This is a genomic window from Scardovia inopinata JCM 12537, from assembly GCF_001042695.1.
GTDB lineage: Bacteria > Actinomycetota > Actinomycetes > Actinomycetales > Bifidobacteriaceae > Scardovia > Scardovia inopinata.
The window spans coordinates 1,672,475-1,787,817 of sequence record NZ_AP012334.1 but is presented as its reverse complement, the minus strand read 5'-3'; the positions used below and the strand labels follow the sequence as shown (position 1 = coordinate 1,787,817).

The 115,343-nt window shown below is 49.0% G+C and carries 87 protein-coding genes, 3 tRNA genes and 3 rRNA genes; 53 read left to right on the top strand and 40 right to left on the bottom strand.

Features of this window, described 5'->3' with window-relative positions:
* Positions 1-79 precede the first annotated feature (79 nt).
* From SCIP_RS07400 to SCIP_RS08440, 3 genes are read right to left on the bottom strand one after another with little or no spacing between them, the layout of a single operon-like run.
* Complete coding sequence (locus SCIP_RS07400) at positions 80-4,447, bottom strand: murein biosynthesis integral membrane protein MurJ (protein ID WP_006292415.1); 4,368 nt, start codon at positions 4,445-4,447, stop codon at positions 80-82.
* Between the two features lie 58 nt (positions 4,448-4,505).
* Positions 4,506-6,863 carry a DUF6049 family protein gene (locus tag SCIP_RS07395; RefSeq protein ID WP_006292414.1) on the bottom strand — a complete coding sequence of 786 codons (2,358 nt, stop codon included), beginning with the start codon at positions 6,861-6,863 and terminating at the stop codon, positions 4,506-4,508.
* Positions 6,844-7,797: an NUDIX hydrolase gene (locus SCIP_RS08440; RefSeq protein WP_006292413.1), complete on the bottom strand. Its 954-nt coding sequence runs from the start codon at positions 7,795-7,797 to the stop codon at positions 6,844-6,846. Before SCIP_RS08440 ends, SCIP_RS07395 begins: the two co-directional genes overlap by 20 nt.
* A 196-nt stretch (positions 7,798-7,993) precedes the next feature.
* Between SCIP_RS08440 and SCIP_RS07385 the strand changes: the two genes are divergently transcribed.
* Entirely contained in the window at positions 7,994-9,421 is a 1,428-nt protein-coding gene (locus SCIP_RS07385) for a CCA tRNA nucleotidyltransferase (protein WP_040590734.1), read from the top strand.
* A 67-nt stretch (positions 9,422-9,488) separates the two neighbouring features.
* On the opposite strand, the gene SCIP_RS07380 is transcribed toward SCIP_RS07385, so the two are convergent.
* From SCIP_RS07380 to SCIP_RS07370, 3 genes are all read right to left on the bottom strand, one after another.
* A complete protein-coding gene (locus SCIP_RS07380; protein WP_006292411.1) occupies positions 9,489-10,121 on the bottom strand; it encodes a LytR C-terminal domain-containing protein in 633 nt (210 codons plus the stop codon).
* On the bottom strand, positions 10,121-11,251 hold the full coding sequence (gene rsmA, locus SCIP_RS07375; RefSeq protein WP_006292410.1) for a 16S rRNA (adenine(1518)-N(6)/adenine(1519)-N(6))-dimethyltransferase RsmA: 1,131 nt from the start codon (positions 11,249-11,251) through the stop codon (positions 10,121-10,123). The genes SCIP_RS07380 and rsmA overlap by 1 nt, the downstream gene beginning before the upstream one ends.
* 74 nt (positions 11,252-11,325) lie before the next feature.
* Positions 11,326-12,942 (bottom strand): aggregation-promoting factor C-terminal-like domain-containing protein, encoded by a 1,617-nt coding sequence (locus tag SCIP_RS07370; protein ID WP_006292409.1) that lies wholly within the window; start codon positions 12,940-12,942, stop codon positions 11,326-11,328.
* A gap of 513 nt (positions 12,943-13,455) precedes the next feature.
* Between SCIP_RS07370 and mvk the strand changes: the two genes are divergently transcribed.
* A complete protein-coding gene (mvk, locus tag SCIP_RS07365) occupies positions 13,456-14,472 on the top strand; it encodes a mevalonate kinase (RefSeq protein ID WP_006292408.1) in 1,017 nt (338 codons plus the stop codon).
* Positions 14,473-14,525: 53 nt separating this feature from the next.
* Positions 14,526-15,569, top strand: coding sequence for a diphosphomevalonate decarboxylase (gene mvaD, locus SCIP_RS07360; protein ID WP_006292407.1), 1,044 nt, complete (start codon positions 14,526-14,528; stop codon positions 15,567-15,569).
* A gap of 67 nt (positions 15,570-15,636) precedes the next feature.
* On the opposite strand, the gene SCIP_RS07355 is transcribed toward mvaD, so the two are convergent.
* The 3 genes from SCIP_RS07355 to SCIP_RS07345 are packed head-to-tail and all read right to left on the bottom strand — an operon-like array spanning position 15,637 to position 18,800.
* Positions 15,637-16,389: a hypothetical protein gene (locus tag SCIP_RS07355; RefSeq protein ID WP_006292406.1), complete on the bottom strand. Its 753-nt coding sequence runs from the start codon at positions 16,387-16,389 to the stop codon at positions 15,637-15,639.
* Positions 16,386-17,996: a hypothetical protein gene (locus SCIP_RS07350; protein WP_144427357.1), complete on the bottom strand. Its 1,611-nt coding sequence runs from the start codon at positions 17,994-17,996 to the stop codon at positions 16,386-16,388. Before SCIP_RS07350 ends, SCIP_RS07355 begins: the two co-directional genes overlap by 4 nt.
* A 12-nt stretch (positions 17,997-18,008) precedes the next feature.
* A complete protein-coding gene (locus SCIP_RS07345; RefSeq protein ID WP_006292404.1) occupies positions 18,009-18,800 on the bottom strand; it encodes an ABC transporter ATP-binding protein in 792 nt (263 codons plus the stop codon).
* Between the two features lie 124 nt (positions 18,801-18,924).
* Between SCIP_RS07345 and fni the strand changes: the two genes are divergently transcribed.
* Positions 18,925-21,420 carry a type 2 isopentenyl-diphosphate Delta-isomerase gene (fni, locus tag SCIP_RS07880; protein ID WP_081442777.1) on the top strand — a complete coding sequence of 832 codons (2,496 nt, stop codon included), beginning with the start codon at positions 18,925-18,927 and terminating at the stop codon, positions 21,418-21,420.
* Positions 21,421-21,446: 26 nt separating this feature from the next.
* Here fni and SCIP_RS07335 read toward each other — a convergent pair whose 3' ends face one another.
* Entirely contained in the window at positions 21,447-22,466 is a 1,020-nt protein-coding gene (locus SCIP_RS07335) for a LacI family DNA-binding transcriptional regulator (RefSeq protein ID WP_006292401.1), read from the bottom strand.
* 198 nt (positions 22,467-22,664) lie between these two features.
* Between SCIP_RS07335 and SCIP_RS07330 the strand changes: the two genes are divergently transcribed.
* The 5 genes from SCIP_RS07330 (at position 22,665) to SCIP_RS07310 (ending at position 28,965) form a co-directional block, all read left to right on the top strand.
* The gene (locus SCIP_RS07330) at positions 22,665-24,302 is read left to right on the top strand and encodes a type 2 periplasmic-binding domain-containing protein (RefSeq protein WP_006292400.1); all 1,638 of its coding nucleotides are present in this window, start codon (positions 22,665-22,667) and stop codon (positions 24,300-24,302) included.
* Between the two features lie 140 nt (positions 24,303-24,442).
* Positions 24,443-26,317: a glycoside hydrolase family 13 protein gene (locus SCIP_RS07325; RefSeq protein ID WP_006292399.1), complete on the top strand. Its 1,875-nt coding sequence runs from the start codon at positions 24,443-24,445 to the stop codon at positions 26,315-26,317.
* 11 nt (positions 26,318-26,328) lie between these two features.
* On the top strand, positions 26,329-27,339 hold the full coding sequence (locus tag SCIP_RS07320) for an ABC transporter permease (protein ID WP_081442776.1): 1,011 nt from the start codon (positions 26,329-26,331) through the stop codon (positions 27,337-27,339).
* The gene (locus SCIP_RS07315; protein WP_006292397.1) at positions 27,323-28,309 is read left to right on the top strand and encodes a carbohydrate ABC transporter permease; all 987 of its coding nucleotides are present in this window, start codon (positions 27,323-27,325) and stop codon (positions 28,307-28,309) included. The genes SCIP_RS07320 and SCIP_RS07315 overlap by 17 nt, the downstream gene beginning before the upstream one ends.
* A complete protein-coding gene (locus tag SCIP_RS07310) occupies positions 28,306-28,965 on the top strand; it encodes a YesL family protein (protein ID WP_006292396.1) in 660 nt (219 codons plus the stop codon). Before SCIP_RS07315 ends, SCIP_RS07310 begins: the two co-directional genes overlap by 4 nt.
* Before the next feature lie 83 nt (positions 28,966-29,048).
* On the opposite strand, the gene SCIP_RS07305 is transcribed toward SCIP_RS07310, so the two are convergent.
* The 5 genes from SCIP_RS07305 to SCIP_RS07610 form a co-directional block, all read right to left on the bottom strand.
* Positions 29,049-29,121, bottom strand: a tRNA-Ala gene (locus tag SCIP_RS07305).
* 113 nt (positions 29,122-29,234) lie between these two features.
* Complete coding sequence (locus tag SCIP_RS07300; protein WP_006292395.1) at positions 29,235-29,915, bottom strand: VTT domain-containing protein; 681 nt, start codon at positions 29,913-29,915, stop codon at positions 29,235-29,237.
* A gap of 42 nt (positions 29,916-29,957) precedes the next feature.
* Positions 29,958-31,610 (bottom strand): dolichyl-phosphate-mannose--protein mannosyltransferase, encoded by a 1,653-nt coding sequence (locus tag SCIP_RS07295; protein WP_231851926.1) that lies wholly within the window; start codon positions 31,608-31,610, stop codon positions 29,958-29,960.
* Positions 31,611-32,380: 770 nt separating this feature from the next.
* Positions 32,381-33,610 carry a PH domain-containing protein gene (locus SCIP_RS07290; RefSeq protein WP_006292393.1) on the bottom strand — a complete coding sequence of 410 codons (1,230 nt, stop codon included), beginning with the start codon at positions 33,608-33,610 and terminating at the stop codon, positions 32,381-32,383.
* Entirely contained in the window at positions 33,607-34,140 is a 534-nt protein-coding gene (locus SCIP_RS07610; protein ID WP_050752350.1) for a PH domain-containing protein, read from the bottom strand. Before SCIP_RS07610 ends, SCIP_RS07290 begins: the two co-directional genes overlap by 4 nt.
* 153 nt (positions 34,141-34,293) lie before the next feature.
* Here SCIP_RS07610 and rsmI point away from each other — a divergent pair, with 153 nt between their 5' ends.
* A complete protein-coding gene (gene rsmI, locus SCIP_RS07280) occupies positions 34,294-35,289 on the top strand; it encodes a 16S rRNA (cytidine(1402)-2'-O)-methyltransferase (RefSeq protein ID WP_231287998.1) in 996 nt (331 codons plus the stop codon).
* Between the two features lie 3 nt (positions 35,290-35,292).
* Here the strand turns inward: rsmI and SCIP_RS08530 are convergent, their stop codons facing one another.
* Positions 35,293-35,679 carry a variant leucine-rich repeat-containing protein gene (locus SCIP_RS08530; protein ID WP_407695019.1) on the bottom strand — a complete coding sequence of 129 codons (387 nt, stop codon included), beginning with the start codon at positions 35,677-35,679 and terminating at the stop codon, positions 35,293-35,295.
* Positions 35,663-36,421: a hypothetical protein gene (locus tag SCIP_RS07270; protein WP_144427356.1), complete on the bottom strand. Its 759-nt coding sequence runs from the start codon at positions 36,419-36,421 to the stop codon at positions 35,663-35,665. Before SCIP_RS07270 ends, SCIP_RS08530 begins: the two co-directional genes overlap by 17 nt.
* A 300-nt stretch (positions 36,422-36,721) precedes the next feature.
* Here SCIP_RS07270 and metG point away from each other — a divergent pair, with 300 nt between their 5' ends.
* Positions 36,722-38,620 (top strand): methionine--tRNA ligase, encoded by a 1,899-nt coding sequence (gene metG / locus SCIP_RS07265; RefSeq protein WP_006292388.1) that lies wholly within the window; start codon positions 36,722-36,724, stop codon positions 38,618-38,620.
* 443 nt (positions 38,621-39,063) lie between these two features.
* On the opposite strand, the gene SCIP_RS07255 is transcribed toward metG, so the two are convergent.
* The 3 genes from SCIP_RS07255 to SCIP_RS07245 are packed head-to-tail and all read right to left on the bottom strand — an operon-like array spanning position 39,064 to position 41,690.
* On the bottom strand, positions 39,064-39,897 hold the full coding sequence (locus tag SCIP_RS07255; protein WP_040590348.1) for a glycosyltransferase family 8 protein: 834 nt from the start codon (positions 39,895-39,897) through the stop codon (positions 39,064-39,066).
* Positions 39,897-40,718: a lysophospholipid acyltransferase family protein gene (locus tag SCIP_RS07250; protein ID WP_006292385.1), complete on the bottom strand. Its 822-nt coding sequence runs from the start codon at positions 40,716-40,718 to the stop codon at positions 39,897-39,899. Before SCIP_RS07250 ends, SCIP_RS07255 begins: the two co-directional genes overlap by 1 nt.
* Positions 40,719-40,721: 3 nt before the next feature.
* Positions 40,722-41,690: a lysophospholipid acyltransferase family protein gene (locus SCIP_RS07245; RefSeq protein WP_006292384.1), complete on the bottom strand. Its 969-nt coding sequence runs from the start codon at positions 41,688-41,690 to the stop codon at positions 40,722-40,724.
* A gap of 262 nt (positions 41,691-41,952) precedes the next feature.
* On the opposite strand from SCIP_RS07245, the gene cysK reads away from it, so the two are divergent.
* A complete protein-coding gene (gene cysK / locus SCIP_RS07240) occupies positions 41,953-42,915 on the top strand; it encodes a cysteine synthase A (RefSeq protein WP_006292383.1) in 963 nt (320 codons plus the stop codon).
* Between the two features lie 98 nt (positions 42,916-43,013).
* Positions 43,014-43,862 carry a serine acetyltransferase gene (locus SCIP_RS07235; protein WP_006292382.1) on the top strand — a complete coding sequence of 283 codons (849 nt, stop codon included), beginning with the start codon at positions 43,014-43,016 and terminating at the stop codon, positions 43,860-43,862.
* A gap of 559 nt (positions 43,863-44,421) precedes the next feature.
* Here SCIP_RS07235 and SCIP_RS07230 read toward each other — a convergent pair.
* On the bottom strand, positions 44,422-44,874 hold the full coding sequence (locus SCIP_RS07230; protein WP_006292381.1) for a sterol carrier family protein: 453 nt from the start codon (positions 44,872-44,874) through the stop codon (positions 44,422-44,424).
* A 299-nt stretch (positions 44,875-45,173) separates the two neighbouring features.
* On the opposite strand from SCIP_RS07230, the gene SCIP_RS07225 reads away from it, so the two are divergent.
* Positions 45,174-47,669 (top strand): glycogen/starch/alpha-glucan phosphorylase, encoded by a 2,496-nt coding sequence (locus SCIP_RS07225; protein ID WP_006292380.1) that lies wholly within the window; start codon positions 45,174-45,176, stop codon positions 47,667-47,669.
* Positions 47,670-47,955: 286 nt separating this feature from the next.
* Here SCIP_RS07225 and SCIP_RS07220 read toward each other — a convergent pair whose 3' ends face one another.
* Positions 47,956-48,192, bottom strand: a complete 237-nt coding sequence (locus tag SCIP_RS07220; RefSeq protein WP_040590345.1) for a hypothetical protein — start codon at positions 48,190-48,192, stop codon at positions 47,956-47,958.
* A 217-nt stretch (positions 48,193-48,409) separates the two neighbouring features.
* Between SCIP_RS07220 and SCIP_RS07215 the strand changes: the two genes are divergently transcribed.
* Entirely contained in the window at positions 48,410-49,222 is an 813-nt protein-coding gene (locus tag SCIP_RS07215) for a rhomboid family intramembrane serine protease (protein ID WP_040590712.1), read from the top strand.
* A gap of 76 nt (positions 49,223-49,298) precedes the next feature.
* On the opposite strand, the gene SCIP_RS07210 is transcribed toward SCIP_RS07215, so the two are convergent.
* A complete protein-coding gene (locus tag SCIP_RS07210) occupies positions 49,299-49,865 on the bottom strand; it encodes a cell division protein CrgA (RefSeq protein ID WP_006292377.1) in 567 nt (188 codons plus the stop codon).
* 113 nt (positions 49,866-49,978) lie between these two features.
* Here SCIP_RS07210 and SCIP_RS07205 point away from each other — a divergent pair, with 113 nt between their 5' ends.
* A complete protein-coding gene (locus SCIP_RS07205; RefSeq protein WP_040590342.1) occupies positions 49,979-50,812 on the top strand; it encodes a DUF881 domain-containing protein in 834 nt (277 codons plus the stop codon).
* Between the two features lie 74 nt (positions 50,813-50,886).
* The gene (locus SCIP_RS07200) at positions 50,887-52,050 is read left to right on the top strand and encodes a class E sortase (RefSeq protein ID WP_006292375.1); all 1,164 of its coding nucleotides are present in this window, start codon (positions 50,887-50,889) and stop codon (positions 52,048-52,050) included.
* A gap of 19 nt (positions 52,051-52,069) precedes the next feature.
* Here the strand turns inward: SCIP_RS07200 and pknB are convergent, their stop codons facing one another.
* The 9 genes from pknB to SCIP_RS07155 form a co-directional block, all read right to left on the bottom strand.
* On the bottom strand, positions 52,070-54,196 hold the full coding sequence (gene pknB / locus SCIP_RS07195; protein WP_040590340.1) for a Stk1 family PASTA domain-containing Ser/Thr kinase: 2,127 nt from the start codon (positions 54,194-54,196) through the stop codon (positions 52,070-52,072).
* A complete protein-coding gene (locus tag SCIP_RS07190) occupies positions 54,193-55,287 on the bottom strand; it encodes a serine/threonine-protein kinase (protein WP_006292373.1) in 1,095 nt (364 codons plus the stop codon). The genes pknB and SCIP_RS07190 overlap by 4 nt, the downstream gene beginning before the upstream one ends.
* A complete protein-coding gene (locus tag SCIP_RS07185; protein WP_006292372.1) occupies positions 55,284-56,750 on the bottom strand; it encodes a peptidoglycan D,D-transpeptidase FtsI family protein in 1,467 nt (488 codons plus the stop codon). The genes SCIP_RS07190 and SCIP_RS07185 overlap by 4 nt, the downstream gene beginning before the upstream one ends.
* The gene (locus SCIP_RS07180) at positions 56,747-58,360 is read right to left on the bottom strand and encodes an FtsW/RodA/SpoVE family cell cycle protein (protein WP_006292371.1); all 1,614 of its coding nucleotides are present in this window, start codon (positions 58,358-58,360) and stop codon (positions 56,747-56,749) included. Before SCIP_RS07180 ends, SCIP_RS07185 begins: the two co-directional genes overlap by 4 nt.
* Entirely contained in the window at positions 58,357-59,913 is a 1,557-nt protein-coding gene (locus SCIP_RS07175) for a BofC C-terminal domain-containing protein (protein ID WP_006292370.1), read from the bottom strand. Before SCIP_RS07175 ends, SCIP_RS07180 begins: the two co-directional genes overlap by 4 nt.
* Before the next feature lie 7 nt (positions 59,914-59,920).
* Positions 59,921-60,439 (bottom strand): FHA domain-containing protein FhaB/FipA, encoded by a 519-nt coding sequence (locus SCIP_RS07170; RefSeq protein WP_171821060.1) that lies wholly within the window; start codon positions 60,437-60,439, stop codon positions 59,921-59,923.
* Positions 60,440-60,572: 133 nt separating this feature from the next.
* Positions 60,573-61,274, bottom strand: a complete 702-nt coding sequence (locus SCIP_RS07165) for an FhaA domain-containing protein (protein WP_006292367.1) — start codon at positions 61,272-61,274, stop codon at positions 60,573-60,575.
* Positions 61,275-61,465: 191 nt separating this feature from the next.
* A complete protein-coding gene (locus SCIP_RS07160; protein WP_006292366.1) occupies positions 61,466-62,074 on the bottom strand; it encodes an NUDIX hydrolase in 609 nt (202 codons plus the stop codon).
* 39 nt (positions 62,075-62,113) lie between these two features.
* The gene (locus SCIP_RS07155) at positions 62,114-63,226 is read right to left on the bottom strand and encodes an alpha/beta fold hydrolase (RefSeq protein WP_040590338.1); all 1,113 of its coding nucleotides are present in this window, start codon (positions 63,224-63,226) and stop codon (positions 62,114-62,116) included.
* A 105-nt stretch (positions 63,227-63,331) separates the two neighbouring features.
* Here SCIP_RS07155 and SCIP_RS07150 point away from each other — a divergent pair, with 105 nt between their 5' ends.
* The gene (locus tag SCIP_RS07150) at positions 63,332-65,941 is read left to right on the top strand and encodes a YhgE/Pip domain-containing protein (RefSeq protein WP_048349286.1); all 2,610 of its coding nucleotides are present in this window, start codon (positions 63,332-63,334) and stop codon (positions 65,939-65,941) included.
* Positions 65,938-68,259, top strand: coding sequence for a YhgE/Pip domain-containing protein (locus SCIP_RS07145; protein WP_006292363.1), 2,322 nt, complete (start codon positions 65,938-65,940; stop codon positions 68,257-68,259). The genes SCIP_RS07150 and SCIP_RS07145 overlap by 4 nt, the downstream gene beginning before the upstream one ends.
* A 113-nt stretch (positions 68,260-68,372) precedes the next feature.
* Here the strand turns inward: SCIP_RS07145 and SCIP_RS07140 are convergent, their stop codons facing one another.
* From SCIP_RS07140 to tgt, 3 genes are all read right to left on the bottom strand, one after another.
* Positions 68,373-68,729 carry a DUF1304 domain-containing protein gene (locus SCIP_RS07140; RefSeq protein WP_006292362.1) on the bottom strand — a complete coding sequence of 119 codons (357 nt, stop codon included), beginning with the start codon at positions 68,727-68,729 and terminating at the stop codon, positions 68,373-68,375.
* 140 nt (positions 68,730-68,869) lie between these two features.
* Positions 68,870-68,953, bottom strand: a tRNA-Leu gene (locus SCIP_RS07135).
* Positions 68,954-69,016: 63 nt separating this feature from the next.
* Positions 69,017-70,339: a tRNA guanosine(34) transglycosylase Tgt gene (gene tgt, locus SCIP_RS07130; RefSeq protein ID WP_081442773.1), complete on the bottom strand. Its 1,323-nt coding sequence runs from the start codon at positions 70,337-70,339 to the stop codon at positions 69,017-69,019.
* Positions 70,340-70,381: 42 nt separating this feature from the next.
* On the opposite strand from tgt, the gene SCIP_RS07125 reads away from it, so the two are divergent.
* The 27 genes from SCIP_RS07125 (at position 70,382) to SCIP_RS06995 (ending at position 101,156) form a co-directional block, all read left to right on the top strand.
* On the top strand, positions 70,382-70,855 hold the full coding sequence (locus SCIP_RS07125; RefSeq protein WP_006292359.1) for a hypothetical protein: 474 nt from the start codon (positions 70,382-70,384) through the stop codon (positions 70,853-70,855).
* Positions 70,855-71,163 (top strand): hypothetical protein, encoded by a 309-nt coding sequence (locus tag SCIP_RS07120; protein WP_040590335.1) that lies wholly within the window; start codon positions 70,855-70,857, stop codon positions 71,161-71,163. Before SCIP_RS07125 ends, SCIP_RS07120 begins: the two co-directional genes overlap by 1 nt.
* Positions 71,164-71,212: 49 nt before the next feature.
* Complete coding sequence (locus SCIP_RS07115; protein ID WP_006292356.1) at positions 71,213-71,491, top strand: DUF5344 family protein; 279 nt, start codon at positions 71,213-71,215, stop codon at positions 71,489-71,491.
* 12 nt (positions 71,492-71,503) lie between these two features.
* Positions 71,504-72,712, top strand: coding sequence for a hypothetical protein (locus SCIP_RS07110; RefSeq protein ID WP_006292355.1), 1,209 nt, complete (start codon positions 71,504-71,506; stop codon positions 72,710-72,712).
* Positions 72,713-72,741: 29 nt separating this feature from the next.
* Positions 72,742-73,374, top strand: a complete 633-nt coding sequence (locus tag SCIP_RS07105; RefSeq protein WP_006292353.1) for a hypothetical protein — start codon at positions 72,742-72,744, stop codon at positions 73,372-73,374.
* A 10-nt stretch (positions 73,375-73,384) separates the two neighbouring features.
* Positions 73,385-74,641 (top strand): hypothetical protein, encoded by a 1,257-nt coding sequence (locus SCIP_RS08390; protein ID WP_006292352.1) that lies wholly within the window; start codon positions 73,385-73,387, stop codon positions 74,639-74,641.
* A 12-nt stretch (positions 74,642-74,653) separates the two neighbouring features.
* Positions 74,654-75,301, top strand: coding sequence for a hypothetical protein (locus tag SCIP_RS07095; protein WP_050752348.1), 648 nt, complete (start codon positions 74,654-74,656; stop codon positions 75,299-75,301).
* A 22-nt stretch (positions 75,302-75,323) separates the two neighbouring features.
* The gene (locus SCIP_RS07090; protein ID WP_006292349.1) at positions 75,324-75,920 is read left to right on the top strand and encodes a hypothetical protein; all 597 of its coding nucleotides are present in this window, start codon (positions 75,324-75,326) and stop codon (positions 75,918-75,920) included.
* A 167-nt stretch (positions 75,921-76,087) separates the two neighbouring features.
* Complete coding sequence (locus SCIP_RS07085; RefSeq protein ID WP_006292347.1) at positions 76,088-76,381, top strand: WXG100 family type VII secretion target; 294 nt, start codon at positions 76,088-76,090, stop codon at positions 76,379-76,381.
* 174 nt (positions 76,382-76,555) lie between these two features.
* Positions 76,556-81,553: a type VII secretion protein EssC gene (essC, locus tag SCIP_RS07080; RefSeq protein ID WP_040590333.1), complete on the top strand. Its 4,998-nt coding sequence runs from the start codon at positions 76,556-76,558 to the stop codon at positions 81,551-81,553.
* On the top strand, positions 81,550-81,831 hold the full coding sequence (locus tag SCIP_RS07075; RefSeq protein ID WP_006292344.1) for a hypothetical protein: 282 nt from the start codon (positions 81,550-81,552) through the stop codon (positions 81,829-81,831). The genes essC and SCIP_RS07075 overlap by 4 nt, the downstream gene beginning before the upstream one ends.
* 279 nt (positions 81,832-82,110) lie before the next feature.
* Positions 82,111-82,587, top strand: coding sequence for a YwqH-like family protein (locus tag SCIP_RS07070; RefSeq protein ID WP_006292342.1), 477 nt, complete (start codon positions 82,111-82,113; stop codon positions 82,585-82,587).
* Between the two features lie 47 nt (positions 82,588-82,634).
* The gene (locus SCIP_RS07065; protein ID WP_006292341.1) at positions 82,635-83,189 is read left to right on the top strand and encodes a WXG100 family type VII secretion target; all 555 of its coding nucleotides are present in this window, start codon (positions 82,635-82,637) and stop codon (positions 83,187-83,189) included.
* Between the two features lie 50 nt (positions 83,190-83,239).
* Complete coding sequence (locus SCIP_RS07060; protein WP_006292340.1) at positions 83,240-84,616, top strand: hypothetical protein; 1,377 nt, start codon at positions 83,240-83,242, stop codon at positions 84,614-84,616.
* A gap of 41 nt (positions 84,617-84,657) precedes the next feature.
* On the top strand, positions 84,658-85,134 hold the full coding sequence (locus tag SCIP_RS07055) for a hypothetical protein (protein WP_006292339.1): 477 nt from the start codon (positions 84,658-84,660) through the stop codon (positions 85,132-85,134).
* A complete protein-coding gene (locus SCIP_RS07050) occupies positions 85,134-85,835 on the top strand; it encodes a hypothetical protein (RefSeq protein WP_006292338.1) in 702 nt (233 codons plus the stop codon). The genes SCIP_RS07055 and SCIP_RS07050 overlap by 1 nt, the downstream gene beginning before the upstream one ends.
* 109 nt (positions 85,836-85,944) lie before the next feature.
* Positions 85,945-87,276: an FHA domain-containing protein gene (locus tag SCIP_RS07045; RefSeq protein WP_006292337.1), complete on the top strand. Its 1,332-nt coding sequence runs from the start codon at positions 85,945-85,947 to the stop codon at positions 87,274-87,276.
* The gene (locus SCIP_RS07040; protein WP_006292336.1) at positions 87,260-88,978 is read left to right on the top strand and encodes a serine/threonine protein kinase; all 1,719 of its coding nucleotides are present in this window, start codon (positions 87,260-87,262) and stop codon (positions 88,976-88,978) included. The genes SCIP_RS07045 and SCIP_RS07040 overlap by 17 nt, the downstream gene beginning before the upstream one ends.
* On the top strand, positions 88,978-89,361 hold the full coding sequence (locus SCIP_RS08385; RefSeq protein ID WP_006292335.1) for a hypothetical protein: 384 nt from the start codon (positions 88,978-88,980) through the stop codon (positions 89,359-89,361). Before SCIP_RS07040 ends, SCIP_RS08385 begins: the two co-directional genes overlap by 1 nt.
* Position 89,362: 1 nt before the next feature.
* On the top strand, positions 89,363-93,415 hold the full coding sequence (locus SCIP_RS07030) for an Ig-like domain-containing protein (protein WP_050752347.1): 4,053 nt from the start codon (positions 89,363-89,365) through the stop codon (positions 93,413-93,415).
* Between the two features lie 88 nt (positions 93,416-93,503).
* A complete protein-coding gene (locus tag SCIP_RS07025) occupies positions 93,504-95,030 on the top strand; it encodes an FAD-dependent oxidoreductase (protein ID WP_006292333.1) in 1,527 nt (508 codons plus the stop codon).
* Positions 95,031-95,608: 578 nt separating this feature from the next.
* Positions 95,609-96,547, top strand: coding sequence for a zinc metalloprotease HtpX (gene htpX / locus SCIP_RS07020; protein ID WP_040590691.1), 939 nt, complete (start codon positions 95,609-95,611; stop codon positions 96,545-96,547).
* A gap of 190 nt (positions 96,548-96,737) precedes the next feature.
* Positions 96,738-96,808, top strand: a tRNA-Gly gene (locus SCIP_RS07015).
* 106 nt (positions 96,809-96,914) lie between these two features.
* Complete coding sequence (locus SCIP_RS07595) at positions 96,915-97,619, top strand: TM2 domain-containing protein (protein WP_050752346.1); 705 nt, start codon at positions 96,915-96,917, stop codon at positions 97,617-97,619.
* A gap of 136 nt (positions 97,620-97,755) precedes the next feature.
* Positions 97,756-98,817, top strand: a complete 1,062-nt coding sequence (fbaA, locus tag SCIP_RS07005; protein ID WP_040590330.1) for a class II fructose-bisphosphate aldolase — start codon at positions 97,756-97,758, stop codon at positions 98,815-98,817.
* A 95-nt stretch (positions 98,818-98,912) separates the two neighbouring features.
* Positions 98,913-100,217, top strand: coding sequence for an adenylosuccinate synthase (locus tag SCIP_RS07000; RefSeq protein WP_006292329.1), 1,305 nt, complete (start codon positions 98,913-98,915; stop codon positions 100,215-100,217).
* A 78-nt stretch (positions 100,218-100,295) separates the two neighbouring features.
* Positions 100,296-101,156 carry an aldo/keto reductase gene (locus SCIP_RS06995; RefSeq protein ID WP_006292328.1) on the top strand — a complete coding sequence of 287 codons (861 nt, stop codon included), beginning with the start codon at positions 100,296-100,298 and terminating at the stop codon, positions 101,154-101,156.
* Here SCIP_RS06995 and SCIP_RS06990 read toward each other — a convergent pair.
* Both SCIP_RS06990 and SCIP_RS06985 read right to left on the bottom strand, forming a co-directional pair.
* Positions 101,153-102,709: a ClC family H(+)/Cl(-) exchange transporter gene (locus tag SCIP_RS06990; RefSeq protein WP_048349391.1), complete on the bottom strand. Its 1,557-nt coding sequence runs from the start codon at positions 102,707-102,709 to the stop codon at positions 101,153-101,155. The genes SCIP_RS06995 and SCIP_RS06990 overlap by 4 nt on opposite strands.
* A gap of 163 nt (positions 102,710-102,872) precedes the next feature.
* A complete protein-coding gene (locus SCIP_RS06985; protein WP_006292326.1) occupies positions 102,873-103,643 on the bottom strand; it encodes an SIR2 family NAD-dependent protein deacylase in 771 nt (256 codons plus the stop codon).
* 550 nt (positions 103,644-104,193) lie between these two features.
* Here SCIP_RS06985 and SCIP_RS06980 point away from each other — a divergent pair.
* The 3 genes from SCIP_RS06980 (at position 104,194) to rrf (ending at position 109,535) form a co-directional block, all read left to right on the top strand.
* Positions 104,194-105,735, top strand: a 16S ribosomal RNA gene (locus tag SCIP_RS06980).
* A 380-nt stretch (positions 105,736-106,115) separates the two neighbouring features.
* Positions 106,116-109,195, top strand: a 23S ribosomal RNA gene (locus tag SCIP_RS06975).
* A gap of 223 nt (positions 109,196-109,418) precedes the next feature.
* Positions 109,419-109,535 (top strand): 5S ribosomal RNA (rrf, locus tag SCIP_RS06970).
* The 16S, 23S and 5S rRNA genes sit together here, the layout of an rRNA operon.
* A 123-nt stretch (positions 109,536-109,658) precedes the next feature.
* Here the strand turns inward: rrf and SCIP_RS06965 are convergent.
* The gene (locus SCIP_RS06965; protein ID WP_006293399.1) at positions 109,659-109,964 is read right to left on the bottom strand and encodes a hypothetical protein; all 306 of its coding nucleotides are present in this window, start codon (positions 109,962-109,964) and stop codon (positions 109,659-109,661) included.
* 35 nt (positions 109,965-109,999) lie between these two features.
* Complete coding sequence (locus tag SCIP_RS06960; RefSeq protein ID WP_006293400.1) at positions 110,000-110,371, bottom strand: phage holin family protein; 372 nt, start codon at positions 110,369-110,371, stop codon at positions 110,000-110,002.
* A 229-nt stretch (positions 110,372-110,600) separates the two neighbouring features.
* On the opposite strand from SCIP_RS06960, the gene SCIP_RS06955 reads away from it, so the two are divergent.
* The 3 genes from SCIP_RS06955 to SCIP_RS06945 all read left to right on the top strand — a co-directional run bounded on the left by SCIP_RS06955 (position 110,601) and on the right by SCIP_RS06945 (position 113,657).
* Positions 110,601-111,125, top strand: a complete 525-nt coding sequence (locus SCIP_RS06955) for a fluoride efflux transporter FluC (protein WP_050752384.1) — start codon at positions 110,601-110,603, stop codon at positions 111,123-111,125.
* Positions 111,122-111,505 carry a fluoride efflux transporter FluC gene (locus SCIP_RS06950; RefSeq protein WP_050752385.1) on the top strand — a complete coding sequence of 128 codons (384 nt, stop codon included), beginning with the start codon at positions 111,122-111,124 and terminating at the stop codon, positions 111,503-111,505. The genes SCIP_RS06955 and SCIP_RS06950 overlap by 4 nt, the downstream gene beginning before the upstream one ends.
* Positions 111,506-111,599: 94 nt before the next feature.
* Positions 111,600-113,657 (top strand): acyltransferase family protein, encoded by a 2,058-nt coding sequence (locus SCIP_RS06945; protein WP_006293403.1) that lies wholly within the window; start codon positions 111,600-111,602, stop codon positions 113,655-113,657.
* A 99-nt stretch (positions 113,658-113,756) separates the two neighbouring features.
* Here SCIP_RS06945 and SCIP_RS06940 read toward each other — a convergent pair whose 3' ends face one another.
* The gene (locus tag SCIP_RS06940; RefSeq protein WP_115672855.1) at positions 113,757-114,338 is read right to left on the bottom strand and encodes a DUF4235 domain-containing protein; all 582 of its coding nucleotides are present in this window, start codon (positions 114,336-114,338) and stop codon (positions 113,757-113,759) included.
* 146 nt (positions 114,339-114,484) lie between these two features.
* Here SCIP_RS06940 and SCIP_RS06935 point away from each other — a divergent pair, with 146 nt between their 5' ends.
* Positions 114,485-115,168, top strand: a complete 684-nt coding sequence (locus SCIP_RS06935; RefSeq protein WP_006293405.1) for a histidine phosphatase family protein — start codon at positions 114,485-114,487, stop codon at positions 115,166-115,168.
* The last annotated feature ends 175 nt before the right edge of the window (positions 115,169-115,343 follow it).

Below are 115,343 nucleotides of genomic sequence, written 5' to 3'. Positions count from 1 at the left end.
GGAATTCGCACCTGTCTGATCGAGTAATCTGGTTTAGCAATCTGATTGAACTATCTGATCGGACTGTCTGGTCGAAGATTTAGTACACGGTGATAATTCCAAAATGCAGACTCCCGCTGTCAGGCATAGATCCGGAAGGCACCCAGATAACGATTCGATCAGTGGAAATTGGCCGGCTCAGAGTCACGTTAGTTGTATGAGAGCTATCGAAGGAGAACTGTGCCAGGGGATAACTGTTTACAGGATTTGTGGCGTCGGAATCGGCGTAAATAAAGGCGTTCCCTCCCTGAGAATACATTTGAATCTGCAGACGGGAAATGGTCACAGGAGATGCAAAGGTCAATGCAAGTCCATAACCGTTCTGACCGTTGGGCTTATTAAGGAAGGTTCGCCCAGTAATACGAATCGGACTGGTATTTTTAGGAACATGAGGCGCTGGCACTGACCCTGCAGTTTTAGTTGCCGGGTAAGTGGTTGCCTTTTGCATGGGGGCAGAGCTCTGGCTGCTGGGCGTAGAAGACTTGGGTTTCTGGCTATTTGTGGGACTAGGCTTGTGCGATTCCTTCTTGGGGGAACTTGAAGAGGTAGAGGCACTTTCTCCGTTGACACCCTGGTTAGGCTGCAGGCTGGGCCAGGGGTTGCTGCTGCCTGAAGATCCTATAGGAGATCTGAGATTAAACAATCCCAGGGAAGAAGCTGAAATGACCAAAGCAACAATAAGCAGAACACCAACAAGGACAACAGCAAGGGTCCGCCTGCGGACAAGAGAATTATGCTTTTCTTTGTTGATCCGTTTCTGCTGTGCCTTATAGGATCGCTCACGTTCTGTGTCGGTCTGAGCATCGGTATTGCCAGAGCCTTGGTAACTAAAGGCTTGGGAAAGGGAAGAATCAGACGCAGACGCCTGCTGCCTGCTGGATATAGAACGAGACGATCGTGCTGAACTTGCTTGGGATGGTGAAGGACGGCTGGACTCTGCAGACCTTATGCCAGGGCGGTTCGAAGCGATCCGGGCAGAAGGTGAACCATCAGAGAATACAGGAGAAGAGGGTGTGTGATTGAAATTAGGGGATTGAACCGGCGGAATGATACTGGGAATCGCATCCTGGGCAACCCGGGAAAGCCTGTCTGAAGTTGTAAGAGGAGACTGAGAAGAAGCTATATTTTCGGCCTTATCTGCAGGATTGACCTGGATTGCTCGCGTGCTGCTGTTGACTTCTTCCGGGTAAGCTGCAGGAGCAGCATGAGGAGTGTGGCCAGTCAGGGGAGAGGCAGCCGAGGAGTCAGAATCATCAAAAGCTCCGAAAAGATCATCACCCTGGGGCCGTAACCTAACTTCCTGATCCTTCTGGAAAAGCTGCTCCCGATCCCAGGGGGTTGACTGAATGACTCGAGCCTGGCGGTGTAATTGAGAAGAAGCGGCAGAAGGACGAGTAAAGAGGCGGGCAGGAAGGTCGAACATTCCAGCGGTGGCTTCTTCCGGGGAGGTAATTTTTTGAAGCTGGACCTGTGATATGGACGGAGAAGAATCGGGGAAAGGCCCTTCCACTTCGGAGAAAGACAGGTTGTTCCACGGAGTGTAGTCTCCCAGAAGGGCGGACATTTCCAGCAAGGTTAAAAGAGGCATAGGAGCAGACCCGGTATTATCAACTAGTCCCAAGCCTCGCTGGCAGATTAAAACGAATTCAGGAGGTATGCTGATATTTTGCTGAAGGAGGCCGGCGAATTCAACCCTGCCAGCATCAGCAGAAGTCAGATCTGACAGAGAATTTTTTTTATCCGCCTGGAAGACCCTGCCGGTAATGAGTTGGAAGAGAATCGCTGAAATTTGTCTGACGGCCATAGCCTCATAATCACCAGCCAGTGGATTGGCGTTTGCAGAATTTTCCTGGCCGAAGGGACGAAGTGCAGCGGAAACAACGGTATCAGCTAAAAGCAGTTTGCTGGTCGTCAGTCGTACAGTCTGAGGGCTGAGAGCATGATGCATAATTCCCTGAGTTTTTAGATGCCGGCTCATGGAAATGAGCTCTCCAATCAGGCTGCGTGTAGCCTTAATACTCAAGGTATGGCTGGAAGAATGAGTGACTTCTCCGTGGTAGGAGGTGGCGGAGATCTGAGAAACAGAATCAGCTGAACTTTGGCTATCAACTGGGTTTCCAGTCTGAGAATCACCTGCATCAACACGGGTATATTCTGCCAGACTGACGCCTGAATCAGGTTCAGTAGCAATAATATAGGCTCCGTCATCACGGAAAGACTGGTAAATGCGCTCGCAGTAGGGGAGTTTCTCTCTTGTCAGGACAGAAGAGATTGCATTAACATCATCGAAAAGACTGCGATCAGTTACTACAAACAACTGACATTGACGGGAAGTTGTTATGTCATTAGCCATGAATGTGGCAATCCCGTCGCCTTCATTAAGTGCATTCTGCAGCTCATAACGATTGAGGATAATATCTCCGGTTCGAATATTCATGGTTGTTCTGTTTTTACTGCTCCCGTTGGTAAATGGTCTCTTGTCCATTGTAGGAACAGGGGTCACCGGATGCAACGAAGGAGATCCGTTTGATGATGGAGAAGAAGGGTAGGGAGGAGAATCAGGAACAAGTTTAGAAAGAGATCCGGTACCTGACTGAACGAACCGGGGGATTTGATCGATGGCAGATTCAGCGGAGGATGCAGGCACGGAGGCTAAGGCACTTGAGCCAGGCGAGGCACTTGAGCCAGCTTTGCCAGAAGCTGCTTCTTTTTGCAGACTGATCTTTAGTTTTCTTCCCCAAGAAGTGGCGCTTAATCCCAAACGGTCGAGGAGAAGAATGCCAATCGGCACTATATCAGATGTTTTGAGCAGGATTAAAACAGAAGTATAAATAACCAGGGCAACAATACCAACTAGAAGGCAAATTAGCAGGGATGCCAGCCAGGATATATGCCCATGTGGTCCGGTCAGCTGAATGTGCAGACCCCGGATCAGTAGTTCGTAGAGGAAATGGCTGACAAGGGCAGCGGCCGCAGCTGCCAGAATCGACTTCAACAGAGAAAGGATAATTTTTTTAGTATCTATAGATCCATGGAAAAGCTTCTTCTGACACAAAATAAAGAGAAGGGGAATACTGACTGTGTAGCTGATCGTTACAGAAAGGGACACTCCCCAGGTCCAGTACTGAGGAGGTGCCATAAAGCGAACCAGGGCAACGATCACAACTTGAATAATATTTTGTACCACTACAAAGATGAAAGGATATTTTCCATTTTCAAATGCATAAAAAGTCCTTTGCAGGAAAAGAAAGGTAGACACTGCCCAAAGATTGCAGCCCAGGGTTATGAGGAGTGGACAGATGAGATTGATTTCAGACAGGGGAACAGAGGGGAGGAGCGCCTTGATGATGGGAACAGGAATAGCCACAAAAACAGCAGTGAAAAAAAGCATAATAATTCCGCTGCGGCGCAGAGATTGGCTTAAAGTATCTTTTGCGTCGGCAACACGTTTTTCTGCCACAAAAAGAGACAGGCGGGGAAAGATAGCTGTGGCAATGGAGACAGCGATCAGAGAATAGGGGAGCATGTAGAGGGTAAATGCATTCTGGTAAGAGGCGTTTCCAGCAATCCCATAAAGGTCATGCCCCTGAATGGGGGCTCCGTTGGTCACACGAGTGGTTAAAATTCCTATCAACTGATTGATAAGGACAATACTTAGGCTCCAGATAGCAACACTTCCCATAGATCGCAGGCCAATGCCGTGAATCCCTTTACGGAAATGATAACGATAACCTGTCTGGATCAGGGGGACAAAAAGGATCAGGGCCTGAAAAGCGATCCCTAGAGTCCACATACCAGCTGTCAGGAAGATTTTATCCTGAGTCCACCAGCTCATTGGCCGCCGGGAGGCATTCCCAAAAAGCAAAATAAAACCAAGAAAACCGACGCAGGAAATGATATTGGCCCCAACCGAGCTCCACGCATAGGCGGCAAATCGCTCCTGAGCTGCCAGGATTTGCCCCAGGATAGTGTAGAGGCCGTAGAAGAAGATTTGCGGCATACACCAGAGAGTGAAAGCATCGACCAGGGCATGCTGACTGGGATTCCAATTGGAATTCAGGTAAAGGGTAGTAATCAGATGGGTGGCGGCCGACATAAGAAGGGTAACGCCAAGGAGGAGAACGATTGACAGGGTTATAAGCTTATCCAGGCGTTCGTGAGCATCAGTCTGTTTGAGGGCACGGACGATTTGAGGGACAAGGACAGCGTTGAAAACCCCACCGGACAGGATGGTAAAGAGAACCTGGGGAATCATGGTGCCGGTTTGGTAAGCATTGGCGGCAATACCCGTGGTCCCCACGGCTGCCGCCAGGAGGATGGTCCTGAATTGGCCGGTCAGGCGAGAAAAAAAGGTGCCTGATGCCATAATCAGGGAATTACGCCCAACGGATGATTCTTGTGAACTCATGGTCTGTCCTTAGCCTTGCTCGCTGCTCTTTCATAGTTTAGCGTATTTCGTCTATTTTTCAGTGGTTTTCTGACTGCTGAGGGTCTTTTCCTGACCTGTTGGCCGATCTGATCATTCTTCTTACTTGTCTGTACAGCCCCAGAACCGCCAGAACTAAAGCCAGTCCAATCAGGGCGTAACCGGTTACATCGTTGACTGATATGGTCCCGGTGATGGTAGTAGTTACTTTATTTCCGAGGGGAGCGCCCTCAGCATTGGTCAGGTAAATGGTGGCTTTGGCGGTGCGGCCGCCTTCGGCACTGATAACTAAGGTAGCCTGTTGATCATCATGAGCGTGGATTATGAGGCTTTTCAAGGGTTCAATGGAAATCCCTGTATTCACGGCAAGTGCTTGCTGCACCTGCCCACAAATTCCAATTTTTACCGCAAAAGGAAGGGAATTATTGATAGTCAGGGGGAGGCTTGCTTTGTTGGACACGGTGTTGACACTTCCGGGAGGAGCAAGCTGGATGGTTTGGTAAAGACTGCTGACTAAGTATTGGGCAGCAGAGGAATATCCTTTATCTATGCCACCTAATGAAAGGGTTCTCTGGGCGTAAGAATCGAAAACAGTTTCTAAAGCTGAGGACCAGACGGAGGAGTTTTCTAGGGTGTAGCCATGGCTAGTTGCCAGGGAATTACTTTGAGCCTTCCCCTGGGACAGGCCTTGGGCGTTGGAAGCTGTGCTGTTGCCGCCTTTGGTTGACGGTACAAGGACAGTTGAGGTGAAAAAGGTTAGCCTTTTGCGAGCGGAAGCAAGTTCTGCTGCAGCTTCTTGATATGATCGGAGTGCTGCCTGGTCGGCCTTGCCCATCCTGTTGGCCTGGGCCATTGCTGCTGCTTCCTGCAGACTATAGTGGCTGTTTGCCTTGAGCAGGGTCTGAAGATTGATTTGTTCAATCCAGGGACAGCGAAGTACTCTTGTCAGGAGGGCTGCAGTGGCTGCATGGGAAGCCTGAGTCTGCTTATCTTTCAAAGCAACCAGCAAAATTCTTTCTTCGTAAGGGGCCTCAGTTTCGTAAAAGGCGCTCTGGGCAATAAAACGATTGATGCGGCCAGCAGATGAGGTTTCAGCAAGGGCAGTTGAGGAGGTAGCAGACCCGCTAGCCAGCTTGCTCAGCTGCTCTTGGGCGGTTAAAACGGTGATATTCCCATTTGTTGTAGGAACAGTCAGTTTTCCAGTATGAACAGCAGAGTCCCTGCTATCAGTAAAGCCGCGGTCAGCAACAACTGCTTCGTATCCTTGTCCTTTAACCCGGGCCAATCCGGCGGAAGTCCAGGTTGAGTGAGACCCCTGCCAGGCAATCAGGGGGAGAGAGGCTGCGGGAGACAGAAGAGGATTTCTGCTGCTGTCAGCTAGTTGTCTTGCTTGGTGTGCATTCCAAGACTGTTCCTTTAGTCCTGATTTTTTCCATTGAGAAAGACCAGTTTCAGAAAGAAGGCTGACATTGAGTCCATAGGGTTGCAGGAGCCCGGCGGTCTGAAGATTAACCCGGGGGGATTTCTTGCTGGAAGAAGCTTCAGACAGAGAAGGATCTATCAGAGCTTGCACAAAAGAGAATTTTTTCGTCACAGAAGCCGCATATAAAAGGCGGTTGAGCTTATCGGTCGAAACAGATTTGTTTACAGAAGACCGGGATAAATTTTTGACTGCCAGGGGGCTGTTTCCCTGGAGAAGATTGTGTATAAAGTCTTTGTTTGCCTTTTTGCTTTCTCTATTTGCTCCCGTGTCTGCTCCCGCCAGTTCAGGCAGGGCAAAAACCATTTTAATTTTGGGCAAATTTTTAGCAGGTGTATCTGTATTTGTTCTTGTCAAGAAAGTATACAGATCTTGACGGATGAAGTCAGTATGGTCTGTTTTTTGAGCTGTATAGCGGATATCTACCGGTTTGGCCCCCCAAGCCCGCATATATTGCAAAATCGGGGAAGAAGGATCAGCGCTCACCGATACTGTGGTTGATTCTCCCGCTTTCAGGGCAGGAACTATAACAGATCCCAGGAGTTGAGGGGTTGGGATTCGGGAAGCCCCCTGGGCCCATTGCTGGAGAGAATCGCTGTTGGGAAAGGAGTAGCGACTGTTGGTATAAACTGACAGTCGTCCTTCGCCTATATCAACAGAGCTGGTGTTGGTAACTGTAGCAGTGAGCTGGTAGCCGCCTCCTGCTTTCAGCAGGGAAGTAGACGAAATCAGCTTCAAAGAAACCGGAGAATTTTCCTGATTGTTGGTCTGGCTACTGCTTGCTGAGGGGGCAGCCCAGATGGTAGATACACCCGGCAGGCCTGCAAAAAAGAAAAAACAGATGACAAGCAGACAGATAAGGCTACTGGGGAAGAAACGGTTGGCAGCGATGCGATGATTATGTGTGGTCAGCCTCATGAGCCTTCTTATTCTTTCGTGCATACAGCCAGGCAATCCTGCGTTCGTTCGGATAGCTCAAAACCTCCTGCAAATCATTGAAATCCACCCATATAGCATCTTCAGCCTCATGATCCGGATCTCCTTCAACAGTCAAATGACCGCCAATCTGTTTCAAAACATAATGATGTACAAGCTTATGGACTCGCTGGGTTGTCCCGGTAAACCAATAATCAATGGTGGCAATTGAGTCAACAACTTTCCCCATAATTCCGGTCTCTTCATGGACTTCCCTGACAGCGGTCTGATCAGGCGTTTCGCCTTTTTCAATGTGCCCCTTGGGGATACACCATTCAATGTGCCCAGACCGGGAATGGCGAACAATAATAGCAACTCGGTTACGGTCATCAAAAACCAGTCCCCCAGCAGAATATTCCCGAACAATAGGCAGGCTGCGGGAGTCAAGCGAAGGAAAAGTTCCTGACCCCTGACGTTTTCGTGCCATAACCGCCGGAGTTGCTGCCGGTGATGTACTGTCAGAATCAGCGAGGGAATCTTGCTCGCTGTAAGCTGAATCTGATTGATCACTGTCAGAATCAGTCAAACTGGTGTCGGCTTCCTCCTTCAGAAGTTCTTCATACATAGTGGTCAGAATCGCTTGGGGATTCCCATCGTGGACACCATAATCGCCATGAGGGTGTATTTCTACCGATGAATGCGGGGTTTGAGAACTGTAGACAGGTTCTCCATCTTCCGAGGAATTCATACTATCGGCGGTTTCAATACGAGAATTAAAGGCTTCTTCATAGGAGAGCTCAATCTCTTCCTGATAAGACAGATGATAAGAGGTCTGGTTCTTTTTGTTCTCCTGCTTATGGTGCTGATTTTGGGCAGACTTCGAGCCCTGACCCGCGCGCTTAAGCATGCGGGCAATATCTCCCGGAGTAACTGTCATACTTTCTAGTGTACGTGTAATTTGTGCGAATGGGGTAACGGGACGGTAGAATTCTTACATAGCGCATATTTTTTGCTTAATATTCAGAGAATCTGCCGGACCATCAGGAGATAACCAGCAGATAAGCAGACAAGACGGAAACGCAGACAAGACGGAAACTCGGAGGTACGGAGTGCACCAGGGCAACGGGACAACTATGGTTCAATGGGATAAGTCTTTGGTTCCTCCAGTAGCTGTTGAGCTGGGCCACATTTTTGCTGAGCACGGATACGAACTTGCCTTGGTTGGAGGGCCGGTCAGGGATATGATTCTCGGCCGTTCTGCTCATGATTTGGATTTTTGCACTTCTGCCACTCCTGACCAGTTTGAGCCTCTGCTGAAGGCCTGGGGAGACGGCTTTTGGGACATGGGCCGCAAATTTGGCACTCTGGGTACTATGAAGCGTCTTCCTCAGGGAGAAGAGGTTTCCATAGAAATCACTACATACAGGACTGATGCTTACCAACCAAATTCCCGTAAACCTCAGGTTGATTATGGGAGCAGCCTTCAGGGAGATCTTTCCCGACGGGATTTTACCATTAATTCCATGGCTGTTCGTCTTCCCAGCCTGGACTTTGTTGATCCCTTTGGAGGGATGGATGACTTAAGTAAACGACTGCTGCGGACTCCGGTAGCTGCTGAGCAGTCTTTCAGTGACGATCCCCTGCGGATGATGAGAGCAGTTAGGTTTGTTGCCCAACTGGACTTTAGGATAGCTCTGGATACGGCTGAAGCCTTGTCTTCTATGGTCGACAGGATTCAGATTGTCTCAGCAGAGCGGGTCAGGGATGAGCTGACCAAGCTCCTTCTCAGCCAGCATCCCAGGAAAGGGCTGGAAAGTCTGGTCGAATCTGGGCTAGCTGATTATGTCGTCCCTGAGCTTCCGGCGCTTCACATGGATCGTGACCCCAACCATCACCACAAAGATGTTTTTGATCACACTATGAAGGTGCTGGAGAGGGCCATTGCACTGGAAACTTCCCCTGACGGCCCAGTTCCTGCCCCTGATTTAGTTCTAAGACTGGCTGCCCTCATGCATGACATTGGCAAACCCCGAACCCGGCGATTTGAACCCGGTGGAAAAGTCAGTTTTTACCACCATGATCTTGTGGGGGCTAAAATGACCAGGAAAAGGTTGACAAGCCTGCGTTTTGATAAGCATGTGGTGGAAGATGTATCTTCTCTGGTGGAGCTCCACTTGCGCTTCCACGGGTATGTGGATGAACCCTGGTCTGATGCCGCGGTCCGGCGCTATGTCAAGGATTCAGGGCATCTGTACCATCGCCTGAACCGTTTGACCCGGGCTGACGCCACTACACAAAACCGGCAGAAATCTTTGATGTTTGAGCAGGCAATGGATGAGCTGGAAAGCCGGGTTAACGAGTTGAAGAAAAAGGAAGATTTTGAGGCCATCCGTCCCGATTTAAATGGAGACCAGATCATGAAAATTTTGGGTCTTGCCCCTGGCCCCCAGGTAGGCCATGCTTATAAGCATATGCTTGATTTCCGTTTGGATAATGGTCCTGTTGATCAGGATGAGGCAGTAGCTGAGCTGCAAAAATGGTGGCGAAGCCAAGGCAAGTAAGCGTCAAAGCAAGCAAGTATCAAGGCAAGCAAGCCTGCCAGAGTGCCGGTATTTTTAGCCGGTATTTTTACTTGACCTCAGTATGTTCCTGGGCCTTGGGCAGCTTGGTCATTTTGGCTGCGTCAATACAGCCCTCGGCAGAGGTGAGTTTTTTCCCCAGCTTAAGAGACACCTTGTCGGTGTTTTCCAGATTTTGGAAGTCAGATCCTATGACTACGTCAATAAGCTTGTCAGTTCTGTCGTCCATTTTCAGGAGCACATTCTTAGGGAACTGAGCACGCAGGGTGTATGCAGCAGCAATGGTTTTTCTACCAAAATAAATAATGGATAGCTTGGTGGCGGAGGATGAATTCCAGTCCCCGGCTCCCTGAACGGAGAATCCTCGGTTGGTAAATTCGCTCGATACGGCTGTTGCCAGACCGGCATGGGTAGTTCCATTCAGGACCCGCAGGTTAATGTCGCTGGGGCTGACTGGTGAATCCTGATCTTTGACCAGGCAGGCAGTCTGGACCCCATAATTATTTGCCTGAGAGCCGGAACTGTCTTTTTTGGGAGCAGCAATCCAGCCTAAGGCTAAGGGAATTGAGATTACCGTTGCCAGAATGATAACAATAATGGCGGTTGAAATCACAATCTTATGGCGATCGCGCAAATACTGAACGCGAGCTTCACGTTCTTCGCGGGTTGTGGAATTTGGCACTAGGCAGCCCTCCTGGAACTTGTATTCTCATCATAATAGACGCTAGGCACAGCAGCATGATTGGTGGCTTCAATCTGCTGTGGGTCTTCTGAGCAGATCGCACTGATTGACTGTGCAAGACGAACAAAATCATCAACAGACAGGGTCTCCCCCCTGCGGCTGGGATCGATCCCACTATTGTTAAAGAGATCAGAATATAGGGTAGGGCTGGAATTCGAAAGGGGCTTAGCCTTGCTTGCTGTTTCAGGGCTTACGGGGCACAACGATCGCAGAGGCTTTTTTAGGGCTGCCTTCAGAGTTTTGCGGCGCTGGCTAAAGGCACTGTCGATGAGACTAAAGGTGAGCTTTTTCAGGGATTGGTCACGCTGACCGGTTCTGCGAAACTGGACTAGGGCCGAATCCACATGAGGGGCAGGCCAGAAAACGGTCCGGCTGATGGTTCCTGCCAGTTTTGCTTGGCCGTACCAGGCCAGCTTGACTGAAGGGACCCCGTAGATTTTTGATCCCGGGCCTGCGGTAAGCCGTTCGGCAACTTCTTTCTGGACCATAACCACAAAAGAGTCCAGTGTAGGGAAGCGATCTAATAAGGAAAGAATAATGGGAACCGCCAGATTATAAGGAAGATTGGCTGCCAGAGTTAGGTGAGAAACCTTGCCGCCCCCCAGTGCCTGTTCCAGATCGGAGGGCGTAAATTCCAGGGCGTCTTTGGCTACCAGGTGAAAGTGGCTGTCTGCCCGCGGCATGAATTCGTGAACCGTGGAGGGTATTTTCTGTGCCAATAGTGAATCTATTTCTATGCTGACCACGGTAGAACCAGTTTCAAGGAGGGCCAGTGTCAGCGAGCCCAGACCCGGGCCTACTTCAATAATTGTTCGTGGTTTGCCACCTGTTGCCAGGGATGCTATTTTACGAACAGTTCCGGGATCGATCACAAAATTTTGTCCAAATTTTTTAGTTGGTTTTGTGTTAATTTCTGAGGCCAAGCGGCGAATATCAGCCGCGCCGAGCAGACAGGAAGCAGACTCCGATGATAATGCCGGCTGGGACGATTCTGGAGAGGAATCACTAAGTACAGCGGAAAAATGCGAGTCAGAGGCTGCAGAAGAAACTGAATCAGCTGTATTACGCATAAATAACCAAAACCTCTATGTAATCTCTGTGGAATACATCTTTAATAAATCCTCAATAGATCTTCAAAAAATTTTTAATACCAATTATGAGAAAGATGGTAAGCCTTGGCTTTTAAGGGTGTTCCATATCTGCCAGAAATATAGCCCAGTCCCCAGTTTATTTGAGTGGCTGCATTATCGTGCCAGTCAGATCCGGATGAAGCCATCTTGCTTCCGGGCAGGGCTTGAGGAATTCCGTAAGCTCCTGAAGGATTTGCTGCATCCCATCTCCAGTTAGATTCCTTGTTAAAAAGCCAGACTACAGCCTGCCATTGGCTTCCGGTCCAGCCATATTGGGCCGCTGCCGCTTGTCCGTAAACCTGCGCCTGGGCGGGTGTGGCATGCCAGGTGGAACTGGCCTCTTGTTGGGCTCGAGCCTGCTGAGCCTTAGCTGCTGCTGCAGCTGCTGCTGCCTTTCGACGGGCCGCTGCCTCCGCCTGTGCTTGTGCTTTAGCCAGGGCAGCAGCCTGGGCTTTCCTGCGAGCTTCTTCCCTGCGTGCCTCTTCTTTGCGGGCAGCCTCTCTTCGCGCAGCTTCTTTTTGATTTTGAGCCTCTTGCTTTTTGCGGGCTTCTTCCTGAGCAGAAGCAGAGGATGATGGAGAGGAGGACGCTGAAGATGAGGAGGAGGGCGTGGAAGACGGAGAGGAGGAGGCAGAGGATGAGGACGAAGAAGACGTCGAAGGTGATGGCCGCGTATTTACTGGTGAAGAAGGGGAAGAAGAGGGTGTTGCCTTGCTCTTATTACTGGTTTTCTTGCTCTTGGTATTGGGAGCGGTAGGCTTGGAGACCGGTTCTGCCTTTTTCTTAGTGCCCACCATGACTACTTCATTGACAGCGTATCGAATAACAGTTTGCCTGACCAGGGCGGTGCTTTCTGTTCTCCCGTCTACTACCAGATTTCTGTAAGTCTGTTCTTCCAGGCCCTTGCTTCCTTTCTGTGAGACATATTCAGTGCCCGCCATTCTGGTAGGGTCTTTAACCCTAACGGTTGCATAAGGCAGGGTAACCTGCTTGGTTGAGCTGGTGTAAGAAACCCTCTGAACACGCAGGATAGTTTCGGACTTACTCCGAATAACATTGACCCGGTCATTTTTCCCCAGCTGAATGCTATTGGCATCAAGGATTGCTGCTGCTGTGGTGTTTGCCTTGGGAACCTTGATCTTTTTACCATCTGCCAGCAGATAAACAGGGCCTGAAGAATTAATAATAATTCCGCCAGTAAGTTTGTTGTAGATATTATTTATGTCTACCGAAACTTTAACAGCATTTTTCTCATTCTGTCTGAAGAAATTAAGAATCTGATCAGCGCTGGTAGCATAAGTCCAGAAGTTGACCACCTTGCCATCAATAGTGAGGGTAGTTTGATAAGCAGTTCTAATGGTAACGACTGATCCGTTATGCAGAAGGTTACCGTCTTTTGTGGTAATAAAATCGTGAGTTTTAGTTTTAATTCCCTTTTCCTTCAGCATTCCCTGAACGGAAACAGCAGCTGTATGAATGGTAGAAATTTTTCCATTGTAAGACAGGGTCACAGTTTTAATAGAGACAGCGCAGAAGGTGATAATACTGGCAATAGCTATAAAAGCAGAGCAAAGGATAAGACGGAGTCGGCGATGCTTAATGAATCGCTGCGGTGTCCACCGACGTGTCATAAGTCCTCCAAATCTGTCTGGAGTGATGTATCCAGGCTGCCGTATCTTTTCTATTTTACTTATTTCCTAGGAATTAAGCTATTTTTAGTTATAATACAAACGATTTCGCCATAATTACCGAATACTTACCGAAGGTAAAGCAAAAAATAAGACAAAACAAAATACAGCAACCGACAACCAGCCTTAAACGAAATATAAAAATGGGGGCGGGAATGAAGGGGAATGGAACCCGCCCCCACCGCAGGAGCCAGGTTGATTCTCCTGCTTTGCCCAGAATTCGCGAGAATTCGGTGGGACTTCTCTAGAAACGTTTATATACCCTTATAATGCTTATTGTACAACCTTTTTCAGGGGACGTGTACAAAAATAGGAGAAAAATAGGAAAAACTCATGGAATAGATCTTGCTGGAGTGAATCTTGGAATCGTGCAGGAGCGAAGTCAGTAGAAGTAGATTCTGCAGAGGAAATCCAAGAACAGCTATAAGGAGATTATTCCGGTGTAGGCTGAAGATTATGAGTAAGGACAAGATAAACCCAGGGAAGCAGGCGAGCAGGAGGGGCAAATACACAGGGCAGGCACATGGCAAAATCATTCTTATTGGGGAACATTCTGTTGTTCATTTCAAGCCTGCAATTGCCTTACCTTTAATGTCCACCTGCATGGAGGCAGCCGTGGAAGCGAATGGGTCCCTGTCATCAGCCCCGAATTTTTCCATCGACTGCAAATACTTTTCAGGTAATCTGGCAGATGCACCTGGCAATTTGTCTAATGTGAAATCTCTGGTGGCTATTTTGTCTCAGCAGCTTTGTCGTCCTCAAGGCTTGGGAGGCTTCAATATTGACATTAGCTCCTCTATTCCCCAAGAACGTGGTATGGGGTCGTCAGCTGCTGTTGCTGTGGCTCTTATACGGGCTATAGCTGACTATGCCGGAGTAGTTCTGGCCGATCAGGAAATATTTGATTATACGCAAATAAGTGAAAATATTGCACACGGCAATGCGTCAGGTCTTGACAGTATTGCTACTGCTCATGATAAGGCAGTCTGGTTTGAGCGTGGGCAGGAATTAAAAGTTTTCGACTGCCAATGCCCTGGAACCCTCCTTGTTGCAGATACTGGTGTTAAGGGAGGAACTCGTCAGGCGGTTGATGATGTGCGAGCATTGCTGTACAGTCAGGAACGGGGTTTGGCTAGGAAAGCTGCTGAAGATATTGACCGCCTGGGTCAGCTGACTGAGGAGGCTGCTCAGGCATTGTCCGGGGGATATATGAGGAAGTTGGGGTATATTTTGGATGAAGCACAGGATACTCTGTCTGCCCTTACTGTTTCCAGTCCGGAACTTGACAGATTGATTGATGCGGCTAGACAAGCGGGGGCGCTGGGGGCCAAACTGACGGGCGGCGGCCGTGGGGGGTGCATGATTGCTTTGGTTCCCGACGATGATCCGGGTTCAACCCTTTTAAGTGTGGTAGAGAATGCGTTGAGGGCAGCAGGAGCTCGGAGAACTTGGCGGCTTCCTCTGCATGGATAGACGGATAGTCTGATGAGCGCGACGAATAAGAACTTATAGAAAGGTAAGAATCCATGGTCCAGGCTGCTGCCGCTCGGGCACATACCAATATTGCCCTTATCAAGTATTGGGGTAAAAGGGATGACAAGCTGATTTTACCTACCAGCACCAGTTTGTCGTTGACTTTGGATTCTTTTTATACCGATACTCATGTGTCGCCGGCCAGGGGAGAGGACGATCAGCTGATCCTCAATGGTCAGGTGGGGGGACTGCAAGAAACCAGCCGGGTTCATGATTTCATCAACCTTTTTCGGGATGAGGCCAGAAAGAAAGATTATTCTGGCCAGGAAACTGCTTTATGTGCTGCGCCGATAAGAGTTGACAGCTTTAATCATGTTCCCACAGCAGCTGGTTTGGCTTCATCTTCCTCAGCCTTTGCCGCCCTCGCCTGGGCCCTGCGGGATTATTTTGGACTAGCTGACTCTATGGATGATCGTATCTTGTCTACTTTTGCCCGCCAGGGATCGGGGTCGGCTACTCGCAGTATTTTTGGCGGTCTGGTTGAGTGGCTGTATGGTTCCGACAGCAGCGACTCTTACGCCTATCAGATAGATGATGGCAACTGGGACTTGGGCATGATCGTTGTTGCTCTGAGCACTGAACACAAAAAGATCAGCAGCCGGAAGGGGATGAAGCATACAGTTGATACTTCTGCCTTTTACCCTTTGTGGCGACAGGCATCGGAAAAAGATTTAGCGCAGGCGGAGGCTGGAATCCGCAATCATGATCTGGATCAGCTTGGCCGGGCTATGGAAGCCAATGTGATGAAATTCCACGCCACCATGTTTGCGGCGGACCCCCCTATCACCTATCTGACTTCCCGCAGCTGGGAAGTCATTGAATATGTGTGGGATCTGCGTGAACGGGGTATTTCCTGCTATTTCACCATGGATGCTGGTCCCAACGTCAAAATTCTCTGTCATAAAAGCCAGGCAACTACTCTGGCAGAAGACCTGCGGACAGCTTTCCCTGACGCGTTGGTCTGGCAGGCTGCTGCCGGCAGCGGACCGAGCAATATAGAAAAAGGCGAGTGGGATAAGATGTATGGAGAATCATAGATTATAATATTTAATTATAATATTTATATATAATTTTGATATCTATATTTATATTTATAACTGATATCTATAGTCTTTTGATAACTGTACTGTCAATAGAAATCAGACCTCGTCCGCCGGAGGCTGACCAGAGAACAATCGATGCGATAAGAAGAACTATGCATACTTCTGGAAGAAAAATTTGTCCGTGAAGATAGGCAGAGAATTCAGCCGGATATAGTCTCAGGGCGAAGCCAGACCGGATTTGAACGTTTTGAGAGACAGTATTACTGATCATAAGAATCAGTCCAAGCCCTAAACCGTAGAAATGGCCCAGCACAGCCATACCAAGGATAAAGAAGGATAAGTCAATAAGCGCGTTGGTTGTTATAAGAGAGAGAGGAACAGGATCCCTGAAGGTATTCATGGAGCTGAGTAGCCAACTGAGCAAGTAGTTAGCTGCCACTGGTATAAAAATAAACTCACTAGAGATGAAGAAAGAAGACAAACGTATACGGCGGCGGTCGCATTCCTCCCATGAAGGCATGAGGGGTGAGAGTGCAATAAAAATACCAATAATACAGCAGGCCAGCATAATTTCAAGCATGGGGGTGACATCATTGAGGGAATGATGTCCTGGAGGGCAGACGGTTGTAATGTCTTGTCCTGAAAATTGCTCCGCATGAGAATCAGGGAAACATACAATACTTGCAAAAGCCGGGAAGCGGTAGGCGCTGTGGAAAATACAGATCAGAGAAAATGGAGCGGCAGCACCAAGAAGAGAAAAAATAAAGGCAAGGCGGGAGTGCCTGCCAGCGAGCCAAAAGTAACTATTTTTCATTTTTCCAGCTGCTTACTTACTTCTTGGGGGCTAATAGTACACTTCTCCAGAGCAGGCAGATTCTTGGCGACAAAGGACTGCAACCTGGAATCCGGAGAATTCTGCAAAAGCTGGACGGTTTTATCCTGGGATGAATCAGCAAAGATGCTCTGTGGACTTCCTCCGTTCTTGCTATATGCCAGAGAGGCCATCCTTTGCGGAAGCTGCTCAAAAATATAAGCAGTAACCTCAGGGCCAGTTGTGAGTCGATCCAGATTATTGATTTTCTGAAGGGCGTTTTGCGCGCATGGAGCGTGCAGACGATGGTCAGAGAGGTAAGCCATGACGCGTGCCAAATCACTGTATGGAGCTGTTTCCTGAGTAAGTGTGTCTGTGCTGACCTGAAGGACAAGTCCTTTCCTGTTCTTGACCAAAGATAATCCGCGCCTGGATAAATTCCAGGGTGATGCTGTTTGAGTTGAGGTAAAAGAATTGCCCAGAAGAAGGGTAATATTTTTTATCTTCTCTTGGCTTTTTTCCAGCGATGGCTGACTTTGAGGGAACCATCCGGCTGCAGAACGCATATAGGAATAATATCTACGATTTCGCGCTTTATCGTCAGGGTGAGAACATACGCTTACCTGAATTCGGGGAATTTCAGTGCAGATGGGAGTAAAAGATGCAGATCTGATCCAGATTTTTGGTCCGCTCCAGGCAAGGGTTCCTCCTATAAGCGCAGGCACCAGAATAAGAATGGCTACAGAGCTTGTAAGCCAGCTGCTGCTGGAGAGTCTCCATAAACGGGAAGCTGCAAGGCAGGCTGCCAGGCAGGTTGCAGTAAAAGCAAGAAGCAGGGCATATCTGCTGGCGAGTGCCAAAGGATTGATGGTAATACCAGGTCCGCTGCCCATTCCAGTATCGATAATTGGCAGAACAATTCCCAGTGCCGACCCCCATTGACGAGGGAAGGTTTTCCCTGATGGAATTGTAGGCGAGAAAAGCATGAGCCCAGCCCAGCAGAGAAGGGCTGACAAGACAAAAGCAGCAGCAAGAGACCAGCGGCTTCCCATGAGCACACCCAGAGTGAAGCCCAGCGCGAACAGGAGGGCAGGCTCGCAGGCTCCCATGAGTAAAGCAGGAAGAGGTGAGGGCCCAGAAGTATGGGCTAGCGTTTGTATGATTGCCGGCAAGCATGACAGACAATAAATGAGCAGGCTGATAAACATCCCCTTACCAAGAGGAAGGGCATATCGGCGTAAATCGTTTTTCAGGCTGCCGCCGCGCCAAGGCGGGCTTATCAGGGACCGCCGGGAAGAGGCTTTGAATGAGGACCAGGCACCAAACATGCAGGCGATAATGTCTGGAACCAGATGCATCCAGAGGAGATCAAGCTGTAAGGCTGCGTTTGAGAGGGCCAAAGTTGACGGATCGGAACCAATACCAAAGTTACGGACACTGAGCAGAAGGGGAACCACGAGCATGGCTAAGGAAAAAATCCCCGTACTGATTGGAGATAAGGGCCACAAGAGACGAGTTAAGAAACCAAGAGAGGCAGCGTCGGATTTTAATTGAGGGGTGATTGTTGTTTTCATATTTATTTTCTTATTTTTTGCAGCTGTCAGTGACATCAGCAGCATCCTTCAGTCTTTCTTAGCATCTGTTGCTTGGCTGGCTGGTTCACCAGCCGGTGTTCCATGAGTGGTTAGAAGATTTTTATATCCTGATTCCCAAATCGTGCTCAGCTTGTCATCAGAATCTCCTAAAAAGGCCAGATCATCCATTGTCCCTTTCAGCAGAATTCTCCCTTTACTGAGGACTATGACCTGATCAGCCATCGCGGCCAGGTCATCAACTAAGTGAGTACTAAGAATAACTGTGTGTTTTTGTGCGTATGTATCAAGAAGCTTTCGGATTTGTATGCGCTGAATGGGCTCAAGACCAACTGTTGGTTCATCGAGGACCAGCAAATCTGGCTGAGTTACCATAGCGCAGGCTATACCTACCCGCTGTCTTGTTCCGCCGGAAAGTTTGCGAACAGGGGTATGTGTGTAGTCATCAAGATCCAGATCATGAATTACCAGGTTCGCAGCCCTAGCGGCCTCAGTTAGGGAAAACCCGTGAGCCCAGGCAGCATAGGAAACGTTACGGATGATACTGGAAGCGTTCATAAGCTCAAAACTCTGAGGAAGATATCCAACAGCAGAACGAATGTGTGATACATTGCTGCGGACTTTTGCATTATACCCATGGATTATAAGTGAGCCCTCGCTTGGTCTTGCCAAGGTTGTCAAAAGATTCATTAGCGTTGTTTTACCGGCTCCGTTAGGTCCGAGAAGTCCGTATAAACCAGAATCAAAAGAAAGAGTAATATCTTTTAGCGCTCGAGTGCTGCCGTAAGAAAAACTCACATGGCCCAGCTCTACCTCAGCCATTGAAGTATGCCTCCCCTTTACGATGGTAACAAAACTAACGATAACATAACAAATAGAATAAAAATAATACTGTATATAAACGTTGTAGGATGTGTACCGTCCCGTTGCGCTACAATTTCTTTATGTGGAGCATATTCGATCAACAAGCGCAGAAGGCGGGGTTCTTCCCCAGAGTCTGAAAGTTCATGTGCCAGGCAAGCTTTACCTTATGGGGGAGTACGCTGTTGTTGAAGGATATCCGGCAATAGTAATGCCGGTGGATCGGTATGTGACTGTTAGTATTCATGCCAGGCCTTCTGTTACTGAAGACTCTTTGCTTATCGGCTCGACGCTCTTTCCGCAGGAAGAAAGAGAGATTCTTTTTACTCACCTTGACAGCAACCTCGTTAATCCGGAGGATCCTCTCAAACAGATTCTGGTATCTGCCCTCCTTACCCTCAGGTATGCCAGCGAGTGCGGAGTACCTTTGCGGTCCTGCTCCCTGGTGATCGATTCCCAGCTGGACGATGCGACGACAGGACGGAAATTTGGATTGGGATCATCCGGAGCTTCCATGGTTGCTGTTGTCCGGGCTCTGCTGGATTTTTTTCTGGTCCCGGAGCCTACCAATGTTTCACGTGAAACCCTGGTCTACAAACTGGCTTGCTTTGCTCTGACAGTGGTGGGAGACAATGGATCTGGGGGAGATATTGCTGCTTGCGCTTGGGGCCGCCCCCTTTATTACATAAGGCCTCAGCGGGAGTGGCTCTTAAACCGGGTGCGGGATCTGACTCGTGAGGAGCGGCTGGCCGATACCGAGCAGCTAGCCCATAACGAACGGCTGAATCAGGTGAATCAGCTGGATTCGCTGTGTCAAGTGAAGAGCTTGCGGTCATGCGAGACGAAGATAAGCCTATCCGCCTTGGTAGCTGCTGACTGGCCAGGTTTGGTTATCGATCCCTGTCAGATTTCTCCTGATATCAGCTTTATTATTGGATGGACTGGGTCTCCCGCATCTTCTGATAAGTTGGTTTCTGCTATGGCAGAATACAAGGCTCAGAATCCGAAGGATTTCAAGAGTTATTGCAGACGAACCGAAGAGATTGTCAATACTTTTCGGCAGATCTGTTCTACACATGCTCAGGCTGCATGTTCTCTTATTTCCCAGGCTGAGCAGGCTATGGAAGATTTGTCTTGCAAGGTTTCGGCTCCCATTGAAACACCGAAATTACATCGTTTGGTAGAAATAGCTGCCTCCTGCGGTTTTGTTGGGAAAATTTCAGGAGCTGGAGGTGGGGACTGCGGCTTTGCCGCGGGTACGAATGGCAGCGCCTATAAAATCACCAGACTTAAAGCACTGTGGCAGGAGGAAGGTATTATTCCCGTGGACTTCAATTTTTTGCTCAATTCTGAATCTCACGAAGGCGAGGCAGGGGAGAACAGGACAGAGAGTATTCCCTCTGCACTCAGTAAGCCCAACTCGTCCCTGATAGATGATCGCAACCTTATCGCTTCCCGCAAGGAAGACCATGTGCGTCTGGCTAGGGCTCAGCAGGCTAGGGCTCAGCAGAGGAATCTGGGTGAGGAATATCAAGGTAGAGTTTATGATGAGTTGGACTCCTGCGAATTTATTCATACCAGTCTTCCCGAAATCAGTATAGATCAGGTTGATATCAGCACTGACCTTGCTGGTATTCGCCAAAATAAGCCCTTCTTTATTAACGCTATGACCGGTGGAACGGAGTTGACCAATGAGATAAACATGAAGCTGGCTCAGGTTGCTGGTAGAACCGGGACTCTTATGGCCCTGGGATCCATGAGTATTTTGGTCAAGAAGCCGCAGGTCAGAGATCTGTACCGCAGACTGAAGCAGGAAAATCCGCAGGTTAGCTTTATTGCCAACCTGGGAGCTGAACATTCGCCTGAATCTGCCCTGGCTGTGGTGGAGGCTGTTGACGCTCAGGCTTTGCAAATACACATTAATCCAGCTCAGGAAATAGTGATGCCTGAGGGATCACGGGACTTTCGGGGGTGGGTCGACAATATCACAAATATTGCAATTGCAATGAGAGAACGGTCCATACCGGTTATTGCCAAGGAAGTCGGTTTTGGTATGAGCAGGCAAACAGCTCAGATTTTGAAAGAAGCTGGAATAACCTATATAGATGTGGCAGGCAAGGGAGGGACTAACTTTATTACCATTGAAAATGCTCGTCTGCGCGAGAAACAGGGTCGATCCAGTGGCCAGACGGAGCCGCGGCTTGGTATTTCGGATTTTTCCTACCTGAAAAGCTGGGGAATTTCCACCCTGCGCTCGCTGATAGAAGTCAGGGGGGTTGAAGGTATTGTTCCTATAGCTTCCGGAGGGGTGCGCAATCCATTAGACGCAATAAAATACCTGGCCCTGGGAGCCCGGACTATTGGCCTGTCAGGAATCTTCCTTGATTCTGTTATGACTCGGGGGATTGAAGGAACAGTTGACCTGGTGGAAACATGGCAGGATCATATTCAGCGGATTTTTACCCTGTTGGGCGTGCGCACTATCCAGGAGTTGCAGGAGAAGAGCAGGATGGTCTTCCCAGCCTCTTTAATTGAGTATTGTCGGCAGCGGGGTCTCACCCTTCCGGATAGTTCTAATTAGCAGCAGGTAATTAGCAGCAGGAACTTTTAATTCCTGTCCCGGCATGCACCGGTTGAGGCACGAACGATCAGCTCAGGTTCGTACAGGAGAACATCCCTTTTTGCTGCCAAATCCGAATCTGCCTGCATGGCCAGCAGGCCGTTCATCAGGGCCTGACTCATAATAGTTACAGGCTGGCGGACGGTTGTCAGGGCAGGGGAAATATAGTTCATGGCGGTGCTGTCGTCATAGCCAATAATCGATACGTCATGTGGAATATCCAGTCCCAGAGAGGCTGCTGCCTTCATAGCTCCCAGAGCCAGTTGGTCACTGGCGCAGACAATAGCAGTAGCGCCATGGAGGAAAAGTTTTTTGGCAGCCATTTGACCGGAGCCAATCCCATATGTCGTCCAGGCTGTCAATCTGCTGTCATGCTTGAGTCCTCGGAGCTTAAAGAAGTTTTGCGCAGCAAGATACTTATTTCGGGTGGGATAGTGTTCCTTGTCCCCTAAAAGAAGACCAATTTTTTTGTGGCCCAGGTTAGTCAAATGGTTGAGAGCCATAGTCATGGCAGCTGCATCATCAGACTCGACATAATAGCCGTCGACCCCATGAGCCGAAGCGTTGAGAAAGGCCAGGGGAATTTTCCTGTCTGCCAGGTCCTGATAAATGCTTATATCAGTCCCCACAGTGTCATAGGTGCCTGACAGGAAAATGGCACCGGAAATCGGCCGCTCTTTCAGCATAGCCAAATAGGAAGTTTCTGATCCCCCCATGATGGTGTAAACACAGAGGATTGGAAGAATCTGCTGTTGAGCCATGAGGATGGAAATATGAGTGGTGAAGGAAGAAAAAATAGGGTTTGACAGATCGGGCGAAATCAGGGCAACCAGTTTGGAATCTGCTGCCTTAGCGCTTTTCCTCTCTATTCCTAGTTCCTGCATAGTTTTTAAGACACTCTGACGGGTGTCGTCGGATACGCCAGGCTTATCGTTAATCACTCGGGAAATAGTAGCCTGGCTTACTCCTGCTTTTGTTGCAATATCAGCAAGGGTTCTTGTTGGCATGATCCTTTTCCTTCATTTGTAATATGCCTATTATTTCCAGCTAATACGACAATGATATAAAGGGCTGAAGAAAGAAACACGCAAGAATAAAGCAAATTTGCACAAATATTTCAATAAGTTTACAATAGAAAATGCGATCCACAACCACAACGTCGGTGGGAGGATCAGCAGAAAGAAAGTATATATGGAGGATATTCAATGGCAAAGAAAAAGTATGGCTGGAAATTAGCGGTTGCAGCTGTGGCCGCCGCTACTCTGCTGTCCGGCTGCGGAGCTTCCAGCGGTGGTAAGAAAAGTTCGGATGGCCGTCCCATCGTGACCGTTCAGGTTGTGAAGGATGCTCGCACCAAGAAGATGGCAAGCCTTCCATGGACTAAAGATTTGGAAGCTAAGTGCGGCTGCGATATTCAATGGCAGGAAGTAGCAGCCTCATCATGGGATCAGCAGAAGAAAGCTGCCCTGGCAGCAGGAGAAGTCGCTGATGTTACCATAGGCGGTTTCGGTTCAGGAGATATGGGTGAATACGGCAGCCTCTTCCTGGATCTGAAGCCGTATGTGAAAAACATGAAAAACTTGCAAAAACTTTTCAAAACTGAACCTTATTCACGCGTTATTTCTACCACAGCAGACGGGAAGATTCTCGGTACCCCTACTGTTGGGCGCTCTGTAACTGCCCGTACTAGTAATCATATGTTCATCAATAAAGCCTGGCTTGATAAGCTGGGCCTTCAGGTTCCCCAGACGTGGGATGAGCTGGAGAAGGTTCTGATTGCCTTTAAGACCAAAGATCCTAATGGTAACGGGAAAAATGACGAGATCCCCTTGGATTTCAACTCTCCTGGTACAGGTGGTTTCGGTCTTTTCCAACCCAACGTCCTGCTTTCCAGCCTGGGTATCGTTGTTCCCAATGGTCCTTTGGGTATGTATGTTGACAACGGTAAGGTCAAGAATTATCTGACTGATTCCCGCTACAAAGAAGTTATTCAGTTCCTGCACAAGCTCTGGGTCGATGGGGTTATCTCTTCCGAAGCGTTCACTCACGATTGGTCCAAGTACACCTCCACCTCCAAGGGTGAAGGAAAGACAGCCAAGGTAGGCATGACCTGGATGTGGACCCCGTCCGACATCTTTGGTGCTCAGCTGGCTGACCAGTACATCACCATTCCTGCCCTCAAGGCCAAGAATGGGCAAACTCAGAAGCTTGTCTGGTCCTACAACGGTGATGATCTGGCTTATCAGGCCGATCGTGCTGTCATTTCCAAGAATGTCGCCAATAAAGATGCTGCTCTTAAACTGGTAGATTCCTTCTATAGCCCTGATATATCTGTCCAGATGCGGTACGGTGCCTTCGGAACCTGTGTCAAGAAGAATGGACCGAACAATTACACCGTTCTAGATCCTCAGGATAAAACCAAGAACGCCTCTGACTGGCAGTTTACCAATGCTCTGGCTGATGGAGCTCCTGCCTGGATTGGCGACGATATGAAACTGAACCTTCCTTCTCAGCACACTGAGTACCGGTCGGTAGATGCGGTTTATGACGTTAATTACAAGAATGTTGATTTCAATAAGGACATCTTGTATGCCAATATGCCCATGACCACTGAGCAGACTCAGACAATGAACGAAAACAACACAGGTATTACCCAGGCTGCCATGAGCAAGTTCGCTAAGTGGGTCACCAAGGGTGGAATTGACAAGGAATGGGATGCCTACGTTGCCAGCCTGAAGAAGAACAAGCTTGATGAGAATATCAAGATTGAGCAGCAGGTTTACAACGCCTTTAAGAAGAATATGGACACCATTGGTGTCAACCTCAACTCGACTAAGGAGTAAAAGAAGCCGCTGACCTCCCCTTCGGCTCCCCGGCAGTGGGGCCGGAGGGGGCAGGCGGAAATTTAAGAAACTTTTGCAGGGCCTGCACCAGAGCTCTTTGCGCAGCGCTTTCCCAGCAGAGGTATTTACCGGAGAAACCCATGACAGAAAAACAACGGTCCTGCCTTCCTGAAGGCGTCAAGACAAACGGATCCGACCCCAACCCTTGGTGGTCAAATGCAGTAGTTTATCAGATTTATCCACGGTCATTTTCGGACAGTAACTCGGATGGTTACGGTGATCTTAACGGCATCAGGAATAAGCTTCCTTATCTGGCTGATCTGGGTGTGGATGTTGTCTGGCTAAGCCCGGTTTACCAATCTCCCCAGGATGACAACGGCTATGATATCTCCAATTATCAGGATATCGACCCCATGTTTGGCTCTATGGAAGACATGGAAGCTCTCATTGCCAGCGCTCATCAGTTGGGCATAAAGGTTGTCATGGATTTGGTAGTGAATCATACCTCTGACGAGCATGAGTGGTTTATAAAATCTGTGAAAAAAGAACCCGGATATGCAGATTGGTATTGGTGGGAAGACGCCCGACCTGGACACATTCCCGGGATGTCAGGGGCTGAGCCCAACAAGTGGGGGAGCACCTTTGGCGGGTCGGCATGGGAGTATTCACCTGAAAGGGGCCAGTATTTTCTTCATACTTTTTCTCCCAAACAGCCGGATCTCAACTGGGAAAATCCGCAGGTGAGGCAGGCAGTTTACCGAATGATGAATTGGTGGCTGGACAAGGGCGTGGATGGCTTCCGCATGGATGTGATTACCCTTATTTCCAAATGGACGGATTCTCAAGGGCATCTGCCGGGGGTAAGAGGCAGCCAGATTGCTGATCTTCCAGCGGGCGAAGAAGGTTATTCCAGTCCCTGGCCCTTCAGCATGGATGGGCCTCGTCTGGATGAATACTTGCAGGAAATGCGGTCGGAGGTTTTCTCTTCCCGCCAGGGCTATTTAACAGTGGGGGAGGCCCAGGGAATCAGCCCTGAACGCAATCACTATATTACCGATCCGGCTCACGGAGAGCTGGATATGCTCTTCCTCTTCGATCATATGGGAGTGGATCAGGAAGGTGCTAAGTGGAATATGAAGCCTTTGGATCTTCCCAGGCTCAAAGAGGTCATGCGTTCTCAGCAGGAGGCAGTGGCTCAGTCTGGCTGGTCAAGCCTTTATTTTGGCAATCATGATCAGCCTCGGATTGTGTCCCGTTGGGGCGATACCAGCAGCGAGAGCCGGAGGGTACAGTCGGCAAAGGCCCTGGCTCTCCTTCTGCATCTACACCGGGGAACCCCGTATATTTATCAGGGTGAGGAACTGGGTATGACTAATGCAGGCTTTACCCAGCTGGATCAGTACCGGGATCTGGAATCCATCAATGCTTATAAACAGCGGGTTAACCAGGCTCAGATTCAGACGCCGGATTCTATGATGGAATCTTTGGCTCAGGTCAGCAGGGACAATTCCCGTACTCCTATGCAGTGGGATGATTCTCTGTATGCAGGATTTGAAGATTCTTCTGCCGCCCAGGCTCCATGGATTGATGTTAATATAAATAAAAATACCATCAATGCTGCTAGCCAGGTAGGGGATCCGGATTCAGTCTTTACTTTCTATAAGAAGCTTATTAATTTGCGGCACACCAATCCAGTGGTGGCGGCCGGGGCCTTTACCCTGCTGGACTGCGACGATCCGCATATTTATGCTTTTACCAGAACCCTGGACCAGCAGTCCCTGATGGTGGTGGTAAACGTCTCCTCTCATGAACAAGTTTTACCTAAGCAATCCAAGGATTTGCTGTCTGAGGAGCTGAGGGATCTGGCAGGAGACCTTCACAGTCAGAAAAGTGCTGACAGAATCCTTATTGCCAATATTTCCAGTTCTGATCTTGAAAGCGTGTTCGAAACCGGCATTGTTCCTCCATGGGGCGCCTTCGTATACAGCTTGACCGAAAACGATAAGGAAAAGTGAGGGGTATAGTAATGTCTACTCAGCAAACTTCCATTCACCTGACAGCGGCTGCTGCTCACGGTTCTGGATCTGACCCGGCCGGCCGGCAGGCAGTCGTTGACAATACAGCCCTAAAACGGCACCAGCCCTGGTTTAAGCGCCTGGCTTCCCACATTCATCTGTATTGGCAGCTGTGGGCCATGCTCATACCGGCTATTATTTTCACGGTTATTTTTGCCTACGTTCCCATGTATGGGGTACAGCTGGCTTTCCGCGATTATGATCTGACCAAGGGCTTAACGGGCGGAAAGTTCGTTGGTCTCAAGTATTTCCGCCGCTTCTTCAATGACCCCATGTTCGGCGAGATCATTGGTAACACCATCCGTATCAGCCTGTGGACCCTGGTCATGGGATTCATTGCTCCAATTATTCTTGCCCTCCTGATTAACCAGATTGGCAATTCTAAGGTCAAGAGCTTTGTACAGACCATCACCTACATGCCTCATTTTATTTCTACAGTGGTTATGGTCTCTATGATTAACATTTTCCTGGCTCCCGGCAATGGTCTTTTGGGACGTTTCTTCGGCAAAACCAGTTTGTTGGGCGAGCCCAGCGCTTTCACCCCTATCTACTGGATTTCTGAAATCTGGCAGCATACGGGCTGGAACTGCATTATTTACCTAGCAGCCCTGTCTTCCGTTGATCTGGCCCTTTACGAGGCCGCCCGCATTGATGGAGCCGGACGTCTGCAGTTGATCCGGTATGTGGATATTCCTACTATTATGCCCACTGCCGGGGTTCTCCTGATTATGAATATGGGCTTCGTTCTGGGCGTTGGTTTTGAGAAGGTTTGGCTGATGCAGAACACCCTGAATGTGACTGCATCTGAGGTTATTTCAACCTATACCTACCGGATTGGTATTTTGGATAATCAATTCTCCTATTCCACAGCAATCGGTTTATTTAACTCAGTGGTCAACTTCTTCTTCCTGATTGTGGCCAACATGATAGCAAAGAGGGCAAGCGATGTCAGCATCTTCTAAATCAGCCAAGCCGGAGATCTCGACAGTCTCCTATTCCCAGGCTCCCAAATCGCATATTCCCAGCAGTGATGTTCCCTTCAACAAGCATCACCATCAGAAGAAAACGGTATCAGACTGGGTGGTAGATAGTATCATTACGGCCATTATTATCCTTATTGTTGCTGCTATCATCTATCCGCTCTGGTTTATTATTATTGCTTCCTTCTCTGATCCCAAGTATGTTGCTACCGGTCAGGTAACCCTCTGGCCCAAGGGAGTCAGCCTGAGCGGATACGCTCAGATTCTGCAGGATTCCCGCATTTGGATCGGCTACAGGAATACGATAATTTATTCTGTTGTTGGTACCGCAGTCAACCTTCTGGTTACCATTCCGGCCTCCTTTGCCCTCTCTCGCAAGGAATTCAGGCCCAGGAGGGTCATCATGTTCCTCTTCGCCTTTACCATGTTCTTCTCCGGCGGCTTGATCCCCAGCTACCTGCTGATGAAGCAGCTTCACCTGCTGAACAGCATGTGGGTCTTCATCCTGCCTGGTGCCTTTGGGGTTTATAACATGATTATTGCCCGCTCCTTCTTCGAGACTTCTATTCCAGAGGAGCTTCATGATGCCGCCAAGGTGGATGGCCTGTCATACTTTGGTTTCTTTATGAAAGTGGTTCTGCCCCTGTCAAGTGCCATTATTGCCGTGATTGGCCTCTACTGCTTTGTTGGGCATTGGAATGATTACTTTACTGGTTTGATTTACATTCGCAACCAGGATCAACAGCCCCTACAGAATGTTCTGCAGATGATTCTTCTGGCAAATCAGACCGATCAGGGCAGCGTTGGCATGACCGCTGCCCAGTCGCAGAATCTGGGTGACCAGATTAAGTTTGGTATTATTATTGTTTCTACCCTTCCCCTCTTGGTGATTTACCCCTTCCTGCAGAAGTATTTCAACAAGGGCGTGATGATTGGAGCTGTCAAGGGATGAAACGGTTCGCAGTCGGGTATGAATATTTCTGTCGCATAGTTCTCATGATCTTTGTGGCCCATATAGCCTTCATTGTCCATACACTGTTGGGTGCTGTGGTCCTGGGACTTTTCCCCTCCATCTCCGCCACTTATTCCACATACAGGACGTGGGTTTTGGATAAAGACAAAAACCGGTCCTGGACTGTGCGGCGGACCTGGATAGTTTTTCACAGGTCCTGGGTGGATGACTTCTCGGCTGCGAACATTTTTGGCTGGATTCAGCTTATTGTAGGGGCTCTTCTGGCTTGGGATTATTATCTGGTTAATTTCAACAATATGGGCCGGCTGGGTTTTGCCGCCTCCGGCATCCTTCTGGCGGTCAACGTTCTGTATATTCTTTTCGTGATTATCTCCTGGGCGGTGAGATCCAATTACGATGAGAGTATGACCTGGGTGGCCCGTATGTCGGTCCACATGATTATTGCCCGTCCCCTCTGCACTCTTCTGTTGATTGCCATGATTATCATAACCGGCTATCTGTGGTACCACTGGATGGGTCTGCTGGCTGCTTTTGGGCTCAGCCTTCCTGTTTTCCTGATTATGGTCACTATTTATTCTTTCGGCCGTCTTCCGGGTATGAATGCTCAGGCGGAGAAGGAGTCGCAAAAAAGATAAAGATACAATTATCAGCAGATCAATTAAGTACCGTGATGCACATTCCTCATCATTGGCGAGAACGGCATCATCAAAAATTTGCGTGGAGCTGAGGAGAATCGAACTCCCGACCTCTTCGATGCGAACGAAGCGCGCTACCAACTGCGCTACAGCCCCAGAGTACTGCCTCTGTATCAGTACTCTGCCTACTATACCCGTCCCGGGCGCCAGGGCAGGAGGGACGTGTTAAGCTTCCTTTTCCCCGGTGCTGTTCTCAGTGCCACCCGTTGTTACTGTTCTAGCTGGCTTTTTGCCTTGTTTTTTCTGCCGTTCAGGTGAGCCTTGATCAGACCCACAAAAGTTGGTATCAAAGAAATAAGCAAAATCCCTACAATCACCAGCTCAAAATGTTGCTGGACAGCAGGAATGCCACCAAAGAAGAAGCCCAGAAGGGTAAAAAGCGAACTCCAGATCAGACCGCCCAGAAGACTGAAGGGAGCAAATCTGTGCCATTTCATACCACTGATACCGGCAAAGAAGGGCATAAAGGTGCGGATAAAGGGGAAGAAACGCCCCAGAAAGACAGCCAGAGGCCCCCACTTATCTATCATTCCCTGAGTTTTGGCAATGCGCTCGGGAGTCAGGGATTTTACCTTACCCGATTCTACTATCTTTTGACCGAAGAAATGACCAATGAAGTAATTGCACTCATCACCCAGAATAGGGGCTGCCCACATGAGTGGCAAAAGGATTCCCAGAGTTAGAGGATACTTGGGATCGGCAGCGAAATAGCCTGCGGCAAAAAGAAGCGAGTCGCCTGGCAGAAAAGGCATAAAGACGACGCCGGTTTCAATAAAAATAATTAGAAAAATAATCGCGTAGGTGGGGGCCAGCCCCAGAGTGGTGATCCAGCCTGCAATTGCCGTCCTGGGGTCTTTCAGAAGCCTAACGAAGAAGTTGATAACGCTCATTCGTCTTACTTTACACAAGAAGCTTGAGAAGAGAAAGAGAGACTAAATCCAGCTTTGTAGCCACATATGACTGTACCAGAAATGATAGGGGACAGGAATAGCGGTCCAGATGGGGAAGAAGTAGGCGGAAACCAGAAGAATTGCTCCAGTTCCCAGGAACAGAATAATCCTGTAAATGCTTGCTGACAATTCCTGCCGCAGCCAGTTGAGCACATAAATAATGCTCAAAATTACCCAGGGGAGGAAGGCTACTGCATAAAAATTGAATGTTGTTCGATTTTGGTATAAAAGCCAGGGAGCCCAGCCGCCTACCCAACCGGCCAGGACAGCTGCTGCCCGCCAATCGCCGCGTTTGGCAATAAGAACAATAACCAGGGTAAGGATGGCGCAGAGGGATCCGGTCCACCAGAGGAGAGGATTGCCCAGGGCAACGACGTCGGTCACACAGGTGGAAACTGGATTAGTCGGGCACAATCCAGGACGTCCCTGAGGCTCGCTCCACCAGAAACTAGTAGGTCGGATTTGCAAAGGCCAAAGCCATGCATTGGCCATATAGGTATGAGGAGTGTCAAGAGAAACGTGGAATTGCCACATTTCTCGGTGATACTCAAGGAAAGATCGCAGGCTATCCGGCAGCCATGTTACCCCCTGCCCAGGGTGGGCTGCTGCCCAGGAATGCAGGTAGGAATCAGGATGAATAAACCAGCCCGCCCAGGTTGCCAGATAGGTCAGGGCAACTGTGGGAATCATATAAAGAGCGGTCGGCAGTCCATCCCGAATAATGGCGCTGACAAACCAATTTTTATACCCCAGCTCATGCCTGGTGTAGGCATCCCAGAATACGGAGATGAGGGCAAAAACAGCAAAGAAATAAATGCCTGACCATTTAATGCCGCAGCTTAAACCCAGGAGGATGGCTGCTGCCAAGCGCCACCAGGAAAAGAAGACCAAGGGGCCAGGTTGAATGCTGGGGGTCTGACGGCTGATCAGATGTTCATCGGCGTAGTCTGTCAGCCTTCCTAAGGCCCATTCCCTGTGGTTGAGCAGGCAGAGGAAAGCTCCCAGGGCCAAGGTCATAATGAAAATATCAAGGATTCCTGTTCTGCTCATGACAATTCCCAGACCATCAACACTGAGGAAAAGACCAGCCAGAGCAGTGAGGGGAAGATTGTGGAAAAGCTTGAGAGTTACCCGGCACAGGAGCAGGATTCCCAGAGTCCCTGCCAGGGCAGTGGCAGCACGCCAGGCAGCAATGTTGCCAGCACCGCCGAAAAGTTCCAGCCCCAGGGCAATAAACCATTTGCCTAGAGGAGGATGAACCACATACTCAGCGCTGGCCAGCCAGCCGCCTGTGTGGCCGTGAGCAAAGAGTGTGTTGATTCCAGTGCCGTGAATCTTGGTCGGCCAGTCGCGGGCTTCTCCTGTAAGCAGCATAGTCCAGGCATCTTTGACATAGTAGGTTTCGTCAAAAACAATTCCTGCCGGCTGCCCCAGACGGATGAATCTCAGCAGTCCTCCGAACACGGTTACCAGGAGGGGAATTATCCATCCCATGACTTTCCAGCCCTTTGGTGTGGCACAATAGGATTTCAATTGGTCGCAGCGGAGGGACAGGCCGGGAAAAGAGGTCTTGTGGGAGGTAATTCGATTAATTCTGTGGCCGGTATTCGTTTGCCCATGGAGAACCTGTGGCACTGCCCTGTGCTTGTTGTGTGGTTTTGGTTTTGAGACAGGGCTTGGGTTTTGGGGAGGAACTGGCGCAGCATGACGGATTATTCGGTTTTTATCTGCATGCAGTCCCATTACCGTACCTCGCAAACTGATGAATCTACTGATTTGTTTTATTATTTACTGTTATTATGCTGACTTAATTCTGACTTAATTGTGCAGTCCCAGGCTGCATGGTCAGCATTAAGAGGGGCAAGCAGCCAGAGGCCGCTTGCCCCCTAATAGTACTCATTTTCTGAGTATAGTCGGAGGGGACTAGGTTTAAATTTAAATAATCCAGTAATCTGTAAGGCGTATTATTACAAGCATCAATGATGGGCCTTGTAAATGCATGAATTGAGGAGTTTTCTGCAAGAAGGTGAGGCTCACAAGAAAATGAATAATGCTAAGAAGGGGAGAATTCCAGTTTCAATTCTTTCTCAATTGTGTAATGCAAGTCAAATAATTTCGCACTGGTTTCGCTCTAATATGGATTTAATATACCTTATAGAAGGCTAATAGCATTTATCAGATTTTGAATGTGAACCATCGACTGTTGACTACAGCTAATTATAATGAGCCTTTTTGTCCTGCTCATTCGTAATTTAATAGTGGTTTCAGTCATGGGGAATGATAAAACAATCAATGGTGTGCTCTCTATACTATGAATCCCGAGGGTTTGAATATTCGATATTTCAAATTAAAAAATCCTGTAGAAACGATTGAAAGACCCATATTCGACAGATAGTAAGAGTGACTTATACAATTAAGCATAATAAATATAAAATAAATATAAGAAGAGCCAGGGCAATAATTTCTATATAAATTCGTGAAAAATTTTGAAGGCTCAATAAATAAGTGCAAATGCCAATAATGATGAGCAAGGCAGTTGATAACAGTGTTTTCTTTTTTGCTGACTTAATTTGTTCCATGCACAGGCTGCTTTCTCTTTTATCGGGGAAGAAAGCATCAAGGAAGCTCGCTATTGTTTTTAGATCGCCTAATGGAATGAGAGAATATTCCTTTCGGGAAGTGCCAAAGCCTCCAGTACTTACGGTAAGTTGATATCTATGGACTAAGCGCATGAGTAGATTCTGCGATACCGTTACCGACTCAATCCTATTCATAGGAATAAATTGAGCTCTTGGGTTAATAATGCCAGCTGAATAATCATACCCATCAGTAGTCCTTACTACTGTGATATTGGAAAACTGTACCCATGAACTAATAGTTCCGTAAGCAAGACCGAGAGCTATGACTAAAATAGCAATTCCCACTTTCGTCGCAGGAGTTAAAGCAAAAAAAGATAGAGCCTCTTCCACACTATCATCGCTGTATTCTTGATGGAGAAAAATAACACGAATTATAGCATAAATTGTAGGAATGATAACCAGGAATTGAGCATAAGTGAAACCAATCAGAAAGTAATCTTTTATTGACAAATGTGGGAGGAGGGATGTGGCTATTGTACTCGTTCTCTCGGTTGCACTTGTTCTTTTTCTACTTGCTGTATGCGACTCCATCACATCATCTTTTTCTGTAGACTGAGCTGCAGGAGATTGGTTGTGTAAAAATGATTTTATAGTCAGAGCTTCAGAACGTGGAATTGCAAAGAGCACGATCTTCTGTTCATCGTTCGTATATTGCATAAGCTCAATTTGCTGAAGATCCTTACTTCTTAAAATTGGATCCGTTACAGTGGCTGCCGATCGAATATCTTTCCACTGAATGACTTTTGTTCTTTTGTTAAACACCCCGGTCGTAAGAGTCAGTCCATGAGGGCTGATTGCATATCGAGTTGTTGCCCAATCATAGAAGAGAAAATATATTCTAGTGAGAATATAATAAATTAATATTCCTATGCATAGTATACGAATTGTCCCCCTAACGGATGCAATAACCGCCACAAGAACAAAGATCGCTGTAGCAGAAGGAATGATAGTTTTAACTAAACGACTGATTATCATCAATGGATGAAAAGATTTCATTCATTATCCTTTATTGAAGCAAAGCGCTGCAGCAGATCAAGAAGTTTACTGACATCTTCATGGGAAAGATAAGGGAGATGCATTTCTTCAGTAGTGGCAGTTATTTTTATTCTTGACTGCTGGAAGAATGAAGCTATGGGATCGTTGGTCTGAGAGAGCATTGTTATCCTTGCTATAGGAATAATTTTTGTTCGTATCAGCAGTTTCCCCTCTTTGAGAGTAAGAGCTTTGGAGTTGAGAGATATTACTGTAGTACGAATTCTTCGAGGAATGAAAAAAAGAAGATCACAGGGTGATGCGAGGCATATAAAAATAATTAGTGCATAACAAATTCGTTTGGTTACCAACGAATTATTCAGGAATACAGCAATTGACAAAAGAGCAATTGCAATGATGGCAGTGCCGATAGTAATAATTTCTTCTCGAAGTATTGCATTTTTCGGTGGGCGGAAAGTGTATACTGTATTACTGCTATCTGTCTTTTTTCGTTCATTATTCATGGCTGTTTTTGAGATAATCGAAGTATGCATCATCCACCTTTATCCAGAATAGTCCTGACCTGTGCCGCTTATGTGAAGCAAGCACATAAGATTGTGGGTAGATTGAAATGTTGTTAGCATCCTTTTTGATCTGCTGATCTTATATATCTGACGTGATAGGTTACCACTATGGATACAGGGGGCATGAATATGCAAAGTTTGGATTCTCTGCGGATATTTAAGCCCATGCAGGGGAAAGTCGTACTGGCGGCAACACCCATTGGGAATACTTCTGATGCTTCTGCCCGTCTGGCGGCGCTTATGGAGCATGCCACTATTGTTGCTGCGGAAGATACCCGTCGGCTCTATGATCTTGCAAACCGGATGGGGATACGGGTCGAGGGACGGGTCATTGCCTATCATGATCATAATGAGCGTCAGAAGGCTGACTCACTTTTGGATCAGGTTGAGGCTGGGGCTACCGTTCTGGTGGTTTCGGACGCAGGCATGCCAACTATTAATGATCCTGGCTTGGCGATTGTCAGACGCGCTATTGAGCGCGGTCTGCCGGTGACCTGTGCACCTGGCCCTTCTGCCGTCTTGGATGCTTTGGCTTTATCTGGTTTGCCAACGGATCGATTCTGCTATGAAGGATTTCTTCCCCGTAAACACAGCGAGCGCCTGAGGGCTCTGCGACTGATTCGGTCGGAAGCCAGAACAATTGTCTATTATGAGACCCCTCATCGTATTTCTGATTCCATGGATGATTTGTTGGAAATTCTTGGCCCCAACCGTCCTATGGCTCTTGCCCGCGAGCTGACAAAGGACTATGAGGAGGTTCGCCGAGGAAGCGTCAGCCAGATACGTTCAGGAGTTATAGCCGACCCTCCCCGGGGCGAGATAGTTCTGGTTATAGCTGGTTCTGGTTATCAGCCCAAAGACAAGAGTCTGCTGTCCAACCCAGCTCTGTCTGCTTCCTCTGCTTCCTCTGCTTCCTCTGCCTCATCTACCGATGCGCTGTCAGCGGAATCCGTGAATTCTCTAGATTTTCTTGCCCGTCTATCTCTTGATTATTCCAGGAAGAACCAAGTGAAAATCAAACAGGCAATTTCCCGGATTATTCCTGACCATCCTCTTGCTGACGGATCCGTGGCTAAAAGCAAGGATGTATATGCTGCCGTCCTGCGGCTTAAAGATTAGGCATCAGTCTTCTATGTGCCTGTCTTCATCTGCGTCCAAAGCAGCAAACAGAACAGTGAAGCAGTCCTTAACATGGGGCCCGCCTGCTTGAGAAATGTACTCCAATAAGTCCGGTTTTGCCCGAGGATTAGCAATCACCCAACAGCGCAAATCGGGAACATTCCTTGCTATATACCACAGAACAGCCTGATCGGTACTGCTGACAGCCACATAGGGAGTTAGCCGGAGTGGAGGAGGAGGGGGATGCAGCGGGTCTGCATAATGTGCCGAATCCTGGGGGCTGGTCCTGTACCTGTGATTACTTTGTTCGGATTTATGCTTAAAAAGTTCCGGTTGATTAGTGCCTGTCGTGTCAGAAGGCGATGAATATAAATTAAACGAATGAAGCATACTTTTCGTCCTTACTGGCAGAGGATTTCACGGTTGAAGCGGCGTCCATGAGATTTTTGAGCTGGGGGTTATTAAAGGTCATTACTCCTTCTTCATGCCCCCGCCACCGGGGATGGTTCCATAGTGCCTGCAAACAGTCATGACAGGTAAACCCGCATTTAATTGCTAAATCACCTATAGTTTGGTAGGCATTAAGTTCTTTTTTCTCCTGTGCTGTCAGACAGGACAGATCACAGGCTGTGCGCACCGGAGATGTCAGACGAACAGTTCCCACATATGACACCTGTTCAGGGGAGATTTCGCGGGAATTGATCCGTATTTGTCTGCCGTAGAGCAAGGTTCTGTAGTGGGAGTGAGAAATGAGATCAATCGTGTGAGGGAATTCTTCTCCACCCAGCCAGATCCATGCGGCCAGCCAGCCGCAGGGAACTGTTCCATAGGGGATAATACTGCGGACGATCAGTGCTCGCCCCTGGGCATCTTCAGCCTGGCTACGGGTAAAGAAGGAATCTTTGTCTAAGAGGGTGATGGCTTGCGAACAGAGGAGCCGCTGTAAACCAATATTTCCGCTCAACTGGCCAATTCGAAAAATTGGAGTTCGTTTCTGGTTTGTTCGTCCTCGCAGCTTGTAGAAGGAAACATGCGTGTTTGTCGACCCTGCTGCCTGTGGCCTTGGGGCTGCTTCCAGCCTGTGGCTCCCCAGGCCTGGGGTCTCCGGCTCACTGAGAGATTGATATTCCATGATGTCATTGCCACCTTTCGACTCTGTGTAGTCATAGCATATTCCTTCTGGAGCAGCAGGAGAAAAAATTCTGAAAAATTGTGGACAAGGGGGATAAGTGTCTGACATTTTCTGCTTATTGTGCATATTTGTCTGGTTACTCACTGTGTCAGAGCGATTGATCCCCCTTGAGGAGAGGGTAAGTCCTACTGTCTTCACCAAACGTCCTGTGGAAAACTGTTTTGCACAGGGATTACCGTGGATAACCCGACCATGAAGAAAGCAGTCTCTTTGTCTGTGTTGCTAGGGATAATCGGCCTTATGAGTCATGTATTAGTAGCTGTAGCTTGGCCATATGCCAACGGGCCAAGGCATATAGGGCATGTAGCCGGATTTGGTGTACCTTCAGACGTTTATGCCCGGTATGAGCGCATGAAAGGGAATGATGTGCTCATGGTGTCAGGAACTGATGAGCATGGAACGCCTATTCTGGTTCAGGCAGATGCTGAAGGGGTTTCTGCTCAGGAGTTGGCGGACCGGTATAACAGGGTTATTGCCCAGGATTTGTGCAATTTGGGTTTGAGCTATGATCTTTTTACTCGTACAACTACAAAGAATCACGAAAAAGTTGTGCAGGATATGTTCAAGCAGTGTTTAAAAAACGGATATATATATCAGGGCACCCAGATGGTTGCCATTTCTCCTTCCAATGGAAGGACCCTGCCGGACCGGTATATTGAAGGAACCTGCCCCCTGTGCGGTTACGACGGTGCTCGCGGAGATCAGTGCGACAATTGCGGCAATGAACTGGATTCCATTGATCTGATCAATCCTCGGTCGAAGATTAACGGTGAAATTCCCCGCTTTGAAGAGACTGACCACTATTTCCTGGATCTTCCAGCTCTGGCTGAAGCTAATTTAGCCTGGCTGAAGACTCGAAAAAATTGGCGTACCAACGTTATTAATTTTTCCCTTGGTCTCTTTGACGAGGTGAAGCCCAGAGCTATTACCCGTGACATAAATTGGGGAATTCCTATCCCTGTGGATGGTTGGGTTGATAATCCGGATAAAAAGCTCTATGTGTGGTTTGACGCCGTGATTGGTTATTTGTCTGCCTCCATTGAGTGGGCTAGGCGACAGGGTGATCCTGATTTGTGGCGTCAGTGGTGGAATGACCCTGAATCACCTGCCTATTACTTTATGGGTAAAGATAATATTACTTTTCATTCTCAGATTTGGCCGTCAGAAATTTTGGCCTATAACGGAGAAGGCAGCAAGGGCGGGGAACCCGGTGGCCTGGGTAGGCTCAACCTGCCCACAGAGGTGGTTGCCTCGGAATTCCTGTCTATGGAAGGCAAGAAATTTAGCTCTTCCCGTGGCATTGTTATTTATGTAAAAGACATCCTCTCTCGCTACCAGGTAGATGCTGTCCGTTACTACATTTCTATTGCCGGTCCTGAAACATCGGATTCCGATTTCACCTGGTCAGAATTTGTGCGGCACAACAATGAGGAGCTGGTTTCCAGCTGGGGCAATCTGGTTAATCGTGTAGCTGTTCTGCTTTATAAAAATTTCGGCCAGATACCTCAAATTGAATTGACTGCCTTAGAAGATATGGACAGGGACTTGCTGAAGACGACTGAAGAGGGCTTCCACACAGTCGGATCCCTGATCGAATCGCATAGGCAGAAGGCGGCTCTGACTGAGGCCATGCATATTGTTCAGGAAATTAACCGATATGTTTCTGCTACCGAGCCTTGGAAGCTTAAGGACAATCCGGAACGGCTCGCAGCTGTCCTGCATACGGCTGCTCAGGCAGTTATGGATGCCAATACCTTGCTTGCTCCCTTCCTGCCTCATTCTGCACAAAAAGTTTATGAAACTTTGGGGGGTAAAGGAACTTTCTCTCCTCTTCCTCATCTTGAAGATGTGCAGGATCTGGATAACCCTGACTTTACCTACCCCATTATTACCGGTACATATAAGCTGGGCGAGAATGTAAGGCCCTGGAAGCGGCAGGAGATTACTGCCGGAACCATTATTGCCAAGCCTTCTCCGATTTTCCAGAAAATACCGGTTGAAGCGGTTCAAGAAGAGCTTGATCGCTTCCAGCGAGAGCTTGCCGCTCGTCAGGAGAAAGAAGCAGCACGTCTGGAAACAGAAAAGAAAAAAATCGCTGAAGAGGGGGAGCCCATTGCTAAAGATGGAGAATCAGAATAAGAGTGCAGCATACATAAAAAATAAAAGTACCTGTACCGGTACCTATACCGTAGGTTCGGAAGGCGATTATATGCAGCAAAAGGTCTTTTTCTCAGACTTCTTTAAGGGAAACGCTGGGGAAGTATTAAGGATTGGAGTCTTTAATAATAACTACCAACGCAATGTTGGCTAAGAGATACCCACTCTTAATAATTGAAACCTTTCTTCTCTCCTTCTCTCTGATAGCCCGGCTTGTTCTTAAGTCGGGCTTTTTCTTTCCCACTTAGGTTTCCCACCTAAATCTCAGGCTTAGGCTTAGGTTTAAGCTCAGGTTCAGGTTTAAGCTCAGGCTAGGCTTAAGCTTATGCGCCGGATCCTAGCAGACCCAAGCAAATCCAGCATTCTGCCCATGCTCATGCGAATGAAAGACAGCCCAACCGAAGACAGCCCGAATGAAAGGCAGCCTAAGCCAGGGCGTTCATCTGGGAAATATGGAATTTATAATTCAAAAAGAGAAAATCATAGTCATACTCATCCAAGACATCATGGACCCGGTCTATGTCCCAAGGCTTTACGGTCTGGGTATGAGGGAAGGGCAGGGCATGCAGGGTCGTGGTAAAGTGCCGCAAAACAGTGTTCTTCCTCGTCTTGATCTGCTCGTTATACCGCCGGGGCAGTATCTTACGGTCTCTCGCCAGACGATTGATGGCAGTCTGATCGCACAAAAACATTCTCTTTGCTTGGCACATCCGCCGGCACTTGGCAAACAGACCACTGTCATATATTGCAGCCATATTCAAGAGTAAGACCCCTGAGTTCACATAGTTGCCTGGAAAGGTCAAACCGGCGGTGGGCATCAGGCGACCATAGTGGTCTGGTACCCCTGCTATTTGAGCCTTGCCCATATCCATAGTAAAGAGTTCAATCGGATCCTTCCGGCAGATCACGTCGGTATCCAGGTAGAGAATCCGGTCAGGCAAATCAACCAAATCGGAGTAGAGGCGAAGCATACAGTAGGGGGAAAACCGAGTTTTCATATTGGCTGTTGGGGGCTCATCATGAAACTGACGGCTGATGTCTATCAGAGTCACGCTGCCACCCTGACGGGACTTCTTCACCAGGGCATCTAGATACGCAATATCACCAGCAGTTATGGGGTCCCACACATGGTCGTCCGTCCTGATGGAAGCTGTCAAAACATAAGCATTTACAGGATCAGAAGATTGGTCAATCAGAGATAGCAAGGAGATCAGCAGTCCATCACGCATGCGGCTATCGCCGCAATACAAAACATCCATCAGGCCCGCTCCTTGCTGTGACTCCCGCTGTTCTCTGCCTGTCCTGTCTGGTTTACCTGGTCTGCCCGATCCTGTCGTCGGTATGAGGCATAGCGGTAGGTAGAAACTGCGCTCCGGGCAACCATTGTATCGTGAATCGTCGTTCGCAGCCGCTCTTCCTGTCCTTCTTTTCCGTCAGGGAAAAAGGGACCGTCAATATAGATGGTAACCCTGGGGCGTTTGAATAAGAGCCTCTTTTGATAGGTCACTGTTGAACAAAAAGAAGGAAGACCATAGCGGGCAGGGTAAGCAAAAGACTTGGCTGAATAGGGACGGATTCCCGTATAGTAGGGCCAGACATGGGCTTCGGGGTAGATAGCGATGGCTGTTCCCTCCTTAACCAAATTATCCATCTCCATGTGAAAGGCCTGGTGCTGTTCAGGAGTATGGGGAACGGGCAGCATATTAGCCCACTCAAGAATGTGGCCAATAAGAGGAATGCCAAAATTTGCCTGACTCATCATAGCTGAAACTGAATGTGGATAGTTAAGCATAATCGTTAAGGCAACATCACCCAACGGAAGGGTATGGTTCCCGTAAATGAAAAAGGACTTTCCTGCCCATGGTTTAAGGATTTCTTTGCCTTTGAAGCGCACCCCAAGCCAGAATCTAGCATAGGCTCCAAAAACCAGATAGAAAATGGTATAAGCGCACAGATACAGAAAGCGGAAAAGGCGTCCCCGGTGATACCACACGTGGGAATCATCAATCTGGTAGTGCTGGTTGGCTGTTTCTACCAGATCATCAGTGACAGTTGAATAGGCGTACTTTTTATGGGCCATATTTTAGTCTTGGCCGCCTTCTGAAAGGTCAGCCTGTTTACTCTCGGCCTGTTTCTTATCCTCATCCCCAAGCTGCTGGGTGTTAGCCTCTTCCTGAGCAGGCTCTGCATTCTCGGGATGCCAACCGGCAATATCAGATACATCAAAGGGGGCATCTATGGATTTACCATAGATCCGTTCGTAAGCTGCCCTGCGCTGGGCATCGTCAGCCAGGCGCATCCTGGTACTGTTCTCCTGGGGACTAAACGTTGGATCTGGGTAAAGGGTATCCAAAACATGAACAATATACCGGGTTTGGTTGAATTCAGGATCAGATTTTTCAGGTTTGCCAGTGTCTATGGGCTCAGTAAAAAGCGACACGATGGGAACGTTTAGCTGGGCTGCGTAATCATAAACTCCATGGCGGCCAGGCCTGGGCCGGCGGTAATTAAACCACATCTGCTCTTCCGGGTATATAAGAACAGCCCCATTGCTCCTGAAAACCCGCAGCATTGCCTCGGGGAAGAGGGTGGATAAATATTTATGATCTTTTACCAGAGGAATGGTATCGAAATATTTAAAGATATAGCCTACCCAACCGGTCATTCCCAAATTTAAGGCCTGGCTGACTGCATAAAGCCGCTTCCACCCAGCTTTGCGCATAGTTTTATGCAGAGCAAGGTTTTCCAGCGGATTGAAGTGGTTAGCTGTGACTAGAACACCACCGTGGACATCCTTCAGTTTTTCCAAACCTTCAATCTGAGTGTGACGACTGAATATAAATTCAGCTGCTCTCAGCCCTGTTCGAACAAGGAAATTATTGATTTTAAAAGTAACCGTCCGCATACGTTCAAGCTGCTGTCTGGCCATTCCTGTCAGCTCTTGTTTGTCTATTACCGGATCCTCAGTCTCAACTGGTTTATAGGGAGTATTGTTTTCAATTGCATGACGGATGTTTTCCGCAACAGCATGTTTTTTCCCACCAATAATCATATGTATGCTCCCGTTCCTGAGCTTAGTTTTCTCACCTGGTAAGGCGTTTGCAAGATTGCCTTTCTAAAATACACATTTTACTGGATGGGTTAGAGAGCAGGAGAGGATGGCAAATACGGCCAAGAATATACAACTTATAATTATGCTGGTAGAGATAGGGCGCCATAAGTTTTTGTATTCTGCCGTTATCTACAGAGTATGTGAAGTCTGACTCATAAATATAGAAATGAGCGGGTGATAAAAATCGACAAGAGGAGGCCTCATGACTGCAGCTGACGGACAGAAAAACTCCGTTAAGAACCCCGTAAAAAAATCCATCACTGAACTGATTGGCAATACCCCTCTAGTGGAGTTTGTCCATGTGGAAAAAGAAAAGAATCTGAAAGCTCGGATTTTCGGCAAAGTTGAATCCTTCAACCTGACTGGTTCCACTAAGGACAGGGCTGCCCTCTATATGATTGAGGATGCTGAGTGCAAGGGCAAACTCAAACCAGGGGCAACCATTGTAGAGCCTACCTCCGGTAACACAGGCATTGGTTTGTCGGCCATTGGCAGGGCTAAGGGCTACAAGGTAATTATTGTCATGCCGGAGACTATGTCTGTAGAGCGCCAGCGGCTGATGAAGGCCTACGGGGCTGAAATCGTTCTGACTGAAGGATCTAAGGCTATTTCCGGTTCCATTGCCAAGGCTAAGGAACTGGTTGAAGAGATTGACGGCGCCTTTATGCCTGATCAGTTCTCCAATCCTGCCAACGCCAGGGCTCATTATGAGACGACCGGTCCGGAAATTTGGCGCGATATGGATGGGTCTGTTGATATTTTCGTGTCTGCAGTGGGCACTGGCGGTACTATTACCGGCGCTGGCCGCTATCTGAAAGAGCAGAACCCTCAGGTAAAAGTGGTGGCTGTTGAGCCTGATGCTTCTCCTGTCTTGTCTGGAGGCAAGCCCGGCCCACATAAGATTCAGGGCATTGGTACCGGCTTTGTTCCTGCCGTGCTTGATACATCCGTTTTTGATGAGGTCATTCGGGTAACCAACGAGGATGCCTTCGCTGTTGGAGCTGAGCTTGGACGCAAGGAAGGTCTCTTGTCTGGTATTTCTTCCGGTGCTGCTGTTAAAGCTGCCTTAGAGCTGGCTGGGCGCGAAGAAAATGCCGGTAAAAAGATTGTGGTTATTCTGCCTGACTCCGGCGACCGGTATCTGTCGACCCCTTTGTTCGCCTAAGAGCTTTCAGTCGGGCTTACATCCGGGACTTATAACATAATTCACAATATATTTAATATTTATTATTTATATACATATATATTTGTGGCGATGCTTTTATGACTCAATCAGCAAACGACAATTTATTTCGTCAGATTCTCGATCAGATGAACGGTGCAGATGAATCCTTGCTTGAGGTTCCCCAGCCTGTTCCTGACCGGAAAGAGGCTGTTGCGCTTGTTAAGCTGACTCAAAGGGTGATTCTTCCTCAGTTTTACCACTATGAAGATTTGAGTCAGCAGGAGGCGTTGGAAGAACTGTATGCACGCCTGCAGGGCCAGATTCGTCTAGCCCTTAGGGTGGAAGAGAAAGATTGCTCTTCCTGCGGCAATCTGGCTCAGGGATTTGTCAAACAGCTGCCCAGAATCAAGGCAGAAGTCCTTACTGATATTCAGGCAATTTATGACGGGGATCCATCTGCTCCTTCCCGACAAGAAGTGGTTGCCTGTTATCCTGGTTTCTATGCAACCTTTATCTATCGCATAGCCCATACTCTTTTTGACCTGGGCGTTCCTTTTATCCCCCGAATTATGAGTGAGTTTGCCCATGAGAAAACGGGAATCGACATTAATCCCGGAGCTGTGATTGGGCAATATTTCTGCATCGACCATGGTACTGGCGTGGTTATTGGGCAAACTGCTCGTATAGGTTCCCATGTTCGCATTTATCAGGGAGTAACCATAGGGGCAAAATCGTTTGAGATAGATGATTCAGGCAGCCTGGTCAAGGGCGGTAAGCGACACCCTGATATTGGCGACCGGGTTACCATTTATGCCAATGCGACTCTTCTGGGCGGTCATACACGGATTGGAGATGACAGCGTTATTGGGGCCAACGTATGGCTGACACATTCGGTTGAACCAGGCTCTGTTATCACTTATCTTCCCAGCACGAAAGACAATCGTTAGAAATTGTTAGAAATCATTAGAAAATCGCTTACAGAGATATTAATCGGGGAAGAAAGATACTGTTGTGCCCCCAATCAGGCATAGAGAACTTTTTCCTGTGAGACCAAATAAAAGAGAAAACCGTTGATATCATTGAGAATAAAAGGATTATTCCCTATGATCCTAAATATTTTTTACAAAAATTTTCAGTATTTTTTGTGACACGCCCACAAAGAAAGTGATTTGCATAATCGCTGGAATATTGTATAGTAAATGATGTCAGCTTTGCTGACCAGGTTTAATCCTGATAACTGAACCCTTCTTCTCTCTTCTCTCTCAACCTCCCATGTGTTGCATGGGAGGTCTTTCTTTTCTTGGCGGATAAGCGGAATAAGCGGATAACATACAGATACGGATTACATAACTTTACTTTACATCAGCTTACGCTTGCTTAACTTATAGGCTTATAAGCCAGGCATTAAGGGCTGATGGGCTGATGGCTGTGGGCCGATGGGCTGGGGCTTAAGGGCTTAGGGTGCTCTATGGCCTATAACCTGCGCTCCTAAACAAGCTAAAGCTCTTAAGGCAGAGGCAAAAAACGCGACAGATCATCACGGGGAGAAACAGCGCTGATGTGTCCTGCTGATTTTTCTTCCTCCCAGCTGGTAATACCGCAGGCCAATCGTAGCCAGACGTCAGGTTCCAGTTCAATCACATCAGGCGGGGTGAGATTATGGGGATCGCTTTTAGGCCCGTCGAGAATTTTTACTGCTGCATAAGGAGCAACCCTGAGCTCAACTCCAGGGCCTGGGGCCAGTTTTTCCATCAGGTAGAGCGAGTAGCGCACAGCCAAAGCGTAGTCCTTACGAGGCAGGTTTGGACTGATGGTAAGGCGGTTTTTAAGGTTTTCCTTTGTTGTGGATGCTTCTATAGGGGATCCTTGGAAAGCTGCAAGAGCTTCTCCGGCCAGGGTTCGCCAGGTGTTGTAGGCGGCTTCTCCAGCAAGAATATCAGAATTTCGGATAACGGTCATATGTCGATTCTGCCACACCGCCTGTCCGCATTCCTGCCACTAGTGTAAAGTTTCCTGATGGACGTTTTTAGAACGTGCAAATCAGGAAGAACGATGGGAAGAAGCAGGCTCTGTTTAAGGGACCTGAGCAATGAAGGTTGGCAGATGGAAATGACTGGCCTGCGTTGCTGCTGGGGAGGTGCATTCTCCCACAGCAGATTTTGCGCAGAAGGGCGCAAATTATGCAGTGGGTTAAGGTAGGCCCCATAAGGCATAATAGATGTGCTAATAGTGTGCTGACAACAGAAGGATTTTTTGTTATGACACAGATTACAGCGCCAAAGGCGCCGGTTTCAGCTGATGCGTTTGCAGACGAGATTAAAGGCTATCTCCTTACTGAACAGGGTGTGACAGCAGCTGAGGCTACTGCTAAAGATGTTTATGTCGCCACGGCGAAGGCTACTCGCAACCATCTCATTGGGGCCTGGGCAAAAACAAAAGCAGACATGGTAAAGGGAAGCACCAAGGCCGTAGGTTATTTGAGCGCCGAGTTCCTCATGGGACGGCAGTTGCGCAATGCTCTCCTCAATGCAGGGCTGACCGACCAGTTTGCTGAAGCCATGGCTAAACTGGGCTTCAAGACCGATGATGTTATTTTCTCTGAGCCTGAACCAGGTTTAGGCAACGGCGGCTTGGGACGTCTGGCTGCTTGCTTTATTGATTCTTTGGCCTCTATTGGCGTTCCTGCCTTCGGTTATGGCATTCAGTATCAATACGGTATTTTCCGTCAGGAATTTGACTCCCAGGGCCGTCAGGTTGAACGGGCTGACTACTGGCTGACTAACGAGAATCCCTGGGGTCATATTGATTACAATCGCGACGTTCGTGTGAACTTTGGAGGCAGGGTAACAGAGGAAAACGGCAAGCGCGTGTGGCAGCCGGATTGGTCTGTTCGCGCCATCCCAGTGGACTACCTGGTTCCCGGCTATGAGTCAGGCCGCGTCAATACCTTGCGTTTGTGGACTGCTAAGTCTTACGATGAGTTCGACCTGCTCACCTTCAACAAGAGCGACTACGAAGGAGCTGTGAAGCCGCAGATCAAGGCAGAAAATATTACCAAGATTCTTTATCCTGAAGATTCCACCCCCGCGGGCAAGTCTCTGCGTTTGCAGCAGCAGTATTTCTTTGTATCTGCTTCCCTGCACGATGCCATCCGCACCTTTTATCCAGGGCAGGACAAGCCTGATCTTACTACCTTCCCAACCAAGATCACCTTCCAGCTTAACGATACTCACCCGGTTATTGGTATTCCTGAGCTTATGCGCATCCTCATGGATGAATATGACTATGACTGGGATACAGCCTGGGATATTACTACCAGGACCTTTAACTATACCTGCCATACTCTTCTGCCTGAGGCCCTGGAAGTGTGGCCGGCCCACCTAATTGGAGAACTCCTGCCCCGTCACCTGGAAATTATTCAGAAGATCAATCAGAACTTTGTAAAGCTCCTGTCTACCTTGACTGATGACGAAGGCAAGATTGACCGCATGCGCATTGTGACCGAGGGCGATGATCCCCAGGTTCGCATGGCTTATCTGGCAACTGCCGGCGGTTCTCACGTCAACGGTGTGGCCGAGCTGCATTCCCAGTTGCTGAAAGATGTAACCCTGCGCGACTTCAGCGATCTCTTCCCAAATAAGTTTACAAATGTGACCAACGGTGTTACACCCCGCCGTTTTGTGCGCATTGCAAACCCCCGGATGTCCGACCTGATTACTGAAGGTTTGGGAACTGATAGCTGGGTCAGTGATCTGTCCAAGCTGGAAGGGTTGGTTCCACTTGCCGATGATGATGAGTTTGTTCATCGTTTTGCTGAGGTCAAGAGGGCAAATAAGCGCGATTTTGCTCACTTTGCCAAGGAGCGCTACGGTTTCGAGGTCAACCCCAACACCATGTTCGATTCCATGATCAAGCGTCTGCACGAGTACAAGCGTCAGTCTCTGAAGATTCTATCTGTTATTGCCCGGTATGCAGCCATTAAGTCTGGCGAAGTCGACCTGGATGCTTTCACTCCCCGCACGGTTATTTTTGGCGCCAAGGCAGCCCCCGGTTATGCCATGGCCAAGGAAACCATTCAGCTGATTAATAATGTTTCCCGCGTGGTTAACAATGATCCGGCAGTGCAGGGAAAGCTGAACGTCTTCTTCCCTTGGAACTACAACATTGAGCTGGCTCAGAATTTGATTCCTGCCACCGAGCTTGATGAACAGATTTCTCAGGCTGGTAAAGAAGCTTCCGGAACTGGCAACATGAAGTTTGCCCTGAATGGTGCCCTGACTGTTGGTACTTTGGACGGAGCTAACGTGGAGATTCGTGACCGGGTTGGTCATGAGAACTTCTTCCTCTTTGGCATGACAGTCGATGAGGTTGAGGATCTCTACAAGGAAGGCTATGACACTAAGGGCCTGTCCCGGCAGTATTATCAGAGCGATCCACGCCTGCAGAGGGCCATCGATATGGTTGCTGATGGCACTTTCTCCAATGGAGACAAGTCAACATACCAGGCTCTGGTCAATGACTGGCTGAACAAGGATTATTTCATGACTTTGGCAGATTTCGGTGCCTATATGGATATTCAGGCTGAAATTGAGAAGACCTATGCGGATGAGAAGATCTGGTTCCGCAAGGCCCTGCTCAACACTGCCAGGTCTGGTTACTTCAGCTCTGACCGGTCCATTGCCGATTATCTGGAACGGGTCTGGATGACCGGTCCTTTGCCTGAGGATGCAGCTTTGCAGTCTCGTGAAGCCTGATCCCTGCTTTTGAGGTAAGGTCCTAGACTGATTGGATTATTCGCCTGCTGATACTTCAGCAGGCGAACTTTTTCTTTTGGAGTTTTGCTTTTAGCCCCGCCGATAGTCTTGCAAATGGCCTTTGCCAATAGCCGTGGCAGAACTGTCGCAATCTTACCAGGGTGCACAATGCCAGGGTACACATGAAGACACGAAAAAGCCCAGCCACACGTGCAGCCGGGCAGTTAGGTTGGATCTTGGAGAAATCAGCACTCCGCTGACTTCATAAGCTATAAGTAAGTTTTATTTACTTTTTATCGGTCTCTGTTGCCTCGCCAGTGTTCTTGGCTCCATCATCAGCATCGTCGTCATCGTCGGGGATGTCCAACTCAACAGGAGATGAGCTGTTCTCCCATGGCTCTTCCCAGGGATCATACTCAGGATTCTGCTGCTTATAGATGTAAAAGCCAACCAGCCCAGCCAACAAGGCGCCAAAGATCAGTGCAAAAAACTTCCAGCCGTTTCCAGACCTGCGATCGTCCATAGTGGCTCCTTTCAGTTTATGATTTTTTGATGTGCACCTTTCGCGACATCAGTACATCCTATTCTAGGCAGTAATTATGGCAAAGAGGTGACAACACGCCGACAATAAGCCGAGAATTTGTTTTTCTTAAGAAAAAACATTGAAAAACACGGCGTGTCTCGGCGTGTCGCATTTATTAGACCTCCTTCTGCCCCTTGTCTGCGATAAGATTCTGCTTATGAGATCTTATATGAGCAATGGGAATCCCTTCCAGAACCCTGGCCGGTCAGGCGGAAATCACCACCATTCACATCAGCAGGGCAAGCCTGGTTTTGAACTTCGCATGAGGCTGAGACGGTGGCGATATGACTGGAATCATGGGGGCAGGAACATCACCCTGGTTCTGATTGCCATCTGTACTCTCATCTGGCTGATTGAAGAAATAGCTTACTTTATTAACCCCCAAGCCTTGAGAGTAGCAGAAATTCCCTTTGAACTGGTTCCCTCATTTGTCAGTAGCCATCCTTGGACCATGCTCACCAGTATTTTCCTGCATTCTGTTCCTGGGATCACTCATATTTTCTTTAATATGGTTTCCCTCTATATTGGCGGTATAGTCCTGGAGAAGCTTCTCGGGCACTGGGAATTTTTGGCCCTTTTTCTGATAAGTGGATTTGGGGGATCTGTATCGTACATGATCTGGTGGAAACAAACAGACCCTTCTGCCTTGGTAGCAGTGATCGGCGCCAGCGGGGCTATTTTTGGCCTTTTCGGTGCCAGCCTGGTTGCTTCAGCAAAGATGAGGATGGAAACCAATGCCTTGAGCCTGGCAATTTTCCTGGGTCTTACCCTGATCGTTCCCATGCTCTTTTCAACGGTGGCCTGGCAGGTACACTTAGGCGGTTTTGTGACCGGAACTCTGCTAGCCTGGCTGATGACCAGCGGTCTGCCAGCCCTACGATCAGCCAGTATTGGGCGCCGAATGTGGATATACGGAGGGTCTGTCAGCGCTATCCTGCTTGTTGTATTCCTAATCTGCCTCGTGAACTGACATTACTCATGAACTGACACTATTGGCAGGAAGTTAGTGCCAGAAAGTAATGCTAGAAAGTAACGTCACTGAAAAGTCAGTGCCACCACATGAGCAGGATGAAGCCCAAGAAGGAAATTCCTGCACCGATTGCCAGGTTCCAGGCTCCAATGGCAGGAATGGGGTAGGATGTGGTCAGATAATAAATCACCACCCATAAAAGGCCGAGAATCAGGAGGAAGCTGAAGAGGGGAACGAACCAGGCTGGATTAGTTTTGGTGTCTTCAATCGCCTTGTCTACCCGTTTCATATGGTCTTCCTGCTGCTTCATCATATGCTCCATTTGAGGAGTTATGTTCTCTTGGCTCATGCCTTCTTCCAGACGTTTAACAGCAGCATCTACAGCGTCAGGATTTTCAGGTTTGAATTCATAAGACTTCTTCTTATTGCGCTTGAACAGAGGAGAGGAAGGGAAGGATTTTTTGGACTCAGAATCTGAATCAACTTCGGCTTCGGCTTCGGCATTGGCATCGGTCTTCTCAGCATTAGTTTCACCATTAGTCTCAGCACCAGCTGTGGTCTTGTCTGCGGCTTCTGCCTCTTCCTGCACTTCTGTGGTCAGGCTGGCATCTTCCTGGTCTTTTATTTCCTTGTCGTCAGACATTGTTCTCCTTAAGCTCCTGGAGTGTGATTCTCTTGAAATCAACCTGCGGTAAAAACACTAAAAGCTATTCTAACTGTTATGCTGGAAGAAAGAACTTTTGCGATCGGGGTGAAATGGTACTGTTCTCAAGGCGTAGGAAGGATCCTGCAAAGGGCTCTGCCCGTGCGGTTTCCAGCCATCGCATGCCTCAGAAGCCCTGGTATGCCTCTCTGGTCACTATACTGATTTTTTCTCTGGTTGGTTGGCTCTTTGCCGTTAATGTTCAGTCGAACTATGACTATACCCCCAGCACTAATACTGAGGAACTCCTGACTCAAAGAGAACGGAAAGTGACTGATCTGACCCAGGAAGTTAAGTCTTTAACCAATCAAATCGATGTTCTGAAAAAGAATATTTCTTCTGCTTCCAGGGTAAATCCAGACCAGGCGAATACGGGCACAGGTGACTCCGGCAATGCCAATGCTTCCTCCAACAGTTCCCAGCCTAATCTCACAGCTGTTAAAGGGACAGGGATTACCGTTGTCCTGGATGATTCTCCTCTCTGGGAGCAGCATGCACAGTCGTCCAATGATGATAGCACCAACAATGTGAATGATTACGTCATCCATCAGCAGGATATTGAGGCTGTGGTGAATGCCCTCTGGGCTGGAGGTGCCGAGGCTATGACTATTCAGGGGCAGAGGGTCACCGTTTCCACGGCTGTACGCTGTGTGGGCAACGTCCTTCTTCTGGAAGGTAAACAGTACGCTCCCCCTTATAAAATCTCTGCCATTGGCGATTACAGTCGCATGACTACCGCCTTGAATTCGTCTGAAGCGATAAAAATATACAAAGAGTATGTTAAGGCCGATGGTCTGGGGTACAGTGTGAAGAAAGAATCTGAGCTTTATTTCCCAGCTGCCACGGCAACAACTCAAACTCTGAAATATGCTTCAGTTTCGCGGTGAATATAATCAGACAGGGTGAATACATCACGCAAGAACACATCACACAAGGGTCAAGGTAGCGAAGGTGGTTTTCGATGGGTGAGATGAACAGCTCAGATGCCGTGCAGGGAAATTCTGGTAGGAACCAACCTGCTGCTGCGAGTCCGACAGGGCGGACAGTCAGACGCTTTTTTGCCTCTTTAGCTGGTTTTATTGGTGAAATTCTCATCACTGCTGCCTTGATAGTGGGGTTCTATATTGTTTGGCAAGTTTGGTGGACCGGGGTTTTGTCTCAAAAAGAACAGGCACAAGATGATCAGACCCAGACCTCCTCGTGGACTTCTGCTAAATCCTCCAGCGGCTATACTATTGCTCCCGCTTATCAGCCTGGGACAGCCCCGGTAGAAAAAGGGGCCTATGTAACCGGAAAAGTCATCGCTAAAATTTATATTCCTAGATTCGGAGCTAAATGGTCCCGCAACATTGTAGAAGGAACCAGCCTGCAGCAGTTGAATATGCATGGTTTAGGGCATTACAGTCAAACCCAGCGGGCCGGAGCAGTAGGGAATTTTGCTGTAGCCGGGCACAGGGCCGGCTACGGGGAGCCGCTGGCCCATGTGGATCAGTTCACCTCAGGAGACAAGATTGTTGTTCGCACCCAGAATTACTGGTATGTCTATCAATATACCGGGCATGAGATTGTGGAGCCAGCGGACATTCGGGTAGTGTATCCTGTTCCTAATCACCCGGAGCAAACGGCAAAGGACCGCCTGATAACACTGACGACCTGCGAACCCCGGTACGCTTATATTACTGCTGCTCATCGCTGGATTACCTACGGGAAACTGGTATCCTGGTCAAAGGTCTCGGAGGGTATTCCCCAGGCTCTGGCGGGGAAAACTGCGAACGGTCAGGTGACTTTTACTCAGGAAACGAGTGCTGATTCAGCAACCACTCTGCCAGATATGTCCCGGCTTATGATTCTTGCCCTCTGCGCGTATGCCATAATCTACTTGGCGGCTGCGTTGGTTTGGCGATACAGGGGGATCGCCTCTTATAGGGCTCTTGACCGCCGTCAACGCCCCATGTTCAGCCTTTACGGCTGGCTAATCCGCCTGCAGCCCGGGCCTGCGCCAATCCGGGTAATCCTGGTGCTGTTCTTGATTTTCGCCGGTTTGGCTGCCTGCTTCCAGTGGGGATATCCCTGGATGGCCAAGAATATCCCCTTCCTGCAAATATCGTCCAATTTTGTTGGCTAACTCTGCCGGTCCAGGACTCCTAGTTGCCGTCTCCTCCGTCACCTGACGATGAGCTGGGGGACGAACTGGGGGACGAATTAGATCCGGAACCGTTGGAGGAATTTGAGTCCGGGTCGGGGGCCGCAGACGTTGTGATGACAATTTTAGTGTTGGCTGCCAGCTGGGGGGATGATACTTCGGAAATATCTTTCCCGTTGAAGGTCACCGTATCTACCGGGTCGGAAGCAGACCCGCTGATAGTGACATTAGTAAAGCCCAAAGATTTCAGATACATCTGCATGGAGGTGCCGGAGTCAGCATAATTGCTCATAGTACTCTGAGAAGGAGTAGAAATCATCTTTGGCCCGCTGGACACATAGAGAGTAATAGTAGCCCCCTGGTCAACGGTGGTGCCTTCAGCAGGGGAGACGCTGATAACCTTGCCTGCAGGCACGGTAGAAGATTCCTGGGTAATAGCATTGGTGCTGAACCCGCGGGAGTTGAGTTCTTTCTGAGCTGATGCCTGAGTGAGACCAACCAGACCAGTAGGAACCGTGGTTTTGCCGGTAGAAATATACAGCACGACTGAGGTGCCCGCAGCCTGCTGAGTTCCGGCTGCCGGATCTGTTCGGGTTACATGATCCTTGGCTACCGTGTTAGAGTTTTCAGTTGCAATGGACGATACTTTAAAGCCGGCAGCAGATAGGACTGCTATAGCCCTCTGCTGGGTCATTCCCTTGACGGTGGGGATGGTTTTGGCCTGAGGGCCGGCAGAGAACCAGACCCTGACAGTAGTGCCCCTGGCAACACGTTTGCCTCCAGCCGGGCTTTGTTTGGTAAAAGTTCCTTTGGGCTCCGATGAAGAGGTATCTGATTCCTGCTGGAAAGTCAAGCCCGCTCCGGTAATGGCCTCTTTTGCCTGGGTGACTGACATGCTGGAATCTATGGTGGGGACGCTGACCAGTTTATTTTGAGAAGTAAAGAAATACCAGAGGCCGAACATAACAGCAGCTATTGCCACGATGGCAACAACTCCGCTGATAATCAGGGTGCGCTGGTGCTTTTTCTTTTGCTCCTGCCGTCTGAGCGCAGTTCTGGACTGGGGGCCTTCCACGCTGTCATTCTGATCAGAAAGGGCGGCAGTCTGAGGGTCAAAGGCCTCAGGCAGAGATCCCTCTGTCCAGCTCTTGGTTTCTTCCATATCGTCGTCGGCTGCCTGCATGGGCTGAGTAGCACCTATCGAGGTTTGGGCTGAGCTTTCTGATAGATTAGTCAGGTTACTGGCCCCTACGGCCGCAGGAACACCTCCATGAGCAATGGTGACAATATCTTGGCGGAAACTTGCAGCATCGCTGTAGCGATTGGCGGTATCTTTGGCCATAGCCTTAGCCACGATAGCGTCCCACTGTTTATCAAGTCCGGGAATTAGGGTGCTTGGAGGAGTTGCCGTCTCTGACACATGCTGATAAGCAATAGCAACCGCAGAATCACCGGTGAAGGGTGGTTTCCCGGTAAGCATTTCATAAAGAACGCAGCCAGCTGAGTAAACATCAGACTTAGTACCTACCTGCTCACCCCTGGCCTGTTCAGGGCTCAAATACTGGGCTGTACCTACCACTCCCTGGTTCTGGGTCATGGTAGCCGAAGAATCATCCAGAGCCCGGGCAATGCCAAAATCCATGACTTTGACTGTGCCCTGGTCGCTGATCATAATATTGCCCGGCTTAATGTCCCGGTGGATTATTCCCATCCGGTGGGAATAATCCAGGGCATTAAGGACCCCTACCATTACCTGCTCGGCATCGCGGGGGCTCAGGGACCCATTGACCTTAATAATGTCCCTTAAGGTCTGCCCTTTAATATATTCCATGACAATGTAGGGGACTCTTACCTTCTGCCCGGAAGCATCTTCCAGCTGTTCTTCGCCTGAGTCATAGATAGAGACAATGTTGGGGTTGTTCAGCTGGGCCACGGCCCGGGCTTCCCGGCGGAAACGGGTCAGAAAGATGCTGTCTTCAGCAAGGTCGCTACGCATGATCTTAATGGCTACTGTGCGGCCTAAACGGGTGTCAGTGCCAATGTGAACCTGGGCCATGCCCCCATGGCCCACAAGTTCACCAACTGTGTACCGTCCTCCTGCGAGAGACTGAGGGATAAACATACTCATAGGGCATCATCATCCTTTGGACTGACTGGTCTGGCTGGGTTGTTGTGATTAACCTGGTAAGGATTGGATGGAGTCTTGTCACCATAAGCATCAGGAGAAGCCATAGGCTTGGTGCCTTCTGCTATCACCCTGTTCTCATACTGATCCAGAATGGTTCCATCCTGAAGAATGAAATAACGGGGGATTACCATGTCACTGGTAACCGTTCGAGGCCGCATATTTCCGGTGATCTCAGCAAATTCACCGGTAGCCTCGTGCGCCTCCTGATCCAGGAGCCGACGCTCAATTTTGCCCAGTTCCCGGGCTACCTCCATGGCAGTCTTGGGCCTATCCTGAGGATTTTTGGCCAGCATCTGCATCACATAATCGCGCAGGGTGGGGTCAATATCATCAGGCAGGGGAGGAACAGGAGAATTAACATGAGCTGCGGCAATATCAACCGGCGTGCGGCCGGTAAAGGGTCGATGCCCGCACAGCCCCTCATAGGCAACTACTCCCAGGGAATAAATATCTGATTGAGGAGTGGCCGGCTCTCCCTGAGCCTGCTCAGGAGAAATATATTGGGCTGTTCCAACAACCATGCCATCCTGGGTAATCTGTCCTTGATTGGAGGATCGGGAAACGCCAAAATCGGTGATTTTTACCTCTCCCTCGCTGGAAACCATGATGTTGGCGGGCTTCACATCGCGGTGGACTACACCATGGCAGTGAGCTACATAGAGTCCCCGGGCAGTCTGAATAAGAACGGGTAGGAGGCGGGTAGGCTTAATAACTCCCCGTGCTTTATAGATATCAGAGAGAGAAGGATAGGGAATATATTCCATGACAATAAAGCCAATGCCATCGTTCTCATAATACTCAAATAAAGCAGCAATATTAGGATGAGCCAGGTTAGCAGAATTGTGAGCTTCAATCCGCAGGCGCTGGAGTTTGGTCTCTTCGCCAGCCAGATCGCTGCGCAGGGCCTTAATAGCCACAGGCCGCCGCAGCTCAATATCGTAGCCTTTCCATACTTCGCCCATCCCACCCTGGGCCAGACGCCGGTCCAGACGGTAGCGGCGATGTATGAGCTGTCCTTCCACCAGTTTCATTGGAGGTACTCCTGCATCAGTTGCTTCATAATCGGTCCCGCTGTGGTAACTCCAAAGGTTGTAGTGCCAGTAACAACTACGCTGATAGCAATCTTGGGGTTATCTGCCGGGGCAAAACCTGTAATCCAGCCATCATTAGTGGTCTTGGACAGGCCTACCTGGGCAGTTCCTGTTTTGGCAGCCACAGCAATACCTGAGATTTTAAGAGAGGGTGCGTCTTTTGTGATCACGGACTGCATGGCTTTGCTGAGACCATCAGCAGTTTGTGCTGAAAATGCCTGGGAAAGGATAGTTGTAGAACGGGTGGATATCACACTCAGGTCAGTAGACCGGACCCGGTCCACAATGGTGGGATGGAGCATGACTCCCTTGTTGGCAATAGTGGAAGCAATCATGGCATTAAGAAGGGGAGTTTCTGTAGTGTCTCCCTGACCTATGCCTGCCAAAGCCAGACGGTCGTCAGAAGTGGTATCAGGGAAAACTGAGGCTACCGAAGTCATGGGAGTGCCCAGGGTATCGTTGCCATCGATGGTAATAGAGCTGCCGAAGCCCAGTTTTTCTGCTTCTTCCTTGATGGCATCCTTGCCGAGAGCTACTGCCAGCTGGGCAAAGGCTGTATTGGACGAATATGCCAGGGCGTCAGACAGGCTGATTTTGCCGTTAACCCCGTTTGCTGGAATGGAGCTGTTGGTCAGCTTAGTGGTGGTGTTGGGCAGGGTGTAAGAAGGGCCAGCCGGTATTTGGGAATCCATAGTATATTTCCCGCTTTCCAGAGCGGCAGCCGCAACCACCAGTTTAAAGGTGGATCCAGGCGGGAAGAGCTGACTGGTTGCCTTGTTAATCAAGGGACTGTTTGAGCCTCCTGCCAGCTGGGACCAGGCTTTATTAGCAGCGACAGTGTCGTGAGAAGCTAGGATATTGGGGTCATAGCTTGGTGTGCTTACCATGGCCAGAATGCGGCCAGTGGTGGGTTCCATGGCTACCACGGCACCGGTTTTGCCCTGCATCAGTCGGTAGCCTAGAGACTGAAGCTTGGGGTCAATGGAGGTTTCAACTATGGCCCCCTTGTTGGCCTTACCCTCGATAAGGGATTGAACCCGAGCAATCCATAGACTGTCGCTCATTCCGCTTAGCTGTTCATTGCGGCTGGCTTCTACCCCATATCTGGCTCTCTGGTTGATGGAGAAAAAGCCGGTTACCGATGAATAAGCAGCTCCCTGAGGGTAGATTCTCTGATATTGAAAGGCATCTTTTACCTTTCTTGAGCTGGCCAGGACAGTGTTGGCGTCAGAAGCCAGGATGCTTCCCCGGTCGCTGGCGAATTCGCTGTATAAGGCCCGGGTATTGCGGGAGTCGGCGTTGAGGGAATTGGCTCTGACCACCATCATAAGGGAGCTGGAAATTCCCAAAATCACCATGAGGGCAATCACAATATTGAAAATGCGGCGAAGGTTAGCGTTCATCGGTCCTCCATCCTCATTTTTTCGGCAAGGGTTGGGCTGGAATCGTCGGAAGATGAATCCTGCCCGGCTGACTTTTTGCCAGCCTGGTCAAATTCTTCAGTTGTGCCATCTTGAACTTCCAGAGAATCGTCGTCCATATAAGGCCGGGCATCGGCCAGACTGATAGCTTGAGTTTCTTCAGAATCACGCCGATCATCCTCGTCTCTCTTGCGGATCGCCTCCTGCAGGTGACGCCTCTTTTCGTTAGCCTGAAGTACCTCCAGGGCCTCAAGAGCGGCTGTATCAGTCAGGGCAGCTTCTTCAGGCTTATGAGCATCGTTGGAAATAATCAAAATAAGGAAAGCCAGAAGCATATTTGCTGTCAGACTGGACCCGCCAGCCGCCACATATGGCAAGGTAAGACCAGTCAGGGGGATAACCAGGGTAATGCCGCCGATAACAATAAAAACCTGGAAAGCCATGGTAAAAACCAAACCGGAGATCAGCAATTTCCCAAATCCATCTTTGATTTTCATGGCTGTGACAATCCCGGCACCAATAATGATGGTATAGATGCACAGAATAGCGAAAATACCTGTCAAACCCAATTCTTCTCCCAAGGACGAGAAGATAAAATCTGAATTAGCCAGGGGAGTAATAGCCGGATAGCCCTTACCAATCCCTGTGCCAAAAGTTCCTCCGCTGGCCAGGCCAAAGATTCCCCTAACTAATTGGCCTGATCCTCCAGGGGCATTGTAAACACTGTTATCAAAGGGGTGGAGCCAGGCATTGACGCGGTTGTGAACATGGCCAAAGAATCGGTCAGCTGCCAAGGCGCTGGCAGCAAAGAAAAGCAGGCCAATCAGGATCCAGGAAGTGTGACCGGTAGCAACGTAGAGCATGCAGACGAACATAGCGAAGAAGAGCAGAGAGGTCCCTAAATCTCTCTGCATCACCAGAACTCCCATACAAATAGCCCAAACTACAAGGATTGGGCCAAAATCGCGCAGGCGGGGCAGCCGCAGGCCCAAAATTTTCCTGCCGCCTACTGCCAGCTGATCACGATGATCAAAAAGATATCCGGCAAAGAAAACTGCAATAAAAAGCTTAGCGAATTCTGCAGGCTGGACAGTATGAGACCCGATGCCAATCCAGATACGGGCTCCTCCAATGGTTTTGCCCAGGCCGGGAATCATAGGGGAGAAAATGAGCAGGAGGCCTATAACCATGCTGGTATAGGTGAGCTTTCTGAGAATCCGGTAGTTGCGCAGGCTGGCTGCTAGAAGTGAGCACAAAACCAGGGCCAGGCACAGCCAGATGATCTGATTCATTCCCGCATTAACAGCTCCGGTCCCCAAATTCCGGTTCTCATAATCAATCCGGATGATTTCCACAATTCCGATCAAAGACAGGAGCAGGACACAGAAGAAAATAATCTGAGACGAATATTTCTGGCAAAAACATAGAACAAGCCAGGCGGCAGCAATCACGGCTGTCATGACGATGAGGGCAGTAAGATATCGCTGGGGGACAGCCCCTTCAACCTTCATAAACATTTGGAAGAAGGCTAATGCCGCTGTGAGGAGGACAAAGAGCAGCATCAGCGCCTGCCTGACCCGGTTGCCAATCATTTCTTTGCTCCTGACTTAGACGGGGAAGGAGAAGGAGATGCTGTTGCCGTCTTCTTTTTGCTTGATTTTTTGGCCGCCTTCTCAGCTTCCTTCTTAATCAGTTGAGTGTGATTGCGGGCTATGGCCAGAGAATCCACAGGAATTCCCTGCTCCAGCTGATCTCTCCAGGTGGAAGGGAGAGAAGACACGGAAATAGTGGTCTTTTCCTCCACATGAGACAGGCTGAACCCGAAGATATTAGTAGGGACACCACGGTAGATAGCCACCACCCCATCTGCTTCGCCTACATAATAACGGTTCTGTGACCAGCGATAGCTTTCCACTCCGGCTCCTGCCAGTGCTGCGAGGACGAGCAGGGCAGCTACCAAGCCCCAGACCCTGCGCAGGATGGAACGATGATGAGCTTTCTTCTTAGCCAGAGCTTCCTGTTCCTGAACAGCCTCAGCTACCTGAGGGTCGTGAGGATCATCCGAGAAAGAGCCGTTATCTTTCTGAACGATGGGAATTTCCCCTGTTTCAGGGACAAAGCCATCTTCATGGGCATGCTGGGGAAGGGTCAGACTGTGTAGCAGTCCACCCACATCTTTCTTCTTCTGGCTGTTGTCGTTGCTCCCGCTGTCATCGTCATCTTCCCGCCGGTCGGCATGGGCCAATGCCGCCGCGCGGGAGGCAGGGGACTGGGGATCATTCTTCAAGGCTGGGGCAGCCGCCACGGGTGAATCAATAATATCGGCTATAGGCTGTGGTTCATTGCTGGCTGCACCGCCTATTAAGGGGACTTGATGTGGTTTACTGGCATCCTGGGCATCTTTGGCAGGAACGGCCTCTGCTAGAACGGCGCTGACGTTGTCGGTGCTGCCGGCTTTTAAGGCCATAGATACAAGTTTTTGAGCGCAATCCTGCAGATCTTCTGTTTCCTCCATAGTCTGACGGATTGTTTCATCTTCTAAAACCCCGCACAGGCCATCAGAGCACAAAAGCCAGCGGTCTGACGGCAGGGCTTTGCGGATGGAAATATCAGGACGGGGATCAATGTCAAAATCCCCTAAAACTCTCATGACTACGTTGCGTTGAGGATGGCTTTTCGCCTCTTCCTCATTGATGCGGCCGGTATCAATGAGGTGTTGAACGTAACTGTGATCCTTAGTTCCTCGGATCAGCTTTCCATCCCGCAAAAGATAGGCCCGCGAGTCTCCCAGATGCGCTAAAACCCAATAATTCTGCACTAAACGTAGGGCAACTACCGTGGTTCCCATACCTGAGAGTTTGCGCTCGCGTCTGGCTTTGCCAACAATAGCATCGTGAGCAGCGATGATGGAAGTTTTCATAATCGTGGCCATGGCATCGGGATCCGAATCTTTTACAGACTCAATATGGGCCAAAGACCGAATTGCTATAGTGGAAGCGGTATCGCCTCCGGCGTGGCCTCCCATACCATCACAAACAGTAACCAGATGGTCACCGGCAAAAGATGAATCCTGATTGTCATGGCGAACATAACCAATATCAGAAACGGTTGTTGACCTAATGATAAGAGGTAGCGTATCAGTCATTGTCCTCCTACCTTAGTTCGAATGAAGTGCCGCCAATGCGTACGGGGACGCCGGCGGGGAGGGGAACTGAATGGCTCAGGCGTTGGCCATCAACCACTGTTCCATTGGTGCTTCCCAGGTCTTCAATGGCCCAGGTTCCTGTTGTGGGATCAACATAAACACGAGCATGGTGGGAAGAAACAAACTCATCGTTGAGAACAACAACATTATCGCTGGCCCGGCCCAGTGTAATGGACTGGCTTCCTAAAGTGTAGGTGGTGCCAGACAGGGGACCGTCAATAATGGTCAGAACGCTGGCCCGGCCCTGCTGCCGTCCTGATTCTGCCCCCCGCAGAGGGGCAGGCGATGCCGGAGCAGCCGTCGACCGGGCGAAGTGCTGATCTGATTCAGCTTTTTTGCTGCGTTTGCGGGGAACCGGACTCATTTGTGATACATCTTTGCGCAAAGAACGTACGGCAAGAAAAACAAAGAACCACAGCAATGCCAGGAACCCGTATTTCATAACGGCGAAAGTGAGGTCTGTAATCATTCTTTTGTCCGAAATCTTAATTAGGCGCAGCTGGTGAGGTCAGGTGCAGCGCTTGCAGTGTAGTGTTCCCTGCTTCTGCGCTTCTTTTCCTGCCGGCCAGGCTGCAGCGGTCTGGTGGTCACCGTGCTCTCTACTGTTGCACCTGTGAAGATGCCCAGAAGAGGATGCGGGTGCGGCCAATAGTAATGGTGTTTCCATCTACCAGTGTAGCAGCAGGAACTTGATGTCCTTCCACAAAAGTCCCATTAGTGGATCCCATATCCCGGGCAATGACCCCTTTATCGGTAATGTCTATTTCCAAATGATGCCGGGAGATACCAGGATCGTCAATCACGATATCGCAGTTGGATCCCCTGCCCAGAACGGTTTTATCAGCTGTTAGCAGATATTGACGACCGTTAATCTCCAGGATGGGGCAATCCTTACCTTCGTTGTCAGTAGTGACAGGGGCGGCATTTCCCTGCACAGATTCGCTGGTCAGCTTGTAGTCTCCCCGGGCTAAATCCAGATCCTCTTCGAAGATCACCACCACCGGCCCCACAAAGGCATAATGCTGACCTTCTGCATATTTGGTCAGGTTGTCTGCGAGCTCGTTGGCCAAAGCTTCCGATCCCCACTGCTCAATATGGTCGAAATCTGGGGTAGAGAGTTTGAAACGATACTCGTTGGGGGCCACTGTCCGGTCTCCTCGGACAGCCATTGCCTGGGAATCAATCTCGCGCTCTAAAGCGCTGGATAGGTCCACGGGCTGAAGGTCCTTGGAACCAAATTTGGAGAATACGCCGTTGACGGCGCCTCCAATACCTTTTTCGAATTTATCGAGAAAGCCCATAACAGTCCTTCCTTTTGCGCTCTTCGCCTTAGCGGTGTACGGGTACTGGTCTTATGGCTCAGGCGACGCGAGATATGCGCAGCACAAACCACACTATTACTAGGTTATTATTGCAAAGACTGAAGAATTGCATCTTCTTTGTCCTGGATTTTTACTGTATTTCCATCTATGGGGTCGCTTTAAGGCGGTTATCAGGCCTGATGGGAATTGTGTTTCTCCTTTTTCAGGCGCCTAAGCGCCTCGTGTTGGATAGCGATGATGGAATTGGAAGCAGAGATATGAGCGGCCAGAAGCTGATCCCAGCTGACCCAACCGCCTGTAATAAATTCTCCCTGATCCAAGTGCTGAGCCTCCTGGTGCCAGTTGTGCAGGTGGATTACTGCAATGGAGGCCAGCTCGTTGGACATGCCTTCAGACGAGTAGAATTTTCCTACATGGTCAATGGAATAGGAGCCATCAGTCTGGTTGGGAACGATCCCTGTTTCTTCCTTTATTTCCCTCAGCATTGCCTGCTCCGGGCTTTCTCCCTGATCGATAAAGCCAGCCGGAATGCCGGGGACTATAGCCTGGGCTCCAATCCTGTACTCATATTGGAGATAGTAGCGGTCATGTATACAGTCATGGACCAGCATGACTGCAACCGGAGCATGACGAATCAGATCCCGCTCTATCTGGACAGGTTCCTGCTCTACCCCCTGAAGTTCTACGGTTATTCGATCAACTGCAAAAATACGGCCAGTAAAGAGCCGATCCTGGCGAAGAATTCGGCTCCTGCCGGCGGGTGTCAGATCCGGTGCCATTTTTTATTCACCTATTTATTCCCCTATCTATTTCCCTATCTATTCGCCCAGGAAATCAATCGATTGCTCAAGGACTGGAGCTAAAATATGGTTGGGTCCTTCGGAGAAGTCATGCATAGCCTGAGGAATGAAAACTTTCTCCACATCGCAGTCAGCTGCCTGAGCCATATCAATAAATTCGTCCTGTCGGTCCAAACGGACAAAAGTATCATTTTCTGCTTGAAAAAGCATGATGGAAGCCTGGATTTTAGCACAATTTGCTGGATTCAGCAGAGATTTTTTCAGTCCAAAGGTCTGCAGGACCCACTGGTAAGAGGCCGCACAGGTTTGGTACCGTTTGTCGGTCAGTCTGGTATCAAAACGCCATTGGGCTCTGGCAGCTGATAGGCCCCGAATGCTGTTAGGATCCAGGACGGGACTGAAAGGTTTTTGAGCAAATACCCGATTCTTTCCTTTGCCTGCCCGGCAGAAGGCTCTTGCTATTCTTTTGGCTACAGGCCCTGGAATACCGGCCATTTGGGCTTCAATCATGGGGGAAGTCAGGATGATCTTACTGAAGATATCAGGGAATTGTTGGGCCACACTGATCCCAATGCCTCCTCCCATGGAATGGGCAAAAAGATACAGATCACCGCTGGTTTGGGGGCGGACTACCTCCTGGGCGAACTTAGCTAGATCCACCACATAGCGCCGCCAGTCATCAATCCAGATAACTGAAGGATCTGTCACATCATGAGGGGACAGCCCATGACCACGGTGTTCCATGATCCACACATCGAAACCGGCTTGGAAGAAATAGTAGGCAAGCTCGGTGTAGTGGGGAATAATGCCTGTAAATCCATGAGAAATGACTATGCTGGGGCGTTCTTCAATGGTGCTTCCTTCAGGACCGCTGCCCTGGCCGTCATTACCCAGGTCTTGATTTTGGCTGGAAGCCAGAGGATGCCGGTAAGACACATAATGAAGCATGCCATGATGTGAGCCTGCAGGGGTAGGCAGCTCTTTCAAGCCAGGGTAGGTTGCCGGGTTCATCCATCCATGCGTGCAGACCTTGGTCGTAGCAGGGAGAACTGTTTTCTCCATTGTTTCTGCATAGGTATTCTCATCCAGCAGGGTGATGGCCTTGCCCTCTGTAATCATCGTTGAAACCATATGTTTATCTTAAAACATACTCACGAATGCCAGGCCGTCTTCTACCTCTTGGGTAGTATAGTAAGTTGTTCAATAAGCGCCGGCAATTCAGGAGGCAAACGCAACATGGTGTGGCGGATTTTTGTGCGGGATTTTCTCCGTGTTTTGCGCAATCCTATTGCACTTATTGTCACTATTGCCATTATATTTTTACCCGGCCTGTATTCGTGGGCCAATATAGCTGCCAACTGGGACCCATACTCCAATGCTAAAAATCTTCAGGTAGCCGTAGCAAATAATGATGCCGGTTCCCACAGTCAGTTGACCGGAACTATCAACGTGGGCTCTCAGGTAGTGACACAGTTGAAAGATAATCATTCCCTGGGCTGGCAGTTTGTGACCAATGCCCAGGCTAAGGAGGGGGTAGCTTCTGGTAAGTATTATGCAGCCCTGATTATTCCTGAAAATTTCAGTTCTCACTTAATCGGAGCCTTACAGGGAACAAGCAGCCGGCCTCGCCTGGTTTATTATGTGAACGAGAAGCTAAACCCTATTGCTCCCAAAGTCACTGATATTGGGGCAGAAACAATAGAAGAGAACATTAATACCCAGTTTATCAAGCAGGTGAGCAAGGCTGTTGTCCAGCAGCTGAAGAAGGGCAAATCCCAGGCACTTGGAGATATATCCTCTTCCAGGAATGATGCTGTTGCTACTATCGATGATGCTATAACTGATATCTCTTCCACCCAAAATTCCATGAACTCTGTGGTGGCTTCCCTGAATAAAGCCAAGGGATCCTTGGATTCGGTAGATAAGACTTTGTCCGATCTGGATGGAACTATCAGCAATCTGAGAACATCTCTTAAAACAAGCCAAAATCTTATTGATACTACTCAGTCCGGTCTTCATAGGTTTAGTTCTTCAGCCAGTTCTGTTCTTACTTCCGGGGCTGCTAACATGTCTCTTCTGGCGATTCAGGTCAACACGGCTTCAGCTACGGTAAATCAATCCATCAGTGATGTATCTGCCCAAGCTGGTAAAGCGGAAGCCAAGCTGACTTCTATTGTTGCCCTGAATGAGAGTGTGGTTTCCCAACTGCAAACAGCCTTGACCTCATCGGGGCTGAACAAAAATTCAGATCTGTATCAAAAGCTCAGTTCCAGAATTTCTTCCTTGAAAGCCCAAGCAGATGCTCAGCGTTCAGCCCTGCAAACATTTACTTCTTCCTCCTCTGCTTCCCTGGCTGCTTCTCAAAAGGCCGCTTCCTCTTTAGGATCGGCTATATCTTCTGCTGCGACCAATTCTGCTAACACATTGAACACAGCTAATTCCCAGATAACGGGCACTATGATCACATCCCTGGATTCAACCCTGGGATCCCTGAGGTCAGTCATGGGATCAGCTGACGGAACCCTTATTGCCCTTCGGTCCGACATTCGCCAAAGCCGGAACATTCTTGTTCAGCTGTCAACCCTGATGGATCAGACCTCTTCTACCCTGAAAGCCGGCAGAAAATCGTTGAATTCTGCGAAAAATCAACTGGACTCTGTTCGCACAGATCTGATTGCTTTAGACAGTTCAGCCGCATGGAAGAAGATTCAGGGAATTTCGCCTGATCCTAAGGAAATAAGTGCTTTTATTTCTTCCCCTGTTTTACTGAATACGAAGACTGTTTACCCCATCAGCAATTACGGATCGGCCATCGCTCCTTTCTATACCAATTTAGCCCTGTGGGTAGGTGGTTTTATTCTTATTGCTATTATCAAAAGTGAAGTTGACCGGGAGGGCCTGAAGCGTTTTAGTGCCCGGGATGCTTATTTGGGCCGGCTGATGATGTTTCTCTTAGTGGGTCTTATGCAGGGCCTGGTTACTGCTGCCGGAGACCTTCTCATGGGAATTCAGTGTCAAAGTCCTGGTCTCTTTATTCTTGCCAGCGTCTTTCTTTCCTTTACCTATGTAAGCATTATTTATTCCCTGGCCATAGCTTTCAAGCATATAGGCAAGGCGATTGCAGTTCTTTTGGTTATTGTGCAGATTCCCGGATCATCCGGTACGTACCCGATTGAACTTATGCCTAAATTTTTCCGGTCTATTGAACCGTGGCTTCCCTTTACTTATGGGATTAATGCCATGCGTGAGACCATAGGAGGTATGTATAGGGGAGCATATTGGCATAATTTGGCCATGCTCCTGCCTTTTGTTATTGCAGCTTATTTCATTGGGATTTTTGTTCGGCCTTACCTGTTGAATCTTAATGCCCTCTTCGACCGTCGTTTGAGTGAAACCGACTTATTCATTGCGGAAAAGAATAATTTGACCAATTCCCGCTTCCGTCTGTCCAATGTTTTGCAGAATTTGTTGGATAACGATGAGTATAAGGAAAGAATCCAGAAGCGAACTCAGGCCTTCCTCGAGGTTTATCCTCGTCTGGTAGTGGCTGGGATTGTAGCCATTGCGGTTATTCCTGTTATCTTCTTAATTCTGATGTTTGTGGTTCCTGTCAAGATAGGCTTCCTCATTGCCTGGATTGTGTCCATTATTGTTATTGATACTTTCTTGATTGTCTTGGAATATATGCATGATTCTTATATTCGCGAGCTGGGTTTGAGTGAGATTCCGGATGAGGGAGCCAGGCTGGATTTGCTCAGACGCATTCGAACCCGGTGGTTCCCCAGCAACTCTTCGGCTGAACGCCTTAGTAAAGAGCATCCTCATATTAAGGAGGAGCACAAGTGAAGTATATTTGGCGTATTTTTATTCGTGACTTAGAGAATGCCACCAAGAATGTAATTGGTATTGTGGTTCTGATGGGACTGGTCATCGTGCCAGCCATGTATGCCTGGTTTAATATTGCCGGCAGCTGGGATCCCTATGGGAATACCAAAAATCTAAAAGTAGCAGTGGTCAATTCTGACAAAGGGTACAAGTCTGATCTAGTCCCGGTGACTATCAATGTTGGCAGCACAGTGGAATCTACTTTGCGGTCGAATAAACAGCTGGACTGGCAGTTTCAGGACCAAAAAGCTGCAGTAGATGGGGTTTATTCGGGAAAATATTATGCTGCTATTATCATTCCCACGACTTTCAGTAAGGATATGATGACTCTTTTCTCGCCTCATGCTCACCGGGCGAAGCTGATTTATTATATTAATCAAAAATCAAATGCTATTGTTCCCCATATTACCGATCAGGGGGCTGATACTATTGTTGCCCAGATTGATTCCACCTTCTCTAAGACCCTGGCCAATGTAGCCCTGGATCTGGCTCAGTCCCTGTCTCATTATGCCAAAGTTGGCAATCTGGACTCCTACATATCGAAAGCCATAACCAATGTAGATACTTCTGCTTCCGGTCTTGAGACCGCTGCTCAGCAGATGAAAGCCTATTCTCAGCTTCTGGCCAGTTCTGCCTCCCTGCTCATTTCTGCTCAGGATCTTATGCAATCAACGGGGGATGAAGCTAATAATCTGGCCGATTCCCTCAACAGTACAGTTTCATCCCCTACTTCCCTCGAATCTGCTCTAAAAACTTCTGCCGCGGCTATGGATGCAGCCCTTCAGGCTGGCCAAAAAAGTCTGGATTCTGTGGCCAGCCAGATTGATTCTCTGTCCGAAGGGGTTTCTTCTGCTACTCATCAAGTTAGTCAGGAAACTCAGGCTCTGTCAACAAAAGTGAGTTCTCAGGCTTCTGCTTACACCAATGCGGCTAACTCCCTGCAGAAGCTTCGGGATTCTATTGCAGCGGCTCCAAGTCATGGTACTTCTGACTCTTCTTCCCTCAACTCTTTGACTGAAGCTGCCCGATCCCGTCTGGAAGGTGCGCTGGATGCTCAAATCAGTCAGCTGCGCTCGCTGGCGGCAGATCATGCCAATCTGGCATCGCTGGTGAGGCAAGTCGGCGCATCTTTGCAGAAGACAGACTCAACTCTGGCTTCGCAGAAAGCAGCCATGAAGCAGCAGATAGCAAAAACTCAGTCAGGTCTGCAATCAGCCCGGACTCAGTTTAGGACTACCGTGGAGCCTCAGCTAGATAAACTTTCTGCTTCTTTATCCAGGGTTTTTGCCAGTACTCGGACACTAAGCCAAGACTTGTCTAAGGCCGGCGGGCAGGTTTCCAATTTGAACAAATCAACGGCAGCAAGTTTGGCCAGCGTTCAAAAATCTCTCAATTCCAGTTCTCGGCATTTGGATCAGGCTGCAAGAAGGCTGCGCCGCTTGTCTTCTACCTTGAAAAAAGGCGGTTCTCAGGGTTTGTTGGCTACTATGAAATCCAGCAAACAGACCAATGCAGCTATGGTGGCGACCCTTTTGTCTCAGCCAGTGATTCTTTCCCGACAGGCAGTTTTCCCTGTAGAAAATTACGGGTCGCAAATGGCCCCCTTCTATACAATTCTGGCTATTTGGGTGGGGAGCGTCATTCTTGTGGCCATGATGGAAGTCAAAATTTCAGATAAAGGTAAGGCTGATGCCCTGCGTTTAAAGGAGATTCCTGTCTTTGCTTCTGGGAAGCCATTGCGGCCCCAGACCCCGGGCAATATGAAATCCTTTGGCTTGCGGCTCGACCATGAATATTTTGGACGCTATCTGATTTTCCTTCTTTTGGCTCTGGCTCAAGCCACCCTGATAGCTATGGGTGATTTGTGGTATCTGAAAATTCAGTGTCGCGATCTCGGGCGTTTCTTTGCTGTTTGTTGGCTATGCGCCTTAACTTTCTCCAGCATGATGTATGCACTGACTGTTTCCTTTGGGGCAGCGGGTAAGGCTATTGCGGTTATTCTGCTGGTAATGCAGGTGGCAGGGACAGGCGGAACCTTCCCCATTCAAATGCTGCCCAAGCCCTTCCAGGTTATTTTCCCTCTTTTCCCCTTTCCCTATGGAATCACTGCTATGAGGGCAGCTATTGCAGGGTCATATCAGAACGAGTTCACTGTTTCTATGGTTCAACTGTCTCTCTTTATTCTTGTGGGCCTTTTTATAGGGATCGTCCTTCGCCGGCCTTTTGTACTCCTGACTACCTGGTTTACTAATAAGGTAGACAGCACTAAAGTCTATTAGAATCTGCCAGAGTCTGGTTCACAACAATAGTTTTTAGCAGTTTCATTGACCCGTTGCCATTGACCCGTTGATGGTTTGGTGGTGACCTGGTGGTGGATTGGCGGCCGCAGGTTTTACAGCAGGCAGGTCAGGAGAGCTATGATTGCCAGCCCGCCCTGCCTGAGAATAATCATTCTATCAACAGTAAAGCTGCCATAAGCTGCTACTGCAATAATATAAACTAAAAGACCAATCACCGCTGTCTTGCTTCCCAGAAGAAAAACTGCCAGCAGAAGGAGGACAGCAATACCTAGGTTATAGACGCCCTGATTCTTCATGGATACGTTCATATCATGGCTTTTCAGGGATTGGACCGATACTCCAAAAGTTTCAGCGGTTTTCTTTGATGTTGTCGCCAGAGTTTCCAGATAAAAAATAAAAATAAATTCGAGAGCCACCAAAATGCAGAAAATCTTTGTAACGAGGGCCATTTTTCTCCTTATAGGTATCACAGGTAGGAGAGGGGAATGGCAGATGCAAAATCAAAAAGGCAAAGGTGCGTGATTCTTGTTTTCCTATCTGACATCCCGGGACTACCTAAAGTTCTTAAAAAGGGAAAACGATAAAAACGTGCGCACGGGGGGAGTTGAACCCCCACGACCTTAACGGTCACTGGCACCTGAAGCCAGCGCGTCTACCATTCCGCCACGTGCGCGTACCTGACAAACTTTAACACGGCCCCTTCCCACACGCAATCCCTGTGTGGGAGGAGCGTGTCTCACCCTTTTGATCCATCCTTGTAAAATCGGGCCAAAGTCTCTTCCTTAAAATCAGCAAAGTAGCCGCCATCAATGGAATCACGGATTTCATCCAGAAGTCGAACAAAAAAGCGTTCGTTATGAATAGTGGTTAAAGTAGCCCCGGTCATTTCCCTGGCGTGTAGAAGATGACAAATGTAGGCTCGGGAATAATTCCTGCATGTGTAGCAGTCGCAGTTTTCTTCAATGGGTCGGAAATCTGTCCGCATGGAGGAACGCTTAACATTCCAGCGTCCGTCATGGGTGTAAACGGCTCCATTGCGGGCGGTACGGGCAGGGGCAACGCAGTCGAAAGTATCTCCTCCGTTTTCTACACAGGCAAAAATGTCATCAACTGCCGCGATTCCCAGAACGTGGCGAGGCTTGTTCTCGGGTAGTTCATCGCATATCCAGGAGCAGATCTGGCCAATTATTCGCTTTTCAATAGCACCGCCAATACCAAACCCATCAAAGTCGAGAGAAGCAACCTGGCTGGCGGCCAATCGGCGGAGGTCTTCATAATTTGCCCCCTGCACAACTCCATAAAGGGCTTGATAGGGTTTGCCCAGCCTTTGTGCTGTCAGCCTTTGATGCTCTGTCAGACATCGTTGGGCCCATCTGAAAGTGCGCTCCACAGACCGTTCCTGATAGTGGCGGGTATTCATAAGGGTAGTCAGCTCATCAAAGGCGAACATGATATCAGCACCAATTTTATGTTGGATCTGCATGGAAATTTCCGCAGAGAAACGTTTGCTGGCACCATTCAGCGGAGATTTAAAGGTAACGCCCTTATCATCAACAAAGGCAAGTCTATTTTTCCCTGAGGCAATAACGTCGTCTGATTTTTTGCCCTCAACATCCATCGCTAAGGTTTTTTTGAAGCCGGCTCCCAAAGAAAGAACCTGGAATCCGCCTGAATCCGTAAAGGTCGGTTTATTCCAATGCATAAATTCATTGAGGCCGCCTGCTGCGTCAATAATGTCTTCACCTGGGCGCTCAAACAGATGGAAGGCATTGGCCAGGAGACATTGAGCGCCAAGGGAATCCATCTGTTCCGGCAAGACCGCCTTCATGGTTGCCTGGGTGGCAACAGGGACAAAGGCAGGGGTGGCTATAGTACCGTGGGGAGTATGAATAATCCCGGTTCTCCCGTGTTTGCCGGGAATGCGAGCTTTAAGTTCGAATCCAAAGGCAGACCGGTCTCCGGGAGTTCCCGGGGCTGCCCCCAGAGGGGCAGGGAGCTTTGGCTGCGCCTGAGGGATAATTGTTTTCTGCTCTGTACCGCTAGATGCGCTGTCATTCATAGTCACTATCCTTAGCGGAAGGGATAGAAAAAAGGTGCAGGTATGACAAGTTCGCATAATTTAAGTGATTATGATCCGGATCCGGCTCAATCAGGATATGCTCAACGCCTACAAGGTGACATTAATGATGCTGATCGGCGGATAAGAATGTATAACTCTCAGCTGTCAGAGGCCAAGAAACGACTCATTCACCTCCATTCCATGCAGGACTCTCTGGGGCGATTTCATGCCCAGTTTGACGAGGACCAGAATAATCGGTGTAAGGCTTTGAGCGATTTGCGGGCCATTGGTATGGACAGTAAAACGGTCAGAGGATATGTAGAAGCGATGACAGCTCATGTTAATGGGAATTTAGCTACAAGCGTTACTGATAATTTCTCGGCTTCCCAAAGAAAAATATCTCATGCAATTGAAGAAGCTCGCATGCAGGTAGACCACTTGACGCGGATGATTTCTCTTGCTCAATCTGAAAAAGCACAATTACAGGAAAAAATGAGTAGTCAGGAGGACCAGTGATGACAACTGCTGTAGGGTCTGAGGACCCCAAACTGGTAATAGACGATGACTTCTTTAATAAAATTGGGGGACTCTGTTCCAGCGAGGGCAAACGACTGGAAGAAGTCTTTGATAATTATGTGGATATCCTTCAAGACATTGCCGATGAAGCTGTTAAAGATGGCGATATTCATAAAAGCACTGTGCAGTTTATAACTGCTGCCCGTATGCTCAAAGGGAAGGCAAAATCGATATCCGCTACTGCTAAGAAAATCTGTGGGGGATTTGTTACTCAAGTAGATACAGACGATCAGGAGTTATACATTTAATTCGATTGAGAACCCAATTTTTCTCTTATCGCGAGAACGGAATAGGTAAATGGCTGAAATAAATGTGAATAAAGATGAACTCAAGCAGCAGATTGCCCGCCTTAATAAGCTGGCTCAATCGTTGGAGGGAAAGTCGGTAAAAAGTCCCAGTGCCGGGAAAGGCTCTGGCTCTGCGCAGAGAGCCGCGATTTCCTTGCTGAAAGAATATAAAAGTCTGAATGATTCTTTGCAGAGGCTGATTACTAATTCTGCGGTCTTCTACCAGAATGTGCTGAATAGCATGAGTCAGGCAGATAAGAAGGCTGCCCAGAGAATACAAGGGAAGTAGGAGGGCGGACGAATGACAACCAGGGATTTTACATCAGAAACAAAAAATAAATTACTGAAGGTTGTTGACCAAGTATCAGTTCCTTCCGATGCGGCTTGGTACAAGCGATTTGCTGATTGGTTGGGGGACAATAATGCCCTGGTTCATGAACAGATGGACATGGATTATGTGAACGGGCTCACCAGTGTATCTGCTTACCAAAGAGACCTGATTGATCGTAATAATATGACCAAGCAGCAGATAAAAAAGATTTGGACTACAATCAACGAAGATAATAATGTTTATACATCCCGTCTTTCTGCTGTTGAGGCTGACCTTAACGGTCTTATTGCTGCTCTTGACAGGTTGGCTGAGATTATCAGCCCAAGCAAAGGGGCTTTTACTCCGGATGCTATAGCGAAGATAAATGAGGACCTTAACCACTATCTTCAAAACAGCAGAATTCTTGGCAAGCTGGCTAGTAAAGGTCTGACTGCCAAGGATTTAAGTGATTTAGGGAAGCAAGGACAAAAAGATCTGATAGATGGTATTCTAAACTTTTGGCTTAACTCGGTCAACCCCACCGGGGCTGAGGGGAAATGGTCCCTCTCACTGGGACCTTACCTGAAATTAACCTACTCTGTTTCGGCTGATGCTGACAAAGACAGTCCTGTCTCTCTCAAAGGTACTATTGATGATCAGAAGAAAATGATGCTGAACCTAAGATATACGGGATTTGCGGGCAATTCTTTTGGGCTTAATTCTAATGGCAATCCTACCAGTACTCTTTCGATACCCAGTGGTCCTGCTGCGAAACTTGGCGGCGGGTGGAGCGCGAGTAGTAGTACACAATTTAGCGGCGACGGTTCAAGAGTTGGTGTGTGGTCGCGTACCTACAAAAATACAACATATAGTTATTTTTATGGATGGAATACACATAATAGATCTATACACATTGGCTATAAAGTTTCATCTGATGTTGGTAAGTCTCGTGTAAGCAGCGAGGCGAAAATTGAGGCTAGCGTACCAACTTCAGGCTGGGGTAAGATTCCAGTTCCTGTTCCGTATACAGAACCTGCGCTTAACTGGTCCCCCGCTAAATGGCCGCGGTTCGCTGTGCCACAAGTTCATATGGATCCGGAGACTTCTCAATTAGTGGTAACTGTGCTAGGGCGTACTTTTGTTGGTATTACGGCAATCCTCATACTTGTAGGTATGGGAGCTGCTTTAGCGACGGCATAAAGTATTACATTAAAGGATTGAGGGCTTTAATGAAAAATAAGAAAAGTAATAAAGTTATATTTTCTCTGCTTATTGTGGTATCTCTGATATGTACTGGAGGTTTAGTTTATAGGTTTTATGCGTATAGAGTGCCTGGCGTTCATCAGGAACAGCGGTACTCCGTTTCGTCGGATCAGCGCTGGGTGAAGGTTGTTTATGATAAGGATTATGTGAAGCGGTCCGGTTTGTCGCCTCAGCGTATGGCAAAAAATCTTCACATGCTTATGGGGGTAAAGGTAAAAAAAGCTTACGCGGCTAAAGATGGGAGTGTTGTTCAGGTAATGACTGAATCGCAGCGTAAGAAGATCATACGAGCATTTAAAGAGGATATTGCTAAGTTTGGTAGAAGTACGAAGAAAGAAAATAAGAAGTATCGATATGTTGTAGGGAGTGATTATCGGTATTTGTCTGTTTGGCTAGATGAGAGAGTGAGCATGGACGGATATACTCAAGTAGTGGTTTTTATACCCGAAGGGTATAGTTATTTGTATTATTTGGAAGGGCATAGGGGTCCTTGGGATATGACGATTCGTATTTATAATTGTCATTCTGGTAAGTTGAAGTTGTCTTTTTCGTATTGGAAGCAGCCTCACGTGACCTGGCCCTTAAAAGTATTGAAGTGAGGGTGGTGTTATGAAAGATATGAATAATCAGGCTTCACCATATTCCGAAGTACCCGCTGCTTATATGCTCCCTATCGATACGAGTATTGAGTCGCACAAGCGTCTTTATTCCCGATCTATTCGGTGGAATCTTTTCCTTGTGGTAGGTTTCTTCTCTGCAATATTCTTAGTTTATGGTCTGCTGTTTTCTCTAGTGCCAACTGGAAACTCTGAATTTTTCTGGGCAGCTACTTCGTATATACTCACTGCGCTGATGCTTTTAATCCCCTATTTGTTGGTTAGGCGAGCGTTGACGTTATTTAAGAACAATAAACTGGGTAGATCGCTTTCTTGTCTGATTCTCTTTGCTGATGGTTTTGTTATTAAAACCGGAGATAACAATAGTTTAATAAATATTCCTGCTGAAAGAAAAGATGAGTTTATTTTCAGTGTTCAGAGGTTAAAAATACCATATCAGCTTCTTTATTCAGTAGTCGAGTCTAAGGATAGCTTTGATATTTTTCTTAACCGTACCGAGGCTGTTGTTATTCGTAAGCAGGATTGTTCGATTCAGGAAATACAGTTTCTGGCGGCCATTACTGATCGCTTTGGTTTGAAGAAAATCGAATATGATACAAATCGTGCATACAAGTGGCTTGGAACTGTTATAGGAATAGTCCTGGGCCTTTTGGCTTGTTTTGCCATGATGTTGAGTTCCGGAATGATTAGATATGGTTCTGGCCAGGGGAGTTCCCATTCTGCTAGCGGTATCAGCAAGTCGGTTTCCCATCCGTCGGATCAACGGCTGGTGAAGATTGTTTATGATAAGGATTATGTGAAGCGGTCTGGTTTATCTCCTCAACAGTTTGCGAAGACAACTCGAACGCTGATGAAGGTGAGGGTAAAGAAAGCTTATGCTGCGAAGGATGGGAGTGTTGTTCAGGTAATGACTGAATCGCAGCGTAAGAAGATTATTTATGAGTTTAAGGATTTTTTTCATACTTTGGATGCCCCCTTACACCGGGATAGTAAGGAGTATCGGTATGTGATCAGTGGTGATTACGGGCATTTGGATGTGTGGATGGACGAGAAAGTTAGTATGGATGCATACGGGCTTACTGTATCAAGCATCCCCTCCTGTTGTGGTTATTTGTATTATTTGGAAGGGCATAAGGGTCCTTGGGATATGAGGATTCGTATTTATAATTGTCATTCTGGTAAGTTGAAGTTGTCTTTTTCGTATTGGAAGCAGCCTCATGTGGTTTGGCCCTTAAAAGTATTGAAGTGAGGGTGGTCTTTTATGAGTGACTTGAGTGTTCAGAAAGAAGAGAAACCTCGCATACTGAGAACTATACTTGCAATTTCACTAATAGTGGCTATCGTTTGTTTAGGTTATAGATTTTATTCGCACAGAATTCAGAGTTTGCAGCAGGCCCAGTCATCTCCCCGTCCATCGGATCAGTGGTTGGCGAAGGTCGTTTTTGACAAGAATTTTGTCAGCAGAATGAGCTCCTCTCCGCAGAAGTTTGCTAAAACATTTCGTCTTCTTGCCAATGAAAGAGTGCATAAAACGTATGCAAAGACTAATGGTGATGTTGTACTGATCGTAACACGAGGACAACGGAAAAAGATAATTAATAATTTTAAAATACAAATTAACGGTTATCGCCAGAACGTAGTTAAAGAGAACAGACAATACCGGTATTCTATAAGTGATGATTATAAACATTTGAATGCCTGGCTGGATGAAAAAGTTAGTATGGATTCATACGGGACTATTAGTAGCCTGCTACCCTATGATTATTCGTTTTTGTATTATTTGGAAGGGCATAGGGGTCCTTGGGATATGAGGATCCGTATTTATAATTGTCGTTCTGGTAAGTTGAGGTTGTCTTTTTCGTATTGGAAGCAGCCTCATGTGGTTTGGCCCTTAAAAATACTCAAATAAAAGTCGATTAAAGGAAATATTTATGCAAGAAGATGACGGATTGTATGCTAATCAAGCTCCAGAAGAAAATGAGGAAGAGGAAAAGGAAAATAGAAATCAAGCAGAGACCCTTATTTTCGCTGGGAAAGTCAGGCTTCTGCTTCCCCAGGATTATCGTCCCTGGTCTCTTCCTGAAGATGTCATGAATAATCCTATTTTTTCAAGTCAGATAGACCTGACTACAATAGCTGCGGATTCCTGCTTTAGGGATCAGCGCGATAAGAAGACAACCTTGGTGGGCATGACAACAGACACACACTGGCAGAAAGGGAAGCTGGAAGAGCGTCTGGGCTATTACCACGTTGCTTTCTCCCGGTCGCTGCCCCTTTTCAATGATCATGATATGTCCTTCCGTCAGCTGAAATCTGAAGAAGAGACTGTTCCCGGTGCTTTCATTGGTCAGATGAGGTACAGCTTTGTCACCCCTGACCTGGATTGGTTCGGAGTCTTCCTCATTTTCCCTCTTGACGGTAAGGAAACTCTAATCAATATGACCAGCACTACTGAAGATTCTATGCATACTATGTTTGATTTTCAGGAGATTTCCGACTCTCTTGCTTATCACAATAGTCGGCTCTAAAGGTTGAAAATAGAGGGCATCACAACATGTAGTGATCGTGACAAATATGAATATCAAGACTTACTATTAAAATAAAGAGCGAAGTTAGGAAAGTCCTCTCTTCATATGAAGTATAAGAAGAACGCGCATCGCAGGATGCACGGCGCCACAGGAAGGATTCCGTTACTATGGCAGGTCAGATTAGAATTACTCCAGATCAAATGCGTTCTCGTGCCGGCGAGTATCGCGGTGAAGCGAACAAGGTTCAGGAAGTTATTTCAAAGATGGACTCTTTGCTGAATCAGCTGCAGTCAGAATGGGAAGGTCAGTCTTCTCAGGCTTATTCACAGCGCTTTGCTGAACTGCGCCCCGGCTTCGTAAAGGCTGAAGATCTGATTAACGAGATTGCACGGAGCCTGGATACGACTGCTCAGTCGCTTGAATCTACAGACCAGAGCATTGCCAGCCAGTTCCGTGGCTAAGCTTTTGCTTCTTTTCTGTTTGTAATTCACAAACGGATGGGATGGGTATGGCAGGCCGCTGGTCCGCCGAGCCCATCCCTTATTTTATAGTTAAGAAAGCACCGTGTATAGTGCTTTATGGTCATGGAATAGTAGCGGCAGCCTTACAGGACTGTCTGCGGGGATGGTGAAGGAATGGATCCTGCTCTGCTGGTTTCTGTATATGATTCACGGGGAGAAACGACAGATACTGTTGTCCTCGGTACTAATGGGATTTTACATTTGTATGCTGGTTCGACTCCTCAGAATCAGGGGGAGGCCCCTCTGATCGCAAAGGTGCACAGTGGTCGCCAGGGAATCAGGCTTAATTCCGAGAACGGTTACGCATTGAGTCGAATTCCGGCGCATTACAGGCGGGGTACTGTCGATAAGCAGGAAGGTCAGACAGATCAGAAAGGTCAGGAAGACCAGGCGGACCAGTCCGATCTGATTGATCAGGTTGATTCCCGTAATTTCGATGCTCCCAGCAGCGCAGGAAGCCTTGCTGTCGGTGAGGTTCATTCAGTTGAGCTCTCAGCCAGCCAATCGTCCATATACAAAGTAACCAGAACTGATAAGGAGCAGGCCAGGCAGCCTCAGTACACGAAGGATGGGCGGGAGACTGCTCCTGGCAGGCCCATGTATATTTATGTTCGCCCCAGTGATCAAGGTTTCAGATCATACCGCAAACTTGCTGTTACATCCCATCGCAGAATTTTGATAGGATCCGGCAGCAGCGCCGATATTCAGTACTCTCACCCCCTGGTTTCCTCAGAAAGCTTTACTCTTCAGCTGCAGAGGAATACTTTTATTCTTCACCCGCTGACAGGGCAAGATCCTGTTTTTATTAACGGCATGGCTGTTTCCCCTGCAATGTCATACCGTCTGCAACTGGGAGATGTTGTTGTTGTGGCAGACTTAACTCTGGCCATAGGGAATAAATTCCTCAGCCTCAACTCGCCGGCTGGCTTAGAAATAAAATCTTCTGTGTCGGATCTTAAACCTCTGTTTCATAAGGAACTGGTGAATTCCAGTCCGGAAGTTTCTTCTTTATCCGATTCGGAGAAAAGGGAAGAAAGTTCGGATCAGGATTTTTTTGCTCCAGCTCCTCGCTTGATGCAGAGCGTTCATCAGCGGTCCTTCAAATTGGAATCCCCTCCCCAGAAGGAAGCAGAAAAAACCAGCCCGGCAATAATGCAGTTGGGGCCTTCCTTCCTTATGGGAGTCGCATCAGTTTTTATGATTGTATCAACGATTTCACGGCTGCAGAACGGCGACGGGATTATGTCTGTTCTGCCCACTATTGCTATGGCAGCCGCTATGGTGGCAGGAATGATAATCTGGCCCATTATCAGTAATTTTTACGATAAACACCGACGCAAAAGAGCAGAAGAGAAACGAGTCAGCCGGTTCACTGATTATTTGAATAGGGTAGAGGTGGAGCTGCGCAAAGAGAGCGATAAGCAGGCTGAAATCCTCAAGCACAACAGGATTGAGCCTCACACTATCATTGATCGGGCTCTGACCAGATCCCCGGAGCTGATGAACCGCAATACTTCTCACAGCGATTTTATGGAACTGAGGCTGGGGATTGGTAATGAAGAGCTCCAGGCGAATATAACGTACCCGGAGAATCGCTTTACCTTGGATAACGACCTCCTTTTTGATCGTATTTCTCTGATGAAAAAGAACAGGCCGGTTATTTCTCAGGTTCCTGTGGCTTTGGATTTATACCATAATCATGTTGTTGGGGTCATAGGGGAACGGCCTCTGGTCTGGTCAGCCCTGCGGGGTCTTATGGTTCAGGCAAGCGGTTTATATTCATACAATGATGTCAAGATTATTCTTATTGCTAATGGGCAGGATTCTCAGGAATGGGACTTTGCCCGCCGCCTTCCTCATCTCTTCTCTGACGACCGGCAGCTGCGCTTCTTGGCCTGTGAGCCGGAAGACATGATTCGGGTAGACCACTTTCTTCAAAAACTGTATGATGAGCGCTCGGGCAGGCAGAACCGGCGCTCTCAGGCAGATTTTGGAACTTTTTATCTAGTCTTTTGTACTGACAGAGATTTGGCTTCCCGGTCGCCTGCCCTGTCTAAATGGACTCATACAGCAGCAGATATGGGGGTTTCAGTTATTTTCAGCGCATCCAGCCTGCGTTCTCTGCCTAGTGAGTGCAGCACAGTGGTGCAGATTACCGATCCGGAATCAGACGCTTCCCAGGGGAAATCCTCCATTTTTCTGAAGGATGACGTTGATGGGACTTCGCGGGATTTCTCCTGTGACATCATGCTGGACCCTCGGATATGCGAAGACTATGCTCGAGCTTTAAGCGGGATTAAATTGCGCAGAGCAGGAGGGAAAAACGCAGGATTTCCTCAGTCTCTGGGTTATCTGGATATGTGTCGGGTAGGAAATGTTGGTGACCTGAACGTGGCTGAGCGCTGGAGGACTCACGATGCCAGCCGAACACTGGCTACTCATATTGGTCTGGATGCCCAGGGTCAGCCTTTTGTTCTGGATCTTCATGAAGATTCTCACGGTCCGCACGGGCTTATTGCCGGTACCACCGGTTCTGGAAAATCTGAGTTGATTATTACTTATATTCTGTCTATGGCCCTGGATTATGCTCCTGACGAGGTCGCTTTTGTTCTCATCGATTATAAGGGCGGAGGCCTGGCAGGAGCCTTCGCTAACGGCCGCCATACTCTTCCTCATTTGGCTGGAACCATTACCAATCTGGATGGATCTGCCATTAACCGCTCTCTGGCTGCTATACAAAGCGAGTTGGAGCACCGGCAGAGGCTTTTTAACAAGGCCAGAGATGTTACCGGTGAACCTACTATGGATATTTATAAATATTTGTCTTACTACAGGCAAGGAGTTGTCACTGACCCCATGCCGCATTTATTTATTGTTGCTGATGAATTTGCTGAGCTCAAGCAGCAAGAGCCTGATTTTATGGATGAACTCATCTCTGCTGCCCGCATTGGTCGTTCCCTGGGAGTCCATCTGATTCTGGCAACTCAGAAGCCCACTGGTGTGGTTAATGATCAGATTTGGAGTAATTCTCGTTTTAAAATCTCCCTTAAGGTGGCAGATTCTGCTGATTCCAAGGAAATGATCCGGCGTCCGGATGCAGCGGAACTAAAAAATCCAGGCCGTTTTTACCTTCTGGTAGGTTATAACGATTACTTTGCCCAGGGGCAGAGTGCCTACACTGGTGTTCGATATTCTCCTCAGAGTGAGTATGAGGAACATCATGATACTATCGTCACTCTTATTGGTAATACTGCTGAGCCACTTGCTTCCCTCAGGCCGCAGAAAAAGGACGGCGCCTCCCAGCAGACCGAGCTCGATGCAGTTCTGGAGCAGTTGGGACAGACTGCAGACGATATGAAGATTCATGCCCATTCCCTCTGGCTTGATCCTCTTCCTAATCAGATGAGCGTAGAAGAATTCAGGCGAAATTATGCCCGTTTGTGGGAGCAATCTGCCGGATCGCCTCAGGGCAAGGCAACTGGTCCTAAGACTGCTCCTGGTACAATCACTCCTGGTACGGTCACTCCCGGTTCCTGCATTGCCACCATTGGTATTATTGATGATCCCAAGAGGCAGAATCAGCATCTGCTCCAGATTGATTTTCCCCAGATTGACAATTTGATAATTTATGGGCAGACCTCCTACGGAACGGAAAGTATGGTGTCTACCATTGTTGATTCCCTGGTGAGGGACTACCGGTCTGACCAGATCAATCTCTATGCTCTGGATATGGGGGATGGCACTTTGACTGCTTTTAATGATGCCCCTCAGGTGGGTGGAACCGCTGTTATTGATGATAAAGAGCGGGTCATTAGCCTAATTCATTTTATTTCCCGTACTATTGCTCATCGCCGCCGCCTTCTGAATAGTCTGGGGGAACGGTATGAAGACTATATTGCTGAAGATAGGGCAGGCTCTGCAGATAATCTCGGTTCCGGTACAGACCCCACTGCTGGGATCACTTATGAAACCAGTCCTGCCGATAGTCAGCGAGAGCCTCTTCCCAGAATTGTTGTTGCCCTGACTAACATTGCAGCCTTCAATGAAGCGTATCCTCAATTCTCTGACATGCTTACTGAGATGGTTCATGAAGGCCCCCGCTACGGGATTCATTTTGTGGTGACGTCGACTAATTTCAACCAGGTGAATTGGCGTCTTCGAGCACTTTTTGGGCTTTCTCTGGTGACTGCCTTCAATAATGATGATGATTATGGCGGAGTTTTGGGCAGTATGGCAGGAACAACCCCACCCAGGCACTACCTGCGTGGTTTGCTTTTGGAGAATAATGAGAAGCATGAATATCAGGCAGCAGATGCTGGAACAGGCAAACAAATTCGGGAGCGGTGCAGGCAGCTGAGCCGTAATTCTTCCGGAACTTCTGCTCCTGAGATTCCTCGCCTGCCAGGCCTTGTCACCCCTGATCTCATGGTTCCTGCTGTGCAGGAAGAGCGGGATATTCCTCTGGGATATGACAAGCAGGAAGTTTATCCCTTGGCTGTTGATGGCCTCAAGGCTCCTGCTTTCATTATTACTGGTAATGATGCTGAGGCTCTTAATTCCTTCGCCCGCGGTTTGGGAGGGACTCTGGCTTCTGCTGCTGGAGGGAGAATCCATCGGGGAGTTCTGATTGTGGATTCCCTGCGGCTCATGCGGGACTTGCCGCAGGATAGTGAGAACTTCCATATCGCTACAGATATAAGTGATATTGCTGATAGGCTGGAAGCTGTCTGTTCCGGAACTGCTCAGCCTGCTATGGTTCTTTTTACCGATATACTCCTGACTCTGTCTCAGCTTCCTGCTCAATCGCGAAACCGGGTGACTTCTTATATTGAGAACGGAACTTATAAAGATACAACAAATCTTGTTCTTATTATGGAACGATGGCGGATTGAAAACACCTATGATGCCTGGCTGAAGGCGGTACGGGCTAATCCTCAGGGATTGTGGATAGGCGAAGGTATTAAGCAGGAATCCATCTTCCCCAATTCCAATATGCCGGTTGAAATGAACCAGGCTCAGGCTCAGACTGATGGATGGGTTTTTTACCGGGGCGGCAGGCATTCCATCAGGGTTATTCACCGGGCGCCTGACAGCGAAGGAGGGCAGCAATGAGAGACGATTTTATGGTTTTGAATATTTTCCTCCCTGCTGCCCGCCGCAGCTATGAGTTTCGAGTACCGGTCAGCATGACTGTGGGGGAATCGCTTGTACTTATTGCCGATCTTATGGCTTCGGTTCAACCGGAGTTTTACCAGAATAATCAGGAGGCTGATCTGATCATTCAGCAGGCTGGCCCTCTTCAGGGGCTGATGCTGAACCCTCGTGAAACTTATGCTGCCTTGGTTGATCGCGGGCTGCTGTCTTCCGGAGCTCAGCTTGTGCTGGTATAAAGTCCGGGAAGTTTCCGGTTTCGAAAGCAGTATGTTGACTTATCTGTCCATCTGCTTTACAGCTGCAGAATTCTTGCGAATGACCATACCCTTTTATCAGCCTGATAGGAATCCTGCCCAATCCTGCTCAATACTGCCCAACAAAAGGCTCCTGACTGTCCTGTTGCTCTCCGCTATTTCCCAGGATTCTTATCTTTATTTAGTTAGTAAATTTGAGCTCGTTGCCACATTTTGGTATAATGAAAAAAGCGCAAAAGTAAGAAAAGAGAAAGGGTCTTTATGGATGACAACCAGAAGCAGATCCAGGGCCAGATTGATAATTTAGCTACTAGCAGAAACAACTTGCAGTCTCAGGTCTCCGGCCTGCAGTCTCAGGTTGATAGTCTGAATGCTCAAATAGCGGATCTGAATAGTAAATTGGTTACTGCCCGTACCTTCCGCAGCGATGTGGATACGTCATTTGCACCAAAGAAAACTGATCTTCAGAATGAGCTGGAGAACGGGGTGTCTTTGCTGCAGGATGCCGTAGACGACAGTTCGGCTGGCTCTACTCTCAAAGAGCACAATGCTGATATTGATTCCAAGATTTCTGCCGTTACCTCTGCTGTTGATAAACTGATCAGCCGGCTGGAATCACAAATAAGCACTTTGAGCAAGAGCCTGAGCTCTGCCCAGTCTTCTCTGCAGTCAACTCAGAGCCAGCTTGATTCTACCCAATCTCAAATAAATTCCCTATCCGATCAGATTAACAGTTAACTGACATGCAGACGTTAACTTCAGAAGAGTAAAGGTCAGGTATACAGATGGCAGATCCGAAGACTTCAGGTGAAATTAAAATCACTCCGGATGATATTAAACAGTACGGGGATAGTTTTGTTACTAACGCAGGCGTTATTAAGGCTCTTGGGGAGAAAGATGGAAGCTTAAATTCGGCTCTCAGCGACTGCGAGGGAGCCGCCTATGAGGCCCTGGTAAATCGGCTTAAGCAGGTGAGCCAGGCAGCAGATAATATTCACCAAGGTTTGTCTACCTATGCAGACAATTTGAACAATGCAGCTGTCTCATTCGAAGGCGTGGATGCCTCTATTTCTCACAAGTATGGCTCGGATGCCGGTGACAATTTCAAAGGTGAGGGCGGCTCCAATATTACGCGGGGTCGTCATCATGACCGGAGTACTGATATCTCTGTTGATGAAAACGGAGTTTCTGTTGATAACAAGGATAACTATAACCGTAAAAACGGTGAGGGTGAGTATCAGGAGAGTCGGTCATCCAACACAACAGTTAACAATAACGGTGTTTCGCATTCGGAATCTAGGTCCGCTTCTCATACTCCTAAGCAGAAGAAAGGAAAGTAAGGCATACCTATTGTTGGCAGAAGCGTAAATCTTATAGTAAGGAGCTACTAATGTTTCGACTTAATACCACGGGTCTGAAGGAGGTGTCGCAGAGCGTCACCAGTGCTAAAGACAGGTATGGATCACAATTTGACAGTGCCAGAAAACAGAACATTTCAACGCTCGAAGGACAAAATGGCTGTTGGGCGGCTCAGGCAGAAAATTCCTATACTCTGGTTGATGTTCAGATGACCAGTTTTAGGGCAGCCTATGAGATTTTTGCCACGGACCTGGCTCAAGCTGCGACTGATGCAGTTGATTCAGTGCAGGCAAAATATAAGGCACTATTTTCTGCCATAGGGACAGACCCGCAGGACGAGACAAAAATCAAATGCAATCCAGACAGCAATTTCGGTAATGTTATGGGTGACGCAGCAACTGCAGCTGACTCTTTTACAACTGAGGCTTCAGATCTATCTGGTCAAGCTGCTGGGCTGGATAACGAGCAGGGGGAGAGAGATGAGGTTATTGCAGCCCTGGATAATATCCAAAGGTACACGAAAGCTCAGGCAGATTCTTACCGCTCAATTCAAGATTCCTGGACTGCTTTGAGCTCTGCCGTCAGAGATTTTGATGGTCAGTATTCTTCCAAATTCTCAGGAGATTTTGTTACCGCTGAACAGACTCAGCAGGCACGGCAGGATGTAGCCCGGGCCATCCTAGGTAGCCTTATGCTGTCATCGGAGGGAAGCGCCTCAGGCAGCACAGACAGCAATTATACAGATGTAAGCACTAAGGGCACTGTCTCTATTGATGAAAACGGGAAAATATCTATGGATGGTGAAGCAGAAGCTGCTTATCATTTATGGAATGCCCAAGGAAATGCTTCTGCAAGCTTGAATTTATTGGGAATAAATTCAAGCGCTGATGCCAGTGGCGAAATCGATATTTCTGCCGGAGCAAAAGCAAAGGGATCCATCAGCAACATGGGTGCATCAGGTGAAGTTTCCGTTCATGCTGGTATAAAGGCATCCGGCGATGCCAGCATTAATGTTGGGAACAACCTTCCCTTCGGTGGCGTTGGTGTATCTGCCCATGGCGAGGGTGAAGTTGGCGCTGATGCGGCCGCTTCAGGACAGTTTGGCTACAATCCAGATGATGATTCTGTTGGTGTTGGTGCCCATGCAGAGGCCTTTGCAGGAGCGAAAGCTGAGGGAAGCGTGAGCGGAAGAATCGGGCCGCTGTCCATCACCGGCGATGCTTCTGTTCGGGCTGGAGCTGGGGCGGACGCTGATGCCGGAATTAATTTTAAGGATGGCAAGCTGAATATTAATCTTGGTGCCAGCGCGACTGTTGGTGTTGGGGCAGGCGCTCACGTTTCAGCATCGTTGGATATTGGTTCTGTTGCTGATGAAGCAACCAACTTTATCGGCAGTTTTTTCCATTAGACTGCAACAGTTTACAATAGTTTTATACAACGGAGGTTCTTATGACACATTTTCCTGATACCGCAACAGTGGATATTCCCGGTTTTTCTTTCGAGTTGCCTCAAGGCTGGGAGATTATCCATCCAGACCGGGTGCTTTTCTGCCTTATCCACCAGCAGCCAGGCTTCTCGCCCAACACCGTGGTGGCCCTGGAAAGGCGGAGCGCAGACCTGACAGGTGAGACCTTGATGGGTGAAATGAGTCAGTATGTTGCCAGCCTGAAGAACTCTCGGATTACCGCCCAGCAGGGAGGGACCAACAGCCGGGGACAGGACTGGAACATTATTGAATATATTTATGATCATGAAATTGGTACTTTGGCTGGATCTTTGGCCATCCTCACCGTTAAGCACGACGGGGTGGCAGATACTTATCGTTTCCATTCCACTGTTACCGGACAGACTGCTGCCCAGGATCTGCGGACTATCCATGAGTTCCTAGAAACTGTCACCCTGGATAAGGAGGAAGCCGAAAGATAATGCACAGTACTTTATTTTTCCTGTCAGCTTTACCTGCCCTCTCTGCCAAGGAACACGTTAACCTGCCTGGCTGGGGGAGAGCTTTAATTATTGCGGGTTTTGTTCTGATCATTGGCGGCGCTCTGGTCCTTGCCGGTTACGCTGTGTACCTTCACCTTAAGGGGAATGATGTCAGGGTTTCCCTGGGAGCAAAAAAAGCCAGAGAGGTTGCCACCAGCCGGGGTGGCCGTTTTATGGCCAGCGTAGGCAGGGCCTTGAGCGGAAGCTATTCCCAGGTGCAGGACAGGCACAGCCGGTCTCATTTTGTGGCAATGAATGATAAATTCGAAGAATTCTGCCGGGCTAAGGGAATCTGGGTTCCAGCCGATAAAGAGCCGTTTGCTTCCGGGAAAAACAGGTATTTGCTCAATTATGTGGAAATCCCCCGACCCTACGGTAACCTTGCCGCCTATGAGCTGCGCTATGATGACCCGGTTGTGGACTGGCATTTAGCCATGGTCTATGACATGGCCCTGGACCAGCAGGCTGCTGCCGGGCAGGAAAACGAAGACAGGCAGGCCCTCTGGAATAGTCTTTCCCAGCGGGTTTGGGCCCAGCCTCCGCAGGAATTAATTGTGGGGAACCATCACCTCCTCTTCCTTATTGACGGACTGCCAACTAAAATCAACGATCATTTTGAGGCCCTCCTATCTCTCAGCTAGGTTCTTTGCAGAAGTTGACAGTAAGCACAGGACAATAAACACAGGATCAGACAGAGAATTTTATGGCAAGCTGACAGCAAGCCTTCAGTGGAAAAAGGACAGTAAGTAAGTGAAAGTGAGAATAGTCAGAGACTGGCGCTCCCGGTCCCGAACCATCAAGGTTACTCTGACAGGCAAGGAAAAAATTAACTATTCCCTGGCAGAGTGGCTGCGGCAGGCGCGCCTTCCTTTTCTCCCTCCTTTTACTTACCAGCTGAAGGGGGAGTCTGCTGTTTTCCTCTACGACATCACCGGGGCAATTAAGCTGAAAACGTTCCTCAAGGCAAGAATTTCCACAGATCAGTACGGGAGGCTTATTCGGTCTATTGCCGATGTTATGGATACCTGCACCAGCCAGGACGCCTCTGCGGAAAATGTCCTCTGGAATAAACGCTATATTTATATGAATCAGCCCGACTCTCTTCCTCTTTTCGTCCTTGTTCCCGGTAAGGGATTGGCCCAAGGTCGTCCCAGTGTCCACGATTTGATGATGTATCTGAGCGAGTCCTCTCGGATTCATTTCCCCAATGAAGAGGATAAGGTCAAGGTTGAGATTGTTCGGGACTATATATGGAGGAATCCTACTTTTTCTTCTGTCGCTATGCGGGATTGGATGCTGACTAGGGGGGTGATTGGCAAACAGGAGGCAGACCTAGATCTGGCCAGCTTGTCAGAAGCCAGAACCGGGGATGCAGTATCGAGTGAAGATCTTTCTGCCTCTGGTACAGAAAGTCTGGAAAGAACTCAGGCCGGGCAGGCTTCCCACAAAGTTGACGACGGTCAGAATTGGGCAGCTTTAGCATGGGATCCGGTTCAGACCATGGCCGGGGGCGGTAGTCAGGCTGGCGGCTCCGGCTCTTCTTTCGATGACGCTGCTTCCACTCCCATTGTTGATTCTTCCTCCCTAACTTCATCTGGAGTAGGTGTTTCCGGTGCGAGAGGATTTGCAACAGGTGCATTTGCGGCGCCTTCCCCGCCTGAGGCGACGTCACCTTCCGACACGGCCCCTCTTCCTACTTTCATTATCAGACGGGTCAGTGATGGGATGTCAGTCCGGCTATCTGCTTACCAGGCTTCCATCGGTCGCTCACAAAGAGCCGATGCTTCTTTTAGCGGAACCAATACTATGAGCAGGGTTCACGCTTGGGTGGAATATGTGGGACCTGATTCCTTTGCCCTCGTAGATAACAAGGCTCCCAACGGAACGTTCATCCGAGGAGTTAGGCTGCCCTCCGGCAGCAGAACAATTCTGAAAAGCGGATCAGTTTTTAGCCTGTCAAGCGTAGAGTTCCAGGTGATCCTCATCCCACCCATTCCACCCGAAGGGCAAAACAGAGGAACAGAGTATCGGCAGGACAACATTAACCGGGATCAGGAGGGGGTCTATGGCACAGGAAAATGACATTATTGGAGACCGCTATCGGATAATTACCCAAATTGGCCTTGGCGGAATGTCTACTGTTTATCTGGCTTTAGACAAAACTCTCAATAAACAGTGGGCAATCAAGGAAATTAAAAATATTGATGACCCCCGCAAGAGGGAGGTCATTGTACGCAGCTTGGTAGAAGAAGCAAATCTCATCAAGGATTTCGATCATCCTGCTATTCCTCGCATTGTCGACTTAATTGATGATCAGAACAAGCTGTATGTAATCATGGACTATATTGAAGGTGAAACTCTGACCAATCGCTTCCGGCGCCAGGGGCCCTGCAGTCAAAAAGATGTAGTGGACTGGGGGATTCAGCTCTGCAGCGTGCTCGATTATCTTCATCGCAGAAATCCGCCGATTGTTTTTGCAGATATGAAACCGTCCAACGTTATGGTTAAACCGGACGGGACGGTTATGCTTATCGATTTTGGGATTGCCCACCGCATGGGGGAGGATTTAGGACATTTGTCCTACGGAACTCACGGAGTTTTTAATTTGGGTACTCCCGGTTATGGGGCTCCTGAACAGTTTGCGATTAACAAAAAACTGGATACCCGTTCTGACGTATATTCTCTGGGCATGACCCTGCATTTTCTCTTAACGGGGTCGGATCCCCGGCAGGAGGTTCAACCTATCAGGCAGTACAGGCCGGAGCTGTCTGAAGGGCTGGAGAAGGTCATAGATAAGGCAATTGAAAAAGATCCGGACAAGCGGTTCCAGAGCTGTGCTGAATTTGCCTATGCCTTGAGGCACTATCAGGAAGAAGATCGGGCTCATCACAGGGTCCTCCTACTCAAGTGGCGGTCTTTCCTGTCCGCGGTTATTGCAGCTCTTGTCTGCCTGGTTCTTGGGGGCGGGGCTTTGATTGCGGAAAATGTTACCCGCAATAACAGTTTTGACTATTGGATGAGTCTGGCTGAACATGAGCTTGATGACGAGCAGGCAGAGGCTTACTATCTGCGGGCCAGCAACCTGCAACCTGATTCCATCAAGCCTTATGAAGGCCTGCTTAACCGGTATAGGAATGATGGAAAGTTCACCCACCAGGAAGCAACCCAATTTCTGGAGTCGATTCAGGACCATGAGATTAGCTTGAAATCACGGCAAATTCAGTGGGCCCAACTTTCGTATGACACAGGGCTTATGTACTGGTTCTATTACCAGGGTCCTCAGTCTTCTTCAGCTTCTTCTGACAGCTCCTCACTTCAGTATGAGCGGATTCGTTATGCCGGACAGTGGATGCAGGATGCTGCTGCAGTCAAGAATTTCTCCCGCCAGCCTCAAGCCCGGGTTTATGCAGATATAGCATCTTTCAATAGCAAAGTAGTGCCCCAAATAGTTCAGGGTACAGATAAAGGTCAATTTAAGATTTATTTTGGTAAAATTCAGGGTCTTATTGATATCGCCAGCGAAAGCAGGAACGAAGTCATGAGATTCAATGTTGCTCAGTTTGTGGAAAGCGTCTTGAGCACATATCCTCGAAAATTTAGGGCAGATGGTATTTCTCAGCAAGATATGCTCAATCTGGTGGATCACTCTGTTGCTTTAGCCAGAAATACTGCCTCAACCTCGACATCAGGCGATGAAATAAAGCAGAATATTCTCCGGCAGGAAAACGACGCCAAACAATCTATTATCAATGGGTTTATTGATTCCAGAAAGGTAGGAAACTGATGAAACCGGATACCTGGCATACTCTGGCACTTGTTTTCTTCTGCCTTGCTGCCGTATTGGCCTTGGTAGCCCTGACACTTTTCTTTCTTCTGAAGATTCCTTCCGTCCGCAATACTTTAACTGGGAAAACTGCAGAGAGGGAAATAGCCCAATTGCGCCACACCAGGCATGAGCTATGGCGGGCGCAAGAATCCGCATCTGGATCGAGTGACAATTCCCACAATAAACAGGAAAACCAGGATGGATCCATCGAAGTTCGTATGGTCAGCCCTGCTCTTGGCGAGAGCCAAACTGTTATAGCAGATGAATCAGAGACTGTTCTTTCAGCCCCTGATAAGGGGATAGAGAGAACAGCTGAGAAAGATAAGGAAAGCAGGGGATAAGATGAAGACTTATATCAGCAGCCGTATTCAGAAGGCGGTACGAAAAAGGAAAAACAAGCGGTTCGTTCTCGGGCTGAGTATTTTCTTGGGGATTCTCCTGATCATTGGCCTGACACTTATGACAAAAACTTTATCTTATGCAGCTGCCGATGACCCGGGAATTGTTGCAGTCCGTCTGACTGCTGCCCAGACTGGCGCCGATCCAGCCAACGATCCTGACTTTGAAACTGACACCGGTACGGGAACAGCTGTGGGCCGTTACTTGCTTGCCCAGGAAAATCTCAAACTGAGAATCCAGATTGGGGCAGCCTCCCAGCTGACGGAAGCTAGAGCCAGCTATAAGTATACAACAGTAGATCATAAAGGGCGGTACAAGCAGGAATCGAACAGGGGCGACTCTGTGAAGCTTCAGGAGGATACAAGGGCAACTGTCAGCGGTGACAGCAAAGTTCTTCTCTTATCCTTGCCCCACGGTGGTATTTACCGGTTCGATCAGGTGACTTTTACCTTAACGTATAATAGCCGGAACCAAGCCGGGCAGAAGCAGGTTATTACTAAAACTCTTGCTGACCTGGTAAACGATTCTGCCCAGGTGGATCTTCCTGATGTCCTTAAAACCCCGGGGCTGGATTCCCTCCTGCTTACTTCTATGAACAGCGATGTATCTTTTAATTTGCAGGATGGCCAGGGTACAGATCTGGGCGATGATGCCTGGCTGGCTGCCTCTCAGGTGAAAGATGCCAGGCTGGTTTTGACTGTCAAGAACGATTATTTTTCCTGGGTGGAAGACTTCCGCAATGCCTGGCTGGATCGTGGTTCAGTGCAGGTCATCCGCCACAGCGACGAGACCAGGAAGGAGGCCCCGCTCGGTAGTTTTACAGCAGAGGGTAATGCAGATGAAGGGCTGACCTACTCCTACCGCCTGAATCAGTTTCAGTACCAGGGCCGCCTCTTCTTGGCAGATGGACCTTACACAATCGAGTTGAATGATGCAGGTGGAATCAGGAGTAGACTGCACCTGACCATTGATACTTTGCGTCCGCAGATTTCGGTAACTGTACCAGATAAATCCGACGGAAGCCTGGCTACTGGGGTGGCAATAGGGGGAAAGAAAGAGGATATTCTGGTTGTAAAAAATCAACCTCGTATTACCCTTACCCTGCAAGACAAAGGACGGATAGATCCCCAATCTCTAAAGATTACAGGAACCCGGCAGGCTGCTTTTAACAAGAAGGCTGAACCTGTGGATCTGACCCCCTGGCTTCGTCAGAAGAATCCATCAGACGGCCAGGACAGGGATAAGACTCTTACCTATGAGCTGACTCTGAAAGATGATGGTCTGTATGATCTGTCTGATATGTATCTTCAGGCATCCGATTATGCCGGCAACACCTTGACAACTAATAAGAAGGGTCTGGCATTGCTGAGCGTGGCATCGAATGTTTCCTATCAGTCGCTCTTGGTCACTACTCAGGAGGCAGCCCGTGAGCTGGTTCCCCATGTTGCTATCCTGCCTGCAGATAAACAGGTAGGGGTCAGGAAAACCGATGACACTACCTACTACCGGGGTGCGGTGAAGGAGAAAATTAGCCTGAAAACCAGGTGGCTGGAAGTTTATAAGCATATAGATTCCCTGAAACTCACTGTTCAGCAGCAGATCAAGGATAATCCGCTGCAAACAACAGCCGTCCCCCTGTCTGACCTGAAAGTTATCTCCTCTGATTCTTCAGATGACCCCGATCTGCTGATTTATGAGCGGACAGTCAAGGAAGAAGGAAAGTATCACATTCAGGCTGAGTTCTGGGGGCAAATCAGTCAAAAGGAATCTTTCCTCATCGATACCACGGCTCCAGCAGTGACCAGACTCAGCCTGGAGCCGGCAGGAAAGGTCAAAGGGCAGTGGATTTTCAGTTCCAACCCTGTTACGGTGACCATTGAAGGGGTGACTGACTCCACTTCCGGATTGGAACCGGCCTCTGCCGTCTTTGCTTCCTATAATTCAATCAGGGGAAACAAGCAGGCTCCTCTTCTTCATCTGGCGTCTTCTCCGGGTTCGCATAATCACCAGGGCAGCATATCTTTCACTATTCGTGGCGGTAACCAGAGAATGACTTTTGCCGGTACTGTTCTTTTAATTTCTGATGAGGCCGGCAACCAAACCCTTATTAAGCTTTCTGATTTTATTAAGAATGATAAGGGAAAATCTCTTTACCCTTCAACAGTGAAAGAGCAGGAAATAAAGGGGATAGTGATTGATTCCCAGGCTCCTCGCCTGTCCATCAGCTACGACAATAATGCGGTCCATCATGGCAGGTATTTCTCTTCAGCTAGAACTGCCACTGTAACCTTGATTGACCCTATTTTTGACCTCCTGAAGAGTGCAGATCCATCTGCCAGGGTTGTGACAGTGACTCATGATGGGACCAAGCAGTCGGTATCGGCGGATAAATTTACGCCAATTCCCGGTCACCCGGGTTTGTGGGCGGCTCAGGTTGCCTGCCGCAGCGACGGTCAGTGGGAAATATCTGCTTCCCTGGTACACCCTACTGGCCTGTCCGCCAGCGCACAGTCGCCACTTTTCATTATTGATACGGTTAAACCCCTGGCTTCGCTGACTTTCAACAATAATGATTCTCGCAGCGGAAATTATTATAAGGCCAATCGGATTGCTCTCATCAGAATTTCTGACAGGAATATCAATCTGGCCGCTACTCATATTGTGGTAACGGCTAAGGATCAGAACGGGAAAGTTTTACCTGCCCCTGCGGCCAGCGCCTGGACGGTGACTTCCTCTCCTGACAGCAAAGAGAAGATCTATTCGGCCACAGTGGCTTTTACTCAGGAATGCCACTACACCATTTCCCTTTCGTCGTCAGATTTTGCTGACAACAGCTCTCAGAAGCTGACAGAGCCTGAATTTATCATCGATAAAACCCTGCCGGAGCTCACCATTGGCAAAGTGGCAGATAAAACTGCATACGCGGATCATATTGCTCCCCGTATTCTGTCAACCGACAAGAACCTGGATTCAGCTTTGACTACATATCAGCTTACGGCCTCCCATCATTCCGGGACCATGATTTTCTATCCCCAGGTGCATAGAACCAGTACTAGTCAGGAAGTTATCTATGGAGATTTCCCCCACGAGCTTAAGTATGATGATCTTTATACTCTGACTGCGTCGGCTGTGGATAAGGCTGGGAATGCGGTTACCAGGAAGCTTGTTTTTTCGGTAAATCGGTATGGGTCTGTCTACTCCTTTGATCCAGTAACTCAGTCTATGCGCGGCCGCTACCTCAAGAAAGCCAGGTCGGTGACCATTACAGAAACCAATGTCAGCGGCCTGCTGAAAAATTCGGTCAGAATCAGTCTGGCCAAGGATTCGACCCTGGTCACTTTGAAGGCTTCCCAGTATTCACTCAAAACCAGCAATGACAAGGGATGGTCACAGACCACCTATACTCTGCCGGCTTCCCTCTTCTCATCTGATGGCTACTACCGGATTCGGCTCACTTCCCTCGATCAGGCTGGCAATCTGGCGGAAAATACCATGAGCAACAAGTCGGCGGACAGAAAAGCAGCCGCTGAAGTTAACTTCGCTGTGGATGCTCATAAGCCTACTGTGTCAGCCCTGGGAATCCATCAGGGAAAGGTTTATTATGCTCCCTCGAAGGCATTTACCATTCTGGCTGGGGACAACATGTCCACAAAATCAGTGAACCTGTATATAGATGGAAAGAAGGTACAGACCTGGTCCAAGAGGGATTTCCTGAGCAACCAGCCCACTTATACTCTGAAAGCTGATGGGCACAGGCATACACTTACCCTTGCAGCCGTCGATCAGGCTGGAAATAAGCAGACAGTGTCCTACCGCGGGGTCATGATAGTCAGCGATTGGTGGCAGTATGCGGTTAATACACCTGAGGTGATGAACCGCCTGGTGACCGGGGCAATTTTTGCCCTGGCCCTGCTAGCTGCCCTTCTGGTTCTGCTGGCGTACAGGCACAAGGCGAATAAGAACAAGCGAAACCCCTTCCACCACAGCCGGAAGTAAAATTTCCCGGGTAAAATTTCCCGGGTAAAATTCCTGGAGGCTGGTGACACCTGTCTCTTGACGCGATAGGATAAAAACCATGAATAGTATGAATACCGAGACTAATGCCACCGTGGGAGATACTCAGGAGAGAGGGACAACTGCAGGAGAAGGGCAGAATTCTGCGGAGAGTTATCCTCTCAAGGTTGCAGTGGTTGGAGCCGGACCGGCTGGTGTCTATACGGCAGATATTCTTCTGCGTCAGCTGAAGCAGTCGGGAGCCCGGCTTGGCCTTCCGTCTGATGCTTCCATTGATCTGTTCGAAAAGCTGCCGGTTCCCTTTGGCCTGGTCCGCTATGGGGTTGCTCCTGATCATCCTGCTATCAAATATATTATGGGGGCATTGGAAAAAACGCTGAACAATCCCCATATACATCTTTATGCAGATGTTGAGTTTGGCAAAGACTTATCGCTGAAGGATGTAACTGACCGCTACGATGCTGTCATTTTTGCCACCGGAGCTGTTGAAGACCGGCCGCTGACCCTGAAAGGCCATGATCTGCGGGGAGTTTATGGGGCTGCTCGGTTTGTAGAGTGGTACGATGGCTACCCTGATGCACCCCGGTTCTGGCCGCTGGATGCTGAGCAGGTTGCTGTCATTGGCGGAGGGAACGTGGCAATGGATGTGTCCCGTTTCCTGGTCCGCTACCCTGAAGATCTGCTGGGAACCGACATCCCTGACAATGTGTACCAGGGTCTGGAGGGTAATAAAGCCCAGGAAGTTCATGTTTTTGTCCGCAGGGGAGTTGCTCAGGCCAAGTTTTCGGTTCAGGAGCTCAGAGAGCTGGAGAAGCTGCCCGGAGTCCGGATTGTGACTGATGATAATGATTTCAATATGGATGAAGCGACCCTGGAGGTGGCGGCCCAGGATAAACTCACCCGGCAGATGGTGGAAGAGCTTTTTGCTGTTCACGATTTATCGCTTGACATGGAAGATGCCGGCGGCCTTGATTTTCAGGGGCAGAAAGCCAGGAGAACCTTCTACTTGCATTTTAATTCCAATCCAGTGGAAATTGTAGGCCAGGATGGAAAGGTGACTGCTCTTCGGGTTCAGCGCACAAAAACCAGCCCGCAGGGTCAGATGACAACCACTGACGATGTGACCGAGTATCCAGTTCAGGCTGTTTACCATGCCATTGGGTATAAGCCTGCACAGGTTGCAGGGATCCCTTATAACGATGCCCGCTATACGCTGACAAACGTGGGCGGGCGGATTTACAGCGCACCTGAAGACCAGGGAGGACATCCCCTTCCGTATGTTTATGCCAGTGGCTGGGCTAAGCGCGGACCTGTGGGCTTGATTGGATCCACCAAATCCGATGCTTTGGAAACAGTAGGGAAAATTCTTGAGGATTGGGCACAGTCAGGCACGGGCGGGCATGTTGCCCCGCATGGATCCGACACGATTGATGATCTGTTGGCTGAACGAGGCCTGTCTCCCCTTGATTACCAGGCCTGGAAGCGGATAGATGCCTATGAGCGGTCCCAGGGGGCTGCGGTTGGTCGCGAGCATATTAAGGTAATTGATTCTGATCAGCTCAGGGCAATTGGCCGGCAGGAATATCAGGGACAGTGAATCAAGGGCAGTGACTTCTTTTGCTATCTATCCGGCAGTCTATCCCACCATCTATCCCGCCGGCTTGCTTATTTCTGGCTATTTTTAGCTATTTTTGGAGCGTTTATTCTGCTTACTGCTATGCACTTGGGAATAAAGGAAAGGTAAAGTCATAAGAAGGCTGAAAGCAATCGTTTCCGGAAGCATATAGGATGAGTGACAGGCCTGGTAGATACTCCCATGGAAGAAAATAAGGATTCTTATTAAAGAATAAACAAGTACGTTTATTAATAATATCCCTAAAGTCTGTAGCCAATTTATAGATTTTTATCCGCTCTGTCCATGTATTTTCCATAATTGTGCACCAACCTATCCTAATTTGTTCATTTTACCACTTCTTATTCTATTAAATATTCTATTGAATTTATTTTATACACATAAACAGGGTATTTCTTGAATGGTATGAATGACATCCACTGTCTGAAAAAACGATGATGAAGGATAATGAAGAAATGCTAAACTTTAGGCAGACGGTATACTTGCATTCAGTAACCAGGTTAAATAACCGGGGTAATCGAAAACTGTAAAGGAATAGCATGATGACTACTCAGAAATTCCACGTTCATGGTCACGCCAACGGGCTGAAAACCATAACCCTTTTTGGCCTGATGTGGGCGGTTATTTTCCTTATCTGGTATGCAACCGGAGCCAGCAGATCATCGCTTGTTTATTACCTGATTATCGCAGTGGTTATGACCTTCAGCTCCTATTGGTTTTCTGACAAATTAGCTACCGCATCCATGGGCGCTAGAGAGGTTTCTGAGCAGGAAGCTCCTAATCTCTATGCCATTGTTCGTGAGCTCTCTTCTAAGGCAGGCAAGCCAATGCCGCGAATCTACATTGCTCCGACTCAGTCTCCCAACGCTTTCGCAACCGGCCGCAATGAACGTCATGCTGCAGTATGCTGTACCGAAGGAATTCTGCAGATTCTGAACTATCGGGAAATTCGCGGAGTTCTGGGGCATGAACTCATGCATGTATACAATCATGACATCCTCACATCATCCATAGCCTCAGCCATGTCCATGGTAATTACCTATCTGGGATATTCGCTCATGTATTTCGGTGGCTCAGACAGGGATAATGATCGCTCCAGCAGCCCTCTTGGTGCTCTCCTGGCCATGATTCTGGCTCCTATTGGCGCTTCGCTCATTCAGATGGCTATCTCCCGCACCCGGGAGTACGATGCGGATGAAGACGGCAGCAAGCTGACAGAAGACCCTCAGGCTTTAGCGGATGCCCTGCAGAAGATTGAAGCCGGGGTTAGCCGGGCTCCCATGAAGGTAAATAATTCCACCAGGACCATGTCTGCTCTTATGATTGCCAGTCCTTTTAATGCTGAGGCTGTAAGCCGGCTCTTCTCCACTCATCCTCCGACCGCAGACCGGATTGCCCGACTGGAAGAGATGCAGGCTCAGATGTATGGACAGTCTTCTCTGCAGCAGGGGCCGGTTTCTGAGCCCTATCTACAGCACTAGTTCCACCAGCTCTTTCTGAAGCAATCCCTGGAGCAGCCCTGTGGCATAAAGCGTGAGGTCGGACTCGCTGGTGTCGGCCGGTTCGTCCCTATGCTACACTGGTGTCGTTGCCTTGAATGCGAAACAAGTTGAGGACATAATCTTCAACTTTCTCCCGGCTTTTATCAGCTGGTTTGGCAACGATGTTTGTGCGGATGTAGTTCATAGGTAGAACGACAGCTTCCCAAGCTGTAAAGGCGGGTTCGATTCCCGTCATCCGCTCTTCTGGTAAGTCTCTATTTTTTAGTTGCAGCGTTAAAAATTCTTTTTTCTCTTTTTAATGAGACACTAACTGGCAGAGTTCCCTCTCTTTTGGTACATTGAGGACATGGAAGAAAATAGTAATAATACTTTTGAAGATGGGTCTGTAAACTATCAGAATACGGACCAGCAGCAGGGCTATGGGGTTTCCCAAACGTCGTTTGAGGGGACAGCAAGCACGGTAGGAGACCCAGCGAATGCTCCTTCTGCCAGTTCTTATGTGCCTGGACAGACTGCTCCAAATCCATCAGCTCCATCATCAGCTTCATCTGCCGCGTATAATCAACCTGATGCTGCTTCTTATGGAGCTCATTTCGGTGCTGATCAGGGAGGATATAATACTTCCTACGATGGGTATAACCAGCAGAATCCTTATGCTCAGCCTCAGAACCCGTATAGTCAGCCTCAGAATCAATATGCTCCACCACAGAATCCTTATGCTCAGCCGGGCCCGTATCCGTATGCTCAGCCTGGTCCGTATGCTCAGCCGATTGCGTATGCTCCTCAATTTGCTTATTTAGTCGGCACTCATTCCAAGCTTGCTGCCGGTCTTTTGGGCATTTTCCTTGGCTATCTTGGGGTTCACAATTTCTATTTGGGGAATACTTCCAAGGCTGTCGCTCAGCTTCTGTTGACCCTGATTGGATGGATTATCATTGTTGGTCCTCTTGTCTCTGGGATATGGGCTTTGGTCGAGGCTATCCTCATTCTTTCATCCAAGCCTGGCTCTCCCTGGCATCGCGATGCTGCCGGTTACGAGCTTCAGGATTAATTTACTGTAGAGTAGTTTCGGTAATTCTTGCTGATTTTTCCTGCGGCCAGTCAGTTTACGGCTCAGATTAGTCTGCCTCTTATCTTTTTGAGATAAAAGGCTTTTTCATGTAGTTCATGTGTGGGATAATAGGAATATGACTATTGCAACTCCGGAACGATACGCCCACATGCTCGATGAGGCTCGTAAGGGCGGATATGCATACCCTGCCATCAATGTAACCAGTACACAAACCTTGAATGCAGCCCTGCAGGGGTTTGCCGACGCTCAATCGGATGGGATTATTCAGATTTCTGTGGGATCTGCCGCTTATTTGTCCGGACAGCGAGTGGCAGACCGGGTTACGGGCTCTTTGGCCCTGGCCCGTTATGCTCATGAGGTTGCCGCACGGTATCCTAACAACACTATTGCTCTTCATACGGATCATTGCGCTAAGCAATATCTGGATGAATGGGTTCGTCCCCTGCTGGCTATTGAGCAAGAAGAAGTAGCAGGTGGCCATGAGCCAACTTTCCAATCGCACATGTGGGACGGATCTGCTGTGAGTCTGTCAGAAAATCTGGCTATTGCTGAGGAGCTCCTGGATCAGTCTGTTAAGGCTCATACCATTCTGGAAATTGAGATTGGCGCTGTCGGTGGTGAGGAGGATGGGGTTACCGGGGCTATTGACGATAAGCTCTATTCCACCCCTCAGGATGCTTTTGCCGTTGCTCAGCGTTTGGGAATGGGTGAGCGGGGTCGGTACATGGCCGCATTTACCTTTGGGAATGTTCATGGATCTTACAAGCCTGGCTATGTAAAGCTTAGGCCTGGTCTGCTGGGCAAAATTCAGTCTGAAACCCAAAAGGAAATCAATCAGGGGCTGATTTCTTCTCCCAGCCCTCAGGCTCCCGACGGCAAGCCTTTCCTCTTGGTTTTCCATGGTGGTTCGGGCTCTTTACCGGCGGAAATTGCTGAGGCTGTTTCTCACGGTGTGGTGAAAATGAATATTGATACCGATACTCAGTATGCCTTCACTCGTGCGGTGGCAGGGCACATGTTCAGCAATTATGACAAGGTGCTGAAAATTGACGGATCGATTGGCGACAAGGCTGCGTATGACCCCAGATCATGGGGTCGGGAAGCCGAGGATTCCATGGCAAAGAGGGTCGTAGAGGCCTGCATTAGTCTGGGCTCTGCCGGCAAGGCTTTACGCTGATAAGGCCGAGAGCGCTGAAAAACAGGTAATATGTCAATCGACTAGGAGATTGTCAGGCAGGAGCCGGCAGATAAGAGACCACGAAAGGGGATACTATGGCGGGAATTGTTCTTATTGGTGCCCAGTGGGGCGATGAAGGTAAGGGGAAGGCGACCGATCTCATAGGGACAAAGGTCGATTATGTTGCCCGCTTCAACGGGGGCAACAATGCCGGTCATACGGTAGTAGTCGGTGATGAGACCTACGCCCTTCACCTGCTTCCTTCCGGAATTATTAATCCTCAGGTAATTCCGGTTATCGGCAACGGAGTCGTGATTGACCTAGAAGTTCTTTTCCAAGAAATTGATGGCCTACAGGCTCGCGGCCTTGATTGCTCCCGGCTCCTAGTATCTGACAGCGCCCATATTATTGCCCCATATGACCGGGTGATTGACAAGGTTACAGAACGTTTTCTGGGCAAGCGTAAGATTGGCACTACAGGCCGCGGTATTGGTCCAACGTACGCAGACAAAATTAATCGAGTGGGTATTCGAGTCCATGATCTTTACCACCCAGACAGCCTGAGAGATAAAGTAGAGGCTTCCCTCCACCAGAAAAATCAGATGCTGGTCAAGCTCTACAACCGCAGAGCCATTGATATTGATCAGACCACCCAGGAGCTTCTGGCCCTGGGTGCCAGGCTAAAGCCTTATGTGGCTAATACCCAGCATGTGTTGAATGCGGCCCTCGACCAGGGGAAGACGGTCCTTTTTGAAGGCGGACAAGCCACTATGCTCGATATCGATCATGGCACCTATCCCTTCGTGACTTCATCCAATCCCACTGCCGGTGGTGCCTGTACAGGAACTGGTGTTGGTCCCACTAAGATAGACCGCGTTGTTGGTGTGTCCAAGGCTTACATCACCCGTGTGGGGGAGGGGCCTTTCCCTACAGAGCTTGATGGGCAGGGGGGAGAGTGGCTTCGGGCGCACGGCCATGAATATGGGGTGACCACTGGCCGTCCCCGCCGCTGTGGCTGGTTTGATGCTGTTATCAACCGGTATGCCACGGAAGTCAATGGTCTGACTGACATAGTGCTTACTAAGCTGGATGTTCTTACTGGTCTGAAAACTATCCCTATTTGCGTGGCTTATGAGGTTCAGAATGCCGACGGGACAGTCAGCCGGCATGAAAACATGCCGACCGACCAGGAAGCTTTTTCTACCGCCAGGCCAATTTATGAGTACATGCCCGGCTGGGATGAAGATATTAGCACTGTTCGCCATTTTGAGGATCTTCCTCGAACAACGCAGAATTATGTCAGACGGCTGGAAGAGCTGTCTGCCTGCAGGATTTCTGCTATTGGAGTCGGAGCTACCCGTGAGCAAATTATTTCTTTACACAGTCTGATTGATGATTAATGATGTGTTGCAGTACTGCTAAATAAGCACTGTCAATTACACCACCAGTTACACTACCAATAAGACGGGAGGATGCATATGCAGCAAATAACTAGTCTTACCTCACCCATGAAATTGAGCAACGAGGTACAGATTCCCGGTATGGGATTTGGAACTTTCCAGACCCCGACTGAGATTACCAGAAAAGTCGTCCTGGAAGCCCTGGAGGCGGGCTATCGGCATATTGATACAGCAGCTGTGTATGGTAATGAGGCTGAAGTAGGCCAGGCCGTCCGCGACAGCGGCCTGAACCGCCAGGATGTTTTTGTTACCAGCAAGCTGTGGAACTCCGAGCGTGGTTACGATAAGACCTTAGCTGCCTTTGATAAAACTATGGACCGGCTGGGCTTGGATTATCTTGATCTGTATTTGATTCACTGGCCAGCAAACCGCAAGCAGTTTGGGGCGGATGCGCCAAGAATCAACGCTGAGACCTGGCGGGCTTTTGAGGAATTATATCGATCGGGCCGTATCAAGGCTATTGGTGTATCCAACTTTCTGCCTAACCATCTGGAAGAGCTCTTGGCTACCTGCCAGGTTCAGCCTATGGTAGATCAGATTGAGGTTCATCCCGGCTGGCCTCAGGCTGAGGCAGTCCGGTATTGCCACAGACACAATATCGCGGTGGAAGCCTGGGCTCCTTTGGGAGAAGCGGCAATTCTGTCCGATGAGGTTATCAAGGCTGTGGCGGATAAGTACAGGCATACCCCGGCTCAGGTTTGCCTGAGGTGGGAAGTGCAACAGGGTATTATTCCTCTGCCTAAGTCTGTTCACCAGGACAGGATCAGAGAAAATACCCTAATCTTTGATTTTGAACTAAGCGAAGATGAAATGGATCTGATCGGTTCTCGCCGCCATATAGGCGGTCACTGTCAGGTTCCTGATCAGGTGACTTTTTAGACAAAATTAGGGGAGAGCGCTGGATCCGGATCCGGATCTTCATCCCCTTGACCACAGATACCTTCCAACCCTTCGCGTACATGGCGCTGATCCTGGCCGGAAAAGGTGACAATGAGAGCATCCCCGGCCAGGATTTTTGTATCATGACGGGGCACAAATTCCTGGCCGCCCCTGCGAATCGTAATAATAGAGGTGCTTTCAGGCCATTCAATGTTCCCTATCCGTCTGCCCGCAGCCTGGCTGTCAACCTGTACAGGAATCTCCACTATCCCGCTTTTAGCAGGTATAGCGGCTATATTTTTATGTTCATGCTTAATCATGTATCTTTCCAGGAGCGCAGGGTAGATAGGTTTGGTGTGGAGGGCATCAGAGACCAGGAGGGAGATCAAGGCTGTCGCGGCTACGGGGAGCATATGCACCAGGGAGCCTGACATTTCTACAACCAGAAGAATTGACGTAATAGGGGCTTTAACTGCCGCTGTCAGAGCTCCTGCCATAGCCAGAACGGTAAAAACTGCTGTCAGATTTGATGGGAGCAGGCCTGCAACAACCATGAGCCGGGCGAAGATTCCGCCCCCCAAAGCCCCCATGGTTAAAATAGGCATAAATATACCACCAGGAACTCCGCTGCTGTAACTGGTGGAGGTAAAAAGAATTTTTACGATCAGCAGAATGACCAAAATTTTCAGAGAACCAGATGCTGTTTCTGCAAACTTAATGGTGTTAGCTCCCCCTCCCAGCGATAAGGGCAGGAAGATTCCGCAGGGAAGGGCAAGAATCAGGGCCAGCATAGGGCGAAAAAGTTCCGGGATTTTTCCATAGAAGACCTGAAAAGCCAGTAAGCTGCGGTTAATAATAACTCCGATCAGGCCGGAAACTAGCCCCAGAGGAAGAAGCCAGGGGTAGTCCTTCAGTGGAATTTCATTGACATGGGTGAAATCTAGTACAGGTCTCAAACCGAACCAGTACTTGGCAACCGCATCCGAGGTAAGAGCGGCTGTGGACGCGGTCAGCAAAACTGTTGGAGAAAAACTCTTGTGAATCTCTTCCAGGGCGAACATCATCCCCGACAGAGGGGCGTTGAAAGCTGCAGATAAACCAGCCGCAGCCCCGGAAGTAATCAGACTGTTCTCTTCAACTGAGTTTTTGCTGGTTTTTGAACTCACCGCCTTGGCCGCAGCTGCCCCGATGTGGATGGAGGGGCCTTCTCGGCCAAGGGACAGACCAAACAAGCTGCAGAGAATACCACCCATATAACGAACGCAGAGCACAGGAAACCATCGAATGGGCAGCCCCCACAGGAGGGTCCCTTCAGTTTGAGGAATACCTGACCCAGAAGCCGATGGTTCCCAGCGAACCAGATAGGTCAACAGAAAACTGGATACCACAACAGCTGCTGCCCAGGCCAGCAGGCCTAAGGGATTGGCCTTGAGCCACAGGTAGGCTTTTCCGGCAAAAATCGTTCCATATTGGATAGCCAGGCGGTAGCCAACCACCAGGATTCCTGCTACTAGCCCGCAGAGGATCCCCTGAGCTGCAACAAGCCAGCGCATACGGTTGGCTCCCGACAAAAGCTGTAAGGTATGCGACTGCCTTGTCAGCTGCCGGTGAGAGGGCAAGGTCGCCTGCGGAGAGGGTAAGGGTAAGGGTACTTGGGCCTGCTTCTCCTGACGGTGGCGCTTTTTCCTTGGCATCTTCCGCTTCCTTCTCCGGAGGTCAGTCCCCGGCCCGTTCCTTCAGGGTTTTCTCTACCAATTGAGGAAGAGCCTGCTCAATAGGCTCCCGAATTAGGCGGTCAGCCAGGTAATCGTATTGAGTGGCTCCCATGTTCATAATGGTGATGGGGACGCCGGCCCGGGCGGCAATAGGTACCAGAGAAGCGGCTGGGAAAACCTCCAAAGTGGAGCCGACCACCCAAAATTCATCTGCTTCCTGCGCCCTTTGAGAACTTAATTCCATAGCTCCCTGCGGCAAGGCTTCCCCAAAATAGGTAACATCAGTCTTAATCAAACCACCGCAGGGTCTGTTCCCCTGGTAGGGGAGCAACCTGGTGCAATGAGGATCAGGATTGGCGTCCAGCTGATCCATGATGTCCGCTGTTTTGTACTTCTTATGGCAGCGCATGCAGTGAGAACTTGCTATGGTCCCATGCAGGTTAACAATCACGTGGTCGCTGTTGCCGGCCTTTTCATGCAAACCATCAAAGTTTTGTGTTGCCAGCAGGGTTAGAAGACCAGCTTTTTCCAGCTTTACCAGAGCCTGATGTGCTACTCCTGGTTGGGCATTCCAAACGGGGGACTCCTTCTGCCATCTCCAGGAGTATTCCCGATCGTCTTTGCTGGTCAGAAATGCTTGAATATCGTAAACATTCATTTGCTCCGGATGCTTGGTCCAGACTCCTTCAGGTCCTCTGAAATCGGGGATGCCGGCGCTTGTTGAAATGCCGGCTCCGGTAAGAACGGCTATTTTGTATGGTTTTTCGGTCATATCTACTCCAGTAATCCGTATCCCGCAATCTATGGTTAGGGTGTCTCCTGTCTCTTGCGGGGACATCTCTGGCCGTATGCCTCAGGTACCTGCTGTGGTAATTCTTTGTAATTTCTAATCTTATATAAATAATCTAATATAGATTTACTCTTTTGGAGACCAGAAGGACGAAAAAGTGCAAAACGTTGAAATTTCTTTTGCGACACGCCGGGGGGTTGTGGTGTGGGGTGGGGTGGTGTATTGTTTTTTTTTGCTGCCTGCGGGGTTGCTTCCTTCGTGGTTGGGGGTTGTGGCTGGTTGTGTGGTGGTGGTTTGAGAACTCAATAGCGTGTTTTGTGCTACTTTTTATGCCTGAACTGAAAGTTTGTTTTTGGTTTGGTTTTTGTTTTTTGATTGCCAGTGTGTTTCTCATGGGTGTGCTTGTGTGGTGTGCTTGTGGGGGGCATGTTTTTTGTGTGAGGTGCTTGGCTGCCTGTGGGTGGTTGGGTGTCCTTGTGCTTTTTGTTTTTTTCTTTTTTGTGGGCTTGTTTTGAGTCTTCTGTGAGGTTTTTTTGTGGAGGGTTTGATTCTGGCTCAGGACGAACGCTGGCGGCGTGCTTAACACATGCAAGTCGAACGGGATCCTGCTTGGTTTTTGCTGGGTGGGTGAGAGTGGCGAACGGGTGAGTAATGCGTGACTAACCTGCCGTGTAGTTGGGTATAGCTCCTGGAAACGGGTGGTAATACCGAATGGTCCACTGGGCTGCATGGTCTGGTGGGAAAGTTTTGTGTGCTATGCGATGGGGTCGCGTCCTATCAGCTTGTTGGTGGGGTGATGGCCTACCAAGGCTTCGACGGGTAGCCGGCCTAAGAGGGCGACCGGCCACATTGGGACTGAGATACGGCCCAGACTCCTACGGGAGGCAGCAGTGGGGAATATTGCACAATGGGGGGAACCCTGATGCAGCGACGCCGCGTGCGGGATGGAGGCCTTCGGGTTGTGAACCGCTTTTATTGGGGAGCAAGCTGGCCCTGTGTGGGTTGGTGAGTGTACTTGGTGAATAAGCACCGGCTAACTACGTGCCAGCAGCCGCGGTAATACGTAGGGTGCAAGCGTTGTCCGGATTTATTGGGCGTAAAGGGCTCGTAGGCGGTTCGTCGCGTCTGGTGTGAAAGCTTACTGCTTAACGGTGGGTTTGCGTTGGATACGGGCGGGCTTGAGTGCAGTAGGGGAGACTGGAATTCTCGGTGTAACGGTGGAATGTGTAGATATCGGGAAGAACACCTATGGCGAAGGCAGGTCTCTGGGCTGTTACTGACGCTGAGGAGCGAAAGCGTGGGGAGCGAACAGGATTAGATACCCTGGTAGTCCACGCTGTAAACGGTGGACGCTGGATGTGGGGCCTATTTCCACGGGTTCTGTGTCGGAGCTAACGCGTTAAGCGTCCCGCCTGGGGAGTACGGCCGCAAGGTTAAAACTCAAAGAAATTGACGGGGGCCCGCACAAGCGGCGGAGCATGCGGATTAATTCGATGCAACGCGAAGAACCTTACCAGGGCTTGACATGTGAGCGTTGATCTTAGAGATAGGGTTTCCCTTCGGGGCGCTTTCACAGGTGGTGCATGGTCGTCGTCAGCTCGTGTCGTGAGATGTTGGGTTAAGTCCCGCAACGAGCGCAACCCTTGCCTTGTGTTGCCAGCGGGTCGTGCCGGGGACTCACAAGGGACCGCCGGGGTTAACTCGGAGGAAGGTGGGGATGACGTCAGATCATCATGCCCCTTACGTCCTGGGCTTCACGCATGCTACAATGGCTGGTACAGCGGGATGCGATACGGTGACGTGGAGCGGATCCTGTAAAACCGGTCTCAGTTCGGATCGGAGCCTGCAACTCGGCTCCGTGAAGGTGGAGTCGCTAGTAATCGCGGATCAGCAGTGCCGCGGTGAATGCGTTCCCGGGCCTTGTACACACCGCCCGTCAAGTCATGAAAGTGGGCAGCACCCGAAGCCGGTGGCCTAACCCTTGTGGGGAGAGCCGTCTAAGGTGAGGTTCGCGATTGGGACTAAGTCGTAACAAGGTAGCCGTACCGGAAGGTGCGGCTGGATCACCTCCTTTCTACGGAGATGTGTGCCCCCTGTGTGGGGGTGTTTTTTCTGCCAGTCGTGTGGCTGGTGTGGTGTGGATGAGTCGGAAAACAAGAGGGTAGTGTGGGGCATGCTGTTGGGTTTCCAAACCGCGACTGTGCGGTGTGGGGGCTTCCTGGTGTGTGGTGATTGCTGGTGGGTGGTTGCTGCGTGTCTGGGGTGGTGGTTTGAGAACTGGATAGTGGACGCGAGCGAATGCCTTGCCTGTTGGGGTGGGGTGTTTGTGGTGCATTTTCTTCCCGTGCTTCTCTCTTGTGGGAGGGGGGTGTGGGGTGAATGTTTTAGTTTAGTGTGATCATTATTGTGTGATGACAGTTGTTGTCTGGGGTCGTTAGGCTGGTGAGTGATGTGAGTGTTGCTTGCTGTGGCTTATGGTGGATGCCTGGGCACGCATGACCGATGAAAGACGTGTGGGGCTGCGATAAGCCTCGGGGAGTTGCCGACAGGGCGTTGATCCGAGGGTGTCTGAATGGGGTAACCTACTGGCTGTTGTGGGCTGGTACCGCGTGTGTGCGGGGGGTACGCAGGGAAGTGAAACATCTTAGTACCTGTAGGAAAAGATATTCTGTGAGTAGTGGCGAGCGAAAGCGGAGGAGACTAAACCATGCGCGTGGTAGAGGCGCCTGCTGATGCGTGTGTGGTGTTGTGGGGTTTCCCGTGGGGTGCAGGCGTGCCCCGTGCTAGTGATAAAGTTGGATATGAGGTGAACATGGTTGAATACATGACCGTAGAGGGTGATGGTCCCGTAGCCGAAAGTGTCTGGCCTGGTTGTGGAGTGTCCCCGAGTAGGACGAGACTCGTGGAATCTCGTGTGAATCTGCCCTGACCGTGGGGTAAGTCTAAATATGTGTGCGTGACCGATAGTGGACGAGTACCGTGAGGGAAAGGTGAAAAGTAGCCCGGGAGGGTAGTGAAATAGTTCCTGAAACCATAGGCTGTCAATCCGTCAGAGCCCTTTGTGTGGGGTGATGGCGTGCCTATCGAAAAATGAGTCTGCGAGTCAGTGGCATGTGGCGAGGTTAACCTGTGTGGGGGAGCCGTAGCGAAAGCGAGTGTGAAGAGCGCGTGGTTAGTCGCATGTTCTGGACCCGAAGCGGGATGATCTAGCCGTGAGCAGGGTGAAGCGCGGGTGAGACCGTGTGGAGGCCCGAACCCACCTAGGTTGAAAACTGGGGGGATGACTTGTGGTTAGGGGTGAAAGGCCAATCAAATTCCGTGATAGCTGGTTCTCTCCGAAATGCATTTAGGTGCAGCGTTACCAGGTCGCTTGCTGGGGGTAGAGCTACTGGATGCCGACGGGCCCATGGTGGGTACTAACGGCAACCAAACTCCGAATACCAGTAGGTGTGTGGTGGCAGTGAGTCAGCGGGGGATAAGCTCCGTTGTCGAAAGGGAAACAGCCCAGATCGTCGTTTAAGGTCCCTAAGCGTGTGCTAAGTGGGAAAGGATGTGGAGTCGCATGGACAGCCAGGAGGTTGGCTTAGAAGCAGCCATCCTTGAAAGAGTGCGTAACAGCTCACTGGTCTAGTGGTTCCGCGCCGACAATGTAGCGGGGCTCAAGCACACCACCGAAGACGCGGCAATCAGCTTGAAGGCTGGTTGGGTAGGAGAGCGTTCCCTGCTGGGGTGAAGCATGAGTGGAAGCTTGTGTGGACTGTAGGGAAGTGAGAATGCAGACATGAGTAACGACAGGCGGGTGATAATCCCGTCCGCTGGATGACTAAGGGTTCCGGGGCCACGTTCAACGTCCCCGGGTGAGTCGGGTCCTAAGGCGAGGCCGACAGGCGTAGTCGAATGGATGAACGGGTTGATATTCCCGTACCGGTGGTATACCGTCATAACTTGAGGCGCTGGTAGGGTGGTCCTGCTTGTTTTTTTCCTGTCTTTCGGGGTGGGAGAGAGGCGAGTGGTGTCATTACTGGCTGGTGTAGTAGGGTAGCAGAGGAGTGACACATGAGGATAGCTGTCCAGCCCGGTGGTTGTGGTTGGCTAAGCGTGTGGGGCGTGTGATAGGTAAATCCGTCACGGTGTGCGTCTGAGGCGTGATAGGCATGATCCTGTAAGGGGTTGTGTGATGGTGGGTCCTTGTGTCGAGAAAAGCTTCGCTGTCAGGTGTGCTACCGCTCGTACCCTAAACCGACACAGGTGGTCAGGTAGAGTATACTAAAGCGTTCGAGTGAATCCTGGTCAAGGAACTCGGCAAATTACTCCCGTGCCTTCGGTATAAGGGAGACCCTGCTGGGTGATCTAATGTACGTTAGGGAGCTTGACGGGGTGGCACAGACTAGGGGGTAGCGACTGTTTACCAAAAACACAGGTGCATGCGAAGACGTAAGTCGCGGTATATGCACTGACGCCTGCCCGGTGCCGGAAGGTTAAGAGGATCCATTAACCCTGTGGGTGACGTGGTGAATTTAAGCCCCGGTAAACGGCGGTGGTAACTATAACCATCCTAAGGTAGCGAAATTCCTTGTCGGGTAAGTTCCGACCTGCACGAATGGCGTAACGACTTCCCCACTGTCTCGACCAGGACCTCGGTGAAATTGCAGTACGAGTAAAGATGCTCGTTAAGCGCAGAAGGACGAAAAGACCCCGGGACCTTTACTATACCTTGGTATTGTCGTTCGCTGCTGGTTGTGTAGAATAGGCGGGAGACGGTGAAGCATGGTCGCTAGATTGTGTGGAGTCGACAGGTGAAATACCGTTCTGCTGGCAGTGGGCGTCTAACCTCGAACAGTTATCCTGTTCAGGGACAGTGCCTGGCGGGTAGTTTAACTGGGGCGGTTGCCTCCTAAAGAGTAACGGAGGCGCTCAAAGGTCCGCTCAACCCGGTTGGCAATCGGGTTACGAGTGTAATCATATAAGCGGGCTTGACTGTGAGAGTGACGGCTCGAGCAGGGACGAAAGTCGGAGATAATGATCCGGTGCCGGTGTACGGACGCGGCATCGCTCAACGGATAAAAGGTACCCCGGGGATAACAGGCTGATCATTCCCAAGAGTCCATATCGACGGGATGGTTTGGCACCTCGATGTCGGCTCGTCGCATCCTGGGGCTGGAGCAGGTCCCAAGGGTTCGGCTGTTCGCCGATTAAAGCGGCACGCGAGCTGGGTTCAGAACGTCGTGAGACAGTTTGGTCTCTATCCTCTGCGCTCGTTGGAATCTTGAGGAGCCCTGCCCATAGTACGAGAGGACCTGGGTGGACGAACCTCTGGTATGCCAGTTGTCACGCCAGTGGCATGGCTGGTTAGCTACGTTCGGATAGGATAACCGCTGAAAGCATCTAAGCGGGAAGCCTTCTCCAAGATAAGGATTCCCGAAACCCTTCGAGGTTTGAAAGACCCCCGGTAGAACACCGGGTTGATAGGCCAGACGTGGAAGCATGGTAACATGTGAAGCTGACTGGTACTAACGGTCAAGAGCAACTACTCTCTTTCTCACCATTCTTACCATCAGCTTATACGAGTATGTATGAGCATGCGGGTAAGAACAGTGTAACACTCCTCACAGCAACAAGAGAACACACTACTGTTAGTGACACACTCTCAAACTATATACTACACCACCCAACCTCAAGCAAGCAGCCGCCCCGTCCACTAACCGGTCCCCAACCCACCACACAATAAAACAACAGAATAATAAGAGAATAGAGTCTTGTGGCGGTCATAGCCCAGGGGAAACGCCCGGCACCATCCCGAACCCGGAAGCTAAGACCTGGCACGGCAATGATACTCCATCCGACAGGACGCGGGAAAGTAGCACACCGCCACACACAAACATTAACAGTACGATGAAGGGTTTAACCGGCCACACCAGTTAAACCCAATACCCACACCCAACCAAACACCTTAACTTAATTTTATTTTTTAATTGTTTTATTTCTTATTTTTAGTTATTATTGTTTGTTTGGTTGTTGTTTATTTTTATGGTGAGTCACCTGAATACAGGCGGACACTCCCGCAGCAATAAACGTAGGAACCGACCCCCACATAAGGAAACACCCTACAAGCGACCCCACACCCAACACAGGAAAACCAAAAAGCTTACTCCACCCACCAACATCATCATTGGGGAGTGCTGCAATCTGGGATAATTTCCATTCAAAGAATAAGTAAACACCTAATCCAATAAGTAAAACTATCATCGCTGCTGACAGCAATATGATGGTTACCTTATATTCTTTGAGCTCTTTCCTCTTCATATGTTTTAACCTTACATTTGTACCAAGGTATGACCTTAGACCAGATAGTTCATAATTGCATCAAGAATGCTGGATATCATAGATATGACAAATGCTCCCAGCAAGGCCCACCAGAAGCTTTTAAATGCAAGCCCTACGCCAAAAACCCCGGTTGCAAGGGAAGAAGCAAGAGCCAGGAGAGCAACATTGATGAGTATTGCTGTAATCCCAAACGACATGATAGACGCTGGAAGAGCAAGCATTTGGAGGAAGGGTTTAATTGATGCATTAATCAAAGCCATGAAAAGGGCAAAAGCGACATAGGCCAGCAGTTTGTTTCCCCCTACCACATAGGCTCCGGGAAGCAACCAGGATGTAATCCCGCAGGCAATCGTCATAATGAACCAACTAACCAGAAAATTTCTCATATGTCTATTATATGCAGACTTATAACCAGACAGGCGGAGATAAGTCGCTGGTAGATACCCAGTATAAATACCTGGAATTATAAATACCTGGAATAGATATACGGTATAAATACATTGCCCCGAAGAGATTTTTCTGGTAGTGGTGGGCGATAGTGGTGATTGGTAATGGTAATATCGGTGGCTTCGGTGTGCAGGTACAAGGAGGACGTGGGTATGATAGAGGTTACATATGATGACAAATAAAATAGACCACAGTAAAATAAATCACAGTAAAATAGATCACAGGCCATCACCTTTGAAGGACTGGGCTTTCTATCTTGTCGTATTTCTGGGCGGCTGCTTGGGAACTGGCCTTCGTTATGGCCTATCTTTCGGCAACCCAGCCGTTTTCTCTCCTGACAATTCAGCGGCCGCTGGCAGCAATCCTATGCAGGTGTGGTCCAGCCTGCGCTGGGGAACTTTGGTAGCCAATCTGATTGCTTGCTTTCTTTATGCGTGCCTGACGGCACTCTTAACCGGACTCAGCGTGATGGATAAACGGCAGGGACAGATAGTCAACAGGGGGTTGGGTATGGGCTTTTGCGGCGGCCTGTCCACTATGTCGACTTTTGCCTGGGAGCAAGTAACGATGATCCGGTCCGGTCACCTCGCAGCTTATGCATTATATGCAAGCGGCACTATTCTTGTGGGGCTCGTCTGTTCTTATGCAGGGGCCCGGCTGGGCAAAGCTGTCACGGGGAAGAGGAAAAGATGAGAGGAATGTCTGCCTGGCTGACTGTCCTTATTATTTGCCTATTCGGGGGCCTGGGGGCTCTGCTCAGATTTGTTCTTGATACCCTGATTAAACAGATCTGGGGAAGAGCTTTTCCCCTGTCTACATTGATTATTAATGCTCTTGCCTCCTTTCTCCTGGGAATTATTGCGACCCTTGGAGCATCTGCCCTGGTTCCCACTGCTTTGTCTTCTGTCCTGTCGGCTGGATTTTTAGGAGGATTTTCGACCTTTTCTACTGCTATGAATGAGATCACTGTCCTTTGGGAAAAGAAAAATTATCGAACAGGATGGGGATATTTATTCGCCTGCCTCCTTCTTCCTCCAGGATGTGCAGCTCTGGGATATCTGCTGGTCAGATAAGGGTACAGTCGGCGGATCGGACGTCACAATTTGTACTAGCTGACAGCTATATTTTTGTTGGTTACCGTGATGGACAAAATGGAAAAGGTTGGTTATGAAGAGGAATTACGCTTTGGATGGCATAAAGGGGATAGCTATTATTGCTATTGTCCTCTACCATTATTGCGGTCAGATTTTCCCCGGGGGCTTTATAGGGGTTGATGTCTTCTTTACCCTCACCGGTTTTTTGATTACCCTGTCGCTGATTAAAGATTTTATGACAGCGTGGAACAAGGATCAGGGTCTTATGAAGCCTGGCCAATGGGGGAAATATCTGGGACATTTTTATCTGAGGCGGCTGAGGCGCCTGTTTCCTGCCATGATTGTCATGATTCCAACCGTTACCATTCTTGCCTGGTTCATTAATAAAGATGCACTGGTGGGTTTGGGTAAACGGATTCTCGCTTCTGTGACTTTTTCTTATAATTATTACAGTATCTTCACCGGAGGCAGTTATTTTGATCAGAGCGTCCCGAACCTGTTGGAACCACTGTGGTTCCTAGCTATCTGTGCTCAATTCTATCTGCTTGCTCCTCTCTATCTGAGTCTGATTTTTGCTGCTGTCCTGCATAAAAAATCAGCAAAACAAACGGCAAGGGGAGGAAAGAACGAATTTTCTGCCACTATAGGACAATATCTGCAGACAACAGCAGTGATGAGATCAGTGGGGCTGACGGGGGCTCTTGTCTCAACTATTTTGTCTTTTGCCAGCGCTGCCGCCATGGGGCTTATTTTTCACGCTGATCCTTCCCATCCTACCCGGGTATATTTTGATCTAGGGACGCATAGCTTTGGTCTCCTGCTGGGAGCTGCTTTTGCCTTTGCTCTGGTGCATTCTCAGGGGATCAAGCTGAGGGGGGTAGTAGAACAGGCGTTTTTGGAAAGCACCTGCACGCCCAGACAGAAGGTTTTAGCGGATCTGGCTGACAGGATGAATCCGAAAAACGTTGCTAATAGCCGTTTTGCTCAGACTCCTCTGGGTAAATCTGTCCTTCCCCTGATTTCTTTTCTTTCCTTGATTGTCTTTTGCTGTCTAACCTATGGATTGACCAGCCGGGATGCTGCTTTTCAAGGGGTACTTTTCCTGACAGCTTTTCTGACCCTGGGAATGTTATGGGGGACGATGCCCCGCAAGTCATGGATGAAAGCAATCTTTGTGTGGAAACCTTTGCGGCTGGCAGGAAAATATTCTTATGGAATATATTTGTGGCATTGGCCACTGTATATTTTGCTCAGATTGCTTTTCCCCAGTCTCCGTGGACGATATGAATGGCTGATTGCTCTTCTGGCATGCCTGGTAACCCTCATAATGACTTGGCTCAGTGCCAGATATGTGGAAGAGCCTCGGCGACTGGCCAGCAATCTTCAGCGGGTTGTGGTCATGGGGCTAGTAGTTGTCTTGTGGATTGGCTGTCTGGCAATTATTGGCCATGCTCCTGCCCAAACATCAATTCAATCTCAACTGCAGGAACAGGAGCGGGTTCTGGCTTCTCAAACGGGCAAGGAACCTTCCAGCCGGAAACCCTCCAGGCAGAGAGAAAAGTCTGCCAAAACTCCCAGCAAGAGACCTTCTGCATCTCAATCCGACAGGTCATCCACGGCGAGCCCTAAGTCTGTGGTTATGCCTTCCGGCTCTCGCATAACCGCAGTAGGCGACTCTGTCATGCTGGGTTCTGCATCTGCTCTGCAGGCCAGATTCCCCGGGATCGTCATAGATGCAAAGGTTTCCCGCTTTCTCTATGAAGGCGCTGGCACAATCGCCAATCTGAAGGCACGGGGCTTGCTGAGACAATATCTGATTATTTCCCTGGGCACTAATGCTGCCGGGAGTCCGCAACAATGGGAAGATATCTACAGAACTGCCGGCCCAGGGCATATTTTTGTTGTTGTTAATGCTCATATGGACAGGTCCTGGGCGGCTGCTTCGAACCGAAATGCACAAGATTTTGTGAATCGTCATCCCCATGAAGCCTTGCTGGTAAACTGGGACGCTGCTGCCCGCAGTCATCCCCAGCTCTTGTCCAGTGACGGGATTCACCCGACTCCTGCTGGAGCCCCCCTGTATGCAGGGACAATCTATGATGCCCTCCATAATTGGCTTCAGAGCAGATAAAAGCTGACAAAACAGATAAAAGCTGATAAAAGCAGATAAAAGCCGCAGAAGTTTATGACCGCTATGACTGTCTTTTTTATGACCTTATGACCGCTTGTTTTATGACCGCCTGGTCTTGATGGCTTTCTTGGCAGCTTTCTTCCCCTTGCTGGGCTTGCGTTTTGCCTGCCGTTTGGTGACGATTTTTTCCGACCCGCGGGTAGAAAGCGCTGATGTTAGGGAACCTAGAGCTCCGGTCAGCGCTGCAAAGAGCATCCCCATAAGAATACCCTGCCCGGCTTCGTCTCCTGAGCGCAGTGCGGAATCATCCAGAGCTCCCTTAACCTCTGTGCCATGATTTTTAGCAAAATGCCCCTTATGGAAGATTGCATCCCAGGCTATTGTGGCAACCTTGCTCACAATAAAACCGGCGATAGCCGGTAGGGCTGTTTTGATGATTTTGTCAGTCAGATCATCGGAGTCAGCTTTAATTTTCTTGGTCTGCCGGGCAACAGCGTCATCTACCTTTGACAGAGACGAAACGAAACTGTCTACCTGAGAATTCAAAACAGAGCCTGAATCTGCCTGTTTATCCTTGAGCTTGTCTGACTTAGCTGTGAGGTTGACTTGTTTATCCGAGGCATCTGTCAGTGTCGACTTGCTTGTGGAACTCCGGTGGGAAGACTTGTGCATAATATTCATGTGTCTATTATCTCACGGTAAGCAGAGAAGGAGTAATCGACCTCTAACCGAGTCAGAGCGAGCTTCATATGAATTTCATAATCATGTACTAAGATAGGCTCATATAGGTAAGCAGCAGATCCGGCAACGATGCACGAGGTGATTTTATGGCAGAGACAAAAGCAAGCAGAGGCAAGTTTATTCTTTTACGTCACGGACAAACTGTGTGGAGCGAAAGCGGACAGTATACCGGGCGAACTGATATACCTTTGACTGCGGAGGGAGAAGAGCAAGCCCGGCAGGCAGGAGAGCGGCTCAGGGAGAATTTTGGACCAGAGCTGAATCGGGCTTTCGTTTTAACCTCCCCCCTGATTCGGGCTCGCCGAACGGCCGCGCTTGCAGGCTTTGAATCGGCAATTGCTGATGATAATCTGATGGAATTTGATTACGGTCCGGCAGAGGGGCGTACCAGGGCACAAGTGGCCGCTGCTATTGGGGAAGATACCTGGAATATCTGGGATCGTGGCCCTTTAACTCTACCTCAGAGTCTGCGGGGGACCAGACGGGAAAAGCTGGAAGGGCAGGGGACGGTTACCATAGTCAATGGAATAGGGGAGTCTGCGGCAATGGCCGGAGCCAGGACGCGGGCAGTTATCAATCGAGTCCTTCCTAAACTGGAAGCGGGAGAAAATGTAGTCTGTGTTGCCCATGCCCATATTCTGCGGATTCTTACTACTCAGTGGCTGGGGATGGAACCTTCCTGCGCTCGCATGCTTGAGCTGGAGACGGCTCATTTTTGTGTATTAGCCTGGCATCATGAGGATCGGGTTATCTATAAGTGGAATATTTAAGATTGCATAAGATTGCAATTTCCGCCTGGAGCATTTTTGCTGCTGTAAAGAGCGCTGCCTCTCGGTCATTCTGATTCTTCATTCATAATTTTTCTCCTGTAATTTTGTCCTATTTTCTTCCAATTTGCTTCCTAGTTTGTCCGATTTTTTCTCTTTTTCTCAGATTGTCCCTGGA

Excerpts from the sequence above, each read along its gene's own strand:
- SCIP_RS07400 (WP_006292415.1), bottom strand. The coding sequence starts at position 4,447 with ATGAGTTCACAAGAATCATCCGTTGGGCGTAATTCCCTGATTATGGCA.
- SCIP_RS07395 (WP_006292414.1), bottom strand. The coding sequence starts at position 6,863 with ATGAGGCTGACCACACATAATCATCGCATCGCTGCCAACCGTTTCTTC.
- SCIP_RS08440 (WP_006292413.1), bottom strand. The coding sequence starts at position 7,797 with ATGACAGTTACTCCGGGAGATATTGCCCGCATGCTTAAGCGCGCGGGT.
- SCIP_RS07385 (WP_040590734.1), top strand. The coding sequence starts at position 7,994 with ATGGTTCAATGGGATAAGTCTTTGGTTCCTCCAGTAGCTGTTGAGCTG.
- rsmA (WP_006292410.1), bottom strand. The coding sequence starts at position 11,251 with ATGCGTAATACAGCTGATTCAGTTTCTTCTGCAGCCTCTGACTCGCAT.
- SCIP_RS07370 (WP_006292409.1), bottom strand. The coding sequence starts at position 12,942 with ATGACACGTCGGTGGACACCGCAGCGATTCATTAAGCATCGCCGACTC.
- mvk (WP_006292408.1), top strand. The coding sequence starts at position 13,456 with ATGAGTAAGGACAAGATAAACCCAGGGAAGCAGGCGAGCAGGAGGGGC.
- mvaD (WP_006292407.1), top strand. The coding sequence starts at position 14,526 with ATGGTCCAGGCTGCTGCCGCTCGGGCACATACCAATATTGCCCTTATC.
- SCIP_RS07355 (WP_006292406.1), bottom strand. The coding sequence starts at position 16,389 with ATGAAAAATAGTTACTTTTGGCTCGCTGGCAGGCACTCCCGCCTTGCC.
- SCIP_RS07350 (WP_144427357.1), bottom strand. The coding sequence starts at position 17,996 with ATGTCACTGACAGCTGCAAAAAATAAGAAAATAAATATGAAAACAACA.
- SCIP_RS07345 (WP_006292404.1), bottom strand. The coding sequence starts at position 18,800 with ATGGCTGAGGTAGAGCTGGGCCATGTGAGTTTTTCTTACGGCAGCACT.
- SCIP_RS07335 (WP_006292401.1), bottom strand. The coding sequence starts at position 22,466 with ATGCCAACAAGAACCCTTGCTGATATTGCAACAAAAGCAGGAGTAAGC.
- SCIP_RS07330 (WP_006292400.1), top strand. The coding sequence starts at position 22,665 with ATGGCAAAGAAAAAGTATGGCTGGAAATTAGCGGTTGCAGCTGTGGCC.
- SCIP_RS07325 (WP_006292399.1), top strand. The coding sequence starts at position 24,443 with ATGACAGAAAAACAACGGTCCTGCCTTCCTGAAGGCGTCAAGACAAAC.
- SCIP_RS07320 (WP_081442776.1), top strand. The coding sequence starts at position 26,329 with ATGTCTACTCAGCAAACTTCCATTCACCTGACAGCGGCTGCTGCTCAC.
- SCIP_RS07315 (WP_006292397.1), top strand. The coding sequence starts at position 27,323 with ATGTCAGCATCTTCTAAATCAGCCAAGCCGGAGATCTCGACAGTCTCC.
- SCIP_RS07310 (WP_006292396.1), top strand. The coding sequence starts at position 28,306 with ATGAAACGGTTCGCAGTCGGGTATGAATATTTCTGTCGCATAGTTCTC.
- SCIP_RS07300 (WP_006292395.1), bottom strand. The coding sequence starts at position 29,915 with ATGAGCGTTATCAACTTCTTCGTTAGGCTTCTGAAAGACCCCAGGACG.
- SCIP_RS07290 (WP_006292393.1), bottom strand. The coding sequence starts at position 33,610 with ATGAAATCTTTTCATCCATTGATGATAATCAGTCGTTTAGTTAAAACT.
- SCIP_RS07610 (WP_050752350.1), bottom strand. The coding sequence starts at position 34,140 with ATGCATACTTCGATTATCTCAAAAACAGCCATGAATAATGAACGAAAA.
- rsmI (WP_231287998.1), top strand. The coding sequence starts at position 34,294 with ATGAATATGCAAAGTTTGGATTCTCTGCGGATATTTAAGCCCATGCAG.
- SCIP_RS08530 (WP_407695019.1), bottom strand. The coding sequence starts at position 35,679 with ATGCTTCATTCGTTTAATTTATATTCATCGCCTTCTGACACGACAGGC.
- SCIP_RS07270 (WP_144427356.1), bottom strand. The coding sequence starts at position 36,421 with ATGGAATATCAATCTCTCAGTGAGCCGGAGACCCCAGGCCTGGGGAGC.
- metG (WP_006292388.1), top strand. The coding sequence starts at position 36,722 with ATGAGTCATGTATTAGTAGCTGTAGCTTGGCCATATGCCAACGGGCCA.
- SCIP_RS07255 (WP_040590348.1), bottom strand. The coding sequence starts at position 39,897 with ATGGATGTTTTGTATTGCGGCGATAGCCGCATGCGTGATGGACTGCTG.
- SCIP_RS07250 (WP_006292385.1), bottom strand. The coding sequence starts at position 40,718 with ATGGCCCATAAAAAGTACGCCTATTCAACTGTCACTGATGATCTGGTA.
- SCIP_RS07245 (WP_006292384.1), bottom strand. The coding sequence starts at position 41,690 with ATGATTATTGGTGGGAAAAAACATGCTGTTGCGGAAAACATCCGTCAT.
- cysK (WP_006292383.1), top strand. The coding sequence starts at position 41,953 with ATGACTGCAGCTGACGGACAGAAAAACTCCGTTAAGAACCCCGTAAAA.
- SCIP_RS07235 (WP_006292382.1), top strand. The coding sequence starts at position 43,014 with ATGACTCAATCAGCAAACGACAATTTATTTCGTCAGATTCTCGATCAG.
- SCIP_RS07230 (WP_006292381.1), bottom strand. The coding sequence starts at position 44,874 with ATGACCGTTATCCGAAATTCTGATATTCTTGCTGGAGAAGCCGCCTAC.
- SCIP_RS07225 (WP_006292380.1), top strand. The coding sequence starts at position 45,174 with ATGACACAGATTACAGCGCCAAAGGCGCCGGTTTCAGCTGATGCGTTT.
- SCIP_RS07220 (WP_040590345.1), bottom strand. The coding sequence starts at position 48,192 with ATGGACGATCGCAGGTCTGGAAACGGCTGGAAGTTTTTTGCACTGATC.
- SCIP_RS07215 (WP_040590712.1), top strand. The coding sequence starts at position 48,410 with ATGAGATCTTATATGAGCAATGGGAATCCCTTCCAGAACCCTGGCCGG.
- SCIP_RS07210 (WP_006292377.1), bottom strand. The coding sequence starts at position 49,865 with ATGTCTGACGACAAGGAAATAAAAGACCAGGAAGATGCCAGCCTGACC.
- SCIP_RS07205 (WP_040590342.1), top strand. The coding sequence starts at position 49,979 with ATGGTACTGTTCTCAAGGCGTAGGAAGGATCCTGCAAAGGGCTCTGCC.
- SCIP_RS07200 (WP_006292375.1), top strand. The coding sequence starts at position 50,887 with ATGGGTGAGATGAACAGCTCAGATGCCGTGCAGGGAAATTCTGGTAGG.
- pknB (WP_040590340.1), bottom strand. The coding sequence starts at position 54,196 with ATGAGTATGTTTATCCCTCAGTCTCTCGCAGGAGGACGGTACACAGTT.
- SCIP_RS07190 (WP_006292373.1), bottom strand. The coding sequence starts at position 55,287 with ATGAAACTGGTGGAAGGACAGCTCATACATCGCCGCTACCGTCTGGAC.
- SCIP_RS07185 (WP_006292372.1), bottom strand. The coding sequence starts at position 56,750 with ATGAACGCTAACCTTCGCCGCATTTTCAATATTGTGATTGCCCTCATG.
- SCIP_RS07180 (WP_006292371.1), bottom strand. The coding sequence starts at position 58,360 with ATGATTGGCAACCGGGTCAGGCAGGCGCTGATGCTGCTCTTTGTCCTC.
- SCIP_RS07175 (WP_006292370.1), bottom strand. The coding sequence starts at position 59,913 with ATGACTGATACGCTACCTCTTATCATTAGGTCAACAACCGTTTCTGAT.
- SCIP_RS07165 (WP_006292367.1), bottom strand. The coding sequence starts at position 61,274 with ATGGGCTTTCTCGATAAATTCGAAAAAGGTATTGGAGGCGCCGTCAAC.
- SCIP_RS07160 (WP_006292366.1), bottom strand. The coding sequence starts at position 62,074 with ATGGCACCGGATCTGACACCCGCCGGCAGGAGCCGAATTCTTCGCCAG.
- SCIP_RS07155 (WP_040590338.1), bottom strand. The coding sequence starts at position 63,226 with ATGGTTTCAACGATGATTACAGAGGGCAAGGCCATCACCCTGCTGGAT.
- SCIP_RS07150 (WP_048349286.1), top strand. The coding sequence starts at position 63,332 with ATGGTGTGGCGGATTTTTGTGCGGGATTTTCTCCGTGTTTTGCGCAAT.
- SCIP_RS07140 (WP_006292362.1), bottom strand. The coding sequence starts at position 68,729 with ATGGCCCTCGTTACAAAGATTTTCTGCATTTTGGTGGCTCTCGAATTT.
- tgt (WP_081442773.1), bottom strand. The coding sequence starts at position 70,339 with ATGAATGACAGCGCATCTAGCGGTACAGAGCAGAAAACAATTATCCCT.
- SCIP_RS07125 (WP_006292359.1), top strand. The coding sequence starts at position 70,382 with ATGACAAGTTCGCATAATTTAAGTGATTATGATCCGGATCCGGCTCAA.
- SCIP_RS07120 (WP_040590335.1), top strand. The coding sequence starts at position 70,855 with ATGACAACTGCTGTAGGGTCTGAGGACCCCAAACTGGTAATAGACGAT.
- SCIP_RS07115 (WP_006292356.1), top strand. The coding sequence starts at position 71,213 with ATGGCTGAAATAAATGTGAATAAAGATGAACTCAAGCAGCAGATTGCC.
- SCIP_RS07110 (WP_006292355.1), top strand. The coding sequence starts at position 71,504 with ATGACAACCAGGGATTTTACATCAGAAACAAAAAATAAATTACTGAAG.
- SCIP_RS07105 (WP_006292353.1), top strand. The coding sequence starts at position 72,742 with ATGAAAAATAAGAAAAGTAATAAAGTTATATTTTCTCTGCTTATTGTG.
- SCIP_RS08390 (WP_006292352.1), top strand. The coding sequence starts at position 73,385 with ATGAAAGATATGAATAATCAGGCTTCACCATATTCCGAAGTACCCGCT.
- SCIP_RS07095 (WP_050752348.1), top strand. The coding sequence starts at position 74,654 with ATGAGTGACTTGAGTGTTCAGAAAGAAGAGAAACCTCGCATACTGAGA.
- SCIP_RS07090 (WP_006292349.1), top strand. The coding sequence starts at position 75,324 with ATGCAAGAAGATGACGGATTGTATGCTAATCAAGCTCCAGAAGAAAAT.
- SCIP_RS07085 (WP_006292347.1), top strand. The coding sequence starts at position 76,088 with ATGGCAGGTCAGATTAGAATTACTCCAGATCAAATGCGTTCTCGTGCC.
- essC (WP_040590333.1), top strand. The coding sequence starts at position 76,556 with ATGGATCCTGCTCTGCTGGTTTCTGTATATGATTCACGGGGAGAAACG.
- SCIP_RS07075 (WP_006292344.1), top strand. The coding sequence starts at position 81,550 with ATGAGAGACGATTTTATGGTTTTGAATATTTTCCTCCCTGCTGCCCGC.
- SCIP_RS07070 (WP_006292342.1), top strand. The coding sequence starts at position 82,111 with ATGGATGACAACCAGAAGCAGATCCAGGGCCAGATTGATAATTTAGCT.
- SCIP_RS07065 (WP_006292341.1), top strand. The coding sequence starts at position 82,635 with ATGGCAGATCCGAAGACTTCAGGTGAAATTAAAATCACTCCGGATGAT.
- SCIP_RS07060 (WP_006292340.1), top strand. The coding sequence starts at position 83,240 with ATGTTTCGACTTAATACCACGGGTCTGAAGGAGGTGTCGCAGAGCGTC.
- SCIP_RS07055 (WP_006292339.1), top strand. The coding sequence starts at position 84,658 with ATGACACATTTTCCTGATACCGCAACAGTGGATATTCCCGGTTTTTCT.
- SCIP_RS07050 (WP_006292338.1), top strand. The coding sequence starts at position 85,134 with ATGCACAGTACTTTATTTTTCCTGTCAGCTTTACCTGCCCTCTCTGCC.
- SCIP_RS07040 (WP_006292336.1), top strand. The coding sequence starts at position 87,260 with ATGGCACAGGAAAATGACATTATTGGAGACCGCTATCGGATAATTACC.
- SCIP_RS08385 (WP_006292335.1), top strand. The coding sequence starts at position 88,978 with ATGAAACCGGATACCTGGCATACTCTGGCACTTGTTTTCTTCTGCCTT.
- SCIP_RS07030 (WP_050752347.1), top strand. The coding sequence starts at position 89,363 with ATGAAGACTTATATCAGCAGCCGTATTCAGAAGGCGGTACGAAAAAGG.
- SCIP_RS07025 (WP_006292333.1), top strand. The coding sequence starts at position 93,504 with ATGAATACCGAGACTAATGCCACCGTGGGAGATACTCAGGAGAGAGGG.
- htpX (WP_040590691.1), top strand. The coding sequence starts at position 95,609 with ATGACTACTCAGAAATTCCACGTTCATGGTCACGCCAACGGGCTGAAA.
- SCIP_RS07595 (WP_050752346.1), top strand. The coding sequence starts at position 96,915 with ATGGAAGAAAATAGTAATAATACTTTTGAAGATGGGTCTGTAAACTAT.
- fbaA (WP_040590330.1), top strand. The coding sequence starts at position 97,756 with ATGACTATTGCAACTCCGGAACGATACGCCCACATGCTCGATGAGGCT.
- SCIP_RS07000 (WP_006292329.1), top strand. The coding sequence starts at position 98,913 with ATGGCGGGAATTGTTCTTATTGGTGCCCAGTGGGGCGATGAAGGTAAG.
- SCIP_RS06995 (WP_006292328.1), top strand. The coding sequence starts at position 100,296 with ATGCAGCAAATAACTAGTCTTACCTCACCCATGAAATTGAGCAACGAG.
- SCIP_RS06990 (WP_048349391.1), bottom strand. The coding sequence starts at position 102,709 with ATGCGCTGGCTTGTTGCAGCTCAGGGGATCCTCTGCGGGCTAGTAGCA.
- SCIP_RS06985 (WP_006292326.1), bottom strand. The coding sequence starts at position 103,643 with ATGACCGAAAAACCATACAAAATAGCCGTTCTTACCGGAGCCGGCATT.
- SCIP_RS06965 (WP_006293399.1), bottom strand. The coding sequence starts at position 109,964 with ATGAAGAGGAAAGAGCTCAAAGAATATAAGGTAACCATCATATTGCTG.
- SCIP_RS06960 (WP_006293400.1), bottom strand. The coding sequence starts at position 110,371 with ATGAGAAATTTTCTGGTTAGTTGGTTCATTATGACGATTGCCTGCGGG.
- SCIP_RS06955 (WP_050752384.1), top strand. The coding sequence starts at position 110,601 with ATGATGACAAATAAAATAGACCACAGTAAAATAAATCACAGTAAAATA.
- SCIP_RS06950 (WP_050752385.1), top strand. The coding sequence starts at position 111,122 with ATGAGAGGAATGTCTGCCTGGCTGACTGTCCTTATTATTTGCCTATTC.
- SCIP_RS06945 (WP_006293403.1), top strand. The coding sequence starts at position 111,600 with ATGAAGAGGAATTACGCTTTGGATGGCATAAAGGGGATAGCTATTATT.
- SCIP_RS06940 (WP_115672855.1), bottom strand. The coding sequence starts at position 114,338 with ATGAATATTATGCACAAGTCTTCCCACCGGAGTTCCACAAGCAAGTCG.
- SCIP_RS06935 (WP_006293405.1), top strand. The coding sequence starts at position 114,485 with ATGGCAGAGACAAAAGCAAGCAGAGGCAAGTTTATTCTTTTACGTCAC.